Annotated in this window: 95 protein-coding genes and 1 riboswitch (1 of these 96 cut by a window edge); of the genes, 51 read left to right on the forward strand and 44 right to left on the reverse strand. The window is 35.5% G+C overall.

From position 1 onward, the window contains the following. The 19 genes from thrA to Q0992_RS02740 all read left to right on the forward strand — a co-directional run. Positions 1-185, forward strand: the 3' end of a protein-coding gene (thrA, locus tag Q0992_RS02650; RefSeq protein ID WP_299520086.1) for a bifunctional aspartate kinase/homoserine dehydrogenase I. Its footprint begins 2,263 nt before the window's first position; the window shows 185 of its 2,448 coding nt (coding positions 2,264-2,448); its start codon lies off the left edge, out of view; the stop codon is at positions 183-185. A gap of 3 nt (positions 186-188) precedes the next feature. Next, entirely contained in the window at positions 189-1,109 is a 921-nt protein-coding gene (locus tag Q0992_RS02655; protein WP_299520087.1) for a homoserine kinase, read from the forward strand. Further along, positions 1,106-2,401: a threonine synthase gene (gene thrC, locus Q0992_RS02660; RefSeq protein ID WP_299520089.1), complete on the forward strand. Its 1,296-nt coding sequence runs from the start codon at positions 1,106-1,108 to the stop codon at positions 2,399-2,401. Before Q0992_RS02655 ends, thrC begins: the two co-directional genes overlap by 4 nt. Before the next feature lie 12 nt (positions 2,402-2,413). Continuing rightward, the gene (locus Q0992_RS02665) at positions 2,414-4,000 is read left to right on the forward strand and encodes an NADP-dependent glyceraldehyde-3-phosphate dehydrogenase (RefSeq protein WP_299520091.1); all 1,587 of its coding nucleotides are present in this window, start codon (positions 2,414-2,416) and stop codon (positions 3,998-4,000) included. A gap of 314 nt (positions 4,001-4,314) precedes the next feature. Then, positions 4,315-4,938, forward strand: a complete 624-nt coding sequence (locus tag Q0992_RS02670) for a GNAT family N-acetyltransferase (protein WP_299520093.1) — start codon at positions 4,315-4,317, stop codon at positions 4,936-4,938. 4 nt (positions 4,939-4,942) lie between these two features. Beyond that, on the forward strand, positions 4,943-6,127 hold the full coding sequence (locus Q0992_RS02675; RefSeq protein ID WP_299520095.1) for an argininosuccinate synthase domain-containing protein: 1,185 nt from the start codon (positions 4,943-4,945) through the stop codon (positions 6,125-6,127). Continuing rightward, positions 6,124-7,101: an N-acetyl-gamma-glutamyl-phosphate reductase gene (argC, locus tag Q0992_RS02680; RefSeq protein ID WP_299520097.1), complete on the forward strand. Its 978-nt coding sequence runs from the start codon at positions 6,124-6,126 to the stop codon at positions 7,099-7,101. Before Q0992_RS02675 ends, argC begins: the two co-directional genes overlap by 4 nt. A gap of 91 nt (positions 7,102-7,192) precedes the next feature. Then, entirely contained in the window at positions 7,193-7,993 is an 801-nt protein-coding gene (gene proC / locus Q0992_RS02685) for a pyrroline-5-carboxylate reductase (protein WP_299520099.1), read from the forward strand. Continuing rightward, positions 7,990-9,117 (forward strand): aminotransferase class III-fold pyridoxal phosphate-dependent enzyme, encoded by a 1,128-nt coding sequence (locus Q0992_RS02690; RefSeq protein WP_299520101.1) that lies wholly within the window; start codon positions 7,990-7,992, stop codon positions 9,115-9,117. The genes proC and Q0992_RS02690 overlap by 4 nt, the downstream gene beginning before the upstream one ends. Position 9,118: 1 nt before the next feature. Beyond that, on the forward strand, positions 9,119-10,060 hold the full coding sequence (locus Q0992_RS02695) for an acetylornithine carbamoyltransferase (protein WP_299520103.1): 942 nt from the start codon (positions 9,119-9,121) through the stop codon (positions 10,058-10,060). A gap of 74 nt (positions 10,061-10,134) precedes the next feature. Beyond that, on the forward strand, positions 10,135-10,911 hold the full coding sequence (gene argB, locus Q0992_RS02700) for an acetylglutamate kinase (RefSeq protein ID WP_299520105.1): 777 nt from the start codon (positions 10,135-10,137) through the stop codon (positions 10,909-10,911). Beyond that, the gene (locus Q0992_RS02705) at positions 10,908-11,969 is read left to right on the forward strand and encodes a M20 family metallo-hydrolase (RefSeq protein WP_299520107.1); all 1,062 of its coding nucleotides are present in this window, start codon (positions 10,908-10,910) and stop codon (positions 11,967-11,969) included. Before argB ends, Q0992_RS02705 begins: the two co-directional genes overlap by 4 nt. Positions 11,970-12,091: 122 nt before the next feature. Next, positions 12,092-13,363 carry an argininosuccinate lyase gene (gene argH, locus Q0992_RS02710; protein ID WP_299520109.1) on the forward strand — a complete coding sequence of 424 codons (1,272 nt, stop codon included), beginning with the start codon at positions 12,092-12,094 and terminating at the stop codon, positions 13,361-13,363. 320 nt (positions 13,364-13,683) lie between these two features. Then, entirely contained in the window at positions 13,684-14,565 is an 882-nt protein-coding gene (locus tag Q0992_RS02715) for a nucleoside triphosphate pyrophosphohydrolase family protein (protein ID WP_299520111.1), read from the forward strand. After that, positions 14,566-15,555, forward strand: coding sequence for a nucleotide kinase domain-containing protein (locus Q0992_RS02720; protein ID WP_299520113.1), 990 nt, complete (start codon positions 14,566-14,568; stop codon positions 15,553-15,555). Continuing rightward, positions 15,545-16,027: a TIR domain-containing protein gene (locus Q0992_RS02725; RefSeq protein ID WP_299520115.1), complete on the forward strand. Its 483-nt coding sequence runs from the start codon at positions 15,545-15,547 to the stop codon at positions 16,025-16,027. The genes Q0992_RS02720 and Q0992_RS02725 overlap by 11 nt, the downstream gene beginning before the upstream one ends. A gap of 5 nt (positions 16,028-16,032) precedes the next feature. Beyond that, a complete protein-coding gene (locus Q0992_RS02730; RefSeq protein ID WP_299520117.1) occupies positions 16,033-16,653 on the forward strand; it encodes a hypothetical protein in 621 nt (206 codons plus the stop codon). A gap of 12 nt (positions 16,654-16,665) precedes the next feature. Further along, on the forward strand, positions 16,666-17,247 hold the full coding sequence (locus Q0992_RS02735) for a toll/interleukin-1 receptor domain-containing protein (protein ID WP_299520119.1): 582 nt from the start codon (positions 16,666-16,668) through the stop codon (positions 17,245-17,247). Between the two features lie 9 nt (positions 17,248-17,256). Further along, positions 17,257-17,907 (forward strand): hypothetical protein, encoded by a 651-nt coding sequence (locus Q0992_RS02740; protein WP_299520121.1) that lies wholly within the window; start codon positions 17,257-17,259, stop codon positions 17,905-17,907. 144 nt (positions 17,908-18,051) lie between these two features. Here Q0992_RS02740 and Q0992_RS02745 read toward each other — a convergent pair whose 3' ends face one another. Both Q0992_RS02745 and gltB read right to left on the reverse strand, forming a co-directional pair. Next, complete coding sequence (locus tag Q0992_RS02745; RefSeq protein WP_299520123.1) at positions 18,052-19,518, reverse strand: glutamate synthase subunit beta; 1,467 nt, start codon at positions 19,516-19,518, stop codon at positions 18,052-18,054. A 3-nt stretch (positions 19,519-19,521) separates the two neighbouring features. Continuing rightward, positions 19,522-24,021 (reverse strand): glutamate synthase large subunit, encoded by a 4,500-nt coding sequence (gltB, locus tag Q0992_RS02750; RefSeq protein WP_299520124.1) that lies wholly within the window; start codon positions 24,019-24,021, stop codon positions 19,522-19,524. 445 nt (positions 24,022-24,466) lie between these two features. Between gltB and Q0992_RS02755 the strand changes: the two genes are divergently transcribed. From Q0992_RS02755 to Q0992_RS02765, 3 genes are all read left to right on the forward strand, one after another. Beyond that, positions 24,467-25,198 carry a DUF6733 family protein gene (locus tag Q0992_RS02755; RefSeq protein ID WP_299520126.1) on the forward strand — a complete coding sequence of 244 codons (732 nt, stop codon included), beginning with the start codon at positions 24,467-24,469 and terminating at the stop codon, positions 25,196-25,198. 71 nt (positions 25,199-25,269) lie between these two features. After that, positions 25,270-25,608: a P-II family nitrogen regulator gene (locus tag Q0992_RS02760; RefSeq protein ID WP_299520128.1), complete on the forward strand. Its 339-nt coding sequence runs from the start codon at positions 25,270-25,272 to the stop codon at positions 25,606-25,608. A gap of 5 nt (positions 25,609-25,613) precedes the next feature. Then, positions 25,614-26,858, forward strand: a complete 1,245-nt coding sequence (locus Q0992_RS02765) for an ammonium transporter (RefSeq protein ID WP_299520130.1) — start codon at positions 25,614-25,616, stop codon at positions 26,856-26,858. A gap of 168 nt (positions 26,859-27,026) precedes the next feature. On the opposite strand, the gene Q0992_RS02770 is transcribed toward Q0992_RS02765, so the two are convergent. Genes Q0992_RS02770 through Q0992_RS02790 form a run of 5 tightly spaced genes read right to left on the reverse strand, consistent with a single transcriptional unit; the run spans position 27,027 to position 33,898 of the window. Then, positions 27,027-29,612 (reverse strand): phosphoenolpyruvate carboxylase, encoded by a 2,586-nt coding sequence (locus Q0992_RS02770; RefSeq protein ID WP_299520132.1) that lies wholly within the window; start codon positions 29,610-29,612, stop codon positions 27,027-27,029. Positions 29,613-29,615: 3 nt separating this feature from the next. Then, a complete protein-coding gene (gene leuB, locus Q0992_RS02775) occupies positions 29,616-30,734 on the reverse strand; it encodes a 3-isopropylmalate dehydrogenase (RefSeq protein ID WP_299520134.1) in 1,119 nt (372 codons plus the stop codon). Positions 30,735-30,746: 12 nt separating this feature from the next. Continuing rightward, positions 30,747-31,337: a 3-isopropylmalate dehydratase small subunit gene (gene leuD, locus Q0992_RS02780; protein ID WP_299520136.1), complete on the reverse strand. Its 591-nt coding sequence runs from the start codon at positions 31,335-31,337 to the stop codon at positions 30,747-30,749. Continuing rightward, positions 31,337-32,722 carry a 3-isopropylmalate dehydratase large subunit gene (leuC, locus tag Q0992_RS02785; RefSeq protein ID WP_299520138.1) on the reverse strand — a complete coding sequence of 462 codons (1,386 nt, stop codon included), beginning with the start codon at positions 32,720-32,722 and terminating at the stop codon, positions 31,337-31,339. The genes leuD and leuC overlap by 1 nt, the downstream gene beginning before the upstream one ends. Continuing rightward, positions 32,723-33,898 carry a 2-isopropylmalate synthase gene (locus Q0992_RS02790; protein WP_299520140.1) on the reverse strand — a complete coding sequence of 392 codons (1,176 nt, stop codon included), beginning with the start codon at positions 33,896-33,898 and terminating at the stop codon, positions 32,723-32,725. A gap of 143 nt (positions 33,899-34,041) precedes the next feature. On the opposite strand from Q0992_RS02790, the gene Q0992_RS02795 reads away from it, so the two are divergent. The 3 genes from Q0992_RS02795 (at position 34,042) to Q0992_RS02805 (ending at position 38,374) form a co-directional block, all read left to right on the forward strand. Beyond that, a complete protein-coding gene (locus Q0992_RS02795) occupies positions 34,042-35,592 on the forward strand; it encodes a hypothetical protein (RefSeq protein WP_299520142.1) in 1,551 nt (516 codons plus the stop codon). Between the two features lie 151 nt (positions 35,593-35,743). Then, positions 35,744-35,868: riboswitch (SAM riboswitch) on the forward strand. 121 nt (positions 35,869-35,989) lie between these two features. Then, positions 35,990-37,288, forward strand: a complete 1,299-nt coding sequence (locus Q0992_RS02800; protein ID WP_299520144.1) for an O-acetylhomoserine aminocarboxypropyltransferase/cysteine synthase family protein — start codon at positions 35,990-35,992, stop codon at positions 37,286-37,288. 78 nt (positions 37,289-37,366) lie between these two features. Beyond that, positions 37,367-38,374: an alpha/beta fold hydrolase gene (locus tag Q0992_RS02805; protein ID WP_299520146.1), complete on the forward strand. Its 1,008-nt coding sequence runs from the start codon at positions 37,367-37,369 to the stop codon at positions 38,372-38,374. 41 nt (positions 38,375-38,415) lie between these two features. On the opposite strand, the gene Q0992_RS02810 is transcribed toward Q0992_RS02805, so the two are convergent. Further along, positions 38,416-39,249: an AraC family transcriptional regulator gene (locus Q0992_RS02810; RefSeq protein WP_299520148.1), complete on the reverse strand. Its 834-nt coding sequence runs from the start codon at positions 39,247-39,249 to the stop codon at positions 38,416-38,418. 133 nt (positions 39,250-39,382) lie between these two features. On the opposite strand from Q0992_RS02810, the gene Q0992_RS02815 reads away from it, so the two are divergent. The 15 genes from Q0992_RS02815 to Q0992_RS02885 all read left to right on the forward strand — a co-directional run bounded on the left by Q0992_RS02815 (position 39,383) and on the right by Q0992_RS02885 (position 54,672). Continuing rightward, a complete protein-coding gene (locus Q0992_RS02815) occupies positions 39,383-40,297 on the forward strand; it encodes a dihydrodipicolinate synthase family protein (RefSeq protein WP_299520150.1) in 915 nt (304 codons plus the stop codon). 1 nt (position 40,298) lies between these two features. Further along, a complete protein-coding gene (locus Q0992_RS02820; protein ID WP_299520152.1) occupies positions 40,299-41,882 on the forward strand; it encodes an aldehyde dehydrogenase (NADP(+)) in 1,584 nt (527 codons plus the stop codon). Beyond that, on the forward strand, positions 41,882-42,892 hold the full coding sequence (locus Q0992_RS02825; RefSeq protein WP_299520264.1) for a 4-hydroxyproline epimerase: 1,011 nt from the start codon (positions 41,882-41,884) through the stop codon (positions 42,890-42,892). Before Q0992_RS02820 ends, Q0992_RS02825 begins: the two co-directional genes overlap by 1 nt. Before the next feature lie 2 nt (positions 42,893-42,894). After that, the gene (locus Q0992_RS02830) at positions 42,895-44,142 is read left to right on the forward strand and encodes an FAD-binding oxidoreductase (protein WP_299520154.1); all 1,248 of its coding nucleotides are present in this window, start codon (positions 42,895-42,897) and stop codon (positions 44,140-44,142) included. 86 nt (positions 44,143-44,228) lie between these two features. Continuing rightward, on the forward strand, positions 44,229-44,564 hold the full coding sequence (locus tag Q0992_RS02835) for an arsenosugar biosynthesis-associated peroxidase-like protein (RefSeq protein WP_248724107.1): 336 nt from the start codon (positions 44,229-44,231) through the stop codon (positions 44,562-44,564). Between the two features lie 21 nt (positions 44,565-44,585). Continuing rightward, entirely contained in the window at positions 44,586-45,641 is a 1,056-nt protein-coding gene (gene arsS / locus Q0992_RS02840; RefSeq protein WP_299520158.1) for an arsenosugar biosynthesis radical SAM (seleno)protein ArsS, read from the forward strand. A gap of 17 nt (positions 45,642-45,658) precedes the next feature. Beyond that, positions 45,659-46,162, forward strand: a complete 504-nt coding sequence (locus Q0992_RS02845) for a rhodanese-like domain-containing protein (RefSeq protein WP_367277934.1) — start codon at positions 45,659-45,661, stop codon at positions 46,160-46,162. Beyond that, positions 46,155-46,784, forward strand: a complete 630-nt coding sequence (locus Q0992_RS02850; protein WP_299520160.1) for a TIGR04282 family arsenosugar biosynthesis glycosyltransferase — start codon at positions 46,155-46,157, stop codon at positions 46,782-46,784. Before Q0992_RS02845 ends, Q0992_RS02850 begins: the two co-directional genes overlap by 8 nt. Then, positions 46,777-47,589 (forward strand): purine-nucleoside phosphorylase, encoded by an 813-nt coding sequence (locus Q0992_RS02855; protein ID WP_299520162.1) that lies wholly within the window; start codon positions 46,777-46,779, stop codon positions 47,587-47,589. Before Q0992_RS02850 ends, Q0992_RS02855 begins: the two co-directional genes overlap by 8 nt. Before the next feature lie 83 nt (positions 47,590-47,672). Beyond that, the gene (gene arsM / locus Q0992_RS02860; protein WP_299520164.1) at positions 47,673-48,641 is read left to right on the forward strand and encodes an arsenosugar biosynthesis arsenite methyltransferase ArsM; all 969 of its coding nucleotides are present in this window, start codon (positions 47,673-47,675) and stop codon (positions 48,639-48,641) included. Between the two features lie 32 nt (positions 48,642-48,673). Continuing rightward, positions 48,674-50,191: a hypothetical protein gene (locus Q0992_RS02865; protein WP_299520166.1), complete on the forward strand. Its 1,518-nt coding sequence runs from the start codon at positions 48,674-48,676 to the stop codon at positions 50,189-50,191. Between the two features lie 3 nt (positions 50,192-50,194). Then, positions 50,195-51,076 carry a sterol desaturase family protein gene (locus tag Q0992_RS02870; protein WP_299520168.1) on the forward strand — a complete coding sequence of 294 codons (882 nt, stop codon included), beginning with the start codon at positions 50,195-50,197 and terminating at the stop codon, positions 51,074-51,076. Beyond that, positions 51,073-51,999 (forward strand): DUF547 domain-containing protein, encoded by a 927-nt coding sequence (locus Q0992_RS02875; protein WP_299520170.1) that lies wholly within the window; start codon positions 51,073-51,075, stop codon positions 51,997-51,999. Before Q0992_RS02870 ends, Q0992_RS02875 begins: the two co-directional genes overlap by 4 nt. 31 nt (positions 52,000-52,030) lie before the next feature. Beyond that, positions 52,031-52,900, forward strand: a complete 870-nt coding sequence (locus Q0992_RS02880) for a glycosyltransferase family 2 protein (protein WP_299520172.1) — start codon at positions 52,031-52,033, stop codon at positions 52,898-52,900. A 164-nt stretch (positions 52,901-53,064) separates the two neighbouring features. Next, positions 53,065-54,672, forward strand: a complete 1,608-nt coding sequence (locus tag Q0992_RS02885; RefSeq protein ID WP_299520174.1) for a carboxypeptidase-like regulatory domain-containing protein — start codon at positions 53,065-53,067, stop codon at positions 54,670-54,672. 184 nt (positions 54,673-54,856) lie between these two features. Here the strand turns inward: Q0992_RS02885 and Q0992_RS02890 are convergent, their stop codons facing one another. From Q0992_RS02890 to Q0992_RS02920, 7 genes are all read right to left on the reverse strand, one after another. Further along, positions 54,857-55,585 (reverse strand): metallophosphoesterase family protein, encoded by a 729-nt coding sequence (locus Q0992_RS02890; protein WP_299520176.1) that lies wholly within the window; start codon positions 55,583-55,585, stop codon positions 54,857-54,859. A gap of 186 nt (positions 55,586-55,771) precedes the next feature. Beyond that, a complete protein-coding gene (locus tag Q0992_RS02895) occupies positions 55,772-57,004 on the reverse strand; it encodes a POTRA domain-containing protein (RefSeq protein ID WP_299520268.1) in 1,233 nt (410 codons plus the stop codon). Between the two features lie 52 nt (positions 57,005-57,056). After that, positions 57,057-58,325: a hypothetical protein gene (locus tag Q0992_RS02900; protein WP_299520178.1), complete on the reverse strand. Its 1,269-nt coding sequence runs from the start codon at positions 58,323-58,325 to the stop codon at positions 57,057-57,059. Further along, entirely contained in the window at positions 58,322-59,056 is a 735-nt protein-coding gene (locus Q0992_RS02905; RefSeq protein WP_299520180.1) for a hypothetical protein, read from the reverse strand. The genes Q0992_RS02900 and Q0992_RS02905 overlap by 4 nt, the downstream gene beginning before the upstream one ends. A gap of 61 nt (positions 59,057-59,117) precedes the next feature. Then, complete coding sequence (locus Q0992_RS02910; protein WP_299520182.1) at positions 59,118-60,128, reverse strand: glycoside hydrolase; 1,011 nt, start codon at positions 60,126-60,128, stop codon at positions 59,118-59,120. A gap of 35 nt (positions 60,129-60,163) precedes the next feature. Then, positions 60,164-61,045: a hypothetical protein gene (locus Q0992_RS02915; RefSeq protein WP_299520183.1), complete on the reverse strand. Its 882-nt coding sequence runs from the start codon at positions 61,043-61,045 to the stop codon at positions 60,164-60,166. 36 nt (positions 61,046-61,081) lie between these two features. Further along, complete coding sequence (locus Q0992_RS02920) at positions 61,082-61,795, reverse strand: DUF547 domain-containing protein (protein WP_299520184.1); 714 nt, start codon at positions 61,793-61,795, stop codon at positions 61,082-61,084. A 194-nt stretch (positions 61,796-61,989) separates the two neighbouring features. Here Q0992_RS02920 and Q0992_RS02925 point away from each other — a divergent pair, with 194 nt between their 5' ends. The 5 genes from Q0992_RS02925 to Q0992_RS02945 are packed head-to-tail and all read left to right on the forward strand — an operon-like array spanning position 61,990 to position 67,967. Continuing rightward, positions 61,990-63,294 carry an FAD/NAD(P)-binding oxidoreductase gene (locus tag Q0992_RS02925; protein WP_299520186.1) on the forward strand — a complete coding sequence of 435 codons (1,305 nt, stop codon included), beginning with the start codon at positions 61,990-61,992 and terminating at the stop codon, positions 63,292-63,294. A gap of 2 nt (positions 63,295-63,296) precedes the next feature. After that, the gene (locus Q0992_RS02930) at positions 63,297-64,886 is read left to right on the forward strand and encodes a 4Fe-4S dicluster domain-containing protein (RefSeq protein WP_299520188.1); all 1,590 of its coding nucleotides are present in this window, start codon (positions 63,297-63,299) and stop codon (positions 64,884-64,886) included. Then, positions 64,886-65,788, forward strand: coding sequence for a hypothetical protein (locus Q0992_RS02935; protein ID WP_299520190.1), 903 nt, complete (start codon positions 64,886-64,888; stop codon positions 65,786-65,788). Before Q0992_RS02930 ends, Q0992_RS02935 begins: the two co-directional genes overlap by 1 nt. After that, positions 65,788-66,477 (forward strand): glycosyltransferase family 2 protein, encoded by a 690-nt coding sequence (locus Q0992_RS02940; protein ID WP_299520192.1) that lies wholly within the window; start codon positions 65,788-65,790, stop codon positions 66,475-66,477. The genes Q0992_RS02935 and Q0992_RS02940 overlap by 1 nt, the downstream gene beginning before the upstream one ends. Continuing rightward, the gene (locus Q0992_RS02945) at positions 66,477-67,967 is read left to right on the forward strand and encodes a cellulose synthase family protein (RefSeq protein WP_299520270.1); all 1,491 of its coding nucleotides are present in this window, start codon (positions 66,477-66,479) and stop codon (positions 67,965-67,967) included. The genes Q0992_RS02940 and Q0992_RS02945 overlap by 1 nt, the downstream gene beginning before the upstream one ends. A 5-nt stretch (positions 67,968-67,972) precedes the next feature. Here Q0992_RS02945 and Q0992_RS02950 read toward each other — a convergent pair whose 3' ends face one another. Beyond that, the gene (locus Q0992_RS02950) at positions 67,973-68,401 is read right to left on the reverse strand and encodes an SRPBCC domain-containing protein (protein WP_299520194.1); all 429 of its coding nucleotides are present in this window, start codon (positions 68,399-68,401) and stop codon (positions 67,973-67,975) included. A gap of 84 nt (positions 68,402-68,485) precedes the next feature. Here Q0992_RS02950 and Q0992_RS02955 point away from each other — a divergent pair, with 84 nt between their 5' ends. Then, positions 68,486-69,856: a mannosyltransferase gene (locus Q0992_RS02955; protein ID WP_299520196.1), complete on the forward strand. Its 1,371-nt coding sequence runs from the start codon at positions 68,486-68,488 to the stop codon at positions 69,854-69,856. Here the strand turns inward: Q0992_RS02955 and Q0992_RS02960 are convergent. Beyond that, positions 69,853-70,149 carry a hypothetical protein gene (locus Q0992_RS02960; RefSeq protein ID WP_299520198.1) on the reverse strand — a complete coding sequence of 99 codons (297 nt, stop codon included), beginning with the start codon at positions 70,147-70,149 and terminating at the stop codon, positions 69,853-69,855. The genes Q0992_RS02955 and Q0992_RS02960 overlap by 4 nt on opposite strands. 202 nt (positions 70,150-70,351) lie before the next feature. Here Q0992_RS02960 and Q0992_RS02965 point away from each other — a divergent pair, with 202 nt between their 5' ends. Continuing rightward, positions 70,352-70,756 (forward strand): carboxypeptidase-like regulatory domain-containing protein, encoded by a 405-nt coding sequence (locus Q0992_RS02965; RefSeq protein WP_299520200.1) that lies wholly within the window; start codon positions 70,352-70,354, stop codon positions 70,754-70,756. A gap of 9 nt (positions 70,757-70,765) precedes the next feature. Then, the gene (locus Q0992_RS02970; RefSeq protein ID WP_299520202.1) at positions 70,766-71,785 is read left to right on the forward strand and encodes a transglutaminase domain-containing protein; all 1,020 of its coding nucleotides are present in this window, start codon (positions 70,766-70,768) and stop codon (positions 71,783-71,785) included. Here the strand turns inward: Q0992_RS02970 and Q0992_RS02975 are convergent. From Q0992_RS02975 to Q0992_RS03005, 7 genes are all read right to left on the reverse strand, one after another. Further along, on the reverse strand, positions 71,782-72,588 hold the full coding sequence (locus tag Q0992_RS02975; protein ID WP_299520204.1) for a pseudouridine synthase: 807 nt from the start codon (positions 72,586-72,588) through the stop codon (positions 71,782-71,784). The two genes, Q0992_RS02970 and Q0992_RS02975, sit on opposite strands and share 4 nt — an antisense overlap. Positions 72,589-72,630: 42 nt before the next feature. After that, positions 72,631-73,578 (reverse strand): carbon-nitrogen hydrolase family protein, encoded by a 948-nt coding sequence (locus tag Q0992_RS02980; RefSeq protein WP_299520206.1) that lies wholly within the window; start codon positions 73,576-73,578, stop codon positions 72,631-72,633. Continuing rightward, positions 73,579-74,481: a geranylgeranylglycerol-phosphate geranylgeranyltransferase gene (locus Q0992_RS02985; protein WP_299520208.1), complete on the reverse strand. Its 903-nt coding sequence runs from the start codon at positions 74,479-74,481 to the stop codon at positions 73,579-73,581. 68 nt (positions 74,482-74,549) lie between these two features. Continuing rightward, positions 74,550-75,479, reverse strand: coding sequence for a mevalonate kinase (locus tag Q0992_RS02990; RefSeq protein WP_299520210.1), 930 nt, complete (start codon positions 75,477-75,479; stop codon positions 74,550-74,552). Between the two features lie 77 nt (positions 75,480-75,556). Then, positions 75,557-76,669 carry a diphosphomevalonate decarboxylase gene (locus tag Q0992_RS02995; protein WP_299520212.1) on the reverse strand — a complete coding sequence of 371 codons (1,113 nt, stop codon included), beginning with the start codon at positions 76,667-76,669 and terminating at the stop codon, positions 75,557-75,559. A gap of 39 nt (positions 76,670-76,708) precedes the next feature. Next, positions 76,709-77,251, reverse strand: coding sequence for a DUF1697 domain-containing protein (locus Q0992_RS03000; protein WP_299520214.1), 543 nt, complete (start codon positions 77,249-77,251; stop codon positions 76,709-76,711). After that, positions 77,248-78,465, reverse strand: a complete 1,218-nt coding sequence (locus Q0992_RS03005; protein ID WP_299520215.1) for an NAD(P)/FAD-dependent oxidoreductase — start codon at positions 78,463-78,465, stop codon at positions 77,248-77,250. Before Q0992_RS03005 ends, Q0992_RS03000 begins: the two co-directional genes overlap by 4 nt. 28 nt (positions 78,466-78,493) lie before the next feature. Here Q0992_RS03005 and Q0992_RS03010 point away from each other — a divergent pair, with 28 nt between their 5' ends. Then, positions 78,494-79,345 (forward strand): hypothetical protein, encoded by an 852-nt coding sequence (locus tag Q0992_RS03010; protein WP_299520217.1) that lies wholly within the window; start codon positions 78,494-78,496, stop codon positions 79,343-79,345. On the opposite strand, the gene ppk1 is transcribed toward Q0992_RS03010, so the two are convergent. From ppk1 to Q0992_RS03070, 12 genes are all read right to left on the reverse strand, one after another. After that, positions 79,332-81,365, reverse strand: a complete 2,034-nt coding sequence (gene ppk1 / locus Q0992_RS03015; protein WP_299520218.1) for a polyphosphate kinase 1 — start codon at positions 81,363-81,365, stop codon at positions 79,332-79,334. The genes Q0992_RS03010 and ppk1 overlap by 14 nt on opposite strands. Before the next feature lie 82 nt (positions 81,366-81,447). Further along, positions 81,448-82,275 (reverse strand): DUF4249 domain-containing protein, encoded by an 828-nt coding sequence (locus Q0992_RS03020; RefSeq protein ID WP_299520220.1) that lies wholly within the window; start codon positions 82,273-82,275, stop codon positions 81,448-81,450. A 4-nt stretch (positions 82,276-82,279) separates the two neighbouring features. After that, positions 82,280-84,652: a TonB-dependent receptor gene (locus Q0992_RS03025; protein WP_299520222.1), complete on the reverse strand. Its 2,373-nt coding sequence runs from the start codon at positions 84,650-84,652 to the stop codon at positions 82,280-82,282. Positions 84,653-84,710: 58 nt separating this feature from the next. Beyond that, complete coding sequence (locus Q0992_RS03030; protein WP_299520224.1) at positions 84,711-85,463, reverse strand: isoprenylcysteine carboxylmethyltransferase family protein; 753 nt, start codon at positions 85,461-85,463, stop codon at positions 84,711-84,713. A gap of 4 nt (positions 85,464-85,467) precedes the next feature. Continuing rightward, positions 85,468-86,022: a phosphatase PAP2 family protein gene (locus tag Q0992_RS03035; RefSeq protein WP_299520226.1), complete on the reverse strand. Its 555-nt coding sequence runs from the start codon at positions 86,020-86,022 to the stop codon at positions 85,468-85,470. A gap of 6 nt (positions 86,023-86,028) precedes the next feature. Further along, complete coding sequence (locus tag Q0992_RS03040) at positions 86,029-87,222, reverse strand: cytochrome c peroxidase (RefSeq protein WP_299520228.1); 1,194 nt, start codon at positions 87,220-87,222, stop codon at positions 86,029-86,031. Between the two features lie 242 nt (positions 87,223-87,464). Next, the gene (locus tag Q0992_RS03045; RefSeq protein WP_299520230.1) at positions 87,465-88,478 is read right to left on the reverse strand and encodes an AraC family transcriptional regulator; all 1,014 of its coding nucleotides are present in this window, start codon (positions 88,476-88,478) and stop codon (positions 87,465-87,467) included. A gap of 90 nt (positions 88,479-88,568) precedes the next feature. Then, positions 88,569-92,246 carry a metallophosphoesterase gene (locus tag Q0992_RS03050; protein ID WP_299520232.1) on the reverse strand — a complete coding sequence of 1,226 codons (3,678 nt, stop codon included), beginning with the start codon at positions 92,244-92,246 and terminating at the stop codon, positions 88,569-88,571. A gap of 58 nt (positions 92,247-92,304) precedes the next feature. Beyond that, the gene (locus tag Q0992_RS03055) at positions 92,305-93,435 is read right to left on the reverse strand and encodes an MBL fold metallo-hydrolase (protein ID WP_299520234.1); all 1,131 of its coding nucleotides are present in this window, start codon (positions 93,433-93,435) and stop codon (positions 92,305-92,307) included. Further along, on the reverse strand, positions 93,432-94,085 hold the full coding sequence (locus Q0992_RS03060) for an NAD(P)H-binding protein (protein WP_299520236.1): 654 nt from the start codon (positions 94,083-94,085) through the stop codon (positions 93,432-93,434). The genes Q0992_RS03055 and Q0992_RS03060 overlap by 4 nt, the downstream gene beginning before the upstream one ends. Positions 94,086-94,089: 4 nt before the next feature. Continuing rightward, entirely contained in the window at positions 94,090-94,998 is a 909-nt protein-coding gene (locus Q0992_RS03065; RefSeq protein ID WP_299520237.1) for an AraC family transcriptional regulator, read from the reverse strand. A 66-nt stretch (positions 94,999-95,064) separates the two neighbouring features. Then, a complete protein-coding gene (locus Q0992_RS03070) occupies positions 95,065-95,877 on the reverse strand; it encodes an SDR family oxidoreductase (RefSeq protein ID WP_299520239.1) in 813 nt (270 codons plus the stop codon). A 250-nt stretch (positions 95,878-96,127) separates the two neighbouring features. Here Q0992_RS03070 and Q0992_RS03075 point away from each other — a divergent pair, with 250 nt between their 5' ends. Continuing rightward, a complete protein-coding gene (locus Q0992_RS03075; RefSeq protein WP_299520241.1) occupies positions 96,128-97,954 on the forward strand; it encodes a pyruvate kinase in 1,827 nt (608 codons plus the stop codon). 192 nt (positions 97,955-98,146) lie between these two features. Here Q0992_RS03075 and Q0992_RS03080 read toward each other — a convergent pair whose 3' ends face one another. From Q0992_RS03080 to Q0992_RS03100, 5 genes are read right to left on the reverse strand one after another with little or no spacing between them, the layout of a single operon-like run. Next, complete coding sequence (locus tag Q0992_RS03080; RefSeq protein WP_299520243.1) at positions 98,147-99,088, reverse strand: L-histidine N(alpha)-methyltransferase; 942 nt, start codon at positions 99,086-99,088, stop codon at positions 98,147-98,149. A gap of 1 nt (position 99,089) precedes the next feature. Further along, positions 99,090-100,256 carry an ergothioneine biosynthesis protein EgtB gene (gene egtB / locus Q0992_RS03085; RefSeq protein WP_367277935.1) on the reverse strand — a complete coding sequence of 389 codons (1,167 nt, stop codon included), beginning with the start codon at positions 100,254-100,256 and terminating at the stop codon, positions 99,090-99,092. Positions 100,257-100,258: 2 nt separating this feature from the next. Continuing rightward, positions 100,259-101,482, reverse strand: coding sequence for a bifunctional alpha/beta hydrolase/OsmC family protein (locus Q0992_RS03090; RefSeq protein WP_299520245.1), 1,224 nt, complete (start codon positions 101,480-101,482; stop codon positions 100,259-100,261). A gap of 27 nt (positions 101,483-101,509) precedes the next feature. Then, a complete protein-coding gene (locus Q0992_RS03095) occupies positions 101,510-101,791 on the reverse strand; it encodes a DUF427 domain-containing protein (RefSeq protein ID WP_299520247.1) in 282 nt (93 codons plus the stop codon). Positions 101,792-101,807: 16 nt separating this feature from the next. Then, positions 101,808-103,370 (reverse strand): YdiU family protein, encoded by a 1,563-nt coding sequence (locus tag Q0992_RS03100; protein WP_299520249.1) that lies wholly within the window; start codon positions 103,368-103,370, stop codon positions 101,808-101,810. A gap of 173 nt (positions 103,371-103,543) precedes the next feature. Here Q0992_RS03100 and Q0992_RS03105 point away from each other — a divergent pair, with 173 nt between their 5' ends. Next, positions 103,544-104,779, forward strand: a complete 1,236-nt coding sequence (locus Q0992_RS03105; protein WP_299520251.1) for a Pycsar system effector family protein — start codon at positions 103,544-103,546, stop codon at positions 104,777-104,779. Positions 104,780-104,783: 4 nt separating this feature from the next. On the opposite strand, the gene Q0992_RS03110 is transcribed toward Q0992_RS03105, so the two are convergent. From Q0992_RS03110 to Q0992_RS03120, 3 genes are all read right to left on the reverse strand, one after another. Then, a complete protein-coding gene (locus tag Q0992_RS03110; protein WP_299520252.1) occupies positions 104,784-106,337 on the reverse strand; it encodes a hypothetical protein in 1,554 nt (517 codons plus the stop codon). A 211-nt stretch (positions 106,338-106,548) separates the two neighbouring features. Next, positions 106,549-108,921 (reverse strand): GAF domain-containing protein, encoded by a 2,373-nt coding sequence (locus tag Q0992_RS03115; RefSeq protein WP_299520254.1) that lies wholly within the window; start codon positions 108,919-108,921, stop codon positions 106,549-106,551. Positions 108,922-109,020: 99 nt separating this feature from the next. Further along, positions 109,021-109,307 (reverse strand): glycoside hydrolase family 97 C-terminal domain-containing protein (locus Q0992_RS03120; RefSeq protein WP_299520256.1); only part of this gene is annotated, 287 nt, incomplete at its 5' end.

Genomic DNA, 109,307 nt, shown 5'->3' on the forward strand with positions numbered 1-109,307 from the left:
AAGTAGGTTTAAGGGAAGTCGACAAAGACCATCCATTCTATAATCTAAAGGGTAAGGATAATATTGTACTGTTCTACACCAATCGTTATCCCGAACAACCACTGATTATTAAAGGTGCTGGTGCGGGAGCTGAAGTAACAGCATCTGGTTTGTTTGCAGATATCATTACCTTAGGGAAAAACTAGAGTATGAACCAAATTAAAGTCTTTGCACCAGCAACAGTTGCAAATGTGTCTTGCGGTTATGATGCCATGGGTTTTGCACTTAGTGAATTAGGTGACAACATGGTTTTTAAAAAAACCGAGACCAAAGTCGTCAGGATTACGGAAATCCATGGTGCTGACCTTCCATTTGAAGCTGACAAAAATGTGGCTGGTGTTGTAGCAAAACTAATGCTCCAACATAGTGAAGCTGATTTTGGTTTGGATATAAAAATCCAAAAGAATTTTAAGCCAGGAAGTGGTCTGGGGAGTAGTGCTGCTAGTGCCGCAGGTACTGCATTTGCAGTTAATGAACTTTTGGGTTCAAAATACGACCATCTTCAATTAACCAAATTTGCCATGCAAGGCGAAGTCGCAGCTTGTGGCTCCGCTATTGCAGATAATGTTGCGGCTTGTATATATGGAGGCTTTATTTTAGTCAGAAGTTATGAACCATTGGATATTGTGCCCATCCCTACTCCATCGGAGTTGGTAGCCACTATTATTCATCCACAAATTGAAATAAAAACCGAAGATGCACGTAAAGTGGTACCAGAAACTATTCCCGTTAAAACGGCAATAGCACAGTGGGCAAATGTCGGAGGACTTATTAGTGGCTTATATGCTGGTGATTTTGATTTGATAGGCAATTCCCTTATTGATTATGTTGCTGAACCTCAGCGCAAACTACTTATTCCTCATTTTGATGAAGTCAAAGAAGCCGCCATAAAATCTGGAGCCTTAGGTGTTGGTATTTCTGGTTCTGGACCTTCAATGTTTGCTTTGAGCAAGGGTATGTTTATGGCTAAACAAATCGCTGAAGCCATGCATGCCATTTATGAAAAATCTGGAATCGATTATGCGATCTATGTGTCTAATATCAGTAAAACAGGAGCAAGACCAATATGATCTATTTTAGTTTAAATCGTAATGCACCAGAAGTATCGTTTCAGGAAGCGGTTGTGAGAGGTTTGGCTCCCGATAAAGGCTTATACTTCCCCAAGGAAATCAACAAGCTTCCAGATGCTTTTTTTGAGACTATCGAAACACTGGATAATGTTACGATTGCTTATGAAGCCATCAGACAATTTGTTGGCGATGAAATCCCTGAATCCGATTTAAAAACCATTCTTAAAGATGTCTTGAGTTTCGATTTTCCAGTCATTGAATTGGAAAAAAACATGGCCTCTTTAGAATTGTATCACGGCCCAACTATGGCCTTCAAAGATGTTGGCGCACGTTTTATGGCAAGGTGCTTAGGCTATTTTAACAAGCAAAATGATAATCATCAGGATATTACCGTTTTGGTCGCGACCTCTGGTGACACAGGAGGGGCCGTGGCTAATGGTTTTTTGGGAGTCGAAGGTGTTGAAGTCGTTATTTTATATCCAAGTGGAAAAGTTAGTGAGATACAAGAAAAACAATTGACGACTCTTGGTCAAAATATCACTGCTTTTGAAGTTGATGGAGTTTTTGATGATTGCCAAGAGATGGTAAAACGCGCCTTTTTGGATGAAGACTTTAAAGGCAAACGAACTTTAACCTCAGCCAACTCTATCAATATTGCCAGATGGTTGCCACAAATGTTCTATTATTTTTTTGCCTATAAAGCTCTAAAACATAAGACTGAACAGCTCGTGTTTTCTGTACCTAGTGGCAACTATGGAAATATTTGCGCAGGAATGATGGCTCAAAAATTAGGGTTGCCTATAGACCATTTTATAACAGGTACCAATGCAAATGCTATTGTTCCAGAATATTTGAAGACAGGTGATTATAAAACGAAATCTTCGGTAGCAACAATTTCCAATGCCATGGATGTTGGTGCGCCAAGTAATTTTATACGTATTGAAGAATTACATCATCACGATTTCGAGGCTTTAAAAAACAATTTGTCCGGTTATAGTTATTCAGATTCAGAAACTATTGAAGCTATTAACTATTTAAATGACACCTATAACTATGTGGCTGACCCTCATGGCGCCATAGGTTATCTGGCATTAAAGGATTATTTAAAAACGAATAAGGCACAAGGTGTGTTTTTAGAAACCGCACACCCTATTAAGTTTTTACCGGTAATGCCAAAAGCCATTGCTGATAAAATCTCCATACCATCCCAAATCGAAGTAATAATACATCTTGAAAAGAAAAGTATTTTAATTTCGAATTATGAGCAATTAAAAGAACAATTGCTCAAATAAAAACCACTTATTATGAAACATAATGAGATCCCTCAAGAATTTCAAATTAAAGAACTCACACGTCAATCCACCTATTTACTTGATGGTGAATTGATAGAATGGAACGGTGCAACATCCGAAGTTTATTCTACAATTTCCTCTACGGAAGATTATAAACCCACGTTATTAGGAACGATTCCAACCTTGACAGAAAAAGAGGCTTTACAAGCTTTAGATGCAGCTTCAAACGCTTACGGTAAGGGCCAAGGTCTATGGCCAACGATGAAGGTAGCAGATCGTATAGCTTGTATGGAAAAGTTTGTAGAACAAATGAAAACTAAGCGCGATGAAGTCGTAAAACTCTTAATGTGGGAAATTGGTAAGAACCTACCCGACTCCCAAAAGGAGTTTGATAGAACCGTCGAATATATCTACGACACCATTGAAGATTACAAACAATTAGACCGTAACAGTGCTAAATTTCATAAAAACAGTGGCGTCCATGCCCATATTAGACGTGGACCGCTTGGTGTGGTGTTGTGCTTAGGACCATATAATTACCCATTAAATGAAACATTTGCTTTGTTGATTCCTGCATTAATGATGGGAAACACAACAATATTTAAACCCGCAAAGTTTGGGGTGTTATTAATTTCTCCATTATTAGAAGCCTTTCAAAATAGTTTCCCAAAAGGCGTTGTAAATATTCTTTATGGCAGAGGTAGAACAGTGGCCACTCCTATTATGCAAGATGGACGCGTGGATGTATTAGCATTAATAGGCAACAGTAAGTCTGCTAACGCTTTACAAGATCACCATCCAAAAAGCAACCGATTAAGAATGGTTTTAGGATTGGAAGCCAAAAACCCAGCTATTGTTTTAAAAGATGCTGATTTAGATTTAGCCATTAGCGAATGTATTGCGGGCACCACATCATTCAATGGGCAACGGTGTACAGCATTGAAAGTATTGTATGTCCATGAAGATATCGTGGAAGAATTCAACAGGCGTTTCTCTAAAGCTGTTGATGCCCTTAAGTTTGGAAACCCTTGGGATAATGGTGCTAAATTAACACCATTACCAGAACCAGATAAACCAGCCTATATTCAAGAATTGATTGATGATGCTAAAGCAAAAGGCGCAGATATAGTGAACGCTAAAGGCGGAGAAACTACAGATAATTATATTTTTCCTGCCGTGTTATATCCAGTGACTAAGGATATGCGTGTGTACGAAGAAGAACAATTTGGCCCTGTTATCCCAGTGATACCTTTTTCAGATATTGAAGAACCTCTAGATGATATGGCGGCCTCAAATTACGGGCAACAAGTAAGTCTATTTGGTAAAGACACGAATACCCTAGCACCATTAATCGATACGCTTGTGAATTTGGTATGTCGTGTTAATCTCAACAGTTCTTGCCAAAGAGGACCCGACGTGTATCCATTTACTGGGCGTAAAGACTCAGCAGTTGCTACGCTAAGTGTTCATGATGCACTTCGTTCGTTTTCAATTAGAACATTTGTTGCGTCTAAAGACAATGACTATAACAATGCTATTTTAAAAGACTTGCTCGATTCTAAAGCATCGAACTTTGTGAGTACAGATTACATTTTGTAGTGAATTATTCGAATATTCTTAAAATAACGCAAGCTATTTTAAGAATATCATAATTATCATGAATAAAGTCGATAAAAGGTAGCTTGTTAAAAATATATTTCTACTTTTATACTAAGTTTAAATACGAAAAGTCATTTTGTTAGCTTTAACCTTCATATTTATTTTTAGCACTGTTGTTGTTCTTAACAACAGTAAAAGGTTACGTCCCGTTTTTCGTCGCCCGTAAGGGTATATTTCTATTTTAGAACTTAGGTGAGTCCAGTTCTGTTTTCAAAAAAAATCAAGCTACATTTTTAATCCAAAACACAATTACAATGAAAATTGTTATTGCTGATAAATCACATACGGTTTATGCAGATATCATCTGTAAAACTATTGAAGAAGCCGCACAAGTTAGAGGCACAGGCATTGCTAAGCGCAAGCCTGAATATATCATTTCCAAAATGGAAAATGGTAATGCGGTTATTGCTTTAGAAGGTAATCAATTTGCAGGATTTTGCTACATCGAAGCTTGGAGTCATGGCAAATTTGTGGCCAATTCTGGATTAATTGTTCACCCAGATTTCAGAAATCAAGGATTGGCGAAAAAAATAAAGAAAGTCATCTTTGAGCACTCGAGAACTAAATTTCCAGATTCTAAAGTCTTTAGTATTACAACAGGATTAGCTGTTATGAAAATGAATAGTGAATTGGGCTATAAGCCTGTAACCTTCTCAGAACTTACAGATGACCAATCGTTTTGGAAAGGATGCCAAACCTGCAAAAATTATGATGTATTGCAGCGTACTGAACAAAAAATGTGCTTGTGCACAGGTATGCTTTATGACCCATCCAAACAGGTTGTTGGAAAAACTTCCAAACATAATTATGATAAAAAAGTATGGACAAGATTGAAAAACATCAAACAATCGAGGTTCTTAAAAAAAGATAAAAATTGAACACATGAAAAAATTAGTTATTGCCTATAGTGGAGGATTGGACACATCGTACTGTGCCGTTAGTCTAAGCAAAGCTGGTTATGATGTGCACGCTGTTAGCGTCAATACTGGTGGTTTTACTGAAGAGGAAATAAAATCCATTGAAGCCAATGCTTATAAAATGGGTGTTAAAACCTATAAAAATATTGATGCTGTTACCAGTTATTATAATAAAGTGATCAAGTATTTAGTCTTCGGTAATGTACTAAAGAATAATACCTACCCTTTATCAGTAAGTGCCGAGCGAATTATTCAAGCTATAGAGATTATTCAATATGCCAAGAGCATTAACGCTAAATATATAGCTCATGGTAGTACAGGTGCTGGTAACGATCAGGTACGTTTCGATATGATCTTTCAAACTTTAGCACCAGACATTGAAATCATTACACCTATTAGAGATGGTAAATTGACCAGACAAGAGGAAATCGATTATCTCAAAGCAAATGGCATCGACATGTCTTGGGAAAAGGCGAAATACTCAGTAAATAAAGGGCTTTGGGGAACGAGTGTTGGCGGTGATGAGACCCTGACTTCAGAAAAACCATTGCCAGATTCCGCGTATCCATCACAGTTAGAAAAAAATAATGAACAAAAAATAGTGCTCAATTTTAATAAAGGGGAGCTCATAGCGGTCAATGGCAAGATTGACCAACCTCAACATTGTATAAAAGAACTAAATGACATTGCTTCTAAATATGCTATTGGAAGGGATATCCATGTTGGTGATACTATTGTTGGCATTAAAGGACGTGTTGGTTTTGAAGCTGCCGCAGCATTAATCACCATTAAAGCACATCATTTGCTTGAAAAACACACCTTAACTAAATGGCAATTACAGCATAAAGATTACCTGTCTAGTTTTTACGGCATGCATTTACACGAAGGTCAATATTTAGATCCAGTAATGCGAGATATAGAAGCCTTTCTTCAGAATAGCCAATCTAAAGTGACTGGAAGTGTGTTCGTCACTCTAAGACCGTATCATTTTTCATTAGATGGCGCCTCTTCTTCTAACGATTTGATGAATGCAAAATTTGGAAGTTATGGTGAAGAAAATAAAGGATGGACCGCTGAGGAAGCCAAAGGCTTTATTAAAATCAATGGCAATCAAAATAAAATCTATCAACAAATACATTCAAAATCATGACTAAAGTAGGCATCATTGGAGGCGCAGGTTATACAGCTGGTGAGTTGATACGATTATTATTGAATCATCAGCATATAAAAATCGATTTCATTTTCAGCACATCGAATGCCGGGAATAAAGTCTACAAAATTCATCAAGATTTAATTGGCACGACCGAACTCGTATTTACTAACCAAATCAATTCGGAAGTAGATGCCTTATTTTTATGCTTGGGGCACGGAAATTCCAAGGCGTTTTTAGAGGGGCATAGCCTTTCAGAAAGTACCAAAATCATAGATCTTAGTAATGATTTCAGACTAGAAGCTGATAAATATTTCGAAGGAAAAGAATTTGTTTACGGATTACCAGAATTACAAAAATCAGCCATTCAAAACGCGAATTATATTGCCAATCCTGGTTGTTTTGCGACTGCTATTCAATTGGCATTATTACCATTAGCAAATAGCCATTTGATATCTGATGATATTCACGTCAATGCTGTTACAGGAGCAACAGGAGCCGGTACATCGCTATCCAAAACCACACATTTCACTTGGCGCGATAACAATTTTTCGTATTACAAGCCATTTACGCATCAGCATTTAGGCGAGATCAATCAAACCATTAATCAACTTCAAAATAATCTTGATTCTGAAATTTATTTTATGCCTAATCGCGGGAATTTCTCAAGAGGCATTTTTGTAACGGTTTATACCAATTTTGATGGTGAACTTTCAGAAGCACAAAAGCTATTTGAAGATTACTATGAAGATGCACCATTTACGATTATTTCAGATGAAACCATTCATTTAAAACAAGTCGTTAACACCAATAAATGCATCCTTCATTTACATAAACACGACAATAAATTATTAATAACAAGTATCATAGACAATTTATTAAAGGGAGCTTCAGGACAAGCCATTCAGAATATGAATTTAATGTTTGGTTATGATGAAACCGAAGGATTGAATCTTAAAGCAAATTATTTTTAATTAGAGGTCATTGCGAACGTAGTGGAGCAATCTCATAAAACAGATTACTTCAGTCATTCTTCCTTCGCAATGACGATAACAACGAAAAAACATGAAAATCGCAATCATAGGCACAGGAAACCTGGGAAAATCTATAGCAAAAGGATTAATTACCACCAATGCTATCACAACGCTTTACCTTACCAAACGAAATTTAAGTGACATACAAGAATTCGAAGGTTATAATAACGTAAGTCTAACCTCAGATAATATTGAAGCAGTAAAGCAATCCGATATATTAATTTTTGCAGTGCAACCAGCACATTTCGAAAATATCCTAAAGGACATTAAGCCTTATCTAAATGAAAATCACGTGCTAATTTCAACTATTACAGGGTTTACCATTCCTAAGATCGAAGCAGAAGTTGGTGCAGAAAATTTTATTATTAGAGCCATGCCAAATACAGCTATTGCGGTTGGTAAATCCATGACCTGTTTGTGCTGTAATGAACTAGGTAAAAAACGGATTAAAGTTGCTGAGGCTATTTTCAACCGATTAGGCCATACGCTAGCTATACCAGAGTCACAGATGCAAGCAGCAACAGTTGTCTGCGCAAGTGGTATTGCGTTTTGGATGCGCTTAATTAGGGCTACCACACAAGCGGCTATACAATTAGGGTTTGATGCTAAGGAAGCGCAAGAGTTGGCCATGCACACCAGTGAAGGAGCCGCTAATTTGTTAATAACCACAGGGAATCATCCTGAAGAAGAAATTGATAAAGTGACCACGCCAATGGGCTGTACCATCGAAGGTTTGAACGAAATGGAACATAAGGGTTTAAGTTCTTCATTAATTCAAGGGATGGTAGCCTCATTCAAGAAAATCAACAATATAAAAGAAGAACAGATATGAGTTTGTTTGATGTTTATCCTTTATATGATGTAACACCAAGGTATGCTAAGGATGTCTTTGTCTATGACGACAATGGCAGCAAGTATCTCGATCTTTATGGTGGGCATGCTGTGATATCCATTGGGCACTCGCATCCTAAATATGTATCTGCCATTACGAATCAGGTTAAAAAGTTAGGCTTTTATAGTAATTCTATAAAAAACACATTACAACAAAAATTAGCTGAGCGACTAGGTAAGCTTTCTGGTTGCAGTGACTATCAATTATTCATGTGTAATTCTGGCGCAGAAGCTAATGAAAATGCCTTAAAGCTAGCCTCATTTCATAATGGTAAGTCCAAAATATTAGCATTTAAAAATTCATTTCACGGAAGAACCTCGGCAGCGGTTGCGGCTACTGATAACTCAAAAATAGTCGCGCCAGTTAATGCACAGCAAATCGTTGACTTTGTAGATCTTGGTGATTTAAATACAGTCGAATCCATATTAAAACACAATGCAACCTGTGCGGTTATTATTGAATGTATTCAAGGTGTAGGTGGATTGGGTCAAAGTACAACTGAATTTTATCAGGGTCTAGAAGCGCTATGCCAACAATACAATACGGTTTTAATCGCCGATGAAGTACAATCGGGTTTTGGAAGAACTGGTGATTTTTTCGCCTTTCAGAAGCATGGTTTGAGACCAGATATCATTTCAATCGCAAAAGGTATGGGTAATGGATTTCCTGTTGGAGGTATTTTAATCCATCCATCCATAAAACCATCATTTGGCTTGTTAGGCACCACTTTTGGCGGTAACCATTTGGCTTGTGCTGCTACCCTATCGGTCTTGGACGTTATTGAAAGTGAAAATTTGATGCAAAATGCAGCCGATATTTCTGAATATTTTCAGGAAAAAGCAAAACAGCTTCCTAAACTAAAGGCCATCAAAGGCAGGGGATTAATGCTTGGCCTGGAGTTTGATTTCCCGATTTCAGAATTGCGAAAACAGCTCATTTTCAAGCATCACATATTTACAGGAAGTGCTAAAAATCCGAATCTCATTCGAATACTTCCTCCATTAACGGTTCAAAAAGTACATATCGATATGCTTTTTGAAGCATTGAAAACAGAACTTGATTAATATGCTACATTACACATCCATATCCGACATTTCAAACCTTTCAACACTAATAAAGGAGGCGATTGCATTGAAGCGTAACCCTTTTCAGTTTGAAACCTTAGGGAAGCATAAAACGTTGGTCATGCTCTTTTTTAATGCAAGTTTAAGAACACGGTTAAGCACTGCGAAAGCAGCAGAGCAATTAGGTATGCACACTATGATTCTGAATGTTGAAAACACCTGGAACCTAGAATTTGAAGATGGCACTGTAATGAACCTGAATGCTTCAGAACATATTAAGGAGGCGGCTCAAGTGATATCGCAATACGCTGATGTTATTGCAATTCGCGCATTTCCAGACCTAAAAGACAAAGCCAAAGATGAGTCTGAAATTATAATTAATGGTTTCAAAAAGTACGCTTCCGTACCAGTCATTAGTATGGAAAGTTCAACGGCGCATCCCTTGCAAGCTTTGGCAGATGCGATTACCATTACAGAACTATCGGAAAAACAAAGACCAAAGGTGGTGTTGTCTTGGGCACCGCATCCAAAGGCTTTACCACATGCGGTTGCCAATTCATTTGTAACGATGATGCAGCAGTTAGAGGTGGATTTTGAAATTACCCATCCCGAAGGTTACGAACTGAATCCTGAAATCACAAAAAGTACCAGAATCAATAATAATCAGAATGAGGCTTTAAAACATGCGGATTTTGTATATGTAAAAAATTGGAGCAGCTATTCGGATTATGGAAAAATATTGAATGAAGATCCCAATTGGATAATGACTAAAAATAAGTTAGGTCATGCTAAATTTATGCATTGTTTGCCCGTAAGACGAAATGTTGTGGTTGAGGATGCAGTGTTGGATAGTGAACAATCCGTTGCTATTGAGCAAGCCAACAATAGGACGTATGCCGCGCAAGTGGTACTTAAGAAAATACTTGAAAACTTAAATGAATAATGTCATTCAGAACTAAGTGAAGAATCTTTTGGATTAGAGATTCTTCGTTTCACTCAGAATGACAAAAACGAATAATGAAAACATTAAAAATCATAAAAATCGGCGGAAACATTATTGATGACTCAAAGGCATTATCAGACTTTTTGAAGCAATTTGCCAAGTTAGAAGGGCTTAAAGTACTGGTTCATGGTGGTGGAAAATCGGCTTCAAAATTAGCCGACCAAATGCATGTTCCTGTAAAAATGTATAAAGGTAGGCGGATTACGGATTCGGATACTTTAGATATCATCACCATGGTTTATGCTGGGAAAATCAATACAACTATTGTAGCCCAACTGCAGGCAAATCATTGCAATTCCATTGGGTTTTCTGGTGCTGATGGCAATACGATTATTTCAGAAAAGAGACCTGTAACACCTATTGATTTTGGGTTTGTTGGTGATATCAAAACCGTTGACACTAGTGTTTTAGAACTACTACTGACTAACAACATCACACCTGTATTTTGTGCCATAACGCATGATGTGAAAGGTCAGTTATTAAACACCAATGCTGATACCATTGCTTCAGAATTGGCCATCGGTTTTGCAAAAACATTCAAAACGGAACTGTATTACTGCTTTGAAAAAAATGGTGTACTAGAGAATGTTGCTGATGATAATTCTGTTATTCAACAGATTAATACAGAAACCTATCAAACACTCATTGACCAAGGTGTTATAGCGGATGGGATGCTTCCAAAATTGACCAATTGCTTTAATGCCATTAACCACAATGTGTGTAAAGTTTGTATTGGGAAACCAGATATGTTATTTCAATCAAAATCTATCCATACAACCATTCAAAAATGATAAAGACACTGACCGCTGAAGCTATTGCTTTATTAAAGCAACTCATAGAGACACCTTCGTTTTCTTCCGAAGAAGAACAAACCGCTTTGCTTATCGAACAATGGTTTACAAGACATAATATTCCTTACAAACGGCAAAAAAATAATGTTTGGGCTACCAATAAGCATTTCAATAAAGATAAACAGACGTTGCTTCTCAATTCGCATCACGATACCGTAAAACCGAATAACGGCTATACCAAAGATCCATTTAAAGCCATTGTAGACGATGGAAAACTATACGGTTTGGGCAGTAATGATGCAGGTGGTTGTTTGGTATCACTTTTAGGAACCTTCACCTATTTCTATAAAAAGAAAAATCTCGATTATAATTTAGTTATGGTGGCTTCGGCTGAAGAAGAAAGTAGTGGTCAGAATGGTTTAAACAGTATGCTATCGGTTATTCCAAAAATTGATGTCGCCATTGTTGGTGAGCCCACTTTGATGCATTTAGCTATTGCCGAAAAAGGGTTGGTGGTTTTTGATGCTAAAGTTAAAGGTACGGCAAGCCATGCGGCGCATCCCAATGATGATAATGCGATTTACAATACCATTAATGTACTGAAATGGTTTCAGGAGTTTAAGTTTGATAAAAAATCACCTGTGCTTGGTGATGTTAAAATGACGGTTACCCAAATTAATGCTGGCAAACAACACAATGCCGTCCCTTCAGAAGTGGATTTGGTCATTGATGTCCGCGTTAATGATAAATATACCAATGCCGAGATTGCAGACATACTGAAGAAGACATCACCTTGTTCGCGTATAGAACCGCGAAGTTTACGACTCAATTCATCATCTATTCCTGTACATCACGATTTGGTAAAAGCTGGTATCGCCTTGGGCAGGGACACATATGGATCTCCAACCTTATCTGATCAAGCAGCATTGAGTTGTCCGTCATTAAAGTTAGGGCCTGGTGATAGTCAACGTTCGCATACAGCAGATGAATTCATTTATTTGTCCGAAATTGAGGAAGGAATAAAAATTTATATTGCATTGTTGGAAAAGGTGCTATGAAAGAATATAGAGACAAGATACAAGAACCATGAGAAAAGACTTGAAATTATAAAATGATTCGTCTTTTTTCTATAAGCGAAGCGCTCTTGATTCTAAAATTTTAAGAATTAAAATTTGTTATTATGAAACTCTGGGACAAAGGCTACTCAATCGATAAAAAAATAGAACAATTTACAGTCGGAAACGATCGAGAAATTGATTTGCATATTGCTGCATACGATGTGCAAGCCTCGTTAGCACATGCCATCATGTTAGAATCCATAGGCATTTTAACGTCTAAAGAGCTAACTCAACTTAAAGTAGGGTTGAATGCCATTTCAGCATCTATCGACAGCGAAGATTTTGTTATTGAAAACACCTTTGAGGATGTGCATTCTAAAATTGAATTTGAACTCATCAAATCCTTAGGTGAGGTCGGAAAAAAAATCCACACGGCACGTTCTAGAAATGATCAGGTTTTGGTGGCTTTACAATTGTACTATAAAGACAATCTAAAACAGATTAATGATAAGATTAAAACATTCTTTGAAACCCTTCTAAGCCTAGCAGAAACCCACAAAGATCAACTATTACCTGGTTACACGCATTTGCAAGTGGCTATGCCATCGTCGTTTGGCTTATGGTTCTCGGCTTATGCCGAATTATTGATTGACGATGTTTATGTGCTTAATGCGGTGTCTAAAATTGTGGATCAAAATCCTTTGGGCTCTGCTGCAGGTTATGGGAGTTCGTTTCCTATTGATAGAGCGTTAACCACTAAAGAACTCAATTTTTCAACCTTAAAATACAACGTTGTTGCCGCACAACTCAGCCGAGGAAAAAGTGAACGTACCATTGCCAGTGCCTTGGGTGGATTATGCAATACCATGGCTCGTTTTGCGATGGATATTTGCCTCTACATGAGCCAGAATTTTGGATTTATAAGTTTCCCAGACGAGCTGACTACAGGCAGCAGTATTATGCCTCACAAAAAGAATCCTGATGTGTTTGAATTGATTAGAGGCAAGTGCAATAAGATTCAAGCCTTACATACCGAAATGCTACTGGTTACCAATAATCTGCCTAGTGGTTACCATCGCGATTTTCAGTTGTTAAAGGAAAACATGATCAATGCTTTGGAAGATGTTAAGGACATTCTCGATATTTTCAACTATGCCATTCAGCAAATCATCGTTAAGGATATCGACTTGAATGATGAAAAATACAAGTATCTCTTTACGGTTGACAGCATCAATAATCTGGTGGTTGATGGTATGTCGTTTAGAGAAGCCTATAAAGAGATTGGTAGTCAAGTACAAAACAATACCTATGAACCTGATTTAGGTAAACCACATACGCATCTGGGGAGTATAGGAAATTTATGTTTGGATGAGATTAAGGCGAAGTTTCCTTGAGAGTTTGTACTAAATTAACTTAGCATTACTGTTTTTATTATAGTAATAACTATTTTTATATTGATATAGAAAGTTAAAAGAGGGTATCGAAATTCACATACAATAGATTAATTTTTTATATATTTATGATAACCCTTAAGAATGAGATTTTCGCTCGATTTAATCTCAATTAATAACGCTTTAATTTTAATGTTATTCTCCTTTTGCTTAATGCATATTGGGAATTATTAACGTATTTATGGTAAACCGTAAAGTACTTTTTTAAGTTTAAGTTATTTTGGTTTATCAATCTATAGGCATTAACTTTTTAATAATTTGAAGTGAATTTTAAAACTTATCAGGAAAAAGCGAAGAAAACTATTCAGAAATATGTGAACGATGAAGATATTGATGGAATGATTCCCTTTTTAGGAATGGTCGGAGAAACTGGGTCTGTAATCACAGAATTAAAAAAGAAGATTAGAGATGGTGATGGGTATAATAATTTTAAGCCACAGTTGGAAGAAGAGCTAGGAGATGTATTATGGTATATATCTACAATAGCGACTGAGAATGATATTGACTTAGAAAGTATTGCCATAAAAAATATAGAAAAAATAACCGACAGGTTTTCTGACAAAGATTCTTCTAATTTCAAAAATTACGATGATATTTACCCAAAAGAGGAACAGTTTCCAAAAGAGTTTGAAATTGATTTTCAGGAATTTGATGAAAAAGGGAGGAAGAAATTGAAAATAATTCTTAATGGGCATGAGCAACTAGGAGATAGTCTTACTGATAATGCTCATGAGGATGACGGTTATAGATATCATGATATATTCCACTTTGGATATGTAGCTTATCTAGGATGGTCACCAGTTATTCGAAAACTAATGAGAAACAAAAGAAAAAGTCAACCCAGTACTGATGAAGTTGAGGATGGTGCTAGAGCTCAAATAACTGAGGAGTTAATAACCCTTTATATATACAGTCATGCTCAAAACCATCAGTTGTTCAAGTATAGTAACAGAGTGGATACAGACATATTAAAAACAATTCAAAAATTGGTGAATAAAATTGAAGTAAATGATTGTACTGCGAGTCAATGGGAAACTGCAATAATAAACTCTTACAAGGTTTTTGATGAACTAAAGAAAAATAATGGCGGCAGAGTTCTTGTCAGTTTGAAGAATAGAAAATTAATATATATAGGTACAAATTAGGTGGATATAGTGATTAAAAAAAGTAAACCCAAGAAGAGTATAGTATTTAATACTTACTGGGAGTTTGCCCATAAAAGACAAGAAGTTTTTTTTAATAAAATTAAGAAGAAAAATGTATTAACAAATGACAAAATTTTAAAGAAGTATAAATTCACTAATGCATATAGAGCTTCAGATCGTGTAAGTCAGTTTTTAATACAGAACGTAATTTATAATAAAGAGTATTCCCCTGCAGATTTGTTCTTTAGAATCATCATATTTAAAACCTTCAATAAGATAGAAACTTGGAAGGTTCTACAAAATACAATGAATGATATTAGATGGGGTAATTATGACTTTAAACTCTACGATACTATTCTTACTAATCATATGAATAAAGGTAACTCGATTTATTCTGGTGCTTATATAATGACTTCTGGCAAATCCAGTTTTGGATATAGTAAAAAGCACAGAAATCATTTAAGACTGATTGAATTAATGATGAAAGATGCTTTACATGAAAAAATACAAAATGCAACAACTTTAGAAGATGTATTTAATCAGTTTAAAGATTATCCTACATTAGGTGATTTTCTGGCATATCAGTATACTATAGATGTAAATTATAGCACCTTAATAGACTTTTCAGAGATGGATTTTGTAATGCCAGGTCCTGGTGCAAAAGATGGTATAAAAAAATGCTTTGTGGATTTAGGAGATTACCAACTAAACGATGTAATTAAATATACATGTAATCTGCAAGTAAGTGAGTTTAAAAGAATGAATATTAACTTCTCAGATTTATGGGGAAGATCTTTAAGTTTAATAGATTGTCAAAACCTATTTTGTGAAGTAGACAAATATTCAAGGGTTGCTCATCCTAATATAAAAGGAATATCAGGAAGAACTAGAATTAAACAAAAATATAATTCAAATAATGAAGAAATAAACTATTGGTATCCACCTAAATGGAGCTTAAATCACAAAATAGAAAAGATGTATGAAAAATAAAGAGAAAAATGTTTTTATAAGCCACTATAATAAAGACGAGAAACAGATTCAAAATCTTAAAAATTTATTATCAAAAAAAGGATATACAATAAAGAATAGCTCTATTGATAGTACAAAGCCAAATCGGGCAACTAATCCAGAATATATTAAAAGACTTTTAAGGCTTAGAATTAATTGGGCTGGAAAATTTATAGTACTTATAGGTAAAAATACCCACACAAGAAGTTGGGTTGATTGGGAAATTCAAAAAGCCCATGAAAAAGGAAAAAAAATAATAGGTGTTTATTTGAACGGACTTAAAGAAAAAGTAAAATTACCTGAGAACTTGAATAAATATGGCCATGAAGTATTAGCTTGGAATTCGGATGCAATAATTGATTCACTTGAGAACAATGAGCGAACTCCTCAATGGCAAAATCCAGATGGGACTGCAAGAGAATCCTATTGGAAGAATAAAACATCAAATTGTTAGCAGCAATGGAAATGTATTCTTATGTTGTTGCTAGAGACTTTGGTTTTGCACCTAATCCGTATGGAGAGTATTGTACTCTAGCAACTTGCAAGCCAAAAATCAGAGAAAAAGCACAAATTGGTGATTGGGTCATAGGAACAGGGGCTACAGGATATAATCTTCGAAATCACTTAGTCTTTGCCATGAAAGTTGAAGAAAAAATTAAGTTTCAGTCTTATTGGGATGATTTAAGATTTCAATACAAAAAGCCTATTATGAATGGTAGTCTAGTACAAATGTACGGTGATAACATATATTCTTTTGATAAGGAAAAAAATACTTGGAATCAATTAGAGTCGCATCATAGTCATCCTGATGGCACCATAAATACTCATAACTTGGATAGAGACATAGGTGGTAAGAATGTATTGATTTCTAGTTACTTTTTTTATTTTGGAAAAAACGCTATCGAGATTCCTAATAGATATAGAGAAGTGGTTAAATCTGGTCCAGGCTATAAAAAAAATATTGATACGGAAATAAAAAATGGGGTTGTAAATTATTTAATCAAAAACTATCAATTAGGCTATCACTCTGATCCAGTTCATTTTAGTGGAGGGTTCAAAATATATGATGGTGTTTCCTAAAATATAAAGAACATGAAAGGAACGAATAAATCAATCCGGATTCAAGGAAAATTAATTTCTAAGCCCTCCTCAAATAGTAAACCTTGCGTGTTTTTAAGTCATAAAAAGGAAGATAAACAAGCATGTAAAGTTATTGGAAAGTATTTAACTAGTGCTGGGATTGATATTTTTCTAGATGAATATGATAAACAATTACAAAATGCTGTAGCTTCTGGGAATGCTAGATTAATTGTTAGCAGAATTAAAGAAGCTATTGATTACTCAACTCACATGTTGGTGGTGATTTCATTAAAGACATATCAATCCCAGTGGGTGCCATTTGAAATGGGATATGGCCACTCAGAATTGATAGATGACTCAAAATCTGATGGTTTGATTTTAAACTTATCCCTTTTGACTCTAAAAGATATTGTAAACCATAAGTTACCTGAATTTATGAAAATTGCTCATAAAATAGAGGGAATTAAAGGATTAAATAAGTATATATGTTCTCTAATTAGGCAACCAGAACAAACTCTTATTAGTAAGAACTTAATTTCTAGCCATTCGGATATAGTTCATCCATTAAATAATGTTTTAGATTGGCAATTATAAAATAGTAAAATGAAAATAATTGAATTCTTTTATGATAATGAAAACTATACTCTATCAATAGTGCTTAACATTTTTGGTATTTTATTGGTAGTTATACTATTCTTTTTGATAAGAAAAATATTGAAATGGATAAAAAATAAAAGCACTATTGGTTATGATATAAAATTAGCCAAATTGAAGTATAAAATTTTAGGTGCCGAATATGAATATCAAATTCAAGCCAACTATCAAAATATCGAAATAGCACATAAGATTTATATCGAGCTAATAACTAGGAAAGCTGCTATTTTGTTTGATGAAAAGGAAGATGTAATATCACAGATATACGATTCTTGGTATAAATTATTTGATATCACAAGGCAAGAACTGAAAAGTTATACTGGCGAATCTATACTAAATAAAAGTTCAGATCAAATTACCAGTCTCTTAACCGACATTTTAAATAAAGGATTACGCCCTCATCTTACTAAATATCAAGCTGAATATAGAAAATGGTATCAAAACGAAGTTGATAATCATGAAAACAATAAAAAAAGTCCTCAAGAAGTACAAAAGCAATATCCAAAGTATAAGGAATTGGTTAATTCATTAAAAGAAGTAAACAAATCGTTGATTGATTATTCAAATCAATTAAAAAATATTTGGCTTTCTGCTCGTTAAAGCTAGTTTTCGTGCACCAAAGTCAGAAGTAAAAAGTCTTTTTAGCTAACGTAACGAATAAAAAAGCACCCTTTCAGGTGCTTTTTAAAATTCTACACTAACTAATAATAACTTCCCTTAGAACATAGCAGTAGAATCTATAGGTTATACACGTGGCAAATCACTCTCGTCTTTTAAAGGTAAATGCGATTCGCCCATGAGATAGGCATCCACATGGTGCGCTGCTTGGCGCCCTTCTGAAATGGCCCAAACAATCAGCGACTGTCCGCGACGCATATCACCAGCCGCAAAAACACCAGGTACATTGGTCGCATAATCTTTGGTTGAAGCTTGGATGTTGGTTCTAAAGTCCATTTCCAATCCAAATTGCTCGGCTAAGGTTTTTTCTGAGCCTGTAAAGCCCAATGCCAAAAGTGCTAAGTCGCACTCCCATTCTTTTTCGGTGCCTTCAATTTCTTTGAGTTGTGGACGCTCACCTGCTTTAAATAGCCATTCCACCTCCACGGTTTTTAAACCTCTAAGATTGCCGTTGCCATTACCTAAAAATTCCTTGGTCGATATACTAAAGAAACGCTCAACACCTTCTTTATGCGACGAACTCGTTCTCAGTTTCATCGGCCAATACGGCCAAGGTTGATGTGCTGGTCGACCTTCGGTAGGTTTGTCTAAAATTTCAAAATTGGTCACCGATTTCGCGCCATGACGATTGGAAGTGCCTATACAATCACTTCCTGTATCACCGCCTCCAATGACAATGACATGCTTATCTTTTGCTGAAATAATGGCTTCAAAATCCACCAGACCATCCACATATTCATTATTCAATTTTAAGAAATCCATGGCTTGGGTGACGCCTTTTAATTCCGATCCTGGAATTGGAATACTCCGTCTTACGGTAGCACCTCCACAAAGTACGATGGCATCAAAATCTTTCTTTAAGGCACTGGCTTCCACATTGACTCCGACATGGGCATTCGTTACAAAGGTGATGCCTTCTTCCCTTAGAACATTTAAACGTCGATCAATCACTTGTTTTTCCATCTTAAAATCCGGAATGCCATAACGCAATAAGCCACCTACTTTGGCATCGCGCTCAAACACAGTGACGTTATGTCCTGCCCTGTTAAGTTGCTGTGCTGCCGCCAATCCTGCTGGCCCAGAACCAATAACGGCAACGGTTTTATCGGTTCTTACTTTTGGTGGTTGGGCTGTAATCCAACCTTCTTCAAAAGCCGTTTCGACAATATTCTTCTCAATATTTTCAATCGTCACAGGATCTTCATTAATCCCTAACACACAAGCTTCCTCACATGGTGCTGGACACAAACGTCCTGTAAACTCTGGAAAATTATTGGTTTTATGTAAAATCTCAGCAGCTTCCTTCCATTTGCCTTTATAGACTTTATCGTTAAAATCTGGAATAAAATTCCCAAGTGGACAACCACTATGGCAAAAGGGAATACCACAATCCATACAACGTGCGCCTTGATCTTTAAGTTGTTCTTCTTCTAGCGGAACGGTAAACTCCTTATAGTTTTTAATACGCTTTTTTGGCGCTATATAGCTTTCGTCCTGTCGCTCAAATTCTAAAAATCCTGTTATCTTTCCCATGACTTAAGCTGTTTCTAATTGTTCTTGTTCTAATCGTAATAAGGCCTGTCTGTACTCTTCCGGAAGTACTTTCTTGAACTTTGGAAGATAGTTATCCCAATTGGCTAAAATACGCTTCGCTAAAGGACTCGTCGTCGCGATGTAATGATTTTCAATCAATGTTTTTAGCTGGTTCTCGTCCTCGTTTAAAACTACTGAATCTATGTTTAAATCTGCTGAATTACATAAGGATGTAAAGGTGTCATCGCTATCCAAAACATAGGCAATACCTCCACTCATTCCTGCACCAAAATTCCGACCTACACTTCCTAATATCACCGCAACACCTCCTGTCATATATTCACAACCATGGTCACCGATACCCTCCACCACAGCTTTGGCCCCTGAGTTTCTAACACAGAAGCGTTCACCAGCTTTTCCATTGATATACACTTCACCACTTGTGGCTCCATAAAGCGTCACATTACCTGTAATGATATTGTCTTCAGGAACGATAGTACTCTCAGCAGGGACTTTAATGATGAGTTTTCCACCAGATAAACCCTTACCTAAATAATCGTTGGTATTGCCATGAACCGTCATACTCACCCCTTTAGTGGTAAACGCCCCAAAGCTTTGTCCAGCAGACCCACTAAAATCGATGTTAATCGTATCTTCTGGCAGTCCTTGTGCACCATAAATTTTAGATATTTCGTTGCTCAGAATAGCACCTACTGCGCGATCCATATTGGTAATTGGTAAGTCTAAATGCGTGCGTTGTCTTCTAAACAATGCTTGATGTGCCTTCTTTATAATCTGGAAATCCAAATGGGTTTCTAAATTATGGTCTTGTTGCTCTGTGTTATGAAGTTTGACGTCGTCCGCCACCTCAACTTTATGAAGAATTGGTGTTAAATCAATTCCCGACGCTTTATAATGCTCAATGGCTTTATTGCGATTTAATTTATGTACCTGACCTACCATTTCATTGACCGTTCTAAAGCCAAGTTTGGCCATAATCTCACGTAATTCTCTCGCTACGAAATACATGTAGTTGACTACGTGCTCTGGTTTTCCTTTGAACTTTTTTCGCAACTCAGGGTTTTGGGTAGCAATGCCTACAGGGCAAGTGTTTAAATGACAGGCACGCATCATAATACAACCTGAAGCGACCAATGGTGCTGTGGCAAATCCGAATTCTTCAGCGCCCAACAAACAAGCTATGGCCACATCTCGACCTGTCTTTAATTGGCCATCACACTCTAAAACGACGCGGTTTCGCAAGTCATTCATTACTAAGGTTTGTTGGGCTTCGGCTATTCCTAATTCCCATGGTAAACCTGCATGGCGTAATGAGGTTAATGGAGAGGCTCCTGTTCCGCCATCAAAACCAGAGATGAGTATGACGTCTGCCTTAGCTTTGGCAACACCAGCCGCCACAGTTCCGACACCGACTTCAGAGACTAATTTCACATTGATTCGTGCTTCTCTATTGGCGGATTTTGCATCGTATATCAATTGTGATAAATCTTCAATGGAATAAATATCATGGTGCGGTGGTGGAGAAATCAAACCGACATAAGGTGTCGAATTTCGTGTTTTGGCAATTTCGCGATTGACTTTTGGTCCTGGCAGTTGCCCTCCTTCTCCCGGTTTTGCTCCTTGTGCTATTTTAATTTGAATTTCATTAGCATTGGTTAAATAGTTGGAAGTAACTCCAAATCGCCCTGATGCGATTTGTTTAATCGCTGAGTTTCGCCAATCGCCTTGCGAACTTTTGTAAAAACGTTCTTGGTCTTCACCTCCTTCACCAGAATTGGATTTTCCCCCTATTCTGTTCATGGCTATGGCTAAATTTTCATGAGCTTCCTTACTAATCGAACCATAAGACATGGCTCCTGTTTTAAAACGCTTTACGATTTCGGTCCATGACTCTACTTCTTCAAGTGGAATGGGATCGAACTGATCAAATTCAAATAAACCTCTAATGGTCATTAGATTTTTAGACTGATCGTTCACCAACTTAGAATATTCCTTATAGGTTGAGGCCTTGTTTGTTCGCACCGCTTCTTGAAGCTTGGCTACTGTCAATGGATTAAACATGTGCTTTTCCTGTCCACGTCGCCATCTGTAATCGCCTCCAATTTCTATATCAGCATTGGTGTCATTCACCTGAAATGCTTTTCTATGGCGTTTTACAATTTCTTGTTCAATCTCCCGCAACCCAATTCCTTGAATACGTGTTGGTGTATTAGGAAAGTATTTTTCAACCGTAGCGGTATTGATACCAATACATTCGAATAATTGGGATGCTCTGTATGAGTTTAAGGTTGAAATCCCAATCTTATTCATCACCTTCAAAATGCCTTTTCCGATGGCCTTGTTGTAATTTTTAATGGCTGTGAGGTATTCTAGATCGGTGACATCATTCGTATTGATTTGTTCTTGAACAATCTCATTGACGATATACGGATTAACGGCACTGGCTCCAAAACCAAACAGTAACGCAAAATGATGGACTTCGCGAGGTTCGGCAGATTCAATAATGATACTTACTTGAGAGCGCTTGCCTAGCTTGTGTAGTGAATGATTAACGTATGAACATGCTAATAACGCAGGGATAGGTGCATGATTTTCATCGACATAGCGATCCGAAAGTATGATGATGTTTGTGCCTTGATCTACGGCTTTTGATGCCTTCGTTACCAAATTATCCAACGCTACTTCCAATTCATTCAAACCTCTATTCACTTCATATAACATTGAAATCGACGTGACTTTAAATTCTGGGTTTGAGTCATAATTTCTAATCTTATCTAAATCGTGCTTGGAAATAACAGGGTTTTGAATTTTCAATTTCTTACAATGTTCCGCATTGATATCGAACAAATTAACATCGCTACCCAGTGTTAAACTAATGTCGGTAATCAACTCTTCTCGAATACCATCTAATGGCGGGTTGGTGACTTGTGCAAACAATTGCTTAAAGTAGTTATACACTAATTGCGGACGTTCTGACAAGACTGCAATCGGTGTATCGCTTCCCATAGAACCAATGGGCTCTTTACCCAATTGTGCCATTGGTCTTATAATGGTATTTAAATCTTCTTGTGTATAACCAAAAACAATTTCGCGTTTTTTCAAATCAATTTCATCGTATAAAATCGGCCCTTTTTTAGCGGAGATATCCTTAAGGTGAATTAAATGTTCGTCCAACCATTTTCTATAGGTATACTTGGACGCGATTTTTTCCTTTATTTCTTCGTCATTAACAATTCTCCCTTCATTCATATCTACCAAGAACATCTTACCTGGCTCCAAACGACCATGATACTCCACATTTTCTGGTTTTATATCTACCACTCCAGTTTCGGAAGACATGATCACATTGCCGTTTTTGGTCACTGTATATCTAGATGGACGCAATCCATTTCTATCCAAAACGGCTCCTATATAATTACCATCCGTAAAAGGAATGGATGCCGGACCGTCCCAAGGCTCCATGACACAAGAATTATACTCATAGAATGCTCTTTTAGCATCAGACATATTTGGGTTTTTCTCCCATGCTTCTGGCACCAACATCATCATGGCTTCCGGTAAAGAACGGCCTGTCATTAATAATAATTCAACCACCATATCTAATGTTGCCGAATCTGATTTTCCTTTTAAAACCGTTGGAAGGATTTTTTTGATATCATCACCAAAGGCTTCGCTCTTCATAATTTCCTCGCGCGAGAACATGCGAGACACATTACCTCTTAATGTATTAATTTCTCCATTATGGCATATATATCTAAAGGGTTGCGCCAAATCCCAAGTTGGGAAGGTATTGGTAGAAAAACGCTGATGCACTAGAGCGAGTCGCGTATCTAATGCCGAGTTGAACAAATCGAGATAATACGCATTGATATGTTCAGGCTTTAGTAGTCCTTTGAATATAATAACCTTTGTGGATAGACTTGGCAGATAAAAAAACTGGGATTCCGACAATCTAGAGTTATATATGGTATGTTCTGCAATTTTTCTGGCAGCGAATAGTTTTAAATTGAAATCTTGATCGGATTGACCACCATTTTCTTTACCAATAAACACTTGTTTTACATGCGGTTCTGTTGTTTTGGCTATGTCTCCTAAAATAGCGCTATTAACGGGTACATCTCTCCAGCCAATAAGGTTTAGTCCTTGATTTTTGATTTCGGTTTCAAAAACATCGATACAATAGTTACGTTGATTTTCTTTTCTAGGCAAAAACACGTTACCCACAGCATATTGACCTGCCTCTGGTAAATCAAACTCACAAAATATTTTAAAAAAGTTATGTGGAATATCAATTAAAATTCCCGCTCCATCTCCTGTAACACCATCGGCACTTACTGCTCCACGATGTTCAAGTTTTACTAAAATTTCGAGCGCTTTGTGTATAATGTCATTAGAGCGTTGTCCGGTTAAACTACAAATAAATCCTGCACCGCAATTATCATGTTCAAATTCTGGTAAATAAAGACCTTGTTTCTTCAGCATAATTCCTAAATTTTTGAGGGTTTTTCAATCCTTATTATATCACTAATATATAGTCAAGAATCCTATTAGAAAAAAAGTGAAATCACTTTTCCCATATCGATAATTAAGTGCGTTTTTAATGAAAAATCATCAATAAAAAGCTGATAAATTAAAAATTAATCAATGAATTATTTTTCAATAAAAATTGTAAAATATTACGAAAACGTTTTCGAAAAATCATTTTTTGTAAGAATAATTTAACAAAAATGCCAAAATATTGAAAAATATTGAATTTACTAATTGTTGATTTTATAAAAATCATTTAAAAAATAGTCTTACCCCTAATTTTTTTAGGGTATAAAATATGATATTCATAAAAATTATAATTCTTACCCTATTTTTTTAGGGGTATTAAATAAAATAAAATAGTTTTGGTCACTAACTAACTTTTTAAACATAAAGAATTATGAGAAAAAAAATTACACTTTTTATGCTTTTAGTAGCAATGGGTTTATTTGCTCAAGAAACAACTGAAGAAGAAAAGTTGAGCGTTGGGCTAAGCATTAATCATGATGCATTTTTTGGACTTAATCCTATGATGACATTTGGTTATGACGTGAGCGAAGCAGGTACAATCACAGCTTACGGCATTCAATGGGGAGCGGGAACAGGAAGTGACTGGGGCCAATGGACTGAATTTGGAATCGGTTACAACCATACTGTTGGAAACTTTGACATCAATCCTCAAATTGGTTTCACTTTTGGAAGTTTACTTTCTAGTGGTGCAGCCCAAGAGGGCATTGTTGGAGATGGTATTGTCCCTAACCTAACCGTCAATTTTGGTTCTGAGAAATTTGAAGGTCAATTCTATTTCGGGTATTATGCCGCTTTGAGCGATAATACGGAAGCTGGAGATTCTACCAATAACTACGTGCATTACTGGGCGAATTTTGGATACAAGGTAGCCTCATTTTTCTCCTTTGGAGCGCACTTTGAGGAACTTTATCTATCTGGAGGTGAAACCAATGGAGGCGGTGATTTAGACCGTGTTGATGGTTACGTTTGGTTTGGTCCTTATTTACAATTTCAAAAAGGTAATGCAGGGCTTAGACTTTCATTTGGTGGTAATTTAGCCGATGAAGATGATCGTTTTGCGCCAAATGATTTTTACAAACTGTCATTCTTTATAACGCTCTAATAGGATTGAAGTTTGTATATTTTAAACTCAAAACAAAATGTACAAACTTCAACTTATTAAAATTATCATCTATGAAAAAAATCGAAGCAATAATTAGAAAATCAAAGTTCTCTGATGTTAAAAACGCCCTCCACGATGTTGGCGTTAACTTCTTTTCGTACTGGGATGTTACAGGTCTTGGCAATGAAAAAGAAGGCCACGTGTACAGAGGTGTTACCTATAGCACTAGCGATATTCAAAGACGTTATTTATCCATTGTAGTCAACAATGATTTTGAAGAGGTTACCATCAAAGCAATACTAGATTCAGCTGGTACAGGTAACGTAGGTGATGGTAAAATTTTCGTTTCAGAGATTAAAGAAGTTTACCGAATAAGAACTAAAGAAAAAGGTGGACAAACATTAAGATAAACGCTATGGAATTACTCACAATAAATAATGTATGGATGATGATCTGTACAGCCCTCGTATTCTTTATGCATTTAGGTTTTGCCCTATTAGAAATTGGCTTGACACGCCAGAAGAATACACTCAATATTTTATTTAAAAATATATTTATTATCACTGTTGGCCTGCTACTCTATTATCTAATAGGGTTTAATTTGATGTATCCTGGAGAGTTTAATGGGTATTTGGCTTTTCCTGATTTGGGAATTGGACTTGGGGATATGCCAAATTCATACACCAATGCCGATGGATCTGCCTATGCTGATGGTGGTTATACCTATTGGACAGATTTCTTATTTCAAGGCATGTTTGCAGCAACTGCCGCTACGATTGTATCAGGTGCCGTTGCGGAACGTATAAAAATTGGTCCTTTCATGATATTTACGATTCTTTATGTCGGACTAATTTATCCTATTGCAGGTTCATGGAAATGGGGAGGAGGTTTTTTACAAACCCTTGATACACCATTTTATGATTTTGCAGGTTCAACACTTGTTCATTCCGTTGGTGGGTGGGCTGCTGTCATTGCAGTGTGTTTATTAGGTTCTAGAATTGACAAGTTCAAGGACAGAAAAATACAGGCAATTCCAGGTCATAATATTCCATTAGCTACAGCTGGCGTACTCATCCTTTGGCTAGGTTGGTTCGGGTTTAATGGCGGTTCTGTTTTATCAGCAGATCCCGAACTCACGTCTTTAACTTTAGTGACCACATGTTTAGCTGCAGCCGCTGGCGGTGTTGTTTCGGCTTTAGTTTCGACTTTGAGATATAAAAACCTGGATTTAACGATGTTTCTTAATGGTATATTAGGTGGACTTGTTGGTATTACTGCTGGTGCTGATCAAATGAGTCCTACAGATGCTATAATTATTGGAGGTATAGCTGGAGCACTAATCGTATTTGCAGTTTCTTTAATCGATCGGTTGAAATTAGATGACCCGGTTGGAGCCATCGCAGTACACCTTATTTGTGGAATCTGGGGAACCTTAGCGGTAGGCATTTTTGGAAACCTAGCCAGTGGTGCACAATTTCTAAGTCAACTCATAGGTGTGGCATCTTATGCTGCTATTTGTATCGTCTCTTCTTTTATTATCATCTTCACACTGAAGAAAACGGTTGGAATCCGAGTTTCAGAACGCGAGGAATTAGAAGGACTTGATGGCTATGAGCACGGCATGGATGCTTATCCAGACTTTAGAATGAACGAACACTAACAACTATATAAGTTTAAAATTGATTGTATAAATTAAATTGTTAGAAAAAACCTTTGAAGTTAAGTTCAGAGGTTTTTTTATTAGGTATAGTTGATTAACTTAAATAATGAATAAGAAATTTTTGTCAGTAAGAGTGCCAAATCTATGATTTGGTGTACTTCGACTTCGCTAAGCTGAATTTCGACTTGCATTAATATTTCCAAATAGCGATCTAGTCACCATTTTCTCAAAAACCTTAATCTTCTGCTCGTCCTTAACTTTAGCTTTTTCTAATTCCTGAATCTTTTTTAAAGCATATTGCTGAATAGTTAAAAGCGGTAAAACAATAGACTCCCTAACAGCAATTGAAGCTTTTGAAACCAACTCATCTTCCATAAGCTCTTTAAAGCCTGTGAGTTTAAGAATAAGCCGCTTAGTGGTCTCATATTCTGTATAAATGGTTGTCCAAAATTCACCATACTCCGGATCCTCGGACATATATCTTGTTAAGTCGAAAAATGATTTAGATAAGGACATCATACTATTGGCAATTAAAGCCCTGAAGAATCGAGATGTCTCATATAAATGTTGAACCTTTTCAAATTCTCCCTTGTCTTCATAATATTTTAATGCCGTTCCAACGCCATAAAACCCTGGTACATTTTGCTTCAATTGACTCCATGACCCTACAAAAGGAATGGCCCTTAAATCCGCAAACACCAATCCTTCAGATTTACCGCGCTTGGATGGCCTACTACCTATATTGGTCTTAGCATAGTACTTTAGTGTACTCATATGCTCTAAGTACGATAAGAACTTAGGATGCTTCTTGAAATTAACATAGGCTTCGTAGCTTAAATTCGCCAAGTTATCCATGACGTCTTTATCATCTTCAAGCATTTCTAAACTCTTATCATTAAGACGGTTCGAAATACCAGAACTTATCAATTGCTCCATGTTATATTGAGATGATTCTATAGTTCCGAAATTAGAACTAATAGTCTGTCCTTGAATAGTCAGCTGGATTTCCTTATCTTCTACAGTCGGACCAAGTGATGCATAGAATTTATGTGTTTTACCACCACCACGTGCTGGTGGACCTCCTCTACCATCAAAAAAAATCACATCAATATCATATTTACGCGACAATTCGGTTAAAGCTTCTTTTGCCCTAAAAATTCCCCAGTTCGCCATAAGATAACCTCCATCCTTGGTACCATCACTAAAACCTAGCATTATTGTCTGTTTGTTACCTCTCTCCGCCAAATGTTTACGATAACTTGGATTGGTATAAAGCTCTTCCATAACACTTGGGGAAGCTTCTAAATCCGTAACTGTTTCAAACAATGGAACGACATCCGCAGTTAAGTTATCACCAAAAGCAATAATTTTTAACATGGCAAATAACTGAAGTACATTTAAAGTCGTCTGATTGTTGCTTATGATATAGCGATTACAGGCGATTTCACCATTTTTATCCTGAATGGTCTTCATGGCTCTTATGGTCTCCACAATATTTATCGCCATTTCACCTTTAAATTCAATTGGTTCAATCACGCCTTCCACTTCGGATAAATGTTTCAACTGTTGTTGTAGTGGTAATTCGAAGAAATCTTCAGGGAACTTATCACTTCCATTTTCTATTAGCTCTCTTACCAATGCTCTAAACATGGCATCATGCACACGGCTATCTTGTCTTATATCCAAACTCGCAAAATGGTAACCAAATAAAGTCGTTCTATTAATTAAGGTGGTCACCTTATCTACAAAAAGTGATTGGTGCTGATCGATGAGAATGTTCCTTATTATATTTAGTTCTTCTCTAAATTCCAATAAAGAAATTCTACTGGATTCTTCTTTATGAAGTAAGGTATTATACAACCTATGATTGATATCAATAATGCGCTCTCTAATACCTCTAAACGTCAGTCTTCGTCGAAGATACTTCACATCCTTAATATAGCACTTGATTACAGATTCTTTTAGCTTTCTGGCAACATCAAGTGTTATCTTTGGTGTTACGAATGGATTACCATCTCTATCTCCTCCTGGCCAGAACCCTACATTAATCAATGAGTTGTCTATTTCCCTATCATCAAATATATTTTGTTGTACATAGTCGTAAATACCGCCAAAAGAATGATAGAATACATTCTTTAAATACCACATAAGATTTACGGCCTCATCATAAGGTGTTGGTTTTTTATCTTTAAAGAAAGGGGTTTTCCCCAACTGCCCTAATAGTGTATTGATTTCTGACAAGTTATCTACCTTAATCGCCTCGGCAAGATCAGTAATAATACCCAATACTGTACCAGGATAAAATTGTGTTGGATGGGCCGTTAGGACAATTCTAACGTTAAACGCTTCTAAATAGTCTTGTAATAACTCCTTTTTATTATCTGCTTGTGCACTTTCCTTTAAACTCCTTAAAGTACCTATGCCTTCCATATTATTAACCACAGGAAATGCCGCATCCTCAACAGCATCAAATAATACGACTTGCCGTTCTATATACTGTATAAAACGAAATAACAGATTAATTTGGCTCTGTTCGGATCGTCTTGCCTGATATTTCTTAAAAAACGTATTGACTATTGTTGTTGGGTCTTCATGGTTATTAAAACCCTCTTTACAAGTGTCATAAAAAAGGGGCAACAAGGCAGCCGTTTTAGACAAAGCATCAAATGGCAAGGTCATAAATATACTATTGTATATCTGATATTTTGATAAAACGTTTTGGTTAAAACGCTTTAATTTTGGCTCTGCTGGCATCGTTTAAATAATAGTGGATTGCCCCAAGTGGATATTTGTGAAATTGATGTTTTTATCCTTTGGGTTGTAGATAAAATCCTCAATAAATTCTCCTACCCGATTTGTAGTGACATTGTCATATTTTGTATTGATGTCTGGTGTAGAGATATTTAATTTTAAAGATTTTTCTACAGCCAATCTTAGCAATTCTGCTTCACTAAACAATTCGAAATGCTCCAACAACATTACTGCCGAGAGTATAGATGCTATTGGATTGGCTATTCCTTTTCCTGTGGCTTGAGGATATGATCCATGAATAGGCTCGAACATCGCATATTTTTCACCTACGGATGCGGACGCCAACAACCCTATTGAACCTCCAATAACACTGGCTTCGTCACTAATAATATCACCAAACATGTTCTCTGTTAATATAACATCGAATTGTTTTGGGTTGAGTATCATTTGCATTGCTGCATTATCTACAAATAGAAAGTCTAATTCTACATCTGGATACTGTTTTGAAACCTCTTTAACAACGCGTCTCCATAATCTTGAAGTTTCAAGTACATTAGCCTTATCGACCAAGGTTACTTTATGATTTCTATTTTCAGCAGCCTTGAATGCTAAATGCGAAATACGTTCTATTTCTTCTCTGGAATAAGCACATAAATCAGATGCCATATTACCATCATCAGTCAACTGTTTTTCCCCAAAATAAATACCTCCAGTTAACTCCCTATAAATACTTATGTCTGTACCTTCGATGATATGTTTCTTTAAAGGCGACTTATCCAATAAGGTCTGGTAAGCTTTTACCGGCCTGATATTGGCAAACAATCCCAATTCCTTTCTTAGCTTAAGCAATCCTTGTTCTGGTCTTACTTTAGCTGAAGGGTCGTTATCATATTTTGGATGACCAATAGCACCAAATAAAACGGCATCACTAGACTTGCAAATATCCAAACTCTCTTCCGGCAAGGGATTATTGTACTTGTCTATAGCTACGGCTCCAACATCAGCTTTAGTAAATATAAAATTATGGTTGAATTCTGTGGCAATAGCTTTTAAAGCTTTTACGGCTTGATTAGTAACCTCCGGACCAATACCATCACCTTGTAAAACTGCTATATTTAAGTTCATTTTTATTCTTAGTTAGTATGTTTTTTGGGCTTCGAAAGCCTCAATTAATTCTTTATTATTGATTAAGTAATCTATATCATCGTAACCATTAATCAAACAGGTCTTTTTATAGGCATCTATTTCAAATTTTTCCGAAAGATCTTTTCCTTCAACTGAGATGACCTGATCTTCTAAATTCACCTCAACAAGCGTCTGTGGATTAGACGCAATTTCATTAAATAAGTCACTTAAGAATTGTTCTGAAACTTGTACAGGCAACAACCCATTATTCAAAGCATTGCCTTTGAAGATATCCGCAAAAAAGCTCGACACAACCACTTTAAATCCATAACCCACTATTGCCCAGGCCGCATGTTCTCTACTCGACCCACATCCAAAATTATTGCCAGCCACTAAAATGCTGCCGCTAAACCGTGAATCATTTAAAACAAAACCCGTATTGACTGACCCATCTTTATTATACCTCCAATCCCTAAACACATTATCTCCAAAACCCTTTTTATCAGTTGCTTTCAAAAAGCGTGCTGGTATAATCTGATCCGTATCAACATTTTCTATATTCAACGGAATAGTTGTGGATTTTAATGTTGTAAACTTTTCCATTAATTCAAATGTTTCGTGATGTCAATTATTTTACCTTCTACCGCAGTAGCAGCTGCCACTAAAGGACTTGCTAGAATGGTTCTAGATCCTTGTCCTTGTCGACCTTCAAAATTTCTATTTGAGGTGGAAACGCAATACTCCCCTTGTGGTATTTTATCATCATTCATGGCCAAACACGCCGAACATCCTGGTTGACGCAATTCAAAACCGGCTTCATCAAAAATATCTTTAAGACCTTCAGCAATAATTTGTGCTTCAACCTGTTTACTGCCTGGTACCAGCCATGCCGTGACATTTTCGGCCTTTTGTTTTCCCTTAATATAATTGGCTGCGACCCTAAAATCTTCAATTCTTGAATTGGTACAACTTCCAATAAACACATAGTTGATGGGCTTATCGATTAAACGTTCACCAGCTTTAAAGTCCATATATTTCAGAGACTTTTGAAACGACGCATTATCTTCTAAGGGTATCGATTCTGTTATCTTTATACCCATACCAGGATTTGTTCCGTAGGTCACCATTGGCTCAATGTCTCCAGCCTCAAAGGTGTATTCTTTATCGAACACTGCTCCTTCATCTGAAGGAAGGGTTTTCCAATAAGCAAGTTGCTTTTCAAAATCCTCACCTTTTGGCGCAAACTCTCTTTCCTTTATATATTCAAAAGTAGTCTCATCTGGTGCAATCATGCCACCTCGAGCTCCCATTTCTATACTCATATTACATACGGTCATACGACCTTCCATACTCATGTTCTCAAAAACGCTTCCTGCATATTCACAAAAATATCCTGTACCAGAGTTGGTGCCGAGTTTTGAAATAATATAAAGAATGACATCTTTGGGAAGCACACCTTTTTTTAACTTACCATTTACGATAACCCTTAAGCTCTTAGGTTTTTTTAGCAGCAAGCATTGACTTGCAAAAACCTGAGCTACCTGGCTTGTCCCTATACCAAAAGCAATGGCTCCAAAAGCACCATGGGTAGAAGTATGACTGTCACCACACACCATTGTAATTCCTGGTTGTGTAATTCCTAATTCTGGAGCCATTACATGCACAATTCCATTATATTTATGGCCTAACTCATATAATGTAATATTGTTCTTTTTGCAATTTTCTGAAAGCTGCTCTAACTGTTTTCTAGATAGTGTATCTTTTATGGGTTGATCTTGATTGAGCGTTGGAGTATTATGGTCTGCTGTTGCTACAATCTGGTTAGGCCTAAAAATAGGAATTCCGCGGTTTTCCAATTCATTGAAAGCCTGCGGACTTGTAACTTCGTGTATTAAATGCCTGTCGATATACAGTATCTGCGGCCCATTCTCAATACTACTGACCACATGCGAGTCCCAGACCTTATCAAATAGTGTTTTTTTGCTCATCTAAGCTGAAATAATTTGATGATAGACCTTACTCGTTTCAATAATTTGATGGATATCATTGTCATCAATCTCCTTCTTTTGATCCGCAAAGCTTAAGAAATTGGTATAGACCTCATCGAGTTGTAACTTAGTGAGATCATAACCCACTTTTTTGGCTCTGTAGGCCAAAGCGGCGCGTCCACTTCTGGCAGTTAAGACTATAGCGGAGTCGGTAACACCTACGTCTTTAGGGTCTATAATTTCATATGTTGCACGGTTTTTAATGACCCCATCTTGATGAATCCCAGAACTATGGGCAAAAGCGTTAGCACCTACAATGGCCTTATTTGGCTGTGTATAGATGCCCATGCTATCACTTACCAATTGACTCATACCGTACAGCATGGACGTATTGATATTGGTATCTAAATTGAGATATGGATGTTGCTTTAATACCATCACTACTTCTTCTAAAGCTGTATTTCCAGCACGCTCTCCAATACCATTTATAGTGCATTCTATCTGTCGCGCTCCGTTAATTACTCCTTCAATAGAATTGGCGGTGGCTAAACCTAAGTCGTTATGACAATGGCAAGATAAAATGGCTTTTTCAATCCCCTTCACATTTTCTCTGAGGTATTTCATTTTTGCACCATACTCGCTTGGCAGGCAATATCCAGTGGTATCAGGAATATTTAAAACTGTAGCACCAGCCTTAATAGCTGCTTCACAGACTCTCGCCAAGTAATCATTATCTGTTCTACCAGCATCTTCGGCATAGAACTCCACGTCTTCAACAAAAGACTTTGCATATTTCACAGCAGCATAAGCACGTTCTAAAATATCTTCTCGTGTTGATTTAAATTTATGCATTATGTGAGAATCCGACGTTCCGATTCCCGTATGTATTCTTGGTTTAACAGCGTACTTTAATGCTTCTGCAGCTACTTTGATATCATTTTCCACAGACCTTGTTAATCCGCAAACCGTGGCATTCTTAACAATTTTAGAAATAGCCTCGACCGATTTAAAATCACCAGGACTAGACACAGGAAAGCCCGCTTCAATAACATCAACACCAAGTGTGTCTAATTGTTCTGCAATAACAACCTTCTGCTCTGTATTTAGCTTACAACCCGGTACCTGCTCACCATCGCGAAGGGTTGTATCAAAAATTTGAATATTGGTATTTGCCATTTATCAAAATATAGATTAGTATTGTCTTACGAATTTATACCTTGAAATCCTCAATAATTGAAGCTATGATTTGTTTTTACGATGTTCAAAACCAAATATACATATTACAATACTGATTTTCAAGTATATACACCTGTTTTTCATTGACAACTAAAGGCCAAAAAGACAACTTATTTTCACTCGTAAAATCTTTGACCAAGTCAGAGAAACGCCAGTTTAAGCTCTATGTAGGGCGTTTAGGGGTTAATACCGATTCTAAGTTTCTGAATTTGTTCAATCTATTAGATAAAGCTAAAGTCTACAATGAGGCTACAATTTTAAAAAGTGGAATTGTCAAAAAACAACAGCTGGCCAATGTAAAAGCCCATTTGTACAAGCAAATTTTAATAAGCCTTAAACTCAACCCTTCACATCAAAACGTACGATCTCAAATTAGAGAACAGCTCGATTTTGCATCTATCTTATATCATAAAGGTTTATACAAGCAAAGTCTGAAAATATTGGATAAGGCAAAAGAATTAGCTATCGTGAATGAAGAAAAAAACTTAGCTTTTGAAATTGTAGAGCTCGAAAAAATTATCGAATCGCAATACATCACCAGAAGTATTAGCACGAGGGCTGACGAATTAGCCATACAAGCTAGAGATTTGAGTACGCAAAATGTCATTGCCAGTAAATTATCAAATCTATCACTCCAGCTTTACAGTATTATTCTAAAAACAGGTTATGTAAAAAACGAAGATGAAGCTAAGGAGGTCACCAAATATTTTAAAGATAGGCTTCCTGATATTAAAAACAAAAGACTAGGTTTTAGAGAAAAACTATGGTATTGTAAAGCGCACCTGTGGTATAACTTATTATTGCAAGATTTTTTAAATAGTTACCGATACGCCTCAAAATGGGTCGACTTGTTTTATCAGTATCCTAAGATGATTAATGTCAATCCTGTATTTTTCTTAAAAGGAAACAACTACTTACTCGAGTCCATATTTTTCTTAAGAAATAAAGTCAAATTTGTAGAAAAATTAGACGATTTTAAAGCGACCATATACCACCCAAAATTTATTAAAGACGAAAATGTGGCGACTTTGGTTTTTCTGTACACTAATTTTCATAGTATTAACCAACACTTTATTGATGGTAGTTTTGAAGAAGGTTTGGCCTTAATTCCGAAAATAGAAAAAGAACTTTTAGAGTTCGAAGACCGCATCGACCCACACCATAAAGCCATCTTTTACTATAAGTTTGCCAGCCTAGAATTTGGTTCGGGTAATAATAAAGCCTGTATAAAATATCTTAACAAGATTATTTCTAACAAATCCTTATCCATGCGTGAAGATTTACTCTGCTTCTCTAGGGTTTTAAATCTTGTAGCGCATTATGAAGCTGGATTGGATTACCACCTCGAAACCCTACTGCGAAGTACCTACAAGTTTTTAATTAAGATGAATGACTTGCACGAGGTACAAAAGGAAATGATAAAATTTATACGCGGCTTACAAGATATCTATCCGCAAGACTTAAAAAATGCATTTAAAGAATTAGCTGAACGACTTAAAGTCTATGAGGATCATCCATACGAACGCAGATCTTTTCTTTATCTCGATATTATTTCGTGGTTAGAAAGTAAAATTGAGAATAAATCAGTGGCAGATATCATCAAGAGTAAATATCTAAACCGCAACAAAACATAGCTCGATCACCATCTCCATATTTAAGATTTTTCAATTTTTATAACACGATTGTTTCATTTTCATAAAAAAAGTATAAAAATGAAAATAAATTTGGATTTTAATTTTTTCTGATGCAATATTTGTAAAGACAAAGTTCAAAACACTTACTGAAATGTTATCAAGAAAGGTGGAGGGAATAGACCCGATGAAGCCTTAGCAACCCTCAGATTTACTGAGAAGGTGCTAAATTCTACTTGAATGCGCAGGTCATTTTTTGCAAGTTCGGATAGATAACTAAAGACTAATTACTCATCTGTAATTAGCACATTCTTATAACATTTTTCTAATAAGTAGGCTTCAAAAGAGAAGCATATTTGACTTTTGGTTTAATTTATTTTAACTCAAAAAAACTAGAAAAATGAGTACACAAAAATTTGCAACTAAAGCATTGCACGCAGGGCACGATGTCCAAAACAATGGAGGCACAAGAGCCGTTCCGATTTATCAATCAACAGCTTATGTGTTTAACGATTCTGATCATGCCGCTAATCTTTTTGCATTAGCTGAAACTGGTAATATTTATACCAGAATCAACAATCCTACTAATGATATCCTAGAGCAGCGACTAGCCGCTTTAGAGGGTGGTATTGCTGCGGTAGTTACGGCTTCGGGCACCTCAGCAATCGCGACATCATTGCTTACGCTTTTAAAAGCGGGTGATCACATTGTAGCATCCAACAGTTTGTATGGTGGCACATATAACTTACTGAGCGTAACTTTGCCAAGACATGGCATAACGACGACTTTCGTAGATCCTTCAAATCCAGAAAATTTTAACAAAGCAGCTCAAGAAAACACCAGAGCATTCTTTATTGAGTCGCTCGGAAATCCGAAATTAGATGTTTTGGATATCGAAGCCATTTCAAAAGAGGCCAAAGCCTACAAAGTACCTTTAATTGTAGATAATACAGTAGCTACACCTTATTTGTTAAATCCTATCGAGTATGGTGCCAATATTGTAATCCACTCTTTAACCAAATACATCAACGGTAATGGGACAGCCTTAGGAGGCGTTATTATTGATGCTGGTACTTTTGATTGGACCAACGGAAAATTCCCAGAATTTACCGAGCCATCTCCAGGTTATCATGGGTTAGTTTACAGTGAAACCCTGGAAGCTGCGGCATTTATCGCTAAAGTAAGAATTGAAGGTCTAAGGGATTATGGTGGAGCCTTAAGTCCGTTTAATGCCTTTCAGATTATTCAAGGTTTAGAAACTTTAGAATTACGTATCAAAAAGCATAGCGAAAATGCATTGGAGTTATCGAAATGGTTGCAAGAACAGCCAGAAGTGAATTGGGTCAACTATCCAGGCTTAGAGACAAGTGCTTATAAACATATTGCGGATAAATACTTACCAAATGGGCAAAGTGGCATAGTCACCTTTGGTGTTGTTGGTGGTTATGAAGCAGCCAAAACTATTGCTGATACCACAAAGTTATTCTCGTTGTTGGCTAATATAGGAGATACCAAATCTCTAATTATACATCCTGCAAGTACCACACATCAGCAATTAAGTGATGAGGCACAAGAAAGTACCGGTGTTACCAAAGACCTTATTCGTTTGTCTGTTGGTATTGAAAATATTGATGATTTAAAAGCTGATCTAAAAGAAGCCTTTACGGTTGTAAAGCAACAAAAAGAACTTCAGAATTAGCCTGTATTAGTGTTGTTTAGTTTAGTGCAGGTGCCTTGGCTTCAAGGCATCTGTTTAACTTTTCAAATTGATAAAAAAATGAGCGCATTAAAACATATCACCATTTCGAACTACAAAACCAATAGTGGTAAGTCAACAGCTATTTCTTTGTCTTATCAAACCTTTGGTTTGTCGCTTGGAGAGGGACCAATTGTGTTGGTAAATCATGCACTTACCGGAAACTCTAATGTTATTGGAGACAAAGGCTGGTGGAATGACTTAATTGGAGATCAAAAATGTATAGACACTTCTAAATACACCATTTTAGCATTTAATATTCCAGGCAACGGTTATGACAATAACCCTAAAAATTTAATTGCAAATTACAAAGATTTCAACGCTAGGGCAATTGCCGAGCTGTTTGCCTTAGGCCTAGAGGAATTGGATATTAAAAAACTGTTTGCAGTTATTGGAGGTTCTGTAGGTGGTGGCATTGCATGGGAATTGGCAGCTTTAAAACCTGACTTGATTCAGCATTTAATCCCTATCGCTACAGATTGGAAATCCACAGACTGGCTAATTGCCAATTGTCATATCCAAGATGCGATATTAAACCATTCGAGCCAACCTTTGGCAGATGCCAGGATGCATGCCATGACCTTGTATCGCACACCAGAATCATTGACACAAAAATTTCATAGAACAAAAAAAGAAGAGGCCTTATTTAATATTGAATCTTGGTTGAACTATCATGGTGATACATTAACCAATCGTTTCAGTTTGTCGGCCTATAAAATGATGAACCAAATTTTGAGAACCATTGACATTTGTGAAGGTCGAGGTGAATTTTTAGAAGTAGCTTCACAGATAAAATCGTGTATTCATTTGGTGACCATTAATTCTGATTTATTCTTTAAACCAGAAGAAAACTGGAACACCTACGTGGAATTAAAAGGGGTCAAGGAAAATATAACCATTCATGAAATAAAATCTATTCATGGACATGATGCCTTTTTGATTGAATTTGACCAGTTAGCAAAGTTCCTGAAACCCATATTTAAAGTTAAAAGTAATGCATTTGAAATCGTTCCTAAATGTGTAGCTTAAACAGTGCTATTAACCAAAATCCGAGTCTAGGCTCGGATTTTTCACTTTATAAACTGGCTTGGGTTAACACCTTTTATTCTCTTAAAAATTCTATTAAAATTAGAAATATTCCTAAAGCCAGATATGAAGGCAATTTCAGAAACAGTATAGTCATTTTTCTCTTGCAACAACCTACTCGCCTTTTCGACTCTAAATTCATTTAAAAACTGAATATAGGTTTTATTAGTTCGCTTTTTAAAATACTTACAAAATGCATTTTTGGTCATATTAGCCACCTTAGAAACGGCTTCCAAGGAAATATCTTTATTGTAATTATTAAGCGTAAACTCAAAAACATTTCGCATGCGGTCGCCTTCAACTAAGCTGTATTTTTTATCATAAACAAATGAAGATAAACTTGTGTAGTCTGCCTCTACCATATATTGCAGTAAGCGAAGCAGAATAATAAACCGATCTAGTTTAGACGCTGTTTCAAGTTTTAAAAATAAACGTCTTATCGTTTCGATATGAGATTGTAGCTTAAATCCATATCGAGAACGTTCAAAAAAAGATTGAATACTTGCAAGTTCTTCAAGATTAAAAAAGGACTCTCCAAAGGAATGTCTTGTGAAAAATAAAGTCAACATGTGCGAATCTTGTGAGCTAACATCACTCTTAAAAACATGTGGTACATTGCTCCCTATGACCAATACGTCATTTGCACTATAATTATTTATGGTATCACCAACCACTAAAGTGCCACTACCTTTTACAATAAAACTAAGTTGTATCTCTTCATGCTGATGGAGCTTATCATAAAATACTTTAACCCTGTCCACCTGATAAACCAATCGTGCTTTATCGGGCTTCGGAATAACAAATGGTAATGCTTTCATTAATAATAATTAAATACTATTCAAAAATAGTATTTAATCACTTAAAATAGATAATATAATATTACTATAGATTAAAAATTCATTATTCATTCTTTACAATCTCAGCTAATTTTACATTTTAAAATCAATTCTTATGAGCATAAAATGGGAAGGCATAATGCCTGCTGTCACCACAAAATTTACGGATAACGACAGCTTAGACTTACACATGTTTCAACACAATATCGAGGCACAACTAGAAGCTGGTGTTCATGGCATTGTATTGGGAGGTACACTCGGTGAAGCAAGTACTTTAAGTAATGACGAAAAGCGAATTCTAACAAGGCATACTGTAGAAACCGTTAAAGGAAAAGTCCCTGTACTAATCAACATTGCAGAACAAACTACAAAAAATGCCATACTTGCAGCCCAAAAAGCCGAAGAAGATGGTGCTAAGGGTCTAATGATGTTGCCACCAATGCGCTACAAATCTGGAGATAGAGAAACTGTTGAATATTTTAAAGCAGTTGCCAACAATACCTCCTTACCTATCATGGTCTATAACAATCCTATTGATTACAAGGTTGAAGTCACATTAGATATGTTTGAAGACTTATTACAATGCGATAATATTGAAGCTGTAAAAGAATCAACCCGAGACATTTCTAACGTTACTAGAATCAAAAATAGATTCGGAAATCGATTGAAAATTATGACTGGTGTAGATACACTAGCCTTAGAAAGTTTGCTTATGGGAGCAGATGGATGGATTGCCGGTTTAGTATGTGCCTTCCCCAAGGAGACTGTTGCCATATACGAACTTCAAAAGGCAGGTCAGATTAATGAAGCTATTGATATCTATAGATGGTTCTTACCATTGTTAGAGTTAGATATAAACCCTAAATTGGTACAAAACATAAAACTTGCAGAAGTTGCAACAGGTATTGGCACTGAGAATGTTCGTGCCCCACGATTACCATTGCATGGGGAAGAACGCATAAACGTACATCGGGTTATTGAAAACGGCTTAAAAAACAGACCAAGCCTACCAGACTACAAAAATTTATAGAATGCAATCAGGAAAAAACTATATCGGAAATCAATTATCAGCTAAAGGGCCTAAGACTTACAAGACTTTTAATCCACAATTAAATATTGAGAATGCACCAATTTATACAGAAGCTACATCTGATGAAATAAATAAGGCCGTATTATTGGCTTTAGAAGCGTTTAAGACATTTAGAGCCATTTCAGGAAAACAAAAAGCAAGATTCCTAAATGCTATTGCGGACGAAATTCTAGCACTTGATGATGAATTGATTAAAATCTATTGCTCAGAAACAGGATTGCCAGAAGGAAGAGCAAAAGGTGAACGCGGCAGAACAATTGGTCAACTAAGAAGTTTTGCAGAATTAATTGCTGAAGGCTCTTGGGTAGAAGCTACTATAGATACTGCACAGCCAGAGCGCCAGCCAATACCTAAATCCGATATTCGTAAAATGCTTATTCCACTAGGACCAGTAGTCGTATTTGGCGCAAGCAATTTTCCGTTAGCATATTCGACGGCCGGAGGGGATACTGCTGCCGCTTTAGCAGCTGGTTGTCCTGTAATTGTAAAGTCGCACCCGATGCATGCCGGCACAGGAGAACTAGTAGCTTCAGCAATCATCAAAGCAGCAGAAAAAACCAGTATGCCTAATGGCGTGTTTTCCAATATCAATTCTAGCGGCATAGAAGTAGGTGCACAATTGGTTAAACACCCAGGTGTAAAAGCCGTAGGTTTTACTGGTAGTATCAAAGGTGGAAGAGCGCTTTATGATATGGCTGCGCAACGCGAGGAACCCATTCCTGTTTTCGCTGAAATGGGTAGCATTAATCCAGTGATAATTTTGCCTGAGGCTCTACAAAACAAAAATGAAAGTTTAGCAAAAACCTATGCCAATTCTATTACCTTAGGAACCGGTCAGTTTTGCACCAATCCAGGATTACTTTTAGGGATTAAAGGTGATGCTCTGTCCAACTTTATTAAGAATTTATCTAACGAGATCGTAAAAATAGAACCTTCTTGCATGTTGCATCCAAATATTATTGGAGCCTACGAAAGCAAAAAGCAAAATGCGATCTCACAACCCAATTTATCGGTTGTAATAGATTATGAAAATGATATACAACCCAACTATGCAAGGCAAACATTAACCACAGTTGAAGGTGAAATTTTTTTAAGTAATCCCACACTTCATCAAGAAGTATTTGGTCCATTTTCAATGATTGTTCAGTGTAAAGATGTTGATGAGTTAGAGCAAATTATTTCGAACTTAGAAGGTCAACTAACCGGAACGCTCATTGCCGATGAAGATGAGGCTGAACATTACCCTCAAATTATTTCGGCGTTACAAAATCGTGTTGGACGCATTATTTACAACGGTGTTCCAACAGGAGTGGAAGTTTGTCCTTCTATGGTTCACGGAGGTCCCTATCCGTCGTCAACAGATAGTCGCTTTACTGCAGTTGGCATCCATTCTATAAAACGATGGGTAAGACCATTTAGCTATCAGGACTGGCCAAACGCATTATTACCTTCAGAGCTAAAAAACGAAAACCCTTTGGAACTTTCCAGATTGGTTAATAATGTACAGACCGAAGCAAAACTATAATCATGACATCGACCTTTGTTTGTATTGATGCGCACACTTGTGGAAATCCTATTAGAGTTATAAAAGAAGGAGGGCCTGAGCTTATTGGTAACTCTATGAGCGAAAAGCGTCAACATTTTTTAAGGGAGTATGATTGGATAAGAAAAGGCTTAATGTTCGAACCACGAGGTCATGATTTGATGAGTGGAGCTATACTATATCCACCTCATAATCCTGAGAACGATTTCGCGATTCTGTTTATAGAGACCTCAGGTTGTTTACCAATGTGTGGTCATGGCACAATAGGTACTATTACTATAGCTATAGAGGAGGGCTTGGTAACACCACAAGTTCCCGGTAAAATTAAAATGGAAGCGCCCGCTGGTTTGGTAGACATTGAATATCAGCAAACAGGAAAGAAAGTAGATTGGGTAAAACTGATCAATGTAAAAAGCTATTTAGCTGCTGAGAGCTTAACCGTTGGTATTGATAGTTTAGGTGAAATTGCATTTGATGTGTCCTATGGTGGCAATTACTACGCTATTGTAGATCCGCAAGAAAATTTTCCAGGAGTTCACAATTTTACGGCCTCACAAATTGTTCATTTTTCAAAAGAAGCACGCAAAAAAATCAATGCCAAATATCCAAATTCATTTATCCATCCAGAAAATGAAACCATCAAAGACGTAAGCCATATACTTTGGACAGGAGACCCAATACATAAAGATTCTCATGGCAGAAATGCGGTATTCTATGGAGATAAAGCTATAGACAGAAGCCCTTGCGGTACTGGAACTTCAGCACGCTTAGCACAATTATATGCTAAAGAAAAATTACAACAAGGTGAAGACTATATTCACGAAAGTTTTATAGGAAGCAGATTTGTAGGTTGTATTGAAGAAGTTACTGAGTTGGATGGAAAAACAGCAATTGTTCCGAGCATTAAAGGTTGGGCAAAGGTATTTGGGAATAACACAATTACCATTGATACCGAGGACGACCCTTATGCTTATGGATTTCAGGTTATTTAAAAATGAGTAAAAATGTAATCATTATCGGTGGTGGTATTATTGGCTTGTGTTCGGCTTATTATCTTCAAAAAGAAGGACATAAGATCACTATTATCGATCAATCGAATTTAGATTCTGGAGCATCTTATGTTAATGCTGGCTATTTATCCCCAAGTCATATCATCCCATTATCTGCTCCAGGTGTAATGAAAAAAGGTTTAAAATGGATGTTCAATCCATCGAGTCCACTATACATCAAACCTCGATTAGATATGGATTTATTAAAATGGGCTTGGGCCTTTAACAAGTCTTGTAATACAGCCCATGTCCAAAAATCTGCTCCTGTTATACGAGATATTACGCTATTGAGCCAGCAGCTTTATGAAGACATAAAAACTTCAGAAAGCTTTACAGCGCAGTACGATAAAAAAGGATTATTGATGCTCTGCCAGACCCAGAAATTACTCGATGAGGAGTTAAAAATAGCTGAGATGGCCAAAAACCTCGGTTTGGATGCGAGAGAGGTTTCCCCAGAAGATATAAAAACTCTAGAGCCCAATATTGAAATCAATGCCATAGGGGCGGCTTATTTTAAGTGCGACCACCACTCTACACCGCATGAGTTTATGACCGAGATGAAAGACTACTTAAAAGCTGTAGGCGTTACTTTTTTTATTAATGAGAAAGTAGAAGATATTACAGTTAAAAATAGACTCATTACAGCTCTAATAACACAAAAACAAACTTTAAATGCGGATGAAATTGTGCTTGCTGCTGGTTCGTGGAGTACCATATTGAGTAAAAAAATAGGGTTAAAACTATTGATGCAAGCGGGAAAAGGTTATCGTATTAACACTGAACAAAAAACAGGAATTACAATCCCTGCGATTTTATCTGAAGCAAAAGCAGCAGTAACTCCAATGAATGGTTTCACAAGATTTGCTGGTACTATGGAGATTGCTGGCATTAATCACACTGTCAATAAGATCAGAGTTGAAGCTATTGCTAAAGCCGCTAACCGCTATTATCCAAGCATTCAACTCACTAAAAACGAAAAGGATAATGCGGCTTGCGGATTACGTCCAGTATCACCAGATGGACTTCCATACATAGGAAAGTCGGTTAAATGCAAAAACCTCACTATTGCTGCTGGTCACGCTATGATGGGTTGGAGTATGGGAACTGCTACAGGCCTGTTAATCTCTGAGATTATTTCAAATAAAAAACCATCACTGAAGTTAGGACCCTTTAACCCAGATCGAAAGTTTTAATATTTTTTATTTTTCTGTAATCTTTAAGAATTAACTTCGACAAAAAGTATTATATTAATTTTTCGTAAAAATTTATAATTACATATATGTCTAAAACCTATTATGACCCAGCAGATTTAAGAAAGTTTGGTAAAATAACGGAATGGAGCGAAGAACTTGGCAACAAGTTCTTTGATTATTATGGAAAAGTATTTGAAGAAGGTGCTTTAACAGCCCGCGAAAAATCGCTTATTGCCTTAGCTGTTGCTCACACAGAACAATGTCCATACTGTATAGATGCTTATACAAAAGATGGACTGCAACGTGGAGTAACCAAAGAAGAGATGATGGAGGCCATACATGTAGGTGCTGCTATAAAAAGTGGAGCCACCTTAGTACATGGAGTTCAAATGATGAATAAGGTCAATAAACTTGATGGTTAATTTTCCCCAAAACACAACTTAATGGCTACAAAGTCTCTAAAAAAACGCGAAAGCGAACTCGCAAATAGTAACAGACAACTCGAAATACTTTCTAACGGTATTTTTCAAAGTGGAGAACTCCCCACTTTTGCAAACAAGATTGCTGAAACCAATCAATTTCCACTTAAAGCCAAAAAGCTAGAAATACTTCAAATTAACGTTGGTTACATGTGTAATCAAGTATGTGAGCATTGCCATGTCGATGCTGGTCCTGATCGTAAAGAAATAATGACCAGAGTAACCATGCAACAATGTTTGGAAGTCATTAAAAATACTGGAGCTCATACTTTAGATCTAACTGGTGGCGCACCAGAAATGAATCCAGATTTTAGATGGTTTGTGGAGGAAGCTGCAAAAGCTGGCATTAAGGATTTTATTGTGCGTTCCAATCTGACCATTATTCGTGCAAACAAAAAATATTACGATTTACCTGAGTTTTTCAAAAAACACAACGTGCATGTGGTGAGTTCAATGCCACACTGGACAAGGGGTAAAACAGACAAACAACGTGGTGATGGCGTCTTTGACAAATCGATTAAAGCGCTTCAGGAGTTGAATGCTGTTGGTTATGGAATGCCCGACGGCGATTTAAGATTAGATTTGGTTTACAATCCATCAGGTGCATTTTTACCAGGAGACCAGGCGTCAATGGAAAAGGATTTCAAGAAGGCCTTAATGGAAGATTTTGGCATTCAATTCCATAACTTATTTGCCATAACCAATTTACCGATAAGTCGATTCTTAGATTATTTAATTGCTTCAGAAAACTATGAAGATTACATGTATCAATTAGTTGAGGCTTATAATCCTACAGCCGTTGCCAATGTGATGTGCACCAATACTCTTTCTGTAAGCTGGGATGGGTATTTATATGATTGTGATTTTAACCAGATGCTAGAATTACCAGTAAATAGTAAAGTAAAACACATTTCGGAATACAACGAAGAACTGCTGGAAGGTAGAAACATCGTGATATCGCAACACTGCTATGGTTGTACAGCAGGTGCTGGTAGTAGTTGCCAAGGAACGGTTACTTAACTTTAAAATTGTAGACAATGGACTTCATTAAACAAATTCTTTTTGGTGTTGCTTTAGTAATTTCAGCTTTTGGATCTTCTCAAGATTCTGTCTCTGAGTTATTAAAAAAATATAATACCGAAAATATTCCATATATCACGGTGCAAGAATTAGCCTTACCTAATGAAGATGCCATTCTTTTAGATGCTAGAGAAGCCAAGGAATATAATACGAGTCATCTAGAGAATGCCGTTCATGTTGGCTATGACTTCTTTGACATTAATTTGGTAACGAAGAACATCACAGACAAGTCCGCCAAGATTGTGGTCTACTGTTCTTTGGGAATTCGTTCTGAGGATGTCGCCGAACAATTAAAAAAAGAAGGTTATACCAATGTTTACAATTTATTTGGTGGTATTTTTGAATGGAAAAATAATGACTTTACGGTTTACGACAATAATAATGAACCTACAGACGATGTACACACGTTTTCTGAAGAATGGAGCCAATGGCTTTTAAAAGGCAATAAAATATATGACTGATGCACTTGTAATTGTATTTGTTAAAAATATAAAATTAGGCACTGTAAAGACGAGGCTAGCAAAAACTATAGGCGATTATGGTGCTTTCGAAGTCTATTCCGAATTGGTAAAAATTACAGAAAAAGCGACTTCGAAATTAAATGTAGATAAACGCATTTATTTCTCTAATGCGATTATCGATTCAAAATGGGAAAACAATTACAAAGCGGTTCAGAAGGGGCTAGATTTAGGGGAACGCATGTTCAACGCCTTTAAAGACGGTTTTGAATCAGGTTACAAAAAGATTGTCTTAATTGGTTCTGACCTTCCAGAAATTAGCGAAACCCATATTGAAAAAGGTATTAAAGCCTTAGATAAAAACGAAGTTGTTTTTGGGCCTGCAGAAGATGGAGGCTATTATCTTATAGGCTTAACGCGATTAATTCCTAAAATCTTCGAAAACAAACCATGGAGTCAAAGCCATCTTCTCAAAGTAACGTTACAAGAGTTACAGAATCTTGACCTAACAGTTAGTACTTTAGACACCTTAAACGATATAGACACCTATGAAGATTTAATCGCTTCGAATTTTTATAAAAACAACCAAAAATTACAAGAAAAAATACAGCAGCTTAATGATTAAATTTATCGAAGAAAGCACAAAATACTTAATAAAAAAGGGGTTTGATAATCCAGAAGCGGGCATTATACTTGGCACTGGATTAGGACAATTAATCAGCGAAATTGAAATTATCGCTGAGGCCAGTTATAATCACATTCCTAATTTTCCTACGGCTACTGTAGAGTTTCACAAAGGCAAGCTGATTTACGGAAATTTTGAAGGCAAAAAAGTAGTAGTGATGCAAGGACGTTTTCACGTATATGAAGGGTATACACTTCAAGATGTGACTTTTCCCGTGAGAATTATGGAAAATTTGGGTATCAAAACGCTTTTGGTCTCCAATGCTGCAGGTGCTGTAAACTTAAACTTTAAAAAAGGTGAGTTAATGCTTATTGATGATCACATCAATCTACAAGGAAGCTCACCTTTGGCATTTAAAGGTGTAGAACAATTAGGAGAGCGATTTACTGACATGAGTGCTCCTTACGATGCTGAGATAAATTCTAAAATTGAAACTATCGCCAAAGACAATGGCATAAAACTTCATAAAGGAGTATATGCCAGTGTGGTTGGACCTCAATTAGAGACCAGAGCTGAGTATAGAATGCTCAAGATTATCGGTGCAGATGCTATTGGCATGAGTACCGTTCCTGAAATTATTGTGGCCAATCATTTAAAATTAAAAGCGGCAGCAGTGTCAGTATTGACCGATGAATGCGACCCAGATAACTTAGAGCCTGTAGATATCGCAGAAATCATAGCTATGGCTGCAAAGGCAGAACCAAACATGATTACCTTATTTAAAGAATTGATAAAAACCATTTAACGTTATTCCGAACGAAGTGAAGGAATCTATATATGAGATTGCAACGTCACTTTGTTCCTCGCAATGATAAATAAAACAAACATATGAGTTACTTAGAAGCTACGCACGATTTATATAAAGAAGCGGCCTTAACACCAGATGTTGGGCTATGCTGTACTACCAATCCTGTTTGGGAATTGCCAGGACTGAAGATTCCAAAGATTATGCAAGAAATGAATTATGGCTGTGGCTCTACCGTACATGCGCGAGATTTAACCAATAACCCAAAAATGCTATATGTTGGTGTTGGAGGTGGTATGGAATTATTGCAATTTTCATATTTCAATCGTCAAAAAGGAGGAGTCATTGGTGTAGATGTTGTAGATGAAATGTTACAAGCTTCCCGAAAAAACTTTAAAGAAGCAGAGGTATTAAATCCATGGTTTAAAAGTGAGTTTGTAGAACTTAAAAAAGGAGATGCCATGAATCTTCCTGTTGAAGATAATAGTATTGATGTAGCCGCTCAGAATTGCTTATTCAATATTTTTAAAGCAGACGATCTTAAGAAAGCGATTGCTGAAATGTATCGCGTACTAAAGCCTCATGGTAGGTTGGTTATGAGCGATCCTACTTGCGAACAACCTATGAATGACGAATTGCGAAACGACGACAGATTACGTGCGCTGTGTTTAAGTGGAAGCTTACCCATAGCTGAATATGTTAAGATGTTAACTGATGCTGGTTTTGGCACCATAGAGATTAGAGCGCGCAAGCCATATAGAATACTAGACCCTAAACACTATAATACGGATGAACTTATATACATTGAATCTATCGAAGTCGCGGCCATCAAGGATCCGATGCCTGCCGATGGACCATGTATTTTTACGGGTAAAGCAGCTATCTATTTTGGTGATGAAGACTATATTGATGATAACGCAGGTCATATTTTATTAAAGAATCAACCGTTGGCTATTTGTGATAAAACTGCTGCTGCTTTAGCGAGTTTAGGCAGAGATGATATCTTTATTAGCGAATCAACATGGCACTATGATGGTGGTGGCTGTTGTTAGGTCATAATATACGTAATGACTATATTGCATTAATGAGATTATCATTTGTAGTTATTATAGTTTTCTTCATTTCTTCTTTAGGATTTTGTCAGGAAATAGATAAAGGTGACGTTGTTAAGGACCGTCAATTCCTTATAGATAAGGGCGAACTTACAGCAGGAGATTCTCAGGGTAATTTCGTAGCCATAAGACCTCATATGGTTAATGGCTCATTGAGAAATTATTACGTAGAGTTCTATGAAAATCTCAATTATCAAGAACGTATTGAGATTACTACTAAAGATGGTACTGATATCTTAAAGGTTTTTTTATTTAATGGTAAATGTTATGTTTTCCAAAAGGAAAAAGCGGGTAAAACTATGTCTTTGGTACTTAATGGTATTGATTTAAAAACAAAGGAAACATCACAAAACGTAATATATTCAGTAAACAAAGACGATAACCCATACATCTTCAAAGCTTTAAAAAATGATTATTTTATTAAATTAGAAACAGCATCTAATATCGCTCTAAGTTTCCCCGTTTTAGAAAACAAAACTACCTATGTTATGGTCAGTGTCTTTTCAAAAGATATACAGCCCATAAAAACATTCAAGATTATTCCCGATAAATCCGAATTATTCGAGAATATTAATTTTCTAAATACCCAACAAGCAAATGATAAATTCTATGCGCTTTTTCAGCTTAACAATTCTGCTACAGATAATTTTTACGAATTGATAGAAACGGATGGAAGCAAAACACACTCCTTAAAAATAAAAATCCCTGATAATAGTTACGAACTTATCAATTCTAGAATAAAGAATAATAATTTGATTATAAGTGGTATTTATTCTAATGTGAAAAAGGGTGGTTACAGAGGCTTTACCCACTATAGAATCGATTTAAATAATCTTAAGGTAATATCTTCTAAGCAAAGCCCTTTTTACAACGAAAATGCCGAAGCATACTTTTCAGGATTCTTCAAAGAAAACAGAAGTATAGATATTAAAGATATTTTTATAAATGACGATTTAGAAACGTATATCATAGGACAATTCTACATAAAACGGAGAGCCACATTACCTATTGGACTGCCTATTGCCGCATTTTCATTTTCTGGATTTGCTGGGTATATAACCATAAATCCCATAAGCTCAAGCTATAAAGTTTTTGATGACATCTTAGTCGGAAAAATTGATAAAGACGGACATTTGAAATGGGATAGTATTTTACGCTTACGACGCACTGAAAAGATTACATCTAAGTCCAATAAACGAGACTCATCGACCTTTACATTTTTTGCTAATAACGAAATCAATATTCTTATCAATGCTTTAATTGATGATAAAAAAGGAAAATTAGTTGTAAAACAAGATAGACGGCCTAACAAAACCAATTTTTATAATATTACCGTAAACCCACATGGTGGAATTACACCGAATATTATATTTCCCAATGCCAATTCGGAAACCATATTTAGAGCTGAAAAAGCCATTAAATCAGAGAATATTATATATATTTTAGGTCAAGGCAATATGAGAAAACAACTATTGAAGTTAAAGTTTTAATTTTTGGAAAAGTACATAGACATTATAAAGAATTCCTATTCTGGGTATTGGAATTATCTTAAATACGAACTCATTGACCTTAATCATTGGGATAATTATTTTTATGGACTTATTATAATTTCGATTGCTGTTTGGCTACTTGAAATTGCTTTCCCTTGGCGCAAAGGACAAGCACTTTTTAGAAAAGATTTCTGGCTAGACACCTTCTATATGTTTTTCAATTTCTTTGTATTGAATCTCATAGTACTTATTGCATTGTCTAATACAGTCGCTGAGTTATTAAATGATGGTTTAAGTGCTATAGGCTTGTCCTTATCGAGTTTTCAGTTATTTGATTCAACCGATTTACCAAAATGGCTTGGTTTACTTGTTTTCTTTTTAGTCAATGATTTTGTACAATGGAATACGCATCGTCTTTTGCACAGAGTACCCTTTTTATGGAATTTCCATAAAGTACATCACTCGGTAAAAGAAATGGGATTCGCGGCTCATCTGCGCTATCATTGGATGGAGCCTGTGGTTTATAATTCTATACGATACATTCCACTGGCAATTATTGCAAATTACAGTTCTCAAGATGTAGCAATAATATACTTCTTTTCGATTGCTATAGGTCATTTAAACCATGCTAATTTGGGTTGGGATTATGGTGTTTTAAAATACATTTTCAATAATCCCAAAATGCACATTTGGCATCACGCTAAAGATTTACCAAAACATGTAAGGTACGGCGTTAATTTCGGACTAACACTGAGTCTTTGGGACTACCTTTTTAAAACCAATTATATACCGCATGATGGTAGAGATATTGAGCTTGGTTTTGAAGGTGACGAAGATTTTCCAAAGGATTTTGTGAGTCAGGAATTATACCCAATAAAAAAATGAAAATTATCTACATATGTTTTTTAGTGATTTTAATTACCTCATGTAGTGGCACAAAAAGAGCCATTGAAAGTGTACCTGACAAGACAAAAGAGGTTGAAATTACAACGGAGAAGCCTGATAAAGTTGCGACTACTGAACCCAAAAGCGTTAATGAAATCAAAGATAATAATACTGCCGCTGAAGTAACTACTGAAGAGGATACCAAAGAACTTAATAAAAAGCAAGGCGATTCAATTAGCGACAACGTCTCTCTTAAACAAGATATTTCTAAAAGCGAGGGATATTTGCATGATTTATTTGATAGCCTTTTGCAAAAACATGTGTCCAGTGATGGAAAAGTTAGCTATAAAGGGTTTAAAAACTCGCATAAAGAGTTACTAGATTATATTGATGTTCTTACCATGCTTTATCCAGAACTTAGTAAGCTTTCAAGAGAAGACAAACTAGCTTATTGGATTAATGCCTACAACTCCTTAACTATAGATTTAATACTACGTAACTACCCTTTAAAAAGCATTAAAGACATCAAAGACCCTTGGGATCAACGTCTTTGGAAGTTTGGAGATAAGTGGTTAAACCTTAACGATATTGAACATAAGATTTTGCGCAAAATGAACGAGCCTCGTATTCATTTTGCCATTGTTTGCGCATCGGAATCGTGTCCTAAACTGCTTAACGAAGCATTTACGGCTGATAACTTGGAGTTACAGTTAACGAGCGTTACAAAAGTATTTCTATCTGATACTTCAAAAAATGAGATTTCAGAAGATAATATAAAGTTATCCAAGATTTTTAAATGGTTTGCTAAGGACTTTAAAAATAATGGAAGTTTAATTGATTTTTTAAATCAATATACCGAAGTAACCATTTCAAATAAAGCCAAGAAAAGTTTTAAAGATTATGACTGGAGCTTGAATAATTAAATTCAACTAGCATCAAACCAAAAGATTAACCATGATAAGTATAGTAATTCCTGTTTTAAACGAAGCCGATATGATTGGCGATTTACTGAAGCACTTATCAAAAAATTCAACCCAGAAAAATATATCAGATATTATTGTTGTGGATGGTGGCAGTACTGATAGTACGCAAGAAATCGTCTCTGGTTTTGTAACCTCTAGTAATTCTGAATTTGATGAGGAATTCTACTTCAATAGTACTAATAAGAACTATAAAAAAGCGGATGCATTAGTTTTCGATACGTCACGCTCTCAAAGGGACGCTCCAACTGATGTAAAATTAGATTCTGCCTCGATGACAAATCCTGAAATAAGTTCAGGATTGGCGGCTCAATCAAAAATACTTTTGCTTGATTCGCCAAAAGGACGTGCTAAACAAATGAACCTAGGTGCCAAACATGCTAAAGGAAGTATTCTCTACTTTTTACATGCAGATGCATTTCCTCCTAAAGACTTTGATCAACTTATCATTAATGAGGTTAAAAGAGGTAATGATGCTGGTTGTTTTAGAATGCAATTTAATAGTAGGCATTGGTGGTTACGTCTTGCGAGTTGGCTAACACAATTTTCTTGGCGTGCTTGCAGAGGTGGTGACCAAAGTCAGTTTATTACCAAAGCGTTGTTTGATGAAATTGGAGGCTATGATGAGCGCTATGTTATTTATGAAGACAATATCTTAATCAACGAACTCTATAGGCGTAGAGAATTCGTTGTTATCAATAAAAAGATAAGAACCTCTGCCCGACTCTACAAAAAGGTCGGTATTTGGAAATTGCAATATCATTTCTGGGCGATTTATGTTAAACGCTGGTTTGGTGCTTCGGCTGAGGAGATGTTGGCATATTACAGAAAGCATATCTATTGAATTTTCTTCCTTTTATTGTTGTCCTAAAATCAAATATTCCATAATTTACAATGGCACCCAATCCATCTTATAGATAGCGTTAACATTATTATGCAGTTAAGCTAAACTGGAACAATTGTTGATGTAATCTAAAATGACAGATTAATTCTTTAAAATTATGGATAATGAGAGTTTTGATTTTTTTTACCCTAATTGAATTATTTTTCTTTCAATTAACCTTTGCTCAGAACTTAGATCAAGTTTTAGTTAAAGTAATAGACTCTAAGACTTTAGAGCCAATTCCCTTCGCCACGGTAAGAATAAAAGATTCAAGTTTAGGAGTTATTGCGGACTATAATGGAGAATTTAGAATGCCTTTAAGATATAAAGACGATCTTATTATTATATCCTGTATCGGATATAAAGCTAAAGAGGTTCCTCTAAATCAATTAAATTTTAATGAGTTAAATACCATAAAAATTAGCCCTCAAGTTGAGGCACTTAATCCTGTTTTTATTAGTTCTAGGACTAAAATTAATGGTATTAACTTCAATGCTAAAAGCTTGGTTAAGGCAAGTAGAAAATTATCCGCTAAAGAGATAGTGCTTAGGGCTATAAATAGGATTCCTAATAACCTTAGTGACAAACCACATTCCTATATTGGTTATTACAGAGACTATCAGTTGGTTGATAATAAATTTCACAATCTAAACGAAGCCATCTTAGAAACTTTTGATAATGGTATAAACACGAGTTTTTTAGAAGAAAATACAGTTTCTACCGCAATTTATAGTTTTAATCAAAATCAAAATTTTATTATAGACTCCTCATTAACAAAAGCTTATAATGGAGTAACAAAGTATATAAAAAATGCTCAAATTTTACCAAGAGGCGGTAATGAACATACGCTATTGAATATTCACAATCCAATTAGAAACTATAATTTTAGTACCTTTTCTTATGTTTATAAATTTGAAAGTGACTTTCCTAGATTACATGAGTTTCGAAAAGACGACATTGTATTTTTAAACAACGAGCCTTTGATATTGATTAATTTTAAAAAAGCTAATCCTCATGATTTTAGTGTTTATGGCCTAAAAACTGCAATTAATAAAGATGAATATGTGCGAGGGTCAATATATATATCGCTTGTTGATTATTCGATTCATAGATTTAATTATAAAGTCTATATGCCAGGATCGAAGAAGGCATTATTTAACGTTAGTCTAGAATATGCAAGACAAGACAATAAAATGTACCTTAATTATATAACGTTCAATAATTCTTTTGCGATGGGTGAGGATTTTAATCTTAGAGAAGAAAAAGTACAATTTGATAAATCAGAACAGGCCTTTTATATCACCTTTAATAACACAAAAGATTATCTTGACTTCAATACTATGAGTACAAAAAACTTCAAATTCAAATTAGGGAAAAAAAATCTGAAGACAATTGCTGTAGATAAAGTAACAGAAAGAGTAATTAAAGTTACGGTAGAAAATTTCGATGGGTCATTGGTAGATATAAATGCTAACAATGTAAATGATTTAACCTATAAGCTTAGACGAATACGTGATGTAACAGGGAGGGAAATTTATGGAGAAAATACAATTGAAGGTGATCAATTTAGAGAATTTTTTGTTCAAAAAGTTAATGTTAATAAGCCTATGCCCTCTGAACTAGATCTCATGGATAAAAATTCACTTATCAATGAGTCTGCCTTGAATGATTTTGAAGAAGCCAATCAGTATTGGATCAACACTCCGCTTATGAATGAGAAAGGCCAAAATTAAAATAGCGGAATCATACCCTAAGGTTATGATCAATTACATTTAATGGTGATTTGGAGAAGCTTCATTTATATTGAGTAGGTCTTGATATTAAATGACCATATTAATATGATGTAAAATTCAACTCGCCCAGCTTTTCAAAAAATCGGACAAGTTTAATCTATAAGGTGTGTTAAAAATAGAGTGTTCATTTGTTCCTACCCATTTCATAGGGATACAAATGCATTAATGTATCACTTTGAAATACTTTCTTGGTATCAATGTCAATAGCCGATAATTTTCCAGTAAATGCTGCACCTGTATCTATATTCCACACATTTATAGCCTTCATTGGCTCGTACTTATGATAATTGAGTGTTGGTGTATGACCAATATAAATTTCACTGTAATGTTTTAAACGATTGGGATACAATTCTGAATTCTTGGCGATGCGCTTATCCATAATTAACGCCATTTCCCAAAGCGTTCTGTCGTAATAAAACGTTTCTGTACGAACTTCTCTTTCTACACCATGCATAGATGTAAAACCTGCATGGATAAAAAGTCTTTTTTCATCATCTAAATAATATAAAGGCATTGCTTCAAAGAAATTAAGATGCTCTCTTTTTTGGTCTTCATTGAAGCCCTCATAACTGGCGATTGTTTCTTTACCTCCATGCAGATACCAAACATCATTTATCGTTCCATCCGCTAGCCAATGTTCGCACCATACATCGTGATTACCTTTAATAAAGATACATGTGTTAGTTTTAGACAATTCAATTAAACGCTCAATAACCTGAGCCGATTCGCTCCAGCCATCTACGTAATCACCTAAAAAAATGAGGGTATCTGCTGCTGTAACCTCAGCACGTTCTAATATCTGGTTTAACGCTTTTAGTCCACCATGAATATCGCCTATGGCTAGTGTTCGCATTTAATTCAATTTTTAACAAAATTAAGTTATTAATCTAACGATCTCGAAACAAGTTCGGGATTAGTTCACTCAGTAAAACAAAGGATATTTCTAAATCAGAGATCTGGATGATACCGAAATAAATTTGGCACTAATTTTACCAACACTATTTTCTAGGAGCAAAGCTTCTGAAAATATCGGGTGTCATTAGAAATACTGGCCAATCCCAAACACAAAACCTTGGGTAGAATCTTGTGTAACACCCACTCCATAATCAATTCTAAAAATAGCATTGAAGATTTTTTTATGAATAAAACGCAATCCTAAACCTGGATATACCCTTAAGTTTTGGGTATCTGCAAAATCACCAAAGTCACCACCTGGATTTCGCCAACTACCTGCATCAATGAAGGCATTGCCTTGCAATGCAAACCAATCCTTTTCATAAAGGGTATAGCGATACTCCGTATTGAGAACTATGGCCGCAGTACCACGATCAATTAAATTTCCAACGCCTCTGATGTTTAGATTATTATCAACCGCAAAAGGAGCAAACGGTGTATCTTCATTCGATGCTACCCCAAATCGCAAACGATTGGCCCAATTACCTCGTTTACCAAAACGTTTAAAATACTGAAAATCATTCCAGCCAATCAAAAAATCGGGTAATGCTTCATCATTCCTAGAGTGAACATACTGAAAATTAAAAATACTTCTAAAGCCTTCAACATACTGATAATCGTAATTGAGATTATTGTACTCATAAATGAGCTTATAGAGTAATTTATCTACCACTAATTCTTGTGGCACATTAGGATTAGTGGCACCAAATAAATACTCATAATCCTCTGTAAAAAAGTTAACTCCTAATTCTACCCGATTCGTAAAATTAAATTGGTAAAGCCCGAGTAACTCAATCGATTCATTATTATAGCGATAGTCTGCCGTAGTATTATCGAAAAATACAGGTTCTTGTGTTGTAAGATTTTGATAATTTATGGCTAAACCCAGTTGTCTAGAAAACAAAAATGGCGCTCTAAGGTTTATGGCATAAGAATCGAATATATCTTTTTGATAAAAGCCGCCAAGCGTAATATTTTGCCCAAACAAATTGAATTCATGCAACCCTAGTCGGTAAGCAAATTCATCGTCATTGGTTGTATAGACATTGGCCGACGGAATGATGGTAAAATTCTCTTCAATATTATAAAACACATTATACTCATTAGGTTCTTCAGCAGGAAACACCTGATAGTAGGCATGGGCAATTGAAGGTAACCGTTTTAATAATTGGATATCTTGTTCTATAACCGAAGAATCCAGAACAACACCAGGTTTTATAAACGCTATTTTTTTTACAAAAGAGGATTTGAGTTTCTTGTTGCCTTGCACCTTTAAATCATCAACTACATTTTGTTGTCCGAAGGAGACAAGAGTCATAAGAACACAAAATGTAAAAAGTAAGAATTGTATTTGGCGCATTTTTAAGTGTTTAAAAATATTGACCTATTCCAAATACAATTCCGCTATCGGCCTTTTTCCCTAAACTGAGTCCATAGTCTATTCTAAAAACAGCATTGAAAATTCGCTTATGAATAAAACGTAAACCCAATCCTGAGAATAAACTGGCATTTGTTCCTTTAACCAAGTCTGAGAATTCTCCACCTGGATCTTGCCATGTTCCTGCGTCAACAAAAGCATTTCCCTGTAAAGCAAACCAACCTTTTTCGTATAAGGTCTGTCTAAACTCTGTATTCAATACAACTGAAGCCGTCCCGCGATCAACCACATTTCCCACGCCTCTTATGTTTAATTGATTATCTAGAGCGAAAGGTGCAAAAGGTGAGCTTGTATTGGTCGCATAGCCTAGTCGCAAACGATTGGCCCAATTGCCACCTTTTCCGATGCGTTTAAAGTACTCAAAATCATTTCTGCCCACAAAAGAATTCTTTAAGAAATCAGTATCGCCATCTGCTGAAGCTGTTACATTAAAAGTGAATATACTCCTAAAACCTTCTACATATTGAAACTCGTTGGTAATATTATTGTATTCATATTCTCCTACAATGGACAAGCGATTTAAACTGAGCTGCTCAGGAATATCTGAAGGTCGTTCACCATTCAGAAAATCGTAATCCTCCTCAGCTATATTGAGCCCTAGCTCAAACCGATTATTAAAATTGTGTTCGTAAAACACCCTGAATTCAAAAGCACGACTATCGAACTTATAATTCACATCACTATCATCATCTAGAAATATAGGTTCTTGGAGCACATTATTCTGAAAATTGACGCCTATTCCCCATTTTCGGGTAATTAAATTTGGGGCTTCCCAGAAAAATCCATAGGAATCAAACACATTTCGACTGTAAAAGCCACCAATAATCTGGTTCTGTCCAAAAAGGTTAAAATCAAATAACGAAACTCTATATGCCAAATCGTCATTAACGTCTTGAGATACATTTAATCCAGGAATAATGGCAAAATTCTCAACAACAGTATAGGTTATTTTATAATTGCCATCAGCTAGTTCTTCAATCTTAGAGGATGCACTCGCTACCGACGGTAAAAGTCGAAAACGTCTTTCATCTGATGCCACACGAACCGTATCTAAAACGCTGCCTTCCTTTACGAATGCCAATCGCTTAAGGAATTTTGTGCGCGTACGCTTGTTGCCTTCAATCTCAATTGTGGTAACCGTTTGAGCTAGGCCATATTGGCTACTAAGGATTAAAATGAGTATGACTAAAAGTTTTTTCATTCTACTGTAAATTCAGAAATAAATAGTTGATTAACCCAATTATCCTCGCTCACATCCATAACTGTGAATTTATAAGTCTGTCCGAGAATTAAGTTTGGCGGTGTACCATCTGTAATGTTTAGCACAACATTCGATGTATTATAGTATTGGAATTGATTTTCGAACGTATAAGTACCAGAGATTAAATCGTTATCAACAGTAGATACTACCTGAAAAAAAATAGCATTGTCAACTTCAGAATTTATAGCCCAACTAAACATTGGCATTTGTGATTGCTCTTGATTAACGGTAATTAAATCAGAAAACAAGGTCGGTTGCATCAATTGTTTTATTCGGATTGGATTTGATAGTTTAATTTCATTATCAAGCTCATAAGACACTATAATCCATCTTTCAGAATCGAAGAAGCCTACAAATTTCCTAAGAAATCCATTAAAAAAAGGCTCATCCGTAATCTCTAACTCATTATAATTAGTATAATTGTTTGGATCTAGATTACTTGAATTTGTCTGAAAGAGTTTAAAGTTATCTGAACCGCTTTCTGGAAAAAAATAAACCTCAACATTATTAGGATTAACAACATCATTACCCGAACAAGCAATAACTGCTCCTGTTTCAAAAGTTTTACCCTCAATATATGATGATAATGAATTATCTGCTTCAGAATTGTCTGTATCATTAGATGAACATGATGCTAATAACAGAGTAATTATAATTAAGGTTCGTTTCATGAGATGGTTATTACTAACCTTTGTCGTTGCTCATAAATAACCTTACTAGATTTTTTAAAATTTATCCTTCAGACTTATAGTAAGCTCTAATAATTTCCTCAACAGGTTTATTTTGTGGTGTGAACATTGGGTTATCTTCCCCTCCAACTTTGTCATAGGCAATAAACCATTTCCAGATAAAACCGCCAGCAAACCAATCTTCGTTCCAAAAGGTTTCGTAAAGCGCTTTTGTGGTATTGACTTGGGCTTGAAGATTCACCTGATTCATGCTACGATCGGACACCCAAGGTTGTTTCCCTGCATAATTCACACTTCTATAGCCATACTCAGTAAAAAGAATTGGCTTTTCATAATTTTCCGCCATTTTAGCAATGATAGGTTTATGGACTTTCCAACCTTCCATACATGTCTCAAAACTTGGTGTTAACTCATCACTAACTGGAAAATAAGCATCAATGCCTATATAATCTAACTGATCCCAAAATGGCGTGCGCCTAAATTCATCCCAATTGGCTGCATAGGTCAATTTACCGTTATATTTATTTCTTATTTCTTTGATTAGGTTAGTCCAGTATTCTGGTCTATATTTTACAAATAGCTCGAGCTCAGTGCCTATGCAAAGGATTTCTGTTTTGGTTTCTTCTGCCAATTCCGCGTATTCAAGAATGAAGTTTGAGTAAGATGCTTCTAAAGTTTTCCAATCGGCTTCGGAAGTCATCATAATCTCACCTGTAAACTCACCTCGCCAAACCCAAATCTGTGGTTTAAGCAAAATCTTAATGTTTTGCTTTTGCAACTCTTCGATATACTGTTTTGCGCCTGCTCTAGTCTCCCCAAACCATTGCCTATCTGTATTATAAATGATATTAGGATGTTTTAGATTTTTAATAAAGCCAAAAGGCATTACCGCAGCATAATTGGCATTGAGTTTTACTACTGGTGTGACGTGAGATTGGTTAGCTTTATTTTGAGAGGCCACAAAACTCACTCCGTTGATTTTTTCTTCCTGCCCATTACAAGCTGATAAAGTAATCAGCCATACAGAAAAAAACAGGCATTTAAAAGTTTGCATAAGTACAACATTATAAATGCCAATTTATGTAAATCCTAGAATAAAGCTCTTAAACCTATATTAAAAGTTTGCCCTAAACCTGTATCGTTTCCTCTTACAAAATTTGAATATAAGAACTCAATATTAAGTTTGTCAGTCAATTGGTATTTAGCGCCACCGCCAAGTATAGTAGCATCTTGTTCAAATCCATTAGTTTCAAAGGAAATTAGCTGCAAATGCTGTACCAGTGCCAAAATAGTAAACTTAGAACTTGGGAAGTAACTTAAGAAAACTCCTGGTAATAAGCGTAGGCTGTTGTCTGCAAAGCTACCTTCTTTAGGTAAGTTATATTCAGTATTGAGTTCGGTAAACAATTGCCAATCGCCACCAGAAAAACTATAATCATAGAAAAAACGGTTTTGAAAAATGAATCCATTCTGATCTAAAAATACACCCTGTTCGGTTTCTTGATCAACTAACGGAATATGAAATGCTGATTGAATCGTGAAATTTCCAACATTTTTAAAAGGATTAAACTTTATAGCTGGAGCAAAAGATGTAAAACCCGAACGTGCTGAACCAGCTTCGCCATCAAAGGAAAAAACGTCCAGTGCGTCTCGACCACCAATGACGTTAGAACGAAACTCTAATAATAGACCAATATTTACGCGTCTACTATCCGAAATCCCTGTAAAAATATCTACCGTAGATGTAAAAAACGTATTTCTTGGGATGTTTTGTTCTTCTCCATTTGGTCCAAATAAGTCCTTGGTTTCAGTATACAGGTTATTAAACCATTTAATATCCCATTGCCCTTTTTTCAGCAATATTGAAGGTGTAAATTCTTGTATAACACTTCGTTGTGTAGCTTCATCTTCTTGAGAAAACCCTGAAAAGGATAGCATCAAAATAATTAAAAGTATATTTAATTTTTTCATTTTTCTTTGTATTTGGTTGTGTTTATTAGTTAGTCTTTATTGCTTGTTTAAATTCCAGTTATAAGTGAAATAACTTAGTTTGTAGTTGTCTGGAATTTTTTCTGTTCTATATTGATTGATAAAGTCAATTTCACTAGAGCCGTCCATAGTAAAATCCTCTTTATACCATTTCATGATTTCAGAGGCTTCAACTTTTTTCTTCTTGTTGTTTACTTTTAGAAAAGTTCCATTTAAAGCAATTTTAGTTTGGGTCTCTAACTGCTTATTTAAAGTATTAGGCATATAGGCTTCACTAATCAGTGGAGGACAGCCAACAGCCCCACAAACCAATACAAAATGGAATCTAGCATCGTTAAATTGGGCTCTGAGCAACTTATGCTCAATATCGTTGAGCGTAATATTTTTACCTGCTAAACTATAGGTGGTCTTATCAAAAAAACCTTTATGATCAAGTGGAGATTTTGTTGGGTAGTTATCAACAATACCTTTAATCACGGTAATGTTATAGGCATTAATCCAAAATGACTGATAGTTTTTAGCATCTGAAACCTCTACGGAAATTCCCTCTGCAATTTTTAAAAGTTCGTCTAAAGTAGATTGATCTTTATGAATCGCTTTATAGTCTACTTTCCCGTTTTTAATGTGGGTTTCTAAAAATAAATTGGTTTTAGTGAAGAAGCTGTTTAAGTCTTGAGCGCTTCCTGTGAATATAAAAAGCAATGCTATTAAAAAAGTATGAAATTTCATCATTTATATTTTTGATTAACGGCTCTTATGTCGAACATAAAATCATCGACTTACAAGAATTTTGAAAGAATTTTGGCGTCTTATTTTGTTTTAAAACCTTACAGACCAACTGTTAATTTAAATTCTTTCTAAATTGAAAGCGTCGATTAAGTTCTTACCTTTAAGTGCGACAGACAACTAACTAACAATCAAATTTTATGGAGCACATTGTCATCATCGGTAATGGAATTTCTGGTGTTACCTTAGCTAGACATATCAGAAAGCTGTCCGATAAAAAAATCACTATTGTTTCCGCAGAAACCGAATATTTCTTCTCCCGTACAGCATTGATGTATGTGTATATGGGGCATATGAAGTTTGAACACACGCAACCTTATGAAAACTGGTTTTGGAAAAAAAATCGCATCGATCTTAAGCAAGGTTATGTAAAACATGTGGACACAAACTCTAAAGCACTTCATTTTTCAAATGGCGAAACTATGAGCTATGATAAACTGGTGATTGCTACAGGAAGCAAACCCAATAAGTTTGGGTGGCCAGGACAAGATTTAGATGGTGTTATGGGCATGTATCATAAACAAGACCTAGAAAATCTTGAAAAGCATGCACCTAATAAAGAGGTGTGCAAACGAGCCGTTATCGTAGGTGGCGGATTAATAGGTATAGAACTTGCCGAAATGTTGAATAGCCGAAGTATTCCCGTGACCTTCTTAGTGCGTGAGTCTAGTTTTTGGAATGGTGTATTGCCAGAAGGAGAAAGTGCTATGATTAATAGACATATTAGAAATCACCATATCGATTTGCGACTTTCAACAAACTTAAAAGAGATTAAATCTGATGGTAATGGAAAGGTTAAATCGGTAGTTATTGAAGAAACTGGTGAAGAAATTCCATGTGATGTAGTAGGATTAACCGCTGGCGTTTCGCCCAATATTGATTTTTTAAAAGACTCCAACATTGAAACTGGCCGTGGAGTAAAAGTTAACCGTTTTCTCGAAACCAATATCCTTGATGTATATGCCATTGGAGATTGTGCAGAGCAACATGAAGCTATTGGCAATCGCAGACCGATTGAAGCCGTTTGGTATACAGGTCGTATGATGGGCGAAGCTTTGGCACAAACACTTTGTGGTAATCGTATACAATATAACCCAGGCCATTGGTTTAATTCGGCCAAGTTTATGGATATCGAATATCAAACTTATGGTTGGGTATTCAGTGAACGCAGTAAAAAAGAAAATGAAGCCCATTTTCATTGGATACATAAAGACGATACAAAATGTATTACTGTAGCTTATGATAAAAACACCAATGAGTTTTTAGGTATCAACACCTTTGGTATTAGAATGCGCCATGAAACTTTTGATAAATGGTTGACCGAAAAACGCGATGTGGACTATGTCATAAACCATCTTGTAGAGGCCAATTTTGACCCTGAGTTCTACGGACGATTTGAAAAAGAGATTTTAACCGCTTACAATAACCAACTACAAACCGCATAACCATGAGCAATAAATTAAATCATAGCATGTCTTTAGCAAGACCTGATGCTTTAGATATTACTACTAAACAAAAAGTAGCCTTAGGTATAGGAATAGTTGGGTTATTCATATTGGCATTGGCACTTTTCAACACTAATTTTCCTAATCAAGGTTTATTCTTAACCTTGGCATTAGGTTTAATTGTTACAGGAACGGTCATTTATTCAAGGGATGCTTATTTAAATAAGCTAGAAGGTATAAAAAATGATGGACAATGGTTTAAATCCATATCCTCAAGAGGATTTTGGGGCTGGGCCACAGGTATTATTTTAACGACATTTTATATTGTTTTATACTTCTACCCTCAATACCTAGGGTTAGGAAAAGATGGTGCGGAAAACACAGGATTAATAAGTCTATTCGATCCCTTAAGTCAATTATTAGCAGGCAGAAATGCCAGCCAATGGTTTGTTTACGGAACGCTTTACACCATTGCTATTTTAGCTTTTGGCTATAAGTTTATTTTGAAATACAGACATAACCGTTACCAACAAATAAGAACGGTTTCCGTGATGTTTTTTCAATTGGGTTTTGCTTTTTTGATTCCAGAATTCATGTATGTAATGAATAATGATTTACCATACTATGATCTTAAAAGTATTTGGCCCCTGAATTATTACATTTTTGATGAATGGTCCGTGAAGGGATTTCTATCTAATGGCAATATTGGATTGGCTCTAATCGTATTTGGTATACTTTCCATATTCATCATTACGCCAATACTTACCTATAAATATGGCAAACGTTGGTACTGTTCTTGGGTTTGTGGCTGTGGTGGTCTTGCAGAAACTGCAGGAGACCCTTTTAGGCATTTATCATCCAAAAAACTATCAGCTTGGAAATTAGAACGCTGGTTAATTCACTTAGTTTTGGTGTTCTCTGTTGTAATGACAACAGCAATGGTTTATACCTACTTGGGTTATGATAGTAACGATTTTTGGTTAACAAGAGGGGTATTTATCTCCTTAGTTATTGCTTTACTTACTATAGTCTTCGCTAGTGTTATGTATTTTAAAAGACATGAGCTAGGAAAAGATGCCAAATATGGAGCCATAGGATTCTTTACTGTTATCGCACTTTTACTTATTATGCATTTTACTGGTACGACTAATCATCTTTTCTATGTTAAATCAGGTGCCTTAAGATCTGCTTATGGTATTTATATCGGCTCCATTTTTTCTGGAGTTATTGGTACAGGCTTCTATCCTATTTTGGGAAGTAGAGCTTGGTGTCGTTTTGGTTGCCCAATGGCAGCAATTTTAGGGTTTCAGCAACGTTTATTTTCAAAATTTAGAATAACCACTAATGGCGGACAGTGTATCTCTTGCGGCAACTGTTCTAACAGCTGTGAAATGGGAATTGATGTTAGACATTATGCTCAAAAAGGTGAAAATATTGTACGTTCTAGCTGTGTTGGCTGTGGTATATGTGCGGCGGTTTGTCCTAGAGGAGTGTTAAAATTAGAGAATGATAGTATGAAAGGACGAATTAATCCGACAGAGGTTTTATTAGGTAACGATGTAGACCTAATGGAACTTGTAAATCAGAAGTAATGCGATTAATCATTCTTTTCCTTTTAGTTTCGGCTTTTGCTTTTGGGCAAAAGCACTACCAAAAAAATCCATTTACAAATGGTAGTTTAAATTCTGAAGGTTGGGTGGTCAACAGCCAAAAAACCGATTACTGGAAGTTCTATGATAAAAATGGACAACTTTCTAAAGAAGGTTATTTTAAAAATGACAAAAAAGTTGGCTATTGGAAATTTTATGACGCTAAAGGGTTTTTAATAAAAGAAGGGCATTTTTTTAACGACCAAAAATCTGATTATTGGAAAGTTTATAAGAATAATAGACTTGTTGAAGAAGGACATTACAAAAATGGCAAACGAAACAATCATTGGAAGTTCTATCATTCCAATGGACGATTAAAAGAAGAAGGGTTATATAAGGTTGATTATAAAATCGACTATTGGATATCCTTTCACCCTAATGGCAAATTAGCTAGTGAAGGCCATTACAACAACGGAAAAGCTTCAGAATTCTGGAAATTTTATCACACTAATGGTCAACTTGCCAAAGAAGGCCATTTCACCAATAACAAAGAAGATGGGTATTGGCAATTTTTCCATGACAATGGACAAATAGAAAAATATGGTGAATTTAAGTTAGGAAAATTCACTAGCTATTGGCTATTTTACGGCTCAAATGGTAAAAAGACGTCCGAGGGCCATTTTGTAAATGGCAAAAAGCAAAATTGGTGGCTATTTTATGATGAAAACGAAAAGATTAACCATAAATGTCAGTTGAGCGATAATCAAAAAAATGGGTATTGCCTTAAGTATAAAAACGAACAATTATACTCTGCCATAAAATACGAAAACGGAAAACGCATCAAAGAGTGGACGGATTTAAAGTCATTTAAAAAAGAAAACAAGTTATCAGATCTAAGAAGTTAATGACGAAAATCGTAGTCATCATTCCTGCCTTTAATGAGGAGGATTCCATTGCATTAGTTATTAATGATATTCCAGAAATAGTAGATGAAATTATTGTTGTAAGCAATAACTCAACTGATAATACAGAATGTAATGCGCAAAAAGCCGGAGCTACTGTACTAAAAGAACCAAGAAAAGGTTACGGCTATGCCTGCTTAAAGGGTATGGATTATATTGCCCAACAAGACAACAAGCCAGACATTGTTGTATTCTTGGATGGCGATTATAGCGATTATCCTGAAGAATTAACCAAAATTGTTCAACCCATTATAGAAGATGATATTGACCTTGTTATTGGAGCTCGGGTAGCAGCATTACGCGAAAATGGTTCAATGACTGGCCCTCAGATATTTGGCAATTGGCTAGCAACCAGTTTAATGAAACTATTTTTTAGGTCGAAGTTTACGGATTTAGGGCCTTTTAGAGCTATTAAATACAACAAGCTCTTAGAGCTGAAAATGGAAGACAAAACCTATGGCTGGACGGTAGAAATGCAGTTGAAAGCCCTCAAGCAAAAAATGAGTTGCAGGGAAATTCCTGTAAAATACAGGAACAGAATAGGTATCTCAAAAGTTTCAGGAACGATAAAAGGTGCTATATTTGCAGGCGTAAAAATCCTCACATGGATATTTAAATACAGTTTTAAGTGATTTATTTACAGTATTTAGTCATTATTATTTACACCATCGCCATTGTGCTGATCTTTATGTATGCTTTGGCGCAATTAAATTTGTTATACAATTACCTGTCTTCAAAAAAAACAAGGGATAAATGTGACACGTTTGACTTAAGTAATCCTGATGAAGTACCATTGGTAACGGTTCAGCTTCCTGTATTTAATGAAATGTATGTTATGGAACGCTTGTTAGATAACATTGCGCTTTTGGATTACCCGAAGGAAAAGTTAGAAATTCAGGTATTAGATGATTCTACAGACGAAACTTTACATACAACTAAGGCTCATGTAGAACAATTAGCGGCTACTGGTTTAGATATAAAACATATTACCAGAGAGAATCGGATTGGATTTAAAGCTGGAGCCTTAAAAGAAGGCTTAAAAATTGCCAAAGGAGAGTTTATTGCCATTTTTGATGCGGACTTCTTACCACAACCTAATTGGCTAAAGCGCACCGTTCCCTATTTTAAAAATGAGGATATTGGTGTTGTACAAACGCGTTGGGGACACATCAACAGAAATTATTCACTATTGACCAGAATTCAGGCATTTGCCTTGGATGCCCATTTTACGTTAGAGCAAGTGGGAAGAAATAGTAAAGGCCATTTTATTAATTTTAATGGTACGGCTGGTGTGTGGCGAAAGGAATGTATCATTGATGCTGGCAATTGGGAAGGCGACACACTAACGGAAGACTTAGATTTAAGCTACAGAGCACAGTTAAAAAACTGGAAATTTAAATACCTCGAGGATGTTGAAACTCCCGCTGAATTGCCTATCGTGATAAGTGCTGCAAGATCACAACAATTCCGTTGGAATAAAGGTGGAGCTGAAAACTTTAGAAAAATGCTTTGGCGTGTCATTAAGTCGAAAAATATTTCTGTTAAAACCAAGGTTCATGGTTTGCTTCATTTACTCAATAGCTCTATGTTTCTGAGCATTTTTGTAGTGGCAGTTTTAAGTATCCCAATGTTATATATAAAGAATGAGTATGCCCATTTAAGAGATTACTTTTATGTAATGAGCTTCTTTATAATGAGTACTATTATCTTCTTTGTATGTTACTGGTTTATGTATCGCAACATTTATGGGAGCGGCTTTAAACGATTCTTTGGTTATATTGGTATGTTCTTTACCTTCTTTTCTATAGCTATGGGCTTCTCATTGCATAATTCCATTGCAGTTATTGAAGGCCATGTTGGCAAAAAAAGTGAGTTTGTAAGAACCCCAAAATTCAATATTCGAAAGTTTAAAGATAACTGGAGAAACAACAAATACCTCAGAAAAAAGCTGTCTTCAAATGTTATTATTGAAGGCCTATTGATGGTCTATTTCGGCTTTGGATTGTATAGTGCCTTTATAGTTGGTGACCAAGGAGGTGACTTTGGACTATTCCCTTTTCACTTGATGCTTTGTATTGGTTTTGGCTATGTATTCTTTAAATCCATAGGGTCTAAAGTTTAACATATTTATTCTCTTTCTTCAAAAGGGATGATTATCCCTTTTTCTAAATAATTCTTTAACCCATTCAACAGCATAGCCCAACAAAAGGATGAATGTTTGAAATGATTATTGCATTCTGGCCAATCTTTATGAAAAAATTTTAAATAAGTCCCATTGCTTTTCTCTTCTAAATCAAAGCCAAACATCGTTGGATTCCAATCGGCATCAGCTTTCGTCATTTTGTAATGGATATGCTCCTTATGCTTAACACTATTTACTTCGGCATACCAATCGTACTTGTCCGTAAAGTTAAAATTATACACTTCTCCTTCCATTGGTATACCTGTACATTTTAAGGGCCACCAATTCACAAGGTGCTTAGATTCTGATACCGCTTTATAAACACTTGCCTTATCACTTTTAATTAAAAGATTGAAATAAATAGCGTGACTCATTTTAAAATTTTCTTTCTTTAAAGTTATTATTCTTTTTTTAATACGACTATTTATCCGTTTTTAAATAATTCTATCTTTGAATTTATGCTCGGATTAGCCAACGTTTTCAAATACAAAAAATTAACCATAGCTTACATCTTAATCAGTTGCATTTTATATCTATGGTTTGCTTATGCTCTAGAACGTACAGAAGCGCTTAAGCTCATTTTCCTTTATGTTGCACTGTTCGTTTTTGCTTATCAGATTATTAAAACATCTGGGTTCTATTTTAGGGTTCTCGTTATTGCAGCGATTCTATTCCGATTAGTGTTTCTATTTGCTATTCCCAATCTATCCCAAGATTTTTTTCGCTTTGTATGGGATGGGAGAATGATTCTTGAAGGATTTAATCCTTATCTATACACCCCTGATTCGTTTGTTCTCAATGGAGAAATTCCTATTGCAGATGCTAAAGAGTTACACAGTGGTATGGGAGAATTAAGTGCTATGCATTTTACCAATTATCCACCTTTAAATCAGTTGTGTTTTGTACTTGGAAACCTGTTTCCCGGCCAAAGTATATTGAGTTCGGTTATAGGTTTAAGATTAGTAATAATAGCTGCTGATATTGGTACTTTATATTTTGGAAAAAAACTCTTGGAGCGCTTAGGATTACCTTCAAATAGAATCTTCTGGTATATTCTCAATCCATTTATCATCATTGAGTTTACTGGAAACTTACATTTTGAAGGTGTTATGATATGCTTCTTAGTGTGGTCTTTATATCTATTACATTCCGGGCAATGGAAATGGGCAGCTGTTCTTTTGGCATGCTCCATATCCGTAAAATTGATTCCATTAATGTTTTTACCGCTTTTCTTTTGGTGGTTCGTAAAAAAAGAAAAACCTCTAAACGGACTAAAAAAATTAATCCTCTTTTATAGCATTACTATTTTAACCGTATTACTAGTGTTTCTCCCTTTTTTCTCCATGGAATTTATTAATAATTATTCTAAAACGGTGGGACTTTGGTTTGGAGATTTTGAGTTCAATGCTAGTATTTATTATATCGCTAGAGCTATTGGTTATTCAATAACTGGTTATAATGAAATTGCAATCATTGCTAAGATATTACCTATTATTTCCGTGTTGGTCATTTTAGGTTTTTCATTATTTAAGCAGAATAACAACATTCCAAGATTAACTGCTTCTATCTTAATTGCCTTTAGTTGCTATTTATTTTTGAGTACCACCGTACATCCATGGTATATTGGTACTTTGGTTTTGCTTTGCATGTTCACCAACTATAGGTATCCTTTGGTTTGGAGTATGGTCATCATATTGAGCTATCTGTCTTATCTAGGCATTGGAACTTCAGATAAATCCGAAAACTTATGGATTATAGGATTAGAATACCTTATTGTATTCTCGGTATTTATATGGGAAGTAATATTGAAAAAAACTATTAAAGTTTAATCTTCCAAATCTTCCGGTGGTTGAACTGCTTCAGCATCATTTTCTTCTAACGCTTCATAATCGTCTTCGTCATAATTTGCCATTGTTGCAGCCAACCTAGAGCTTACCTTAACTAGGTATTTAGTATCTTCTGTAGTGACTTCAACTGCGTCAATAACTTCATTCTTTGCATTTCTAAAAGTAATGATGTGGTCGTCGTCGTAGCCATCAGGATATTTATCCACAAGCATTGCTAGGATTTCTGGTGTCAATTTTTTAAAGTCAACTATGACACGTTTTAAATTGTCTTTCATTTTATTTCGTAGGTTGATTAACACTAATATACAAAGGAATTCATTAGAAATATTAAGTCTATATTAATTTTCATTCATTTTCGTCCGAATATAAGACCCACTAAAACACACAGTTTACTAAATGAAACACTTAGATAACTCAAACCTATTTTATATCTTTAACCAAAGTCTTTAGTTTAGTGGTGAACAAAACTCAAATACTATGAAAACACAAGAATTTACTGCAAAATCAATTTATAAAACCTTCGGTTTTATAGCTATTTTAATGATCGCCTTATTCACATTTAACACATCCCTTGGGCAAACCAATGAAAAAACTATTACTGGACTAATTGTCAATGAAGATGGACCTTTACCTGGCGTAAATATTACACTAAAAGGCGAAAGAGTCGGAACTTCAACAGATTTTAATGGTGAATTTACCTTCCCTAAAAAATTAAAAACAGGTGATGTTTTAATCTTTAGTTACCTTGGCTACCTTACACAAAGGGTTACCATTAATTCTGAAAATAGCTTTATCAAATTAGAGTTAGAGCTAGATATGGTAGAAATGATGGGGGATTTAGACACCAATACTCCTTATAAAACCAAGCGTAAAAAGAATTAACTGCAGATTTTGCAAAAAAAATCCATTCTTTACGTTTTCTGCTTTTTTGCAGGTTACTTAAATGCCCAAGTTTCTGACTTTGACCATATCGATTTTACAAAAGCGGATCGTATTGCTTTGTCTTACAATAAAGAACGTTTAACAAATCTACCTGAACTAGCTTATAAACTCACTACAGATCTTACGACCGACGTAGAACGTTTTAGAGCACTTTATCGTTGGGTGTGTGCAAATATCGCTAATGACTATGGGCTCTATCTTAAAAACAATCGCAAACGGCAATATTTTAAGAACGATAGTTTAAAACTTAATGCATGGAATGATAAGTTTAGACGTCGACTCTTTAAAAAGCTACTTAAGAAAAAACAGACGATTTGTACGGGTTATGCCTATTTGGTAAAAGCGCTGGCTGATTTAGTAAACATAGAATGTGAAATCGTTCATGGTTATGGTCGTGTAAGTACCACAAATATTGAAACCTTGAATTTACCTAACCATTCGTGGAATGCTGTAAAACTAAACGGTAAATGGTATCTCTGCGATCCTACTTGGGCAAGTGGTATTCCTAATCCAAAAACCAAAAATTTTGTATTTCTGTATAATGATGGTTTTTTTCTGGCCAATCCCAAGCTATTTGCCGTAAATCATTTTCCTATTGATAATAGATGGTGGCTTTTGGAGGATAATATTCCTTCCTTTGAAGAATTTCTAGCTGCTCCCGTAATTTATGGTAATGCCTATAAAACACTCGAACTCCATAATGCACCTGAACAAATGCATCATAACATAAAGAAAAATGAAAAAGTGGCCTTTAATTACAAGCTTAAAAAATCCATTAAAGCCGAAAAGGTTAAATTGCTCTTAGATAATGGTGATGACACTTGGAGAGCAAACCCGACATCAATTTCTATTGACAATACATTCCTAAAATTAGAACATCAATTTAAAAGAAAAGGGTTCTATGATGTTCACCTCTATTTAAATGGTGATTTAATTTCCACCTACACTGTTGAAGTGAAAGCTCATTAGAGCATCTTTAAAGTATTAACTTCTTGTTGTGTTAAATGCTTCCAATACCCTCTGGGAATATCTTTTTTAGTCAAATGTGCAATGGCTACACAATCAATTTTTACCAAATCGTATTTAAGCGTTTCAAAAATAGTTCTTAGGATAGAATTCCCAGTATTCTTTATTTTAATTCCTATTTTGTTTTTTGACTCACCTTCGATATAGCTAATCTCTTCGACTGTAATTAATTTTCCATCAACTTTAAAACCTTCCTGAATTTTCTTGAGGTCTTCAAATTTTAGGTTTCTATCTAAATCCACCTGAAATAAACGTACAACTCCTTGTTTTGAATTCGTGAATTTTTGCATTACTTTCTCATCATTGGTAAAGAGTAATAACCCTAAAGAATTTCGACCAAGCCGTCCAATCGGTTTTATATTAGCAGTAGTAGCATTAGCCACTAAATCCATAACTGTTCTACCTTTTCCTTCGGCAGTTGTTGTTGCAAAACCTTTGGGCTTGTTTAACAACACATAAACTTTAGGTTCTGGAGTAATACGCTGTCCATCAAAACGAACCTCGTCGGTAGGCTTTACTTTATAGCCCATCTCGGTAATTACCTTACCATTAACCGTTACAAGACCTATAGCAATATTTTCATCAGCCTCTCTTCGGGAACATACACCAGAGTTAGCAATAAATTTATTCAATCGTATCTCGTCAGAATTTGCTGATTTACTTTTAGATTGGGATTGTTTTCTAACTGGAGCATTGCCTCTTCCTGAAAACCTTTTTTTACCTCTGCTACCTTGATGTCTGCTCATATCCTAAATTTTTTGCAAAGGTATAACAATAGTTAACATTAACTATTTTATTTCCACAGTAGTTTGTCGTTCTCTATTGACTATAAGTTTAGTAACATCTGGCCTAGAATAATGACCCACGGGATCAAAATTTTGGCGTTCTTCTAAAACCCGATTAAAATCTATGTCTTGGATTATTAATCCTTCCTTGTGTAAAACAGGCGCTACAATCCATTCGCCATCCGGACCAGCGATACAACTTCCTCCATTAGTCAAAGTTTCAGGTGCATTTTTCAGAATAGCATCCAAGTGTGGTGTCTCTTTAGGAAAGTCGTTCTTATTCATTAAACTTGAAACCGATACCACAAAAGAACGTGATTCCCTTGCAATAAAACGTGTAATGTCTTTAGTATTATGGTCACTTCCAGGCCATACGGCGATATGTAAATTTTCACCTTGGCCATATAAGGCTGTTCTTGGTAACGGCATCCAGTTTTCCCAGCAATTGAGTCCACCAACGGTAAAAGCTTTTAAAGGATGTACTTGCAGACCATTGCCATCACCTGGCGCCCAAGTTAAACGCTCATCATACGTTGGCTGTAGCTTTCTATGCACGGATTTTACTTCACCTTTTTCATTAATATAAACTAATGAAGCATAAATGCTGTGACCTCCCCTGTCTAAAGGCCGCTCCATAATACCCAAATAAATAGCTATACTATGTGCTTTTGCTAGTTCACAAATGGAATCCAAATCACCTTTTTCTATGCAAATTGAATTATTGACATAATGTGCATATATTTCCTTATTTAAAGTAGTATTCCATTCTGCACCTCCAGTTAAAGCCAACCAAAATGGATAACCTGGCAACAAGGCTTCTCCAAAAACTATGAGTTCACATTGATTTTTTGCTGCTTCCTTTATGGAATTTTCAATTTTGTCTATGGTAGCTGTTTTGTCCAACCAAACTGGTGCCATTTGTGCCATGGCGATTTTTAGGGTAGTATTCATTTATAAGCGGTTTAATACAACGGATACATCAATTAATAAAATGGAAAATACACCAGCCACTATAATAAACTTCAAGATATTATGAAGTAAAAGGTAGTGTATTTTCTTATTCGATTTCCAGACTATAAGTAGAAAAAGTACTAGTAACATTACACTTAGATAAAAGAAATAATACATATGTCCTATTTTAAAAAATAGAATCAAGACTATTCCCGATATAATAGTTAGTATAGCTAGAACGGTAAGCATTAATTTAGAGGTTTTTTCACCATAAACTACGGGCACGGTCTTATAATCTAAAGCTAAGTCCCCTTTTATATTCTCTAAATCTTTGGTTAATTCTCTCATTGATACTAATAAAAACAGGAAGATAGCATGTGCAAATATGACGAGTTCAAAATTTCGATAATAAATAAAAATGGCAAAAAATGGAATAACCGTTAGAATTGCAGAAACTAAATTCCCTGTCATTGGTTGTTTTTTCAATCTATGCGAATACAACCATATAGCAAAAATATAAACCGCAAAAAATATAACGGCTTTAAAAGACACATAACTTGCAAAGACTATGGCTAAAAAATTAAGAACAAAATAGAATGATAATTTTGTGTTTTGGCTCACTAAACGATCCAGCATTGTTTTTCTTGGTCTATTAATGAGATCTTTCTCAGAGTCATAAAAATTATTAATGATGTAGCCAGCAGCAATGGTGGCTGAGGACGCTAAAACTAACATTAACAAATTAATATCAAAGAGTACTGCCCCTAAAGGTTTTTCTGGTGCAAAAATGTAAATAGAAGCTAAATACTGGGCAATAACAACAACAAGAATATTATACCCACGAACTACCGAAAAGAGGCTGAAAAATTTAAGAAGAATATGTTTCTGCCGTCTTGAAAGCATACGTAAGAATTAAAAAAACCTCACAAGTTTCTAGAACCCGTGAGGTCTAAATATACTATTTTATAGAATTAAAAGTTGTAAACAACCTCTAACTTGTGGCCTTTCAAAGCTTCCATAGCTCTATCTATATCTTCGGTAAAACCTAGTATATAGCCTCCGCCACCAGAACCACATAGCTTCAGGTAATAGTCGTTAGTTTCAATACCCTTTTTCCAAAGCTCATGAAACTGCTTTGGTATCATCGGCTTAAAGTTGTTAAATACTACTTTAGATAATTGCTTGGTATTTTTGAACAATGATTTTATATCGCCTTTTAGAAAATCATCAACACAGGCATCGGTATGCTTAATAAATTGCTCCTTCAACATACTTCTGAATCCTTCATTCTTCATATTTTCCATAAAAATGCTCACCATTGGTGCTGTTTCACCAACAATACCACTATCTAATAAAAATACGGCACCTTTTCCTTCGGTTTTTTGGGATGGAATCCCTGTAGCTTCTATATTATCTTTAGAATTGATTAAGATTGGAAGACTTAAGTAACTGTTTAAAGGGTCTAGACCAGAAGATTTACCGTGAAAAAACGATTCCATCTCGGCAAAAATAGCTTTTAACTTTAAAAGCTTTTCTCGTGTTAAATTTTCTAATACCGTTATTTTGTCTGAAGCATATTTATCATAAATAGCCGCTACTAAAGCACCACTACTGCCCACTCCATAACCTTGCGGTATTGAAGAATCGAAATACATGCCAGCATCAATATCAATTTGTAGCTTCTCAATGTCAAAAGACACCAAATTCTCATCCAGTTTTTCTAGATACATTGCGAAACGCTTAAGACTCTCATTAGATGTTATAGCATCTTGTGATGGGTTCTCATCGACCTTTAAAGCACCATTATAGAAATTGTAAGGGATAGATAATCCCTTAGAATCCTTAATGATTCCATATTCACCAAAGAGTAAAATTTTTGAATAAAAAAGTGGTCCTTTCATTTTGTGTTGGGCAAATTTCTTAAGCAAATATAAGGATTATAATCCTACACAGCTTATAATCAAAACCTAAGACGACGTTAATTTTTCATAAATTGTGCGCCTTTACCTACATAATCGGTAATATATTGTTTGTTTTGGCAATAGTCTGCTAATTCGTTTTTAATAAATCGCAATACACTTTCTTTTTCGTTTTCTGGATAAAGAACGTGCACATTTGCACCAGCATCTAGCGTAAAACAGACATGGGAATTATTAGTTTTTCTGTAGGTCCAAATTCTATTAATAATCTCGAGTGTATTGGGTTTCATGAGAATAAAATAAGGCATACTAGTCATCATCATAGCATGCAACGTCAAGGCTTCACTTTCAACAATTTTTACAAAATTATCTAAATCGCCTGAAGCGAAAACCGCTTTTAGTTTTCCCAAATTGTGATGCGCTTGTTTAAAACGCTCCTTCGCAAAAGGGTGTCCATGCATTAGTTGATGTCCAACCGTACTGCTCACTTGCTTTTCTCCTTTATCGACCAAAAGAATCGTATCTTGATATTTTTTGAAGTTGGAATGCACTTCGCCACTAAACCTTATCCCATATAAATCCGAACTTTCTGTACTTTCATTTTGCCCCCAAACCACAAGCTCACCTTCTATACTCCTACAAGCACTTCCCGAACCTAATCTGGCGAGAAAAGATGCTTTTTGGTTGAAATAGTTTTGAGATTTCTCGTCGCTTTGCTCTGTCGAAATGACATCTTCATAGGCCGTTAGCTTTTCTTCAATACTCATCATACATAATGCTAGTGCACTCATACCAGATGCTGATGAGGCAATACCTGAACTATGAGGAAATGTGTTGGATGTTTCGATGGTAAAATGATAATCTCTTAGAAAAGGTACATAGGCCTCAACGCGCTCAAAAAACGTTTGAATTTTTGGTTTAAAAGCTTCATTTTCCTTGCCTTCAAAAATGACATTAAAACTAAAATCGCCTGTTTTCTTCTTTGTATATGTTACTTCTGTAATGGTTTTACAGTTTGAAAGGGTAAAGCTAATAGAAGGGTTTTCTGGAATTTGTTGTTCGCGTTTGCCCCAATACTTAATTAAGGCAATATTACTCGGCGACGACCATTTTACTTTACCTTTTTCAATGTTTGAGTTATAAGATTCTAAAACAAAATCTTGTGCTGTCATAAGTAGTATTTTCTGGTGCAAAAATAACGAAAATCAAAGCTAATTTTCGTTTTCTGAAGCCATGGTCAATAATTTTACCATGGTTTTGTAATTTCTTGAAGTTGCGTTGACTTTCAGCTTTTTTTCAAAATAATTTAAACTGAATTTTGCATTACCATAACCATTGGTACAATAAAAGTATAAACCGTCATTGAGAATAGCATATTCTTCATTCTCATAGGTCTTCTCGTAAGCTTTTTTAACCAAATCTTTATCTGGAATATCTGATAGTATGGCAAAATAACTATTTTCTTTTTTTTCATTTGAAAAAGGACAATCCTCAAATAGTTTAAGCAATTGATTCCTGGTTCTAACCAATACAGAAATCTCAAAACCAAAATAATCTAAAATTGAATTCCTTATTTTTTCTTCTAAGATTTTTGAATCGTCCAATATAGACTGAAAAATTACATTACCACTCTGAATATAGGTTTTTACGTTTGCTAGATCAGATTTGGATAGTAATTTCCTAAGTTCTGCCATCGGTACTTTTTTATGCCCACCAACATTAATACCTCTTAACAATGCGATATAAGTTGTCATAATTCTAGAATTGATCGTGATACAATATATGCTCCTGTCCAAGCATTCTGAAAGTTAAAGCCACCCGTAACAGCATCGACATTAATGACTTCGCCAGCAAAATATAAATTTGGAATGATTTTACTTTCAAAAGTTCTGAAATTGATCTCTTTTAAGTCTACACCACCTGCTGTAACAAACTCTTCTTTAAAGGTACTCTTGCCTGTAACCTTGAACACTGCCACTGTTAATTGTTTTGATAGTTGGTTTAATTGTTCTTTGTTTATATCTGCCCATCGTTGGGTTTCCGTAATGTTTGAAGCTATAACTAGCTGTTTCCAAAGTCGTTTAGGCAAATCAAATTGAGCAGTCCCAACAACCTGTTTCTTTGCCAACCTATGCTTTAAATCTCTAAGTATATCAGCACATGCTTGTGCTTCGTGTTTAATAAAGTTAATCTCTATATCAAAGTTATAATCTCGTTTGGCCAACTCAATAGCACCAAATGCTGAGAGTTTTAAAATTGCTGGAGCACTCATACCAACGTGCGTAATTAGCAAAGGGCCTTCAGACACTAAATCTGTTCCTAAAACCTTTACCTCAACATCTTTTGCCACCACTCCTGGAATGTTCTTTATGCGCTTATCCTTGATATCGAAAGTAAAAAGTGACGATACTGGCGGCACAATTGTGTGACCTAAATTCTTAAGTAAACTCCAAATTTTTGGATTGCTTCCTGTCGCCACTACAAGCTTATCACATTCCAAATTTCCTTTAGAAGTTTCTATAGAAAATCCTTTTTCTTCTGGGTTGATTGATTTTACAATATGGTTATACAGAACACTAACGTTATGGTTTTTTGCTTCGTGCAAAAAACAGTCTATAATCGTTTGAGACGTGTTGGATACCGGAAACATTCTACCATCATCTTCAATTTTAAGTCTAACCCCACGTTCTTCAAACCAAGCCACAGTGTCGCCAGTCATAAAGGTGTGAAAAGGACCCAAAAGTTCTTTTTTGCCTCTAGGATAATTCTTAACCAGTTCTGTTGGCATAAACTCCGCGTGTGTGACATTACAACGTCCTCCTCCAGAGATTTTTACTTTTTGAAGGCCTTCTTTACCACGTTCTAAAATAGCAACGGATAATTCGGGATGCTGTTCCGCAATGTTAATAGCCGCAAAAAAACCAGCAGCTCCACCACCAATAATTATGATATCTTTACGTTTACTCAATGTTTTGTATTGAAAAGCTAAAATTACTATGATTAAGATAAAAAGTCTAGTGTTTCTATTATTTCTTACTAGCGGCTGCCAAACTGGAAATCTGGAAGTGATTGCTGATTTGCCTCTAAGTCTTAATGAAGTTTCTGGTATTGCCATTGATAAGTACAATAAAGTGATTTGGATGGTTAACGATAGTGGCAATAAACCGCTTCTTTTTGGTATTGATGGTTCTGGCAACATTGCTAAAACCATAAAAGTAAAAGCCAAGAATAGGGACTGGGAGGATCTTACGATGGATCCAAGAGGTAATCTTTATATTGGGAATTTTGGGAATAACGATAATGATAGTAAAGGACTTTCCATATTAAAAATCGCTGCCGATTCTTTAAAAAATAACCCTGAAACGGTTATTCCGGAGGTTATACGCTTTAAATATCCTGAACAAAAGAAATTTCCACCTAAGAAGAATAAACGCCATTTTGATTGTGAGGCTTTCTTCTTTTATAAGGATAGTCTATATTTATTTACCAAAAGTCGTTCTTCAAAACATAAAGGGAAAACCAACCTTTACTCATTACCAGCTAGTAAAGGTAGCTATGAAGCAAAATTCAAAGACACATTTAATACTTGCGAGGAATCTAAATGTTGGGTGACATCAGCCGACATAAATGCCAAAGGAGACAAAATGGCTGTTTTAACTGAGAACTCGGTATTTGTTTTTTCTAATCTTAACACTAATGCTTTTTTAAAATCTGAATACAAACGGTATCCCTTCTCTTATGATTCTCAAAAGGAAAGTGTGACATTTAAAAATGACAGTACTTTGTATATTGCTGATGAATACCTTGGTGTTGATGGTGGAAACTTATATAGCTTTAAGATAGATTGAGAGTTTCTTTTTCACTAAATTGTAATTCGCCAAGATATTCTTTAAAATCCAATTGAGAATTTAGTTTAGCTTTTTCGTCATTTTGATACGTATTGGTTTGATTCTCGTCAATGATTCTACCTTTGGTATTATCGTGCCACTGTAAATTGACACAAGTCTGTATAATGGCTTTTAGCTTCTGATCTTTGACTGGCACCAAAACCTCAACCCGTCTGTCTAAATTACGCTCCATACAATCCGCAGACCCAATAAACATGTCGTTTGCTCCATTATTTCCAAACACATAGACTCTTGCATGCTCTAAATATTTACCAACTATACTAATCCCTGTAATATTTTCACTTAAACCTTCAACACTTGGCTTTAAGCAACAAATACCTCTTACTAATAATTGTACTTTAACGCCTACCCTAGACGCTTCATAGAGTTTATCAATAACCCCTCTATCCTCTAAGCTATTCATCTTAAAGAACAAGAAACCATCACCTCCACCTTTTGCAATTGTAATTTCGTTATCAATCCTTTGATATAGTTGATTTCTTGTTGAGAAGGGCGACATCCATATCGTCTTTGGCGAAGGTTTATAAGTCGTGTCCATTAAGAACTTAAAGACTTCATCTAAATCTTTGGTAATCGTTTGGTCTGCCGTAAGCAAGGCAAAATCAGAGTATATCTTAGCACTTTTCTCATTGAAGTTACCTGTGCCGATATAGGCAATGTCTTTACGGGTAGTTTTAATTAGTAAAATTTTAGAATGCACTTTTAAATCGGGCATACTATAAAGTACTTTAGCACCCATCTGCTGTAGTTTTTCTCCCCAATCAATATTATTCTCCTCATCAAAACGTGCTTTGGCCTCAATAAAAACAGTAACCTTTTTATTATTGGCCAAACACTTTAATAAGTTATGTGCTACGAGTGAAGTTTTAGATACTCTGTAGAGCGTTATAAATATGGATTCAACATCCGCTCTTTGAGAAGCTTCTTCTATAAGCCGTATTACTGAATCGTACTTTTGATATGGAAATGACAACAGATGGTCTTCAATTAGGATACTATCTATAACACTATTTGCTTTACTCAATACAGGATGAGAGAATTGATTATTATCCGTACCACCTATTCTCTGTTCTATATCAGGAAACTGAAAGAAATCACTAAAGTTATGGTATCTTCCACCAGGCATTAAATCTGTTTTCTTAAGGTTAAGAAGTGCTCTTAAACGCTTTATAAATTGCTTTGGCATTTTGCTATCGTACAGAATACGTGTAGGTATGCCAAAATCCCTATTCTTGAGGCTTTTCTTTATAAGGTTAATAAGCTCGCCATCGTCCTCTTCATAATACAATTCCCCATCTCTAGTAATCTTAATGCTGTACAAATTCTTGGCATTGTAATCTGGTAATAGATACTTGATATTATCTCTAATTATTTCATCAATAAACGTGATATGTTGTTGCCCATCTTTCTTCGGAAATTCTACAAATCGATTACAGGCATTTGTAGGTATTAAAATCAACAAAGCTCTGTTTTTGGTATTGGCAAAAAAGTAAAGGCTTTTATCTTTTATAAAATCAAAGTTTGTTTCTTTTGTTAAATCATAAATTTTAACATGTGGTCTTATCTCTGAAAGAAAAATGTTCTTGGAGTAGACTTTTTCTTCAGTGTTATAATCAATAGCTTCAATTAAGGCTACTCCTTCTCCATTTAACTCTTTTAGAAGTTTATCTCTGTAAATATGTCCGAATCGTTCTTGAAGCTTATCTACTTTTCCCTGTATGAGTTTAATGATTCGTTTTGGTTTTTCCTTGAATTGAATTGACGAGTCTTTTTGGAGTTTTCTGAACTCTCTTAATTTTGAAACTCTTACTCTATAAAACTCATCTAAATTTGAAGAAAAAATAGCCAAGAAGTTAAGACGCTCATTGAGCGTATTGTTTTTGTCTTCGGCTTCTTGAAGCACTCTCTCATTAAAAGAAAGCCAACTTAAATCCCTGTTGAAGTAATCTTTTTTTGCCATAACAACAAAAATAGATTTTCCCCTTAGCCAAGGTGTTAATCAAATATTATAGGTAAGTTAAGAATAAGCTATCCTGAAGCATTTATTGAATCGTGTAGGTTGCCCTCACTACTTCACCTAACCTAAAATAACCTAGAACTTCTTCATTTGGATTATCCTCGTTGATGCAGTTACCTCTTAATTGTACTGGAGTGGTTTGAAATGGGCCATCATTTTCACTTGCCTGTTCAATGAGAATATCTATGTAATTATAGTACGCTTCAGAAATACCATAAATACTTATGTCTACCGTTGCTTCAGGCACCAATTCTTCATTATCAAATTCTATAAAATTCTCATTACCATCCGTAAATTGGTCACTTAAAGCTGATAATGTCAGAAGTGGATTTACAGATGAATTAAATTCACCTAAATAGTAATTTTCAATACCTACTGGATCATTAAAAAATACTTTAATCTGAATTTCTTCTTCGTCTCCACCGCCTTCAATGGTTTGTTCGATATCATTAATTTCTGTCACAGACATTAAAGTCTCAGTTGCTGTATAGGTTTGTCCATTATAAAGAATCTCTAGTGTATAGGATTGGTCAATTTCAGGCTCAAAATCGTTGGTCGTATAATCACCATTATTTTGGTCTTCGAATACAAATTGCATTCCATCATCATCTTTGATTACAATTACCGAAGCACCAGTAACAGGAACGTCTGGATTATTGTCAAAGAAAGCTGTAGACGCACTCAACTTAATGGTCTGCGTTTGTCCCGACGTGCCTTTTTCCCAGTTAATAGAAGCCTCAACCACTAATCTGGCACCACCATTCGGGACATCCACATCCACCGTGTCTGTGCACGAACTCAAAAAACCAATCAAAATTAAAACTAAGGCTATAGGTGTGTATGTTCTATTCATTGTACTAAAATTTAAAGTTGTAAGAAATTGAAGGAATTATTCCGAAAATAGCAGTGCGCGTAGCTTCGTTTACACCAGTGTCCACATTCTGACCAAATGTTATAGAAGCTGCATTTCTGCGATTGTAGATATTATAAATACCAAATACCCATTCGCCTTGCCATTTTCGGTTTTTATTTTTCCAAGGTGTGAGCGTTGCCGAAATATCCAACCTATGGTATGCGGGCAATCGGTCTGCATTACGCTCGGAAAAAGTTGGAATAGACAAGCCATTGTACTGAAATTGTCCATTGGGATACGTTACTGGTCGTCCTGTTTGAAAGACGAAATTGCTACCAAAACGCCACTTATCATTGAATTTATAAGTTCCAGTAAAGGATAAATCATAGGTTCTATCCCAAGGTGTACTGTACCAGTTGCCATTATTAATACCAAGACCTCCGGCTGCACCTCCAGGTGTTCGTTGTTCGGACTTTGAAAGTGTATAGGCCAACCATCCTGTAAATTTGCCCTTGTTTTTACGAAGTAATAATTCCAATCCATAGGCTCTAGATTCGCCTATGAGAATTTCAGTCTCAATGGTATTTTGAGCAATAAGGTCCGCACCATCAATATAGTCGACACGATTATCAATGGTTTTGTAATACGCTTCGGCTTCTATTGAAAACATATTGTCTCTAAAATTCCTAAAATAGCCCACGGCTAATTGATCAGCAATCTGAGGCTCTAGAAACTTCCCACTTGGCGCCCACACATCTAATGGTGTTGCTGAAGTGGTATTAGATATTAAGTGCAGATATTGCGCTATACGATTGTAACTTGCTTTGATTGATGATTTTTTATTCAACTGATACGACAATGCTAATCGCGGTTCCAAATTCCCAAAGTCTGCAATGCTTTTTCCACTACCAAATTCAGTCTCACCAATTGGGTCGGCACGTTCGTAAATATCCAATTGTTCGTTATAAACCACTGGCAAATCATTGGCAGAATCATTTAGAGTTTGTTTCCCTAAACGGTTAAAATAACTGTAACGCAAACCATATTGTGCTGTAAGCTTATCTGAAATTTTATGCTCCAGACCTACATAAACACCAGCTTCTAAAGCAAATTTATCGTCTAATTTTAATGGGTTAATTCCAGAGGTTTCATCGAGTGGATTTAATTCCCCTGGATTAAAATTATAGTAAATGCCACTGGCACCAAAATCAAATTTCAATTTATCATTCAAGTAATACTCTAAATCATACTTTAGATTATAATTATCAATATCTGACGTCCAATCAATACCTTGAGAATTGATTTCTAGCGCATAGTTGTAACGGCTATAGATTAACGATAGGTTAGAAAAGAGTTTATCATTGAAAATATGATTCCAACGTAAGTTCCCTGATAAGTTTCCGTAAGAATTGGTGAAGAAATTAGATAATTTAAAGTTATCATTTCCGAAGTAACCTGAAAGATAGAGCTTGTTTTTCTCGTTAAGCTCATAGTTTGTTTTTAAGTTAAGGTCGTAAAAGCCAGCACGGTTTTCATTTCCTGCCAAAGCCAGGAATATATTAGCATACGAGGCACGTCCAGCCAATAGAAAAGACCCTTTATTATTAAACATCGGACCTTCAGCAGCTAACCTACTGGAAATAGCACCAATACCGCCAGATAATTTAAAATCTTTACTATTCCCATCCTTTTGTCTAATATCTAACACCGATGACGCTCGCCCACCAAAACGCGAAGGAATACCACCTTTATAGAGTTTAACATCCTTTATAGCGTCCGTGTTAAATACTGAAAAGAAACCAAACAAATGCGAGGCATTATATATAATGGCTTCATCCAACAGTACCAAATTTTGGTCTTCGGCGCCACCACGAACATTAAAACCTGAAGCACCTTCACCAGCATTTGAAACGCCAGGTAAAAGTTGCAGAGATTTAATTACATCGACTTCGCCCAAAACTGTAGGGATTTGTTTAATCGTTTGGCTCGATAGTTTTGCCACACTCATTTGAGGTGAACGCAAATTGACTTTTTTAGACTCTTCAGAATTAATAATTACCTCATCCAAAAGGCCTGTATCTTCTTCTAATTCTATATTAAACTTTATGTCTTTGTCTAAAATAATTGGTGTTTCAATAGTCTTAAAACCAAGATAGGAGATGATTAATATATAATCACCCTCAGATGCCGTAAGCGAGTAGAAACCGTATTCATTCGTCGTTGTGCCTATTGTAGTACCTTTCAGTAAGATAGTAGCGCCTAATAAGGTTTCTCCGTTGGTTTTATTCTTAAGCGTACCGCTGATAGTATATTTTTCTTGCGCAAAGCCGAGCCAAGATATTATTAGTAAGGTTAAAAAAGCAGCCGTTTTATTCATATATAAATTATTGATTAATTATGTTTTAAAAAGTGAACTATTTAGTAGGTTATGAGCTTCATCGATTTGGTTCATTTAGCATATTCTTCTTCTTCATTATTTTTAAAACAAAGTAGATAATCGTTGCTGTAATCGCGCCATATAACCAAAACCTGGCGTCGGATTCAAAAGGTTCTTTTTGACAAAGCCTGCAAACCACATCAAACATCCAAAAGAGTAAAAAGACAGCGCAAAGGCCATTTTTTTCTTTTTTCAGTACTTTTTTAATACTGAATGGATATTTGGGTTTTTTGTAGTTTTTAAATGTTGGAATAATTGCTGGTACTGTTTCTGCCCAATCTGTATAAATTTGGCCAAATTTTGAACGAAGAAAACTCTCTTCCACATACATAATACGTACATAGTAAGAGATATAAAACAATACAAAAGCAATTATAAACCAAAAATTCTCAGTAAGCATTGCTACACCCAGCCACATAAAAAAGTTCCCTAGATATAAGGGGTGACGAACAATTGAATACATACCTGTTGTATTGATTTCGTCTGCTATTTGGCCGTCTTTCGTATTTCTACCAGATGTGTTTTTAGGTGTGTGACCAACCGTTATAATTCTGATTATTAAACCTAATAAGCTTATAAAGAGTGATAAAAATTCGAAACTTTCGGCAAGCCAAGTATTAGGTTTTTCAATTTCATTGTATTCTTTATGGATAAAAACCAAAAGTCCTATCCCTAAAACTATTAATGGCAAATAACTCCTATTCTTAAATAGAAAATTGCCTTGTGTCTTTAGTTCTTCTTGTAATGCCATAATTTTAAAATTTATATGTGAAACCGAGCGTTGGCGTATTTTCTACAAACCCAGAAACCATCTGAAATTTTTTGTCTTTATTAAAGGGTTTTGTAAATAAATAACTCATCCCAGTACCAATAACTGCACCTGCAAGTACATCCCAACCATCGTGTTTATTAGCCTTTATTCTTGTATAACCAACATATCCTGCTATGGCATAGGCTGGGATTCCGTATTCCCATCCGTAGCGTTTTTGTAAAAATCCTGCGCTAGCAAATGCCACTGAAGTATGTGCAGATGGAAAACTGTAATTATTTTCACCATTTGGTCGCTCTTTATTTATAGTAAATTTTAGTGCATAAGAAAGCGCTACTGTAGTAGCCAAAACCTTTGTAAACTGATAGGCCCCTTTTTGCCCATCTCCCCAAATAAATGTAGAGCTTAGCGTTAGCGTCGGCAATGCTACGACCAAAATATCACCTGCAATTTTATGGCGCTGATTACTAATTGTTAAAGGCTCTTGTGCGTTTACACAAAAACTTATTAAAGTCGCTTGGATGATAATAAACTTTTTCATGCTACTTTAATTATTAATATGTCCGCCAACGAGTAAACCACTTGGTACATTTGTTGGAATTGTTCTGTTAAAATTTGGGTCATTAAGCGCTTTCATAAAAGCAATGATCGCATCTGTAACATCATCATCCATATCTAAATCTCTTGCTAACGGATCAATATTATTTATACTTAGGTGAGTATTAATCATATCAGCATCTCCTTCTGAAATTTCCTCATAAAAATCCATGACTTCTTCGAGTGACGTATGCATACCATTGTGCATGTAAGGAGCGGTTAACGACAAATTCCGCAATGTTGGTGTTCTAAAGGCATACGTACCTGTACCAGCATCGGTTTCTGGTAATTTAGGATTATCTGGTACCCCTAAAGTATGCAATTGAAAATCTGAAAACATCGGTCCACCATGGCATTCTGCACAGCCAACATTGATAAAAGCATTCATGCCATTAACTTGTTGGTCAGTCATTGCAGATGCATCACCTCGCATATACCTATCAAAAGGGCTATTCGTTGCTATAAGTGTTCTTTCAAAAGAGGCTATGGCCTTAGCAATTTTATCTGTTGTTATCTCTTCTGTTCCAAAAGCATCTTGAAATGCCGCTTTATATTGTGGAATAGCCTCCAAACGATTTATAATGATATCGTATACTTGATTTTCTTCTATAGTTACACCTCTCATTTCTTCTTTAGAAAGCAATGGAAGTAGTGCTTGCGCTTCCAAGCTCATTGTTCTATTATCCCAAAACATTGGTGCATCCAATGGGTTTACTTGATTGTTAATTGTAATACCGTTAAATGCGGTATTAACTACTGTATGCGCATTTCTACCTGCAATAATATTACCTATGCGCTGCTCACCAAGCCCAATGCCACCAACACCTATAGATAAATCCAAAGCATCTGCATACCCTTTGTCTGGGTGATGGCAAGTTGCACAAGCCACATCTTTACTACCTGATAAAATAGGATCCCAAAACAATTGCCGACCCAAATCTATTTTTTCGGCTGACATTTCATTAGAGTCAGGCACTGGTGAATATTCTGGAAGCGGTGAGATGATATTTTCTATTTCAGTTACAGAATCAAAAAAACCTTCCTCTTCATCAACTACACAGCTAAAAAGAAAAAAGAGAATGATTAAAATGATGTTGAAAATCAATAGATTTCTTGGTGTAATGTATGACTTGATTTTATCCATTTTAATTGGTTCGAAATTCAATTTCAAGTCAAAAGTAAGTGGGTAGGTAATTCTTCAAAAATGAGAGTGGTTCAGAATACGCATGCTGTACACTTTATCAAAAAACAATACTTTATAAATTGATTATCAGCATCTTAACAGAAATCTTAAATCAAGATTCAAAACGTTCAGAATTCGTATTTTGTACGTTTTAAGCTTATTTTTAGGAAAAATGGAGAATTTTTAAACTCTAAAATGTATGCCTAAACCAACTGTTTTTTATACTGGCTTGGTGTTACTCCTGTTAACTTTTTAAAAGTGGTATTGAAGGAAGATTTTGAACTAAAACCAACTTCATTGGCGATGCCCAAAAGGGTGTAGTTTTTGTAGGTCTCGTTTTTTAAACACTCTATAAACTCTTCAACCCTATATTGATTCAATAAATCTTGAAATCCAATCTTCAAATGAACATTTAAAATCTCTGATAAATGTTGTCTAGGAATATTCATTTGACTTGCGACTTCATTTACTGTAATCTTATTGTTTTTAAAAAGTTTCTCTTCCTCCATCAAACGGAATAAATGAGCTTTATACCTCTCAATATTATTTCCATTTAAACTAGACGTTTTATATTTAGAATCATTGGATTTTGGGAGTACATCTTTAGGTGTAATAATAAGTTTATAGAGCACATAGTAAAATAAGAAAACCGCCGCTAATATAGTTCCATAGCTATCCAAGAAGTAAGGTGACTCCGTTGAATTAGTTATTAAAAAAGCCAATTCATCTATGGTGAAAATTATAGTCAATGGAATAATAAATGCTAACAGCCATTTTTCCTTTTTCCTTGTTATGATATCATATATTGCATAGCCAAGCATGGCTAAAAAGACAAGCTCTGTAATTACATGAGCAATTTTAAAAAGAAGTCCTTTTTCGATAGTATAGAAGCTGTCTAAGGTTTTGTAAACAACTGTTATAATATAGGGTATAAAAAACCATAAATCCTTATTATTAAACTCGTCTTTACCAGATTTATAATAACGAACAAACAAAAAGAAGAACGTGATGATCAAAGTATCATGAAATAAGAACCAGTCAGTATTTTGCATGAATAAGTTATAGTCGTCATCACCAACCGCATAGAATACTACAGATATAATGCATCCTAATAATAACCAAAAGTTTACCTTTTTATATTCCTGTCTCCGCTGAATAAGGATAAACAATAAAAAGACACCCTGCAATAAGGCAATTATTTGAATAGTTCTTAACATGAAAACAAATGTAGAAAAATGATATTAACGCAGAATAAGAGCTTTGTATTGCATAACATTTCTATTGTTTTATTCTATAACGCACAAAAGTTAAAACCCAAAACCTAACTGAAATGCTATACGCAAGTCATCGCTACTACTAAATGCCGAAATATGAGCGGTCATCATCTGTGCCATATTAACAAAGAAGCCACCACCAACAGAGTTGTTCCACTTGTCTGAATTGTCATTTTCTAACCAAACGCGTCCATAATCTACACCTCCAAAAACACCAATATGGATTGGTAATAGCCCAGTTTTTAAACGTCCAAAATTCCAACGAACATCTGTAGATTGCGAAAAAGCAGATTTACCCGTAAAACGTTGGAATCTGTAGCCCCTAAGTCCTGTTCTTGCCCCCAAGGTTGCCCCTTGGTAAAATTCAAAACCATCACCCAAATTGACATGACCTCTCAAATTTGTTGCCAAAACCAATTGCCCACTTGGCACCAACCTATAATCAAAGCCCAATTCAGGTATGATATAACCAAAGCCTTTCGTAGTATCAACGTTGTTTCTGTATCCAAGATGTAATGATGTTTGGAATCCAAGTGTTGGAAATGCATCATCGTCTTTATTGACGTATTGATACTTGGCGTCTACGCCATAGAAATCCTGCATATCAAATACGGCATCATCTGCTGGTAAGCTTTCTATAAATCGTCCTGCTGTTCGCTCAACCTCATTACTTTCGTAAGTAATACCAAACTTTAGAACACCGCCCATTTTTCCACGCCAAATTAAGGATGGAGTAAATCTTAATGTTCTTATTTTTACCCTGTTAAAATCTCTATCCACATCTAAGCCATCATTTTCATCAGCTTCTGGGTTGGGTGTTTCATTACCAAAACCAAAAAAGTTAACCGCAAAGTTAGGGCTGTTAAAGTGTGCTTCCACACCAAAATTGACATTTGGTAAGATATTGGCAAATTCTCCATTATAATTCAAATCAAAACCACTTGTTGCGAAATAATAGGACGCAGTTACTTGATGTTGTGACGTAAAAGGATTACGCTCAAATCCATAGTTGGTCCATACTGCATTAACACCAATTCTTAATCCATCGTCAGGATTGGCCCCTAAACTGGGTAATATTTGGGTGGTGTTATTTTTTAATTTTTTGTAATCATAAACGTTGGTCATGTAGTTGTCCGAAAACTTCTCGTGCCCCTTGTTTGTTACTACTGTGCTCTTTTTTGATTTATAGTCATAATACGTTACACGTTTTCCGTTTTTGATGTTGTAGGTGTCATTATTTTGCCCACCAACCAATCGCACTTTTATTAATTGGTTACCATCGCCAAAAACTTCAAGTACATCATCGTCATCCAAGGCATAAATCCAGATTTCCTTGGTGTCCTCGTGATTATAAGTTCGTTCATGGAAGATGTCTTTTTTCTCACCTCCTTTGATTCTATACGCCGTCACTTTCGTTTTACCATTTGGTAAGCGTTCTACATCAAACCAATCATCTTTATTAGTTCCTTTTATGACAGCATATTTATTTATGAGTTCAAAATAACGATCAGAGATTTTCTGAAGGTTTGCACGTCTGGCTTTTAAGGTTCTTTTTATTTCCTCGATAGTTTCATCCCTTATTTCTTCGGGTATATTTAGAAATACCTTTTCAATGATATCGTCAGTAACATTGTCTTGTATATGTTTTACTTCTGCATCCCAAACTGTTTTTTCGGATTGTGCAATGATTTCCATATCTAATGGATACGGTTCTACATTGACACCTTTTACATCTTCGAGGTCATCAGAGTATTTACGCAGTAAACGGGCCGTTGGAATCAACTTTACTGCGGCTCCTAATAAAAAGCCGTCAGACATTCTAGAAAATGCCTGATCGCGGTCTCTAGGCATCGGCCGATATACTTTTTTACCATTCTCTTTAAACTCTATCCATCTCCACTGATCTTGATGCCTATCCCAATCTCCAATGAGCATATCGAATAATCTAGCTTTGATGTAGGCGGCCTCATCAACAACGATGTCTTCATCCTTATGGATTTTTGCCATCATATCGTTGGTACTTATCAATTCGTCTTGATAGCCGAAACTAGCCTGGTCGCTATGACCCTCCGACGTATGCTCTTCAATCATATAAAGCTCGTCACCAAAGTCGTCGTTATACTTACCTAAGGTTTCTTGCTTAGGTATGTAATAAAGTACAGGGTTGGTATGATATACGCCAATAGCATCAGCTAAACCCCCAACGACAAATGGCGCATAAGGATGTGCGCCTGTGAACACATCTAAAATAAGGTCTTCGGTTTCTGTATCATCAAACTGACCTTCGATGTATTGATCTTTAAAAACTACGGCCTGTAAATACTGCAAAGCCTGCTTTCTAAGGGCTCGCATTACATACTGCGCGCCATTTTTGTCTTCGAGACGTAATGATTTTGACTGATTTCCGCCTCCTTTTCTAACCACCTTTAAACCTCCAAACAAAGTATCTAGCATTACATTTGGTGCCTTTACTGGAGTGCTGTAATACTTTCTAAAACGGTCTCCCCATAAAAATTTTCCAAAACCACTTATATCCGTTTCTTCTTCAGAGTATATGGATGCTGATGTATGCTCTGGCAGATTGGTTTTAAAATCTCTTTTGGTGTCTTCTTTGTATTCTGAAAATACTGTAGATTGAAATACGTCTTTCTCTTCTTCAGCTGAATAAAACGATACATGAGATGAACCATCTTTATACACTATTAACTTGGCATAACCTACTGTACCATAACCAAACTTTCCATTTCCAGTATTTCTTACGGCCGAAATTTTCGAACCAGAGCCTGATACGATTTGGTGCAAGTTATCTTCTACAATGTATTGTAAATTATGATCATGCCCAGAGACAAACACTACTTTATCATTGGCTTGAGCCAGAGTTACCAGATGTCTCTTAAAGTCATTATATCTTGGATTTTGAAGATCTACATTGGCAACACCACTGGTTTTTCTAATTATATTTTTTAGTGTCCCTAATATGGGTAAAGGTTTCATATGACTGCCAAATGAGTATTGACCTCCATGTGAACCATTGGTATACATTGGATGGTGAATAGCAACTACTGTTGTTTTACCTCTTGCTTTTTTAATGAGGCTGTCAAATTCATCTAAAAAATCGGCTCTAGTTTTAATATCACAATCGTCATTAATGGTGGGATGTTTGTCCCAATTGGTAATATACCAATGGGAATCAACAAGTATTAATTCTATGTCATCGGCAATATGTATCTTATCAATAGGACAACCATTTTCGGGTAAAAACGTATTCTTTCCCAAAGCCTCTTCTACAAGCTTCTCTTGCCTCTTTAAACTTCCTACACCAGAATACCAATCGTGATTACCAGGAATGAAAATAGTTTCACCTTTAAAGTCTTTTACCGCATCTATTTGTACTTGTAACCTGTGCTTAGCCAATTCATATTCGCTTGATGATTTTTTTGGCAGACCCTTTTCGTAGATATTATCGCCCAAAAAAATTGCTGTACTGTTTTCTGAAGCTTTTTTAAGTTCTTTACCAAATGCTAGTATAGCTTTATCTATTTGTCCAAGTTGAGAGTTTCCTGCATCACCGATAAGATAAAATGTATGTTTAACTTCTTTCTGTGGTGGTGCTTGTTGTGCATGTTCTCCATCATATTGTGCTTTATAGGTTGCGCAAGAATTAATTAAAAAAACGGATACAATAAATGAGAGGGAGTGTTTAAACTTCATTTGTCTGTTAGTTAAAGAATAAATAAAGTTACAGTTTTTTTCTAACACAAAAAATGTTCTACCACCAAACGGTATGCTTCATATTTGGACTAGCAATATTAATGGGTTCACCAATCATTGGGGTCGTCAATGGCATTTGTAATTCTTTAGCTTTTTTTTGCACACGTTCTATTGGATCAGTCCACGAATGCAGTGCTAACTTAAATGCTCCCCAATGAATAGGCATCATAGCTCTAGCTTGCACATCCACTCCTGCTTGTGCTGTCTCCTCTGGGAACATGTGTATGTCTGGCCACATCTTATTGTATTGACCACATTCCATCATAGCAAAATCAAAAGGCCCATACTTATCGCCAATTTGTTTAAAATGCGGCCCATAACCACTATCGCCACTAAAAAACAAACTTGTACTATCTGACTTAATTACCCAAGAACCCCATAAGGTACTCTGCCGATTACTAAACTTTCTACCTGAAAAATGCTGTGCAGGTGTACAAACTAACTGAATGCCCTTAAAAGTAGTTTCTTGCCACCAATCCATTTCTGATATTTTGTTACTATCAATATCCCAAGATTCCAAATGTATTCCGACACCTAAGGGTACATAAAAGGCCTCAACTTTATGCCTTAACTTTTTAATAGATTCATAGTCCAAATGATCGTAATGGTCATGCGAGATGACGACTGCATCAATTTTTGGAAGTTTTTCAATTTCAATGGGTAATTCCTTACTAAAGCGCTTCCCACCAAGCAAAGGGTGAGGCGCTGGCACATCGCTAAGCATTGGGTCTATAAGAATATTTTTATCATCTATTTGTAAAAGAAATGACGAATGCCCAAACCAAATGAGACGTGCTCCTTCAGCATAGTTAGAGACTGCTGCAGAATCTACTTTTTGAACTTTTAAGTCGGTATTAGGTCTTCCTGCCTCAACTTTCTCAAAAAAGAATTTCCTAGATATTTTTAGGATTTCTGAAAAGCTCGGATCTTTAGGTACATCTTTTTCATTTACAAAAACACCATCCTTAAACTGTCTTGAAGAACTGTAACGTTCTTGCCTCTGCTCAGAGATATCACCTCCAAAAGATGGATAAAAATTAACGAATAACATAAAAGCTATCACCAATAAAGCAATTATCCCTAAAATTGATACTAACATACGTTTTAATAATTTCTTTATTCTTTTCATTTAATTAGCTTTAGAATATCTTTATTCTCTAAAAATGATTTCTCGGCACCTGTCAACCCTACTTGAAACATTGCCTTTGCTAATTCTGTAGATTTAATAGATGCATTTTTTCCGAAAAGCTTAATAATAGGGTATAAGCTACGACTTATAGTATACATTAAATTGGGTTCTTTTCGTTTTTTAACTGGGAAAATATAGGCAGGTCGAAAACTATAGAATTCTAACCCAGAATTGGCCATAAAATTTTCTGCCATTCCTTTATAACGTGCAAAGGACGTACGACTCTTTTCTGTACAATCCGCTCCAGCTCCACTTAAAAAACACAACCTTGCTTTTGGGCTTTCCCTTTTTAGCATGTTAACAAAAGTCTTGGTGTAATCAACTGTAATTTCCTTAAACTTAACATCTGGAACAGCACCAGTATAAACTCCAATACAGAAATAAGCAATATCTATGTCCTTGAACTGGTCTTTGATATTTTCATAATTTAAAAAGTCTTTATGAATGACCTCAATTAACTTTTCATCTTTAATGTTTGTTTCTCTGCGTGTAATTGAAATTACCTTTTCTATTTGATTATTTTTCAAACAATGCTGAAGCACAATACTTCCAACCATTCCTGTAGCACCAGTAATAATAACCTTTTTCATAAAGCTAATTTTGAATTCGATATTTCACCGGACTCATGCCTGTTTGCCTTTTAAAGAGTTTACTAAAGTGTTGTGGGTATTCAAAACCTAGGCCATAGGCAATCTCACTAATCGATACTGTACTACCTAACAATTTATTCTTAGCGCTATTTACGATAAAGGCATAAATATGATCCTTGGCACTTTTGCCAGTTTCTTTCTTTAATAAATCGCTCAAATAATTAGACGACATATTAAGTTGCTCACCACAATACTTTACGGAGGGCACACCTAATTCTGTAGGTTTTTCTGAGTTAAAATAATCTTTTAAGAAGTGTTCAAATTCAGCAACATGGTCTTGATGCAAATTAGTTCTTACGTAAAACTGTCGGTCGTAAAAGCGATTGCAGTAATCTAAAATTAGTTCGATGGTAGAAATTATTAATTTTTGACTATGCTTATCAATATTCTGATTAATCTCTGTTACAATCTTTCTCACCAAATCAGTCAGAGTTGCTTTTTCATCTTCGGAAATGTGTAGGGCTTCATGAACTTCGTAATCAAAGAAATTATATTGGTTTATTGTTTTTCCTAATACCGATTTACGAATCAAATCTGGGTGAAAGGCCAACATCCAACCTTTGGCATCTGCCGAGATAGTTTTTTCTTCTACAGATAACACCTGATTAGGCTTAGAAAATACCATTGTCCCATCTGTAAAATCATAACTGTTGCGACCATATCCCATTGACCCTTCTATACCGTCCTTTAATGAAATGGCAAACAATTCCGTATTGTATTTCACCCCTAGATACTGATTAAAATCTGGCATGTCTTTAGCCCAAACTACGTCCACCAATGGATGTTTAGGTGTAGGAAAACCAAAAGCTCTGCAGGCTTCGCCTATCGATTTTATTTGAATAATTTCGCTCATCAAATCCTTTTTTTCAAAACAAAACAGGCAAAAGATGACCTATTGCCCGCCTTGGTAATAACCCAATTAATTCAAACTAAAACGTTCTTTCGTCATTTGTAGATATTCGCTATCAGAAAGGGTGTTTCTGGCTTGCATCATTTGCTCGGCATCTTCACCTACTAGGTAACGTAACTTATCACCATGAATGGCTTCGTCTATAACTTCTGCGACTTTCGACGCTGGACTTGCATTTCCTACCATTTCTGGCATGGCGCTCATTAAAGCATTAACGACACCTTGGTACTCTGTAAGGCTTTCATCATTGTTAAAGTCTAACGAACGTCCGGCAAAATCCGTTGCAATAGCACCAGGCTCAACGATTTTCATTTTAATACCGATGGGTTCTAATTCATATTGTAAACTTTCAGTCATACCCTCTACGGCCCACTTTGTACCATGATACATGCTAAACATAGGCATTGCTATTCTGCCTCCTATTGAAGATATATTGACAATTGTCCCTGATTTTTGCTTACGCATAATTGGTAATACGGCTTGCGTGGTTGCTAGAAGCCCAAAAACGTTGACTTCAAATTGCCTTCTTATTCTGTCCATAGGAATAGCTTCAAATGGACCGCCTGCACCATAGCCAGCGTTGTTAACCAACACATCTATGGTTCCAAATTTATCAATAGTCGCATTTATAGCGCTATCAATAGAGGCATCATCAGTAACATCTAAACGCGTTACTAATACATTATCTAATTGTGATAAATCAGACCCATCCTCTATATTTCTCATTGTCGCTACAACATTCCATCCTTTTTGCTGAAAATGTTCGGCAGTGGCTTTTCCAATTCCCGAACTTGCTCCTGTAATTAAAATTGTTTTGCTCATTGTTTATATTTTATAGATTATTAATTTAATGAATTTTTCTTTTGAACACTACAAAATTACTTCGGTCACTGTTTTTTGAAGTATACATTTCACAGAAGCTTGTATATATTTTACAGCATTCCAAAAATTATATAAATACATAACGTCATTTATGGACTGGCTGGACATGAAACCATACAATTTAACCTACAGATAATATACATCATCATTAAAGCATTTAAATTTAGGGGCTATTTATTTGCGTACACCAATGACAAAAAACAATATCAAAAAAATCGATTCAATCATCACCCAGCTTACTGCCATTTTGGAAGCCATGACGTACGAGAGAGTGCATTTTGAAAATAATTTGGGTGCAATCCATCCCGATTATCAAAAAAGCGCAAGGAATCTAGTACACTACCAGACCTTTAGAAAGTATGACTTAAGAAGTACACAGAAGAAGTTACGCAATCTAGGAATTACGCGTTTTGGTAATGCCGAAGCACATATAAAAGCTAGTTTACTAAAGGCTCTGAAACTACTTTATAGTTTAAAAAAAGAAGAACCAAATGCTTTGGGCAAATCAGGACTTTCCATGAAAAACGGAAAACGCTTACTCAATAAACACACTAAAGAACTACTCGGCTATCGCTCTAAAGGAAGACGTGTGCGCATTATGGTCACTTTGCCAACTCAAGCTGCTTTTGATTATGAGATGGTATATAACATGGTTAAGGAAGGTATGAATTGTGCCCGAATCAACTGTGCTCACGATGACACCTACATCTGGGAAAACATAATCAGAAATGTAAGAAAGGCTTCTAAGCAGCAGTCAAAAAAAGTGAAAATCGCCATGGATCTTGCCGGACCTAAGATTAGAACTGGCGCCATTACTCCTGGCCCACAAGTACGTAAGTTTAGTCCCGAGCGTGATGATATTGGCAATATTATACAACCTGCTAAAATAGTTTTAGTAGATGTTCTTAATGAGGATTCTGAAAATGATTGCTTGCCTATATCGAAACAAAGTCTAGATAGCTTAGAGGTTGGGGAACAATACAATTTTATAGATACTCGTAATAAATCCCGAAGCTTAAAGATTATTGAACTATTAAAGGATAGTGCTATTGCCTATTGTTACGAAACATCTTATTTGGCAACGGGAATGGTTTTGACCACTTCTAATAATGAGGAAAAATCATTAATAGTTGGGGAATTACCCAATGTAGAACAGGCCTTAATTTTAAAGGAAAATGATAGTCTCATCATCACTAAAGAACCGCATTTGGGCGTTCCTTCTACCTATAATGAAGATGGAAATCTCGTTGAGCCAGCTCGGGTTTCTTGTCAACTCCCAAAACTATTTGACTATATAAAAAAGGACGATCGGGTTTTGTTTGACGACGGAAAAATTGAAGGTAGAATTACATCTGTAAATGTCGATTTGTTCGAGGTATGTATTACACGTGCCAAACCTCAAGGTTCTAAATTAAAGGCCGAAAAAGGTATGAATTTTCCTGACACGCAATTAGGAATACATGGATTGACCGACAAGGATAAAATTGACCTTCAATTTGTAGCTCAACATGCAGATATTGTGAATTTTTCATTTGTCAATTCTCCTGAAGACGTCGAAGAATTACTCAACGAACTAGAGCAGCTTAACGTTATCAATAAATTGAGTATTATTCTAAAAATTGAAACACGTACTGCCTTTCATAATTTGCCAAATATTTTATTGAGCGCTATGAAAGTAAAACACGTAGGTGTGATGATTGCACGTGGGGATTTAGCGGTAGAAACTGGGTGGAATAGTATCGGAAAGATTCAGGAAGAAATTTTATCCATTTGCGCAGCAGCACATATTCCTGTGGTTTGGGCGACCCAAGTACTTGAAAATTTTGCCAAAAAAGGGATTCCTTCCCGTTCGGAAATTACAGATGCCACCAACTCCATTAAGGCAGAAAGCGTCATGTTGAATAAAGGCCCTTATATCTTAGAAGTACTCAAATTGTTGAATGTGATTCTCAGCGATATGGAATCGCTTCACGAAAAAAATGAAACCATGCTGCCTAAGCTTCAGAATTCCAACTAATCTAGAATATTAGAAATTTTTTCGTCAGTTTGAGTCTCCTGACAGTAAACGTCAGGATGTGCTTCGACAGGCTCAGCAGAGCTATCGAGAAGTAGTTTATTAGCAAACATTTTCTTGTTTTCGATACAAATTTTACCCATTTCATTGGTAAAATCCACTCAAACTGACGAAAATGCGTTATCTCAATTCAAATTATACTTTCACCCAAAGGCTATCGGTAAAATAATGTTTACAATCCAAAAAATTATTTACCGTTTTATAATTTGATGCTAATGCCAAATCATTGATTTCCTGTAAACTGTATTTTTTAGAAAGCTCTGTCCAGATCAATTCATTATAATCAAAATGGATGGAGGTAACTAACTTTTTTAATAGAACTTCTTGCTGTCTTAAACTAACTATATAACTTCTTACTTCTCCTGTTAGCGGACTGTAATGACAATAAAAATCGAAATCGTCAATTTTAAAGTCAGCATCTAACTCTCTATTTATTCTTAACAGCAAATTTAAATTAAAGCGTTTTGTAATGCCATGTTTATCGTAATAGGCATTATGAATGGTTATAGGATTCTTCTTTAAATCGAAGCCTACAAGTAGCTTATCACCTTGCTTCATGTTTTCATTAAAAAGCTTTAGTAGTTCTATGGCTTTATCTTCTTGGTAGTTGCCTATATTACTCCCTAAAAACAAGAGCAGGCTCGGATAATCACTTTTTTTATTTTGCTTTAAGATTTTAAAATAATCACCGACTTTTGGTTTTATATGAATACTTGGTAAACGTTCTTTAAGTCGCTTTGTTAAAGCGTCTATAGCCTCTTTTGAGATATCTATGGGCACATAGTTGAAATCAACATGGTTATTGGTAAGATACTCTAACAACTTAAATGTCTTAAAGCCGTCTCCTGCTCCAAGTTCTACAATATTGAATGGTTGGGAAAAATGTAAGGCTTCGACAATTTGTTTGGACTGCATGGACAAGATCTCAAACTCTGCATCTGTAAGATAATACTCAGGCATATTCATAATCTCCTGAAAGATGCGACTTCCATTATCGTCATAAAAATATTTTGAGGATAAGTATTTATTCTCGGCCGATAAGCCTTGAAGTACATCTTGTGCAAATGTATCTATCATACTATTTTGCGAGTCTTATTCCTGAAAATTGCCATCTGTTCTCTGGCGCAAAAAAGTTTCTGTAAGTAGGTCTGCAATGCCCTTTAGGCGATGCCACAGAAGCACCTCGCATCACCATAGTATTCACCATAAATTTGCCATTATACTCGCCAATGGCACCTTCGGCCTTAGTATAATTAGGATAGGGCAGATAGGCACTATTAGTCCATTCCCAAAGTTGACCGTAATCCAAATATTGAGAAGCAATTTCCCATTCAAATTCTGTAGGTAAACGCATACCCTTCCATTGCGAATAAGCAAATGCTTCATAAAACGACATGTGACTCACAGGAAGATGAGCATCAACTTCTTTAAAACCGCTTAGGGTATAATGCATCCATTTGTCATTCACTTTATGCCAATACATGGGTGCATTTATGCTATCACTCTTTACCCAATCCCAACCATCGGCATGCCATAAGTTGAAGTCCTCATAACCACCAGCTTCAATGAATTCTATAAATTCTGAATTGGTAACTAATCTGTTTGAAATTTCAAAATCGTGAAGGTACACCTTGTGGTGGCCTAATTCATTATCCCAACAAAAGCAATTCTCTTTATGACCAATTTCATAAACGCTTTCATCTATTTTAACGAACTCTTGGTGTTGATTTTCGAGAGTGAGTTTTACTTCAAAATCCAAAGTAGGGAATGTAACTTGATGGCCAAGAATGTATTTAATATCATAAATCAATAATTCTTGATGCTGCTGTTCGTGCTGCAAGCCAATTTCAATGATATTACTAATCTCATTATCAACTTCACCTTCAAGAAATTTAGCCATGTTGTTGTTAACATGAGCTCTGTAATCTATAACATCTTCAAACGTTGGTCTGGTCATTAATCCACGATTGGCTCTTAATACACGTTCGCCAACATTGTTGTAATAGCTATTAAAATAATAGGCAAAATCTTTATTAAAACGTTTGTAACTTGATTTATGTTTGGATAAAATAAATTCTTCAAAAAACCAAGTGGTATGTGCCAAATGCCATTTAGGAGGTGACACAAAATCTACAGGTTGCACGGATACGTCCTCTGGTAGTAAGGATTGACAAATTTGTTCGGTACGATTTCTAATATTCAGAAACCGTTCTCTTGTGATTGGGTTAGCTACGGCAATTTGCACTACTATTCTTGTATTATTTGTGTTTCAAAAATAACCTCACTCTCTATTGTTCTATGTACTGGACATCGTGACGCTATTTCCTTTAGTTTTTCTTTTTGAGCAGCATCTAAGTTACCAACAAATTTTAGCTTTTTGCTAATATGATCTAAGTATTTTGGCTTATCTACATCTATTTGTAAATCATCACTGTGCTTTCGGGAGTGTGAAATATATACAAACACCTCCCTTAAATCCCATTGTTTGCGTTCTGCATACATCTTTAAGGTCATTACAGTACATGCGGCTAAGGCTGCATTGAGATATTCGTATGGCGAAGGTCCAAAATCACTGCCTCCTATGTCTATGGGTTCGTCGGCAATGAATGTATGATTCTTTGTTTGAATGGAGGTGGTAAAATTATCTTCAATAATATTTAAATGGCCAACCAACTGCTCACCTTCGGTACTCAGCATTTTATTTTCACCTTTTGGAAAATAACGCTTTGCCCAAGTCCCAATAACTTCACCCACATATTGACTATCTTTTTCCTCTGTGAGTAAATGATCCGCATTATCTAAAGTTATAAAGCTCTTTGGATGAAACGCCGTTTTGTACAATTGTTCTGCATTTTCAATACCAACGATTTTATCGAATGGCGAATGCATAATAAGCAATGGCTTTCTTAAGCTTTTTACTATTGCTAGTAGGTCCGTTTTATCAAACTCTGCGACAAAATCCCTGTTGATTTTAAAAGGTCGGCCACCTATATTTACTTCAGCTTCACCCTTTTCCTTAATCTCATCTATGCTATGGGAAAATAAGTGTTTCACATGCGTTACTGTTGCAGGAGCACCAACTGTGGCCACCGCTTTTACGGCATCTAGTTTTGATGCTACTACAAGCACCGCAGCACCACCCAAGGAATGGCCTACTAACAGGCTCGGTGCCTCATAATGTTCCGCGATATAGGCATGTACATCTAACAAATCATCGATGTTTGCAGAAAAGTGACTGTCTGCAAATTCGCCTTCACTTCGTCCCAATCCCGTAAAGTCGAATCGTACCACAGCAAAACCGTCTTGTGTTAATGATCTACTGACATGTCTTACTGCACTTAAGCTGCTGCTACATGTAAAACAATGGGCAAAAATCGCATAGTAGTTGGGTTTTTGATTAGCAGGTAATTCGAGTTGGGCATTAAGAGTTAGCCCTTTTCGATTGGCTATTTTTAGTTTTTGAGATTTCATGTTCTGCTTACTACCTTCTTTATTAATCTAATTGTCAACTTGTACTCCACGCCAAAAAGCGACATAATTTTTAATGCCTTTGGCCAGTTCTGACGCTTCGGGATAATACCAAGCAGCATCGGTATTCTCTTTACCATCAACTTCAATAGTGTAGTAGGATGCTGTGCCCTTCCATGGGCAAACCGAATGCGTTTCACTTGGTTTAAAAAACTCTTTTTTTATGCTTTCATGAGGGAAATAGTGGTTTCCCTCAACAACAACCGTATCATTACTTTCTGCAATGACTTTATTGTTCCAAATTGCCTTCATATATAATATTTTAATGTTAAGAACTACAAGATAACATTGAGCAACCTACTTTATACCTAGCCCATTCTGGTCGCTTTGCAAACCACTTTTGGTTCTCGGGTTGCTCATCGTAAGGCTTCTTGAGTAAATTGAACAATTCGTCAATTAAATTATAATCACCTTTATCTGCTTCGTCAATTGCCAATTGTGCCATATAATTTCTGAGCACATATTTTGGGTTGACCAAATTCATATGAGCTTTTCGTTCTTGGTCTGTTAGTTGTTCTTTTTGTAATCTTTGGTCGTAAGATTTGAACCAAACTTTCCATTGTTCTGCTATAGCATCAGAAATCTTGGTTGGGTTATAAAATGCCTGTTCTACCATTTTTAGTCCTGCTTCCTCATTACCTTTCTTATAATGGGACAATAACCTAAAAAATATAGTCATGTCTGTTTCTGAAAGCAACAAGCAATCCTCTAAGTCAGTGATTAGATGGATATCATTGTTATCTGCAATCCTAAGCCCTAACTTAGACCTCATCATCTGTAATGACTTTGATTCAAAATCAGTTTGATATTGCTTCAAGACAGTTTCAAAAGGTTCCGCCTCCTCAACCAATGGATAAAGCGCATTGGCGAGTTGCAACAAATTCCAAAGTCCTATATTAGGCTGATTACCATAACGATAACGCTTGTTTTGTCTATCGGTTGTATTTGGTGTCCAGCCGAAATCGAATCCTTCGAGCCAACCGTAAGGTCCATAGTCAATAGTCAATCCTAAAATGGACATGTTATCGGTATTCATTACGCCATGTACAAAGCCTACGCGCTGCCAGTGAATAATCATCTCTAAGGTTCTACGAGCAACTTCTTGAAAAAGCTTTACATAAGTGTCTTTTGAAGGCTCACCCAATTCTGGGTAAAAATACTTTAAGGTATAATCCGTAAGTAGCTTAAGGTTCTTATAATCCTGCCTTGCCGCAAATAACTCAAAGTTTCCAAAACGAATAAATGTCGGTGAAACACGGCAAACAATAGCACCTTTCTCATAAGCGGCATTACCATCATAGAGCATATCTCTTAAAACCTCATCGCCTGAGGTCATTAAACTTAGAGCTCTTGTTGTTGGAACGTTTAAATGAAACATAGCTTCGCTACATAGGTACTCTCGAACAGAAGATCTTAAAACTGCCAAACCGTCCCCTTGCCTAGAATATGGTGTTTCGCCTGCGCCTTTTAACTGTAATGCCCAACGTTTTTGGTTATGCTCAATTTCAAACAGGTTTATGGCTCTACCATCTCCTAATTGCCCTGCCCAATTTCCGAATTGGTGACCAGCATAAGCCATAGCATAAGGATTTGTATGAGGATAAATTTTTGTTCCTGAAAAAACCTCCAAAAAGTCTTGCGAATCGATGTCTTTTTTATCTAAACCAAGCACCTTGGTCATTTCTGAAGACACATGTATCAATTTTGGATTTGATGGGATTTTTGGAGCCACAAAGGAATACATGGCCTCAAAAACTTTTCGTCTTGAGTTATCAGTATTTGGGTCTGAGGCTAGTTGGCTATTAAATGTATCACTAATATTTAGTTTCATGTAAGTGTCCTCTGCGCTTTATAAAAGGTAATTAAATGATGTTTCCTACGTCTAAGTATTAAGTCGAAAAATAGACCATAACCTTGCTAACTCTTGTTATTGGCTAAGTTACCAATTTAGGAATTGAAAAAGGTTATAAATTATTCTTAAATTACACTCAGATTTTTTAGTATATGGAAAATATCATCCTTGAAGCAGAGAAATATATTACGTCCTATTTAAATGAAAATTTAGACTCCTCCTTTGTTTATCATAACCTAGCTCATACACAACGCGTTGTAAATAAAATTAAAGAACTTACTGAAGGTAGCGATATTGGCGAAACCGAAAAACAACAACTCATCTTGGCGGCCTGGTTTCATGATTCTGGATTTACCAAAACCATTGATGGTCATGAAAAAGAGGGGGCAGCTATTGCTTCGAATTTTTTAAAGTCCCATAATGTTTCAGAGGAAAATATAAAGGCTATAACTCATCTTATTTTAGCTACTGAAATGAGCTACAAGCCAAAAACAGAAATTGAGGGCCTCATAAGGGATGCTGATTGCGCCCACTTATCAAGTAAAAATTATGGTGATTATGCGGCTCTTTTAAGAAAAGAATGGGAATTAACACTAGGTAAAAAGGTTTCTAAAGCCGATTGGTTAAAAGAAAATATTTCATTTTTAACCAATCACACGTTCAATACCGATTTGGCTACCAGTAAATGGGAAGGTCGAAAAAGTAAAAACTTAGCTAACCTATTACAAAGTCAGAGTAAAATAAAAGGTGATACTGAAAAATTAAAACAGAAAAAGGCTGAGCTAAAGTTTAAACAAGAAAAACTAGACTTACCTGATCGCGGTATCGAGACGATGTTTAGAGTTGCACTGAGAAATCATATTACACTTAGTGACATTGCAGATACTAAAGCCAATATTCTGCTGTCTGTTAATGCTATTATTATTTCTTTGGTACTCTCTAACTTGGTGTCTAAGCTAGATAATCCTTCTAATTACTACCTTATATGGCCGACAGCTATTTTTGCTATTTCTACTGTAGTTTCCATAATTTTATCTGTATTGGCCACAAGACCAAATGTAACGAGTGGAAAATTTACCAAAGAGGATGTTGCCAATAAAAAGGTAAACCTTTTATTTTTTGGGAATTTTCATAAAATGAGTCTTCCTGAATTTGAATGGGCCATGCAAGAAATGATGAAGGACAAAGAATACCTTTATGGATCCCTTACCAAAGACCTGTACTTTTTAGGATTGGTACTCAATAGAAAGTATAGCTTACTTCGATTAACTTATACGGTTTTTGCGATAGGTATAATAATTAGCGTTATTGCCTTTGGAATAGCCTTTCAGTTTTCTGGTACGGAAACGGTAATTACTGATATTATCGATACTACAGGGCAGCAATAGTATTCTAATTCATTTCTTCAATAGTCCAGTTGAGATGCTTTTTCAAATCTTTATTGTCTGGAGAGAATTCTAATCCTTTACTCAAATAATGTTTCGCCTTTGGGTATATGTTATGTCTGTAATAATAGCGACCAGAAACGAGATAAGCATAGGCAATCATTTCGGAATTAACCATTAAAGTTTTATCTGTAGAATTGATAATTAATTCTAAATCATCGATATACTTTTCCCCGAGTGTAATCTTCTTTGATATATACGCTTCTTCTATCAGTTTTAATATTGTAAACGCTCTAAATGATTTTATTCTAATATTATCTTTTAAAAAAGGAAACTCTTCTTCCTTTTTTTCTATCTCTTTGATAGATTGTTCCGATAGAGGTAATGTAATCAGAGTATTTGTAACAGCATAGGTTATGCCATCCTTTGCCATTCTACTGTTTGGATTATTTTTGAGTAATCGTTTTCCATAGAATATACATTTATCCAAGTCATCTTGTTTCAGATACTTTCTGAGTATATCTTCAAGCAAAAACAGTTCGCAATGTGACCTTACAGTTTCATCACTAAATTGACTAAGGACATTTAAACTTGACTCTAAAAATTCAATATCATTAGCATCGTTATCAACAATTTTATAGAGGTAATAGTTTAAATCATGTTTATCAAAATCTTCTTCATATTTGAGTTCAGAAAAAATGTCTAAAAAATTCTCCACAGTCTCGATATTGTCAAATTCTGAATCATACAAAATCAAAAACGAAAGATTCTTCTTCATATATTCTGAAGGTGCATAAGGGTAATAAATCAAAGATTTGTCTATAAACTTCAAGGCCGATTCATAATCTTCCTCAACATATAATTCTATTGCCTTATTATAATACTGCATACCAATAAGTCCTTTTTTATCGATATCACCATCTCCAAAGAAATATTCCATGTAAATTTCCTGATAGCCTTTTTGCTCAATTTCTTCTTTGCTTACGAGCTTCATTTTAGAAAGCTGATCCACAACTTTTTTTATTTCTGAATCACTCATACTGAGAAAACCGTACTCCACAGGAGCTGTAGTTTCTAATTGAATATTATAGGTGTTAGGGTAAGCGATTAAATACACATGTCCTGGACTCTCTTTTACATGATATGGCACTTGTATTTGATCAAAAATGTAAGCGTAAACAGCTGTGGCTGTAACACAATTATATATCCCTTCATTGAAAATCTGTGGAAAGTAAGCAATATCCTCATATTTGGTAAATAGAGCATCATGCACCAAATCATAAATCTTTTTGATACGTTTTGTCTCCCTCTTCTTTGAATTCCCTTTCTCAGGTAAGTCTTTTATGAGATTATTAAGTCGTGATTTATAAATTTTGACATCTCCTTTTGTAACCGAAGTATCTATAACACTAAGATTTGCGATAAAGTCATAGTTTAAAGTGTCACTCCTATAATTCTGAATAATTTCTGATTGATATAACACTTGTTGCTCTTGAGCCATCAAATTACAGGCGAATAACGGAAAGAGATAAAAGAAATATTTGAATTTGGATGATTTCATTGAGACAAATTAAGACAGATTGTGGTTAGGTGCAAAGTAATATTAAATTCTCTAAAACAAAATTTTGATTCTTAGAGCCTAAATTATTTAGTTCCTAGAGACAAAACAGTTATGAGATTTGAGCTAAAATCGTATGCATTCACTGCAAATAAAAAAGGTTAGATTCCAGTAATCTAACCTTTTATTTATAACTCGTGCTTTTAGTTACTATCTAAGCTTTAATTTCTTTCATTAAATCATCATAAGTATAAAATGCTTTATCATCTTTATCTTTATGGTAAAGTACACTTACCCTTATAGCTTTTAAACCAGTTACAGCCTGTAGATCTTCTAGTTCAACAATTTCAACATCATCATCTAGGTACTTTTTGGATTGTAAAAATTTAATATACCTCAAATACTCTCTTTCGTCTTCTTTTTGAGAATAGACAATACTAATTTTACCTTTTTGCGTTATGCGTTCATTGGTTCCTTTTATGTAAGCTTTATCAACACGTTTTTTAACAATTTCGTATCTCGCATTATAGGTACCGTCAACATCAAAGTGCTTTTCATCCATTCTAAAGCTGATTGATAACGGTTGATTAAAAACCAATATCATGGAGGCAACATCTAAAGCCACAGGAAATTGCGATTGCATTTGATAGTACGAATTTTCCATCTCCACCATGACCTGTAACTGCCAAAGTCTAAGATTATATAAGTAAATAGGATTAAAGCTATCTTCTTTTGTAATAGACTCGCCAATATACATATTGTGCTCTACACCATCGGTCTTAAAGCGTTCAAAATAATGAGGATACATGGCCTGAGCGTCCACCTGTTTTTGGTCTAAAAGTGTCGCCATTTCTCTATTAATCAATGCTATAGTATCATCGTATTGTTTTCTATGATGATACAAAACATCTAACTCATCATTAATACTCGCATAGTACTTCTCAATCGAAGGTTTTAAGTCTGCATTTTTAATCAAATGCCCAAACAGAGATTCAATCTCCTCTTTAAAAAAGGAGGAAATTTGATGTTCACTATCAACTTGGAACGAATTCTTAAGTCCAGTTAAATATTCATTAATTTGAAAAATATACTGATCATAAATCGGAAGTGTTTCTTCTTGAGCTGCGCTATTTAAAATACGCTTCACAGAATTTAACTGCATGGTTAAGTCCTCTTTAGTAGCCCAATTTCTGGCTTCAGAGGATCCCTTTATGTCTATTTGCCCATAAAGTGGATAAATATTTTCAAATGCTATTTTATTAAAGTTTGGTTCTTTACCATTCATCTGATCCTTAATAAAATTTCTTGCTTCTAATGCAAACCGCCAATGCACACTAGGATGAATTGATGTACACTCTTTCTGAATAATTGCTTCTATCAGGTTTTCTTCATCATTTTTTGAACGTTCAACCGCAGATACGATATATGGCAGTACATCTACCAACTTGTTGGCATTAATACTATTTAATACCTTTGGTTCTTTTGACACAATCTCGAGAATTCCCATGAGTTCATTGTCATTGGCGATTGGCGCAAAAATGGCACTTTTATAACCTTGTTCGTATAAGACCTTAACATGAGGAGACTTCCCTTTAGATAGTTTGTATAACCTATCGACATCTGATACCGAAAAATAGGCCTTTTCACTAATTAGTCTATTATAAGACCACTCACAAAGTGCGTTGTCACAAGATAGGATATCCTCTTTATTGAGAAGGAAACTATTCATTCCTACACCATAAACACGTTCGAAGGTGCTGTCTTCTTCGTTATAAATTGAAAAACCAACTTCTAAATTCTTAAACCCAAACAGTGAGCGGAAAATTTCATAAAAACCTTCCATGAATCCTTCATCTTGTCTCTTATCTTCTCCGATTAAAGACGATTTTATATTTGAAATAGATTGATCGTCTGTGACATCGAAAATATTGGATATGATAAACCCCTTAAACTCGTAAGAATCTGGCGGAAATTTTTCTTGCCAAAGCTCAATATTTTCAAAATTATCCAAGAGCTCATCAAAATCTTCTTGTGTTATTGGTTTAGCACCTTTTCTAGCATTGATTTCCATAAAATCTGCATTGTACAGAATTTTATAATAGCGCATTATTCCATTAGCATCGGGAATTTCATAAAAGAAAGGTCGCTTAAAATTAAGATCATACCCATAACATGCTTTGAGTATAATAGCACAGGCAATAATGTAAGACTGATCGTAAGGCATGTTCTTTACCTTTAGCTCAAAGTCTGAACTTACATTTTTTAAAATAGCATCGAATCGTTCCGAAGTTTTAAATATATGATTTTGAAAAGGTACAGTTGCTACTTTAATCTCATTATGAGTTAGTAGTGGGTTGAACGAATCATGTAATATATTATTAATCTCAGTCTTAAGGGTTTCTAGTAAAGTTAAATCACTAAAACCTTCTCTTAATACAGGGTTCTCTTCGGCAATTTTTAATACCCTATTGGCATTAGAAACCACATGATCACTATCCGAAGACTTAAGTTTTTCGTATTCATTAAATAGTTTATTAAAACTTACTTTAATGATAAAAGGAGATTCTATTTGGTCGTTAATATCCATAATATAAAGCGCTTACTTATGTAAAGTTACGAATATTTAGAATAGTCGTTTCAGATTAGACTACCTTACAACGATTTTGTTACGTCAATACTGTTAAAATTATAGCTTTTTTAGGCTTATGGCAAAGCCACCTCCCTCAGCTAGTTCAATTGAAAGTTTAGAGTTTTTATTTAGCTCTATTTTTTCAATATCAATATCCAACGGATTATCGTCCCAATGGGCATTTTTGCCATCTTTGTATATCCTGACTTCATACTTTTGGTCAGCATCGAGAAAGTCGAAACTCACTTTGATAGTTCTCGAGTTTTCATCTGTGATCCCACCAACAAACCAATTCCCAGTTTCGCGCTCTTTGCGAGCTATGGTTACATAATCTCCGACTTGTC

Origin of the sequence: Winogradskyella sp. (assembly GCF_028289625.1) — a bacterium.
In the GTDB taxonomy this organism is placed as follows: domain Bacteria; phylum Bacteroidota; class Bacteroidia; order Flavobacteriales; family Flavobacteriaceae; genus Winogradskyella.

What these genes read in the sequence shown, in the direction of transcription:
- Q0992_RS02655 (WP_299520087.1), top strand. Translation starts at nt 189, where the DNA reads ATGAACCAAATTAAAGTCTTTGCACCAGCAACAGTTGCAAATGTGTCT.
- thrC (WP_299520089.1), top strand. Translation starts at nt 1,106, where the DNA reads ATGATCTATTTTAGTTTAAATCGTAATGCACCAGAAGTATCGTTTCAG.
- Q0992_RS02665 (WP_299520091.1), top strand. Translation starts at nt 2,414, where the DNA reads ATGAAACATAATGAGATCCCTCAAGAATTTCAAATTAAAGAACTCACA.
- Q0992_RS02670 (WP_299520093.1), top strand. Translation starts at nt 4,315, where the DNA reads ATGAAAATTGTTATTGCTGATAAATCACATACGGTTTATGCAGATATC.
- Q0992_RS02675 (WP_299520095.1), top strand. Translation starts at nt 4,943, where the DNA reads ATGAAAAAATTAGTTATTGCCTATAGTGGAGGATTGGACACATCGTAC.
- argC (WP_299520097.1), top strand. Translation starts at nt 6,124, where the DNA reads ATGACTAAAGTAGGCATCATTGGAGGCGCAGGTTATACAGCTGGTGAG.
- proC (WP_299520099.1), top strand. Translation starts at nt 7,193, where the DNA reads ATGAAAATCGCAATCATAGGCACAGGAAACCTGGGAAAATCTATAGCA.
- Q0992_RS02690 (WP_299520101.1), top strand. Translation starts at nt 7,990, where the DNA reads ATGAGTTTGTTTGATGTTTATCCTTTATATGATGTAACACCAAGGTAT.
- Q0992_RS02695 (WP_299520103.1), top strand. Translation starts at nt 9,119, where the DNA reads ATGCTACATTACACATCCATATCCGACATTTCAAACCTTTCAACACTA.
- argB (WP_299520105.1), top strand. Translation starts at nt 10,135, where the DNA reads ATGAAAACATTAAAAATCATAAAAATCGGCGGAAACATTATTGATGAC.
- Q0992_RS02705 (WP_299520107.1), top strand. Translation starts at nt 10,908, where the DNA reads ATGATAAAGACACTGACCGCTGAAGCTATTGCTTTATTAAAGCAACTC.
- argH (WP_299520109.1), top strand. Translation starts at nt 12,092, where the DNA reads ATGAAACTCTGGGACAAAGGCTACTCAATCGATAAAAAAATAGAACAA.
- Q0992_RS02725 (WP_299520115.1), top strand. Translation starts at nt 15,545, where the DNA reads ATGAAAAATAAAGAGAAAAATGTTTTTATAAGCCACTATAATAAAGAC.
- Q0992_RS02730 (WP_299520117.1), top strand. Translation starts at nt 16,033, where the DNA reads ATGGAAATGTATTCTTATGTTGTTGCTAGAGACTTTGGTTTTGCACCT.
- Q0992_RS02735 (WP_299520119.1), top strand. Translation starts at nt 16,666, where the DNA reads ATGAAAGGAACGAATAAATCAATCCGGATTCAAGGAAAATTAATTTCT.
- Q0992_RS02740 (WP_299520121.1), top strand. Translation starts at nt 17,257, where the DNA reads ATGAAAATAATTGAATTCTTTTATGATAATGAAAACTATACTCTATCA.
- Q0992_RS02745 (WP_299520123.1), bottom strand. Translation starts at nt 19,518, where the DNA reads ATGGGAAAGATAACAGGATTTTTAGAATTTGAGCGACAGGACGAAAGC.
- gltB (WP_299520124.1), bottom strand. Translation starts at nt 24,021, where the DNA reads ATGCTGAAGAAACAAGGTCTTTATTTACCAGAATTTGAACATGATAAT.
- Q0992_RS02755 (WP_299520126.1), top strand. Translation starts at nt 24,467, where the DNA reads ATGAGAAAAAAAATTACACTTTTTATGCTTTTAGTAGCAATGGGTTTA.
- Q0992_RS02760 (WP_299520128.1), top strand. Translation starts at nt 25,270, where the DNA reads ATGAAAAAAATCGAAGCAATAATTAGAAAATCAAAGTTCTCTGATGTT.
- Q0992_RS02765 (WP_299520130.1), top strand. Translation starts at nt 25,614, where the DNA reads ATGGAATTACTCACAATAAATAATGTATGGATGATGATCTGTACAGCC.
- Q0992_RS02770 (WP_299520132.1), bottom strand. Translation starts at nt 29,612, where the DNA reads ATGCCAGCAGAGCCAAAATTAAAGCGTTTTAACCAAAACGTTTTATCA.
- leuB (WP_299520134.1), bottom strand. Translation starts at nt 30,734, where the DNA reads ATGAACTTAAATATAGCAGTTTTACAAGGTGATGGTATTGGTCCGGAG.
- leuD (WP_299520136.1), bottom strand. Translation starts at nt 31,337, where the DNA reads ATGGAAAAGTTTACAACATTAAAATCCACAACTATTCCGTTGAATATA.
- leuC (WP_299520138.1), bottom strand. Translation starts at nt 32,722, where the DNA reads ATGAGCAAAAAAACACTATTTGATAAGGTCTGGGACTCGCATGTGGTC.
- Q0992_RS02790 (WP_299520140.1), bottom strand. Translation starts at nt 33,898, where the DNA reads ATGGCAAATACCAATATTCAAATTTTTGATACAACCCTTCGCGATGGT.
- Q0992_RS02800 (WP_299520144.1), top strand. Translation starts at nt 35,990, where the DNA reads ATGAGTACACAAAAATTTGCAACTAAAGCATTGCACGCAGGGCACGAT.
- Q0992_RS02805 (WP_299520146.1), top strand. Translation starts at nt 37,367, where the DNA reads ATGAGCGCATTAAAACATATCACCATTTCGAACTACAAAACCAATAGT.
- Q0992_RS02810 (WP_299520148.1), bottom strand. Translation starts at nt 39,249, where the DNA reads ATGAAAGCATTACCATTTGTTATTCCGAAGCCCGATAAAGCACGATTG.
- Q0992_RS02815 (WP_299520150.1), top strand. Translation starts at nt 39,383, where the DNA reads ATGAGCATAAAATGGGAAGGCATAATGCCTGCTGTCACCACAAAATTT.
- Q0992_RS02820 (WP_299520152.1), top strand. Translation starts at nt 40,299, where the DNA reads ATGCAATCAGGAAAAAACTATATCGGAAATCAATTATCAGCTAAAGGG.
- Q0992_RS02830 (WP_299520154.1), top strand. Translation starts at nt 42,895, where the DNA reads ATGAGTAAAAATGTAATCATTATCGGTGGTGGTATTATTGGCTTGTGT.
- Q0992_RS02835 (WP_248724107.1), top strand. Translation starts at nt 44,229, where the DNA reads ATGTCTAAAACCTATTATGACCCAGCAGATTTAAGAAAGTTTGGTAAA.
- arsS (WP_299520158.1), top strand. Translation starts at nt 44,586, where the DNA reads ATGGCTACAAAGTCTCTAAAAAAACGCGAAAGCGAACTCGCAAATAGT.
- Q0992_RS02845 (WP_367277934.1), top strand. Translation starts at nt 45,659, where the DNA reads ATGGACTTCATTAAACAAATTCTTTTTGGTGTTGCTTTAGTAATTTCA.
- Q0992_RS02850 (WP_299520160.1), top strand. Translation starts at nt 46,155, where the DNA reads ATGACTGATGCACTTGTAATTGTATTTGTTAAAAATATAAAATTAGGC.
- Q0992_RS02855 (WP_299520162.1), top strand. Translation starts at nt 46,777, where the DNA reads ATGATTAAATTTATCGAAGAAAGCACAAAATACTTAATAAAAAAGGGG.
- arsM (WP_299520164.1), top strand. Translation starts at nt 47,673, where the DNA reads ATGAGTTACTTAGAAGCTACGCACGATTTATATAAAGAAGCGGCCTTA.
- Q0992_RS02865 (WP_299520166.1), top strand. Translation starts at nt 48,674, where the DNA reads ATGAGATTATCATTTGTAGTTATTATAGTTTTCTTCATTTCTTCTTTA.
- Q0992_RS02875 (WP_299520170.1), top strand. Translation starts at nt 51,073, where the DNA reads ATGAAAATTATCTACATATGTTTTTTAGTGATTTTAATTACCTCATGT.
- Q0992_RS02880 (WP_299520172.1), top strand. Translation starts at nt 52,031, where the DNA reads ATGATAAGTATAGTAATTCCTGTTTTAAACGAAGCCGATATGATTGGC.
- Q0992_RS02885 (WP_299520174.1), top strand. Translation starts at nt 53,065, where the DNA reads ATGAGAGTTTTGATTTTTTTTACCCTAATTGAATTATTTTTCTTTCAA.
- Q0992_RS02890 (WP_299520176.1), bottom strand. Translation starts at nt 55,585, where the DNA reads ATGCGAACACTAGCCATAGGCGATATTCATGGTGGACTAAAAGCGTTA.
- Q0992_RS02895 (WP_299520268.1), bottom strand. Translation starts at nt 57,004, where the DNA reads ATGACTCTTGTCTCCTTCGGACAACAAAATGTAGTTGATGATTTAAAG.
- Q0992_RS02900 (WP_299520178.1), bottom strand. Translation starts at nt 58,325, where the DNA reads ATGAAAAAACTTTTAGTCATACTCATTTTAATCCTTAGTAGCCAATAT.
- Q0992_RS02905 (WP_299520180.1), bottom strand. Translation starts at nt 59,056, where the DNA reads ATGAAACGAACCTTAATTATAATTACTCTGTTATTAGCATCATGTTCA.
- Q0992_RS02910 (WP_299520182.1), bottom strand. Translation starts at nt 60,128, where the DNA reads ATGCAAACTTTTAAATGCCTGTTTTTTTCTGTATGGCTGATTACTTTA.
- Q0992_RS02915 (WP_299520183.1), bottom strand. Translation starts at nt 61,045, where the DNA reads ATGAAAAAATTAAATATACTTTTAATTATTTTGATGCTATCCTTTTCA.
- Q0992_RS02920 (WP_299520184.1), bottom strand. Translation starts at nt 61,795, where the DNA reads ATGATGAAATTTCATACTTTTTTAATAGCATTGCTTTTTATATTCACA.
- Q0992_RS02925 (WP_299520186.1), top strand. Translation starts at nt 61,990, where the DNA reads ATGGAGCACATTGTCATCATCGGTAATGGAATTTCTGGTGTTACCTTA.
- Q0992_RS02930 (WP_299520188.1), top strand. Translation starts at nt 63,297, where the DNA reads ATGAGCAATAAATTAAATCATAGCATGTCTTTAGCAAGACCTGATGCT.
- Q0992_RS02935 (WP_299520190.1), top strand. Translation starts at nt 64,886, where the DNA reads ATGCGATTAATCATTCTTTTCCTTTTAGTTTCGGCTTTTGCTTTTGGG.
- Q0992_RS02940 (WP_299520192.1), top strand. Translation starts at nt 65,788, where the DNA reads ATGACGAAAATCGTAGTCATCATTCCTGCCTTTAATGAGGAGGATTCC.
- Q0992_RS02950 (WP_299520194.1), bottom strand. Translation starts at nt 68,401, where the DNA reads ATGAGTCACGCTATTTATTTCAATCTTTTAATTAAAAGTGATAAGGCA.
- Q0992_RS02955 (WP_299520196.1), top strand. Translation starts at nt 68,486, where the DNA reads ATGCTCGGATTAGCCAACGTTTTCAAATACAAAAAATTAACCATAGCT.
- Q0992_RS02960 (WP_299520198.1), bottom strand. Translation starts at nt 70,149, where the DNA reads ATGAAAGACAATTTAAAACGTGTCATAGTTGACTTTAAAAAATTGACA.
- Q0992_RS02965 (WP_299520200.1), top strand. Translation starts at nt 70,352, where the DNA reads ATGAAAACACAAGAATTTACTGCAAAATCAATTTATAAAACCTTCGGT.
- Q0992_RS02975 (WP_299520204.1), bottom strand. Translation starts at nt 72,588, where the DNA reads ATGAGCAGACATCAAGGTAGCAGAGGTAAAAAAAGGTTTTCAGGAAGA.
- Q0992_RS02980 (WP_299520206.1), bottom strand. Translation starts at nt 73,578, where the DNA reads ATGAATACTACCCTAAAAATCGCCATGGCACAAATGGCACCAGTTTGG.
- Q0992_RS02985 (WP_299520208.1), bottom strand. Translation starts at nt 74,481, where the DNA reads ATGCTTTCAAGACGGCAGAAACATATTCTTCTTAAATTTTTCAGCCTC.
- Q0992_RS02990 (WP_299520210.1), bottom strand. Translation starts at nt 75,479, where the DNA reads ATGAAAGGACCACTTTTTTATTCAAAAATTTTACTCTTTGGTGAATAT.
- Q0992_RS02995 (WP_299520212.1), bottom strand. Translation starts at nt 76,669, where the DNA reads ATGACAGCACAAGATTTTGTTTTAGAATCTTATAACTCAAACATTGAA.
- Q0992_RS03000 (WP_299520214.1), bottom strand. Translation starts at nt 77,251, where the DNA reads ATGACAACTTATATCGCATTGTTAAGAGGTATTAATGTTGGTGGGCAT.
- Q0992_RS03010 (WP_299520217.1), top strand. Translation starts at nt 78,494, where the DNA reads ATGATTAAGATAAAAAGTCTAGTGTTTCTATTATTTCTTACTAGCGGC.
- ppk1 (WP_299520218.1), bottom strand. Translation starts at nt 81,365, where the DNA reads ATGGCAAAAAAAGATTACTTCAACAGGGATTTAAGTTGGCTTTCTTTT.
- Q0992_RS03020 (WP_299520220.1), bottom strand. Translation starts at nt 82,275, where the DNA reads ATGAATAGAACATACACACCTATAGCCTTAGTTTTAATTTTGATTGGT.
- Q0992_RS03025 (WP_299520222.1), bottom strand. Translation starts at nt 84,652, where the DNA reads ATGAATAAAACGGCTGCTTTTTTAACCTTACTAATAATATCTTGGCTC.
- Q0992_RS03030 (WP_299520224.1), bottom strand. Translation starts at nt 85,463, where the DNA reads ATGGCATTACAAGAAGAACTAAAGACACAAGGCAATTTTCTATTTAAG.
- Q0992_RS03035 (WP_299520226.1), bottom strand. Translation starts at nt 86,022, where the DNA reads ATGAAAAAGTTTATTATCATCCAAGCGACTTTAATAAGTTTTTGTGTA.
- Q0992_RS03040 (WP_299520228.1), bottom strand. Translation starts at nt 87,222, where the DNA reads ATGGATAAAATCAAGTCATACATTACACCAAGAAATCTATTGATTTTC.
- Q0992_RS03045 (WP_299520230.1), bottom strand. Translation starts at nt 88,478, where the DNA reads ATGTTAAGAACTATTCAAATAATTGCCTTATTGCAGGGTGTCTTTTTA.
- Q0992_RS03050 (WP_299520232.1), bottom strand. Translation starts at nt 92,246, where the DNA reads ATGAAGTTTAAACACTCCCTCTCATTTATTGTATCCGTTTTTTTAATT.
- Q0992_RS03055 (WP_299520234.1), bottom strand. Translation starts at nt 93,435, where the DNA reads ATGAAAAGAATAAAGAAATTATTAAAACGTATGTTAGTATCAATTTTA.
- Q0992_RS03060 (WP_299520236.1), bottom strand. Translation starts at nt 94,085, where the DNA reads ATGAAAAAGGTTATTATTACTGGTGCTACAGGAATGGTTGGAAGTATT.
- Q0992_RS03065 (WP_299520237.1), bottom strand. Translation starts at nt 94,998, where the DNA reads ATGAGCGAAATTATTCAAATAAAATCGATAGGCGAAGCCTGCAGAGCT.
- Q0992_RS03070 (WP_299520239.1), bottom strand. Translation starts at nt 95,877, where the DNA reads ATGAGCAAAACAATTTTAATTACAGGAGCAAGTTCGGGAATTGGAAAA.
- Q0992_RS03075 (WP_299520241.1), top strand. Translation starts at nt 96,128, where the DNA reads ATGACAAAAAACAATATCAAAAAAATCGATTCAATCATCACCCAGCTT.
- Q0992_RS03080 (WP_299520243.1), bottom strand. Translation starts at nt 99,088, where the DNA reads ATGATAGATACATTTGCACAAGATGTACTTCAAGGCTTATCGGCCGAG.
- Q0992_RS03090 (WP_299520245.1), bottom strand. Translation starts at nt 101,482, where the DNA reads ATGAAATCTCAAAAACTAAAAATAGCCAATCGAAAAGGGCTAACTCTT.
- Q0992_RS03095 (WP_299520247.1), bottom strand. Translation starts at nt 101,791, where the DNA reads ATGAAGGCAATTTGGAACAATAAAGTCATTGCAGAAAGTAATGATACG.
- Q0992_RS03100 (WP_299520249.1), bottom strand. Translation starts at nt 103,370, where the DNA reads ATGAAACTAAATATTAGTGATACATTTAATAGCCAACTAGCCTCAGAC.
- Q0992_RS03105 (WP_299520251.1), top strand. Translation starts at nt 103,544, where the DNA reads ATGGAAAATATCATCCTTGAAGCAGAGAAATATATTACGTCCTATTTA.
- Q0992_RS03110 (WP_299520252.1), bottom strand. Translation starts at nt 106,337, where the DNA reads ATGAAATCATCCAAATTCAAATATTTCTTTTATCTCTTTCCGTTATTC.
- Q0992_RS03115 (WP_299520254.1), bottom strand. Translation starts at nt 108,921, where the DNA reads ATGGATATTAACGACCAAATAGAATCTCCTTTTATCATTAAAGTAAGT.